The organism is Xanthobacter pollutisoli (genome assembly GCF_040044995.1).
Taxonomy (GTDB): Bacteria; Pseudomonadota; Alphaproteobacteria; order Rhizobiales; family Xanthobacteraceae; genus Xanthobacter.
Map to the genome: position 1 here is coordinate 1 of NZ_JBDZDP010000001.1, position 110,037 is coordinate 110,037.

The following is a 110,037-nucleotide window of genomic DNA, read 5'->3' on the forward strand; positions in this document are numbered from 1 at the left end:
GTGATGGTCCATCTCGGCGTTCAGGGCGCGCTCGGCCAGCGCCTTCTTCAGATCGTCGAGCAGGCCATTGGTGTCGAAGGCCGTCTTGGGATCGGCACCGGCCAGCAACTGGTCCAGCAGTTCGTCAGGAATACGGGGGGCTTTGCGTCGGGCCATCGGGAACCTCCATAGGGTCCATCATGACCGCCCCCACACGAAATTCCTGACACTCCCCGTAGCGAGGGCTTCGAGGTGATCGGTGCGAACCGCGCTCAGATGCTCCTCGCCGCTCGCCAGCCTCTATCGCTGCATCCAGGAGGCCGTCACCAATGCCCTTCGGCACGGTGACGCGCACACCATCCGAGTCGAGGTCGCGGAGACCGGCGCGGGCGAGACGCGCACGCTCGCCCTGACGGTGACCGACGACGGCTCAGGCCCACCCCCTATGGTGGTTGAGGGATTGGGCCTCGGCGGCATCCGCGAACGGGTCCGCGCGCTCGGCGGCACCTGCCGTTTCGACCGCGGCGCGGACATAGGCGCCCGTCTCGCAGTCACCCTTCCCGTCCACCCCCGGCACAGGGAGGCGATCCGAACGCCATGACCCGCGTCCTCATCATCGACGACCACCCCATCGTGCTGCAGGGCTGCCGCATCCTGCTGGAAGACAGCGGCACCTGCGAGCTTGTGAAAGCCCAGAGCGCCATCGCCGGCTATCGCGCGTTCCGCCGCCAGCGGCCGGACATGGTCATCGTCGACCTCGCTTTGAACGGCAGCGGCCTCGCCGGCCTTGCTCTGGTGCGCCGGCTGCGGGCGCAGGCGGCGCGCATGCCCATCCTGGTCTTCAGCATGCATTCCGATCCGGTCATCGCCAGCCGGGCGCTGGAGGCGGGCGCGACGGGCTATCTGGTCAAGGATACGTCGGCGGCCGATCTCATCGACGCCTTCGAGAAGGTGCGTCGCGGCCAGCCCTACATCAGTCCGGACCTCGCCCTGGAGGTGGCCATCCTCGGCACCCGCGGACGCACCGGCGCGCTGGCGGATCTGACGCCGCGCGAGCTGCAGGCCCTGGCCCTTCTGGCCGAAGGCAAGGCCTATGGACAGATCGCCGATGACCTGGGCGTGAGCTACAAGACGGTGGCCAACACCTGCTCGCAGCTCAAGGCCAAGCTCGGCGCCACCAATCTCGCCGAGTTGATCCACCGCGCCATCCAGTATGTGGCTGGCGCGCCGCCGGGCCGCTAGCGTGCCGCGCTCAGCCCGCCGCGGTCTCCAGGATGCGCTCGAAGATGGCGCGCACCTTCGCCTGCGTGTCGGCGAGGTCGGCATCCAGCGTTGCGAAGTCGGGCATCTCTCCGGCGCGGGCGAGCAGCGCCCTGAGGGCCGGGCTCGCGTCCGCCGGCACCACATGGGCGTCGACCGACAGGCGCAGCACCTGGGTCAGGTCCTGGTAGAGCCGGCACGCCCGCAGCAGGATGTGCGCATCCTCCGGCGTCAACAGTCCGAGCCGCTCGGCGCAGACCAGGACGCGGGCGGTGGCGGTGTCGACGATCTCGGGAAAGGCATGGGCGTGCGCCAGCACGAGATACTGGGCGAGAAACTCCACATCCACCTGCCCGCCGGCGGCGTGCTTGAGATTCCAGTGGTCGTCCTCGCCCTTCTCTGCGGCGATGGCGCGACGCATGTCGAGAATGTCGCCGGCGAGCCGCCGCCGATCGCGCGGCTGCGCCATGACCGAGCCGATGACGCCGCGCACCACGCCGCCGAAGCCCGGCTGCGCGGCGATCACCCGCGCCCGGGTCAGCGCCATGTGCTCCCAGGTCCAGGCGTCGGCGCGCTGGTAGGCGGCGAAGGAGGACAGCCGTGTCGCCAGCGGGCCTGAGCGGCCGGACGGGCGCAGCCTCAGGTCCACGTCGTAGAGCTTGCCGGCGTTGGTGAGGGAGGTCAAAGCGGTGACGAGGCGCTGGGTCAGCCGGGCAAAGTATTGCGCGCCGACGAGCGGGCGCGGCCCATCGGACGTGGGATCGGCGTCGGCGTCGAAATCGTACAGCACGATCAGGTCGAGGTCGGAGCCGGCCGTCATCTCCCGCCCGCCCAGCTTGCCCATGGCGAGCACCGCCGTCTGCGCGCCGGCAATGGTGCCGTGGGCGGCGCGGAAGCGGTTTCCCACACGCTTGTGCAGGGCGCGGATGATGACCTCGGCCAGGCGGGCATAGGCCTCTCCCGCCCGCGCCGCCGGCAAGGTGCCCGAGGCGATGCGCACGCCGATGAGAACGTGCTGCTCCTGGCGGAAACGGCGGACGCGATCGAGCTCTTCCTCGTCGGTGGCCGCACTGTCGAGAAGGGCGTCGAGCCGGGTGGTGAGGCTCGCCTCGTCGGGCAGGACATCGAAGAAGGCGGGATCGAGCAGCGCATCGGCGAGGGAGGGGCGGCGCGCCAGCGTCTCCCCGAGGCGCGGCGCGGCAGTGAGGATGGTGGCGAGAAGGCGCACCAGATCGGGATGCCGGCCAAGGGCGGCGAGGAGGTGGGGACCGGGCAGATCGCCGAGGAAGCCGTCGGCAGCGATCAGCGCCCCGTCGGGGTCGCCGCCGCGGGCCAGCGCCTCCAGCATCAGCGGCACGATGCGCGCGAGATGGGCGCGCGCCGTCTCGCCCCTCAGCGCCCGCGGGGTGCCGGCGAGCCAGCGCCGCACGATGGCGCTCGCTGCGGCCGGGTCGCGAAAACCGAGCCGGGCGAGGGCGGCGAGGGTCTGGCGGTCGTTCTCGTCGGGCGGAAACACGAGGGCGGCGTCGAGCACGGCCGGCGGCGGCGCGTCCTCGAAAAGTTGCGCATAATGCCCCTGCACCAGGGTGAGGCGGGCGACCAGCGCGGCGGCGAAGGCATCGCGGTCGGCATAGCCCATAAAGCGGGCGAACGCCTCCATGGCCTCCCGCGTGTCGGGCAGGGCGTGGGTCTGGGCATCCGCCATCATCTGGATGCGGTGCTCCACCCGGCGCAGGAAGTGGTACGCTTCCGCAAGTTCGTCGCGCACCTTGGGCTCGATCCAGCGATGCTCGGTCAGCGCATCGAGGGCGTCGAGCGTGCGCGAGGTGCGAAGGAGCGGATCGCGCCCGCCGGCGATCAGCTGCTGGGTCTGGACGAAGAATTCCACCTCGCGGATGCCGCCGCGCCCGAGCTTCACATTGTGCCCTTCCACCGCCACCACGTCATGGCCGCGGAAGGCGTGGATCTCGCGCTTCATGGCGTGCACGTCGGCGATGGCCTGGAAGTCCAGCACGCGGCGCCACACGAAGGGGGACAGGTCGGCGAGGAACTGCCGCCCCACTTCGAAGTCGCCGGCCACCGTGCGCGCCTTGATGTAGGCGGCTCGCTCCCAGGTGGCGCCCTCCCGCTCGTAATAGGCCAGCGCCGAAGCGGTGGAGAGCGCGACCTGCGTCGAGCCGGGATCAGGCCGCAGCCGCAGATCCACCCGCAGGACATAACCGTCGGCCGTCCGCTCCTGCAGCAGGCGCACAAGCCCCTGGGTGATCTTCACGAAAAAGGGCGAGGCGCTCACGTCGGCGCAGAGCTGGGCCCGGTCGCGGTCGTAGACGACGATGAGATCGATGTCGCTGGAGTAGTTCAGCTCCCGGGCGCCGTGCTTGCCCATGGCGATGATGACGAGGCCGCAGCCGGCCTGCGGATCCGCAGGATCCGGCACGCAGAGCCGCCCGTTCCGCACCGCCTCGCTGAGCAGGTACGCGAGCGCCGTGCGGACCGCAGCATCCGCCACGTCGGTCAGAGCCGCAGTGACCTCCACGAGCGAGAACACGCCGCCGATATCGGCGAGGGCGATGAGCAGCGCCGCCTCCGCCCGCATGCGGCGCAAGGCACGCAACACCTCAGCTTCGCTTGCATGCGCGCAGCCGGTGGCGGCTTCGATCAGCGCGGCGAGATGGGCATGGGGCGGACGAGACAGGACACGCAGCAGGCGCTCTGGCTCGGCGCGCACCACCTCCGTGAGAAAGGGCGAACCCTCCATGACGCCGAGGCAAACATCGCGGGCCCGCGGGGCACGGTCAAACACCGCGGCGAGCGCGGCGCGGTCGTGCGCGGACAGCGCATCCGTCACGTTGGAAAGCTTAATCTTTGCCGTCTCGACATCGGTGAGGACCGGCGCCTCCCGCATCAGCAGGGCAAAAGGGGGCCGTTCGGCCGAATCCGGTTCCAGGGGCCAAAGCATGGTCCAGATTAAAGGCACCAGCGTTTTGCGTCGCGCAAGCCCTCTTTCGTAGGCGCAGCAAAGCTCGGGTGCGCCTGCGGGCGCGCGGTTAACCGCGCGTTGATGCGCCACCCTGCGGGGTTAACGCCGTCGCGCGGGCCCCAACGTCGGCTCGGCTCACGGTCCCCAGTCATTTCGTTGGCAAAACGAGGCGTGCGACGAGGCCGGGCGCGTTATCGGCGAAGGTGAGGCTGCCCCCGTGCAGGCGCGCGACGGCCCCCACCAGCGACAGGCCAAGGCCGGATCCGGGGCGCGTGCGGCTCACCTCCAGCCGCACGAAGCGCTCCACCACACGCTCCCGCTCCGAGGCGGGGATGCCCGGGCCGGTGTCGGCGACGGCGAGCACCGCATCGGGCCCCTCCCGGCGCAGGCTGACGGCGATGCGGCCGCGGCCGCCGCCGGTGGGCCGGCCGTATTTGATGGCATTGTCGATGAGGTTGGAGAGCGCCTGGGCCAGCAGTTCCTTCACGCCGTGCACCGTCACCGGCTGGGTCTCCACCACGAGGTCCAGGCCCTGCTCGTCCGCCAGGGGCTCGTAGAGCTCGGACACCGCCACGGCGATCTCGGCGAGGTCCACGTCGCCCATGGTCGCCCGCCCCTGCCCCGCCTCGGCCCGGGCGATCATCAGCAAGGCGTCGAAGGTGCGGATGAGGCCGTCGCTCTCCTCGATGGTGGTCTCCAGCGCGGCCCTCCAGTCGTCTTCCGTGCGGGCAGAGCGCAGGGCCTCCTCGGCGCGGTTGCGCAGACGGGTGAGCGGGGTCTTCAGATCGTGGGCGATGTTGTCCGATACCTCCTTGAGCCCCTGCATGAGGCCCTCGATCCGATCCAGCATGGCGTTGAGCGAGTGGGCAAGGCGGTCGAATTCGTCCTCCGTGCCCATCATGGCGAGGCGGCCGGAAAGGTTGCCGGCCATGATGGTCTCGGCGGTGGCGGTCATGGAATCGATGCGCTTGAGGACGCGGCGGGTGACGAACACGCCGCCGGCGAGGCCCAGCACGACGATGAGCAGCACAGCCCATTGCGCCGGCCGGGCGACCAGGTCGCGCAGCGTGTCGCGCTCCTCAATGTCGCGGCCCACCAGCAGGCGGTAGCCGCCGGGCAGGATCATGGCCTGCACGAAGGCGACGTGGATGTTGGTGCCCGGATCATCCGGCCGGTTGTAGGTGGTGAAGCGCGTTCCGGGACGGTCCAGCAGTCCGATGGGCAGGTCCGAAACGTTGGTGGCCAGCACCTCGCCCTGGAAATTCGCCAGCATGTAGATGGAGGAGCCCGGCCGCCGTGTGCGCCTGTCGATGACATAGACGAGGCGCTGGATGCCCCCGATGCGGTATTGGTCGGAGAGAAAGCGCACCTCGCGGTCGAGATCGTCCGCCACCTGCCCCTGGATCAGCTCGCGGGTGTGCCAGGCGGTGTAGACGATCACCGACACCGCGAACACCGCGAACACCACCAGATAGGCCGCCAGCAGCTTGAAGGCGGTAGTGCGCACGAGGCGGGCGGCGTGGCCGAGGGGACTCATTGGCCCGCGCCCTCCGCAAAGACCCGTGCCCGCTCGCTCACACCAGCCCCGCCCGCACCATGTAGCCGGCGCCCCGCACGGTGTGGATCAGCGGCACGTCGAAGCCCTTGTCGATCTTGGAGCGCAGGCGGGAAACGTGGACGTCGATCACGTTGGTCTGCGGGTCGAAGTGGTAGTCCCACACATTCTCCAGCAGCATGGTGCGGGTCACCACCTGCCCGGCGTAGCGCATGAGATATTCCAGCAGGCGGAACTCCCGCGGCTGGAGCTGGATCTCCTTGCCCGAGCGGGTCACGCGGTGGGCGAGGCGGTCGAGTTCGAGGTCGGCGACCTTGTAGACCGTTTCGGCGCCCTGGGAGACACCCCGCCGCGACAGCGCCTCGACCCGCGCCAGAAGCTCGGTGAAGGCGTAGGGCTTGGGCAGGTAGTCATCGCCGCCGGCGCGCAGGCCCTGCACCCGGTCGTCCACCTGCCCCAGCGCCGAGAGGATGAGCACCGGCGTCGTATGCCCGCGGCCGCGCAGCTCGGCGACCAGCGAGAGGCCGTCGCGGGCGGGGAGCATGCGGTCCACAACCATCACGTCGTATTTGCCGTCAAGCGCAAGGGCGAGGCCTTCCTCGCCGTCTGCGGCGTGGTCCACGACGTGGCCGGCCTCGCGGAAGGCCTTGCGCAGATAGTCGGCGGCGTCGCGGTCGTCCTCGACGAGGAGGAGGCGCATGGCGGAGAGGGGACCTGGATCGAGAATCGCTGTCATCACTCTAGCTCACCTTGCGGTCAGGGGAAGGCGGCGGCGGGCACCGATGTGGAGCGCGGGACGCCGGCGGAAGAGCCCGCGATGCCAGAGCGTTCCGAAATCCGCCGCGGCGAAGGCACCCGATTGGCCGCCGGCTTCCCCTCGCTGCGATCCGACCGTCCGGAGCGCGAGCGCTCGACCAAAAAAAAGCGGCGCGGGAAGCCCTCTGGAGCTTCCCGCGCCTGCGGAGCCGAAGCGGCGTCAGGGGCGATGGCGAACATCCGCCTCGGGTCCGGTGGTCCGGTGCCGGCGGGGGCCGCCGGCACGATGATTGGCTTCGGGCGCAAGCGCCCCGCCGATCTCGATCGGCGTCAGCCCTTGGCCTTGCCTTCCAGGGAGATGGCGACGAAGCGCACGCCTTCGCCGCTCTTCACCTGGATCAGCACCGCCTTGCGGTTCTCGGCCTTGGCGGCGGCGAGACCGTCACGCACGTCCTTGGGGGTCGCGACGGTCTTGTCGCCCACCTTCAGGATCACGTCGCCGGTCTTGAAGCCGCGCTGGGCCGCGGCGCCGGAGGGGTCAACCCCGGTCACGACCACACCCTCGCCGCCGGCGCCCTGAACGCTCTTGGACGGTGCCAGCTGGAGGCCGAGGCGCGGCAGGTCCTTGCCGCCGGCGCTGTCGTCCTCGCTCTGCGGGGCGTTGGTGCGCGACGCGACCTGATCGTTCGGGATCTGGTCGAGCACCAGCTTAACGTCCACTGGCTTGGTCTCGCGGATGATCGCGAGATTGACCTCGGTGCCGGGCTTCATCATGCCCACCTTGCGCGTCAGCTCGCGAGCCTCCTTGATGGGCTCGTTGTTGACCTTCACGATCACGTCGCCGGCCTTCAGCCCGGCCTTGGCGCCGGGGGTGTTCGGCTGCACCTGCGCCACCAGGGCACCCTCGGCGTCCTTGATGCCGAGGCCGGACGCGAGCTCGTCGGTCACCGGCTGGATCTGCACGCCGATGTAGCCGCGGGCCACGGTGCCCTTGTCGCGCAGCTGGGTCACCACGGTCTTCACCGTCTCGGAAGGAATGGCGAAGGCAATGCCCACGTTGCCGCCCGACGGGGAGACGATGGCGGTGTTCATGCCGATGACTTCGCCGTTGAGCGAGAAGGTCGGGCCGCCCGAATTGCCCCGGTTGATGGGGGCGTCGATCTGGATGAAGTCGTCGTAGGGACCCGAGCCGATGTCGCGGCCGCGGGCCGAGACGATGCCGGCGGTCACGGTGCCGCCGAGGCCGAACGGGTTGCCCACCGCGATCACCCAGTCGCCGACGCGCGGGGCGCCGTCCGCGAGCTTCACCCACGGCAGGTTGGTGACGTTGTTGATCTTGAGCAGGGCCACGTCGGTGCGCGGATCGGTGCCGATGACCTTGGCGACGAACTCCTTGCCGTCGGTGGTCGTCACATCGACCTCGTCGGCGCCGTCCACCACGTGGTTGTTGGTCACCACATAGCCGTCGGCGGAGATGATGAAGCCGGAGCCCTGGCCGACCACCGGACGCTCGCCGCGGGGACCCATGCCGCCGCGCGGGCCCATGCCCGGGCCGCCGGGGCCCATGCCGGGGCCGCGGCCTTCGCCGAAGCCGAAGCGCTTCAGGAATTCCTCGATCTGGGGCGGAACGTTGCCGCCGAAATTGTCGCCGCCGGCCATCTGGTCGCCGCCGTCCTTCTTCACCTTCACCGAGACCACGGCAGGCGAGACCTTCTCGACGATGTCGGCGAAGGAGAAGGTGCCGGCGGGCTGGGCGGTGGTGATCTGGGCGAGGGCGGGACCGCCCACGGGCGGCACGAACTGGCCGGCCACGACGCCGGCGAGCGCGAGGCCGACGACCCCGGCGAGAAGGGTACGGCGATGGCGCTTCGTCACGGAGGAGGTGTTGTCGGAGCGGGTCATGGGCGTTCGCGTCTCTCTGGTTGCTGCTCGAATCTGCCTGTCCCGGCAGGATCGAGGGTCAAGCTAGAAGCTGGCGCGTTACGGCAGTCTGGCTAAGGCATTAAGGTTCGGTAATGTGGCTCACGGCTGCGTGACGGGCGCCTTGCACCCGCCGGGTGGCTCGCGCGGACGCGCCGCCCGCGCTATAGAGGGGGCAGGAGCCACGGACGGGCGACGCGACGCGGGGGGCGGCGCGGCAGGCCATGCCCGCCGGGCCGCAACCGGGCCAGAAGCGTGACCGAGCCGAAGCGTCGTTCCTCCCTCCTTGAGCGCCTGCGCGGCCTCATGCTCGATTTTGACGCGCTGCTGGACAGCACGCTGTTCAGCCTCGGCGCCCGCGCGCGCAGCACGTTCTCCGCCTATTCCGCCTTCACCGAGCGCTTCAACCTCACCGGCGTTTCGCGCTGGGCGGTGGGCGCCGCATCCGAGGGCCTGACGCTGGGCACCGCCGGCGCCATCGCCATGCTTGCGCTCGCCATGCCGGCCTTCCGCGAGACTTCCGACGACTGGCTGAAGCGCACCGAGCTCGCCGTCACCTTCCTCGATCGCTACGGCAATTCCATCGGCGAGCGGGGGGTGAAGCAGAACGATACCATCCCGCTGGAAGACATCCCCGACCACCTGATCAAGGCGACGCTCGCCACCGAGGACCGGCGCTTCTACGACCACTGGGGCATCGACGTCGCCGGCACCTTCCGCGCCGTTGTCACCAATGCGCGGGCGGGCGGCGTGCGGCAGGGCGGCTCGTCGCTCTCACAGCAGCTCGCCAAGAACCTGTTCCTGTCCAACGAACGCACCATCGAGCGCAAGATCAAGGAAGCCTTCCTCGCCATCTGGCTCGAATCCCACCTCACCAAAAGCCAGATCCTGAAGCTCTACCTCGACCGCGCCTATCTCGGCGGCGGCGCCTACGGCGTCGATGCCGCCGCGCGCTATTATTTCGGCAAGTCGGTGAAGGAGGTGAACCTCGCCGAGGCGGCCATGCTCGCCGGACTCTTCAAGGCGCCGTCCAAATACGCGCCGCACATCAACCTGCCCGCCGCCCGCGCCCGCGCCTCCACCGTGCTCGACAATCTGGTGGAAGCCGGCTTCATGACCGAGGGCCAGGTGTTCGGCGCGCGGCGCAGCCCGGCGACGCCGGTGGACCGACGCGACGACGAGGTGCCGGACTATTATCTCGACTACGCCTTCGGCGAGGTGAAAAAGCTGGTGGACCAGCTGCCGCCGTCGGTGATCGAGCGGAATTTCATCGTCCGTACCGGCCTCGACCCCAACATCCAGAAGGTGGCAGACGCCGCGCTGGAGACTTCGCTCGCCGAATTTGGCCGCGACTACAAGGTCAAGCAGGGCGGCATCGTGCTCATGGAGCCCAACGGCACGCTCCGCGCCATGGTGGGCGGACGGGACTATGGCGAGAGCCAGTTCAACCGCGCCACCGACGCCTTACGTCAGCCCGGCTCATCGTTCAAGCCCTTCGTCTACACCGTGGCGCTGATGAACGGCATGAAGCCATCCACCGTCGTGCAGGACGCCCCCATCTGCCTCGGCAACTGGTGCCCCCAGAACTACGGGCGCTCCTACATGGGCTCCATCACGCTCAAGACGGCGCTCCAGCACTCCCTGAACACCGTCGCCGTGCGCCTCGCCGAGCGGTTCGGCCGCAAGCGGATCGTCGACCTCGCCCACCAGATGGGCATCAAGACGCCGCTGCCCATCAGCGCGCCGCTGCCCCTCGGCGCCGCCGAGGTGACGCTGTTCGACATGACCACCGCTTATGCGGTGTTCGCCAACGGCGGCAAGAGCGTTTACCCCCACGCGGTGGTGGAGATGCGCATCGGCAACGGCGACGTGGTCTGGCGGTTCGATCGCGATGCGCCCAAGCCCGTCCAGATCATCCCGCAGCAGCAGCTGTTCGACATCAACGACATGCTGAACAACGTGGTGGAGAACGGCACCGGCCGCAGGGCACGCCTCGTCAACGCCAAGGTGGCGGGCAAGACCGGCACCACCAACGCCTATCGCGATGCGTGGTTCATGGCCTTCACCGGCAATTACGTGTGCGGCGTGTGGTTCGGCAACGACGACTACGCGATGATGAACAAGATGACCGGCGGCTCGCTGCCGGCCATGACGTGGCAGAAAGTGATGGCCTATGCCCACCAGGGCATCGAGATCAAGCCGATCCCCGGCGTGACCTCGCCGATCCCGAAGATCGAGGAGCCGCCGCCCATGGTGAACGTGCCCGGCCTTTCGGAATCCGAGCGGCCGGTGACGCTCTCGCCGCGCGCGGCCGAGCGCCTCGCGGCTCTGGAGCGAATGCTGAAGGAATCCGAGCTGAAGGTGACGGACGCCGGTGCCACCGCCGCTCCCGCCGTTCCGCCCGCCCCGCAGTCCGCCCCGACGCAAGCGCCCTCGCCCGGCGCGCCGACGGCGACGCCCCTGCCCTCGGCGGTGCGCCGGAACTGATCAGTCCTGAGCGCCCGGCGCCTCGGGCGGCATGCGCCAGACCCCGTAGCGCCACGGGCGCCACCAGCGGGCGTCGGCGGGCAGGCGCTCCGGCACCGGGTCGTAGCCGTGGCCGCCCCAGGGATGGCAGCGGCAGATGCGGGCGGTCGCCATCACCGACCCCGCGAGCGCGCCGTGCCGCATCACCGCGTCCTCGGCATATTCCGAACAGGTGGGCAGATAGCGGCACTGCCGGCCCATGATGGACGAGAGCGTGTATCGATAGACCAGGATGAGCCCGCGCAGGGCAAGGCGCGGCCCCCGCCCGAGCGCGGCTCGAACCCGCCCGGCTGGCGTTCGCGAAAGCCCTGTCCCGCTGTCTCCCGCCATATCCGCCTCTTGGAACCTCGCTACGCCCGGGGCATGCGGCGCCTCACAAACGCCACGCTTGGCGCCCCTCATCTGCCTATCCAGCCTTCATGTCGAGGTCGGGGCCGCTGGTCCCGGCGACCCGCGCGCCCTCCTCTCTGGAGGTGGCCCGATGACGCGCGAGGAGTGGCATGACGCCAGACCCGGTCCCCACCGACGACACCGCTGCCCCGCCGCTCGCCCTGGTGGTTCGCGCGCTCGCTTTCGCGACGCTGCGCCACACCGACCAGCGGCGCAAGGGACGGCGCGCCCAGCCCTACGTGAACCATCTGGCCGAGGTCGCTCTGCTGGTCAGCGAGTCAACCGGCGGGACGGACGCGGAGCTGGTGGCGGCGGCTCTGCTCCACGACGTGGTGGAGGACCAGGGCGTGACTGCGGCCGAGATCGAAAGCACGTTTGGCGCAGACGTGGCCGCGCTCGTCATGGAGGTGACCGACGACAAGGCGCTTGAGCCGGCCGAGCGCAAGCGTCTGCAGATCGTCCATGCACCGCACCTTTCGGCGCGGGGCAAGGTGCTCAAGCTCGCGGACAAGACCTGCAACCTACGCTCGCTGGCCGAGGATGCGCCCGAAGACTGGAGTTTCTCTCGCGCCCGCGCCTATGTGGAATGGTCCCGGGCGGTGGTGGCCGGCCTGCGCGGCAGCAACGCCGCGCTGGAAGCCGCCTTCGACGCCGCGGCGGAAGCGGCGATCACCGCTATCGAGGCACGACGTCTGGAGCGCGCGGAGGGCTGAGGGTGGAGTTATTCGGCTGCATCGGTTGCGCGGCCGCGGGCAGCCTCGATCTGGCCGATGGCGTCCACCACCGCATCGAAGGTCAGCATGGTGGAGGCATGGCGCGCCTTGTAGTCGCGCACCGGCTCCAGCACCTTCAGATCGTCCCAGTTGCCGGCGGGGGGCGGGCCGTTCTCGCGCAGCATCTTCCACATGGCCTCGCGCACCGCGCGCAGCTCGTCCGCCGTCGCGCCCACCACATGGCGCGCCATCAGCGAGGATGAGGCCTGCCCGAGGGCGCAGGCGCGCACCTCATGGGCGAAATCCGTTACCGTGTCGCCGTCCATGACCAGATCGATGGTGACGGTCGAGCCGCACAGCCGAGAATGGGCGCGCGCGCTCGCCTGCGGCGCCGCCAGCCGGCCGAGCCGGGGGATCTCCGCGGCGAGGGCCAGGATGCGGGCGTTGTACACGTCGTTGATCATGGGCAGATTCCCGGACCATGGGGCGGGCGCCGCTGCTGCGCACCAGGGCGCGGGCGTATCGGCGCGCCCTTCGCCTTCTTATATAGAGACGGGATCAACGGACGCAAAGACGCGACCCCGCCACGGTCTTGCCGCGCCCGACAGGGTGTCGCAGACAAGGCTCGATATGGGGGCCGGCCTTGCGAAAATGCATCCCCGGCCCCATCATGGAGCTTGGGCCCGGCGTTCGGGCCCGGAGTGAGGAACGGACGGCAAAGCCACCGCCGGCAGGTCCGGCGGGGCGCGGTTTGAGCGACACCGCGCATGCGTAGCCCGACGACCGGTGACACTCCCGCGTTTTATGGATCACAGCGTCCATGGCGCGGGTCGAACGGAGTTGGTGGTCTCATGGACGCGGTGGTCAAATTGTTCAAGGCGCAGGCCGAGAACGAAGAGCGAGAGCGTCTGCGCAAGGCAGGCGAGATCCGGGCGGGCGAGATCCGGGCGGGCGAAATTCGCTCGGGGGATGTGAAGGCCGTGGCGGCGACGCCGGATGGCGCTCCCCCCTTGCCCAAGGTTCATCCCCCCTTGTCCGACGGCACGCCGCGCCCCTCGCGGGCGGAGGCGGAGGCCGCGGTGAAGACGCTGCTCGCCTATCTTGGCGAGGACCCGGCGCGCGAGGGCCTTCTGGACACGCCGAAGCGCGTGGTGAAGGCCTATGACGAGCTCTTCTCCGGCTATGGCGAGGATGCCGACGCCTTGCTGGAGCGCACCTTCGGCGAGATCGGCACCTTCGACGATTTCGTGCTGCTGCGGGACATTCCCTTCCACTCCCATTGCGAGCACCACATGGTGCCCTTCGTGGGCAAGGCGCACATCGCCTATTTCCCGGTGGAGCGCGTGGTCGGCCTCTCCAAGATCGCGCGGGTGGTGGACATCTTCGCCCGCCGCCTGCAGACGCAGGAGCATCTGACCTCGCAGATCGTCAATGCCCTGGACGACGGGCTTAAGCCCCGCGGCGTGGCGGTGATGATCGAGGCCGAGCACATGTGCATGTCCATGCGCGGCATCACCAAGCAGGGCGTCTCCACCCTCACCACCCAGTTCACCGGCGCCTTCCGGGACGACCCGGCGGAGCAGGTGCGCTTCATCACCCTGGTGCGCTCCAAGAGCTGACCGCGCGGCGCCGACACGAAGGCGCTCCTGCGGCGCGGGAGCGCCATTACGTGCGAGCCGATCCATGAGCGCCGACGCCACGTCCTACGCTTTCCCCGCCCCCGGCACCGGTGCGGCGCTGGAGGAGGAGACAGTTCTCTCTCCGCGCTTCGACGCCAGCGGCCTCATCACCTGCGTCGCCGTGGATGCGGCCACCGGCGAGGTGCTCATGCTCGCCCATATGAATGCGGAAGCCCTCGCCCTCACCATGTCCACCGGCGAGGCGCATTACTTCTCCCGCTCCCGCGGCAAGCTCTGGAAAAAGGGCGAGACCTCCGGCCACACCCAGAAGGTCCGCGAGATGCGGATCGACTGCGACCAGGACGCGGTCGTCATCAAGGTGGAGATGGGCGGCACAGGCGCGGCCTGCCACACCGGACGGCGCTCGTGCTTCTACCGCTCGGTGCCGCTCGGCGCGGCGCCCTCCGCCGACACCCGCCTCGCCTTCACCGGCGACACGCCGCGCTTCGATCCGGCCGCCGTCTATGGCAAGGGCGACGCGGACGACCACGGGCACGATCACTGAAAGCGCGCTGGTCGTTTCCCGCCTTCGGCCGCTGAAGCGGCAACCCGGCGCAGCGCCGGGCCCGCTGCTTGCGGGGATAGGGCTGCAGGCACCCGCGCTGCGCCGGCAAGCGGTCGTCTTCGGCCTGACCACCCTGATGGGGCCTCGCAAGGCGGAACCGCCAGCTCTTATCGTCCATTGGCCCTGTGCGTTCTCGGCATTGCGCGCACCGTGTCCGCGCAACGGACGAAATGGCGGAGTATTCCCCCTGAAGAACGGGAGCGGACCACGGCGGCTGCTCACGAAAGTTGACGTTCCGGCGTAGCGCCTGCAATCCTGACGGGGCGGTTCACCGCAGACCCTCCCTTTACGACATGGAGACGAGGAGAAGTCCTTCTCCCGCTCCTCAGGCAAGCGCCGCTCCGATGACGCACGCTGACGTTCTCAGGCCCATGATGTTCAACACCGCCGACGTGCCAGAGGCGGAACGCATGGCCTTTGTTCGCGATTACTACGGACCCATTCTGACCGGGCTCGAACTTGCGCCCGTTCCTGACAATCCGTTCGGCATCGCCGCCAGCTTCCTGCAGCTTCCCGGGGCGATGGTCGCGCACGGGCATTCCGGCGCCATGGTCTCGCAACGAACCAATGCGCTGTTGTCCGATGGCATCGACGACTTCTGCATCTGCCGGCCGGCCAAGGCATATCGCGTCGACACGCCGGCAGGCCGCACGCTCGAGGTCGGGGCCGGTGAAACCGGCATCTGGACGCTGGGTCAACGCTCTGCCACCCACGTTCAGCCGGACACGAAATTCCGCACCGTGCAGTTGTCGCGCGCCCTCCTGCGGTCGCTGGTGCCGAACGTGGACGACATCAACCTCACGCGTCTTCCTGCCGGCAATCCCATGCTGGACCTCATGTTCAGCTATGCGGACCTCGTGGCGGAACAACCCGCCATCTCGTCGGTCACGGGAATTGTGCTCGCCGGGCAGCTCGCCCAACTCGCCGCGCTTGCCATCAATGGAGAAGCCGACAAGAACGGAGCTCCGGCGCGCACCAGCGTCAGGGCCGCCCGCCTTGCGGCGGCGAAGGCGGCGACGCAGGCCGCGTTGCATCAGCCTGGACTTTCCACCACAGCCATCGCCGCGCGGCTCGGGATCAGCCCGCGCTATGTCCAGATCCTGTTCGAGGAAGATGGCGAAACCTTCTCTTCCTACGTCACGCGACTTCGCATGGAGTGGCTGCGCCGGATGCTCGAGGACCCGCTCCACGCCCACCGGCGCATCTCCGACCTCGCGTTCGAGGCCGGCTTCCGCGACCTCTCCACCTTCAACCGCCAGTTCCGCCGTTATTTCGGCAAGGCGCCATCGGCCGCCCGGCGCCGAGAGGTGCCATAGGGTGCCACGCTTCCGACACCAGACTTTAGTACTTGCCCGCTAGCATGTTCGCGCGCCTCGATGGGCGCAGCCTTTGGGGGGGCGATGTGCGATTCGGGGTGTCGCTGCGGCGGCACAACGGGAGGTGTGCATGTTTCAGTCCCTCCACTGGCGAACCGGCCCGGCTGGCGGCCCAAAGCCCGCTCTCCACACCGCGGCCGGTGCCGCCGACACCCTCGCCCCCGATACGGCCCCACCCGATCTCGACACCCCCTCGCGCCCCGCGTCACGAACCGGCAGCGGCGCTCATCCCTCCATCGGTCTTGCCCTGGGCGGCGGCGCCGCGCGCGGCTTCGCCCACATCGGCGTACTCAAGGTGCTGGAGCGGGAAGGCATTCGCCCCAGCGTCATCGCCGGCACCTCCATCGGCGCGGTGGTGGGGGGCATCTGGGCGGCGGGGCGTCTTGACGCCCTCGAGGACTGGGCGATCAGCCTCACCAAGCGCAACGTGCTGGGGCTTTTGGACTTCAACCTCGGTGGCGCCGGCCTCATCGGCGGGCGCCGGCTGGTGGAACTGATGCGCCGCAACGTAGGCGGCGTCTCCATCGAGGATCTCCCGGTGGTGTTCGCCGCCATCGCCACCGAGCTCGGCACCGGCCACGAGATCTGGCTCACCCGCGGCGATTTCGTGGAGGCGATCCGCGCCTCCTACGCCCTCCCGGGCATCTTCACGCCGGTGAAGATCGGCGGGCGCTGGCTGATGGACGGGGCGCTGGTCAATCCCGTCCCGGTCTCCGCCGCCCGCGCCATGGGCGCGCGCATGGTCATCGCGGTGAACCTGAATTCCGACGTGTTCGGCCGCGGCACCGTCATCCAGGACCATGGCGGCGTCGTCGAACGCGTCGCCGAGATGGCGGTGGCGGAGAAGAAGGATGGCCTCGCCGGCATCCTCAGCCCGGAGCGGCTGCGCCGCCAGTTCTTCGCAGGACCGGTCGGCGACGGCCCGCGCGGCCTTTCCACCGTGATGATCGACGCCTTCAACATCACCCAGGACCGCATCGCCCGCTCGCGCCTCGCCGGCGACCCGCCCGACGTGACGCTGTCGCCGAAGCTCGGTCGCATCGGCCTCTTCGAGTTCCAGCGGGCCAAGGAGGCCATAGCCGCCGGCATGGAAGCCACCGAGCGTGCGCTTGAAGACATCAAGGCGGCCATGGTGGCCCTCGGCTGAGCGCGGCGCGGGCGCGAGCCATGCGCGTGAGGCGGTGCACTGCGGGCGCGGGCCGGGCTAAGGTGCGCCGCCTTTTCCAGGAAGATCACAGCCCATGTTCTACGAGCCCTCCAAGCGCAACCACGGCTTGCCCTTCTCCCCCCTCAAGGCGATCGTCGCGCCCCGGCCCATCGGCTGGATTTCGTCGCTGACGCCGGAGGGCGTCGCGAACCTTGCCCCCTATTCCTTCTTCAACCTGATCTGCGAGGCGCCGCCGCTGGTGATGTTCTCCTCCGCCGGCTTCAAGGACAGCGCGGCGAACATCGAGGCCACCGGCGAATTCGTCTGCAATCTCGCCACCCTCGATTTGGTGGACGCGGTGAATCTGACCTCGGCACCGGCCCCGCGCGACGTGAGCGAGTTCGACCTCGTGGGTCTCGAGCGCGCGCCTTCCCAGCTGGTGAAGCCGCCGCGCGTGAAGGCCAGCCCCTGCGCCCTCGAATGCGTCTATGTGGAGACCTTCCGCCCGCGCGGGAAGGACGGCAGCCAGCCGGACCAGCACATGATCATCGGCGAGATCGTGGGGGTCTATGTGGACGATGCCGCCATCGTGGACGGGCGGGTGGACATGCGGGTCATGAAGTCGCTCGCCCGCTGCGGCTATCTCGACTACGCCTGGGTCGAGGAACTGACCGAGCGCGAGCGTCCCCCCGGCGGCGGCATGGACCTGAAGGCACGCGCGCCGGCGTCCTGAGCAGGCCTTGCGCAGCCCGCCCCTCACGCCCTCCCCAGCCGGCGGCCCCTCACTCCGCCGGCGTGCCCCTGCAGGGCATGGCGCGCTCGGTGGGAGCGTAGATCAGGATGTCCGGCCTGAACTTCTCGATGGCGCTCATCTCGAAGCGGCAGTAGCGGTGGTGCATCCAGGCGTAGGCCGAGGCCTGCGACTGGCCGAGGCCCCGCCATGAGCCCTGCGAGAAGCTGTCGCCGATCACCATGATGCGCGGGCCGGCATGGCCCGTGTCGATGGCGTAGGGCGGGAAGGGATCGCTCGGCGGCACCGGCTTGAAGATGCCTTCGATGAACTTGGGGTTCTTCGGCGCCACCATGGGACCCTTGGGCGGGAACGTCACGTCCGGCGGATCCGGCACGCGGGACTGGGTTGCGCGCAGAAGGTCGCCGGTGACGCGCGGCTCCGGCGGGCCGAGCGCATCGTCGGCCTTCACTTCCAGCTCGGGCCGCCCGGCGGCGGCCATGGCGGCGTTGAAGCCGAGTAGTTGGCCGCGCTGGTTCCAGTGGGTGTCGTAGCGCCAGTGCACCGGGCCGGTCTTCTTCGCCTCGGCCAAGATGGGGCGCATGTCCACGAAGGTGATGCCGGCCTGCTTCATCGCATCCGTAACGAGGTCGTATTCGGTAGGCGCCTTCTTCAGCCGCCGGGCGTAGGCGGGCAGATACTCGAAATTGGTGGTGTGACCATTGGGTGGAACGAGCACCACAAAGCGTCCGCCGCGCGCCGTCATGAAGGCGTTCATGCGCTCGGCCAAGGCGACGAGATTCGTCGCTGTTTCCGGCCGCACCAATTGGCCGAGGGACTGCTCCAGCGCGTGCTCGTCCTTCAGGAAGAGGGAGCCGTTCTCGCCCTTCAGTGCGAGGTCGCCCTGGGTGTCGCCGATGAAACGCACGTAGGAGCGGTGCGCCGCCAGGACCGCCCCGCGGAAGCCGAAGGCGTTGTTGATATAGGGGTCGAGGCGGCGCGCCGCCTCCTCCCACCAGCGCGCCTCCGGCGCGGTGACGGTGCGGATGGGGGCCGGTACGTCGGGGGCCACAAGGCCGATGGTGGGCAAGATGAGGATGGCGAAGAAGATCACCGCCCACCAGCGGCGGAAGGACATGAGAAGCGGCATGGCGCGTCCCTCCCCTCAGAACCGGAAATAGAGGAAGGGCGAATAGGTCGCCGCTCCCACCGACAGCACGCAGAGCACGAACAGCCCCCACACCATCAGAGTATCCGTGGCGCCGAACAGCGCCAGCCGCAGCCTCGGCGCCAGGGTCCGCCCGCGCGGCCGCGGCAGGCCGAACATGGCGAGCGGCCAGGCCAGCACCAGGATCGCGAGCGTGACCGGCTTCAGCTCCACCTCCAGCTGGGCGGAGAGATAGCCGGCGCCGTTGAGCCCGGCGAGGCCCTGGAACAGCTCCATGGCTTCCGGCAGACTGTTGGCGCGGAACCAGACCCAGCCCGCCAGCACCACCAGCAGCACATAGGCATGGGAGAGAATGCGCGGGGCGCTCTTCAGCCACGCGCCGAAGCGGGTGCGCTCCAGCACCAGGAAAGTGCCGTGGTGGGCGCCCCAGATCACGAAAGTCCAGCTCGCCCCGTGCCACAGGCCACACAGGAGGAAGACGCTCCACAGATTGACCGCCGTGTGCAGGTGGCCGTGCCGGTTGCCGCCGAGAGGAATGTAGAGATAGTCGCGGAACCAGCTCGACAGGCTCATGTGCCAGCGGCGCCAGAAGTCCGAAATGGAGCGCGCGCCGTAGGGCAGGTTGAAGTTGCGCGGGAACTTCAGCCCCATGGCGATGGCGAGGCCGATGGCCATGTTGGAATAGCCGCCGAAGTCGAAATAGATCTGCAGCGCATAGGCCGTGACGCCGAGCCACGCCTCGCCGAGGTTGGGGGCCTGAGCGCTGTCGAACACCGCCGCCACCACGGGCGCCACCTCGTCGGCAATCAGCACCTTCCACGAGAGGCCGATGACGAAGATGCGCAGCCCCGCCGAGACCCGCCCGAGCGTGGTGCGCCGATCCCGCACCCGCCGGGCGATGGTGGAATAGCGCACGATGGGACCCGCCACGAGCTGCGGAAACATGGTGATGTAGACCGCGATCTCCTCGAACCGTCCGTTGGCCGCGGCTTTGCGGCGGTAGACGTCGACCAGGTAGGAGATGGCGTGGAAGGTGAAGAAGGAGATGCCGAGCGGCAGCGCCGGATGCACCACCGGCAGGGCCAGCCCTGCGGGCGCGAGCAGCACATTGAGATTCTCGGCAAGGAAGCCGGAATATTTGAAGGCGATGAGGCCGGCGAGATTGGCGCCCACCGCGACCGCCAGCACCTTCAGCCGCCATCGTTCGCTGCGGGCGTCTATGGCGAGGGCGAAGAGGTAGTTGGCGACGATGGAGACCGCCAGCACCGCGACATTGGCGAGCCCGCCCCAGGCGTAGAACACCAGCGAGAAGACCAGCAGCACCACGTTCTTCGCGCGCACGCCCGGGGTCGCGAAGTAGCACAGCAGGAAGGCCGGCAGGAAATAGAAGAGGAAGGTGACGGAGGAGAAGACCATGGGGTGCCGGACGCCGGGTCCTCAGTAGACGAACTGCTCGCGCAGGATGCGCTCTTCCAGCCCATGGTCGGGATCGAAGAGCATGTCCACGGAGGAGGAGGAATCGAGCCGGGCGGAGACGGCGATGATGTCGCGCACCTCGAAATGATCGGCCGCCGCGCTCACCGGCCGCTTGTCGGCCTCCATCACGGCGATGTCGATGCGCGCCTTGTCCGGCACCAGCGCACCGCGCCAGCGGCGGGGGCGGAAGGGCGAGATAGGGGTCAGCGCCAGCAGCGCCGTGCCCAGCGGCAGGATCGGGCCATGGGCCGAGAGATTGTAGGCGGTGGAGCCGGCGGGAGTGGCGACGATGACGCCGTCGCAGATCAATTCCTCCAGGCGCACCTTGCCGTCGATGGAGATGCGCAGCTTCGCCGCCTGGTAGGACTGGCGCAGCAGCGAGACCTCGTTGATCGCAGGCGCGCGGTGGCGCACGCCGCTGGCGTCCACCGCCTCCATCAGCAGCGGATGGATGGTGACCGGCTGCGCGGCGGCGAGGCGCTCCACCAGCCCGTCCTCGCGGAAGGTGTTCATCAGGAAGCCCACCGAGCCGCGATGCATGCCGTAGATCTTCAGGCCGCGGTCGCGAAAGCGGTGCAGCGTCTGCAGCATGAGGCCGTCGCCGCCAAGGGCGACGATCACATCCGCATCCTCTTCCGCCACCTCGCCGTAGCGGGCGACGAGGCGCAAACGCGCCGCCTCCGCCTCCGGCGTCTGGCTCGATACGAAGGCGATGCGTTGAAAAGGTGCGCTCATCTCGGCGTGGGTCAGGGTGCGGAACGGGGGTGCGTCGGTCGGCGATGGCCCGGTCGGCGGGCCGGCAGCGCGAGGCGCCACGGACCGGTCTAGCCGTCCGGCCGGCTTCTGTCGAGGCGCGGCACGCCACCCCGCCCTTTCGTCCGGGGCCGCAGGTAAGATGACATCACAGACCGCGACGGAGAGTCCCGTGACCCACGACCCCGCCCAGCCGTGCCTCGTCTACACGACCTTTCCCAGCCTTGACGATGCGGAAACGACGGGCCGGGCGCTGGTGGAGGCGGGGCTTGTGGCCTGCGCCAACATCCTGCCGGGCATGGTCTCGCTCTATCGCTGGGAGGGCCGCACCGAGCGCGGCGACGAAGTGGTGATGCTGCTGAAGACCACCGCGGGCCACGCCGCCGCGGTGGTGGAGGCGGTGCGGGCCCGCCATCCCTATGAGCTGCCCGCCATCGTGGTCCTGCCCATCGCAGGCGGTCTGCCGGCCTATCTCGACTGGATCGCCGGCGAAGTCGGCGGGACGGGCGCCTGACCCGCCCGCCGCAGCCGGCTCAGAGCACGGGCCGCCAGTAGGTCGGCACGTAGCGATAGCCGTCGCCGTCCTTCTCCAGATAGGCGGCGCCGGGGAACGGGAAATGATATCCGGCCACCAGCATCCGGTCGGCGGAGAGCTGGTCGAAGGTCTTGCGCCGTACGGCCTCGGCCGCCGCCGGGTCCATGTCGAACATGGCATGCCAGCCGGGATTGCGCACGAACAGCGCCGGAAGGTTGGTGATGTCCGACTGGATGAACAGGCCATCCGAGCCGGAAGCCAGCGTGTAGGAGGTGTGGCCGGGGGTGTGGCCGGGCGTGCCCACGGCCACAAGACCCGGGGCCAGCTCCTTGTCCCAGCCGTAGCGCTCCACCTTGCCCTCGAACGGCTTGAAGACGCGCCGCACATTGGCGAACGCCCCCTTCAGGCCCTCGGGAGCGCGGCTCATCTGGCCCTCATCCATCCAGAACGCCCATTCGCGCTCGGGCACCATCAGCTGCGCCTTGGGGAAGGCGGGGGCGCCGTCGGCGGTCAGCAGGCCGTTGATGTGGTCGCCGTGGAAATGGGAAATCACCACCTGGTCGATGGCGGCGGGATCGATGCCAAGGTCGGTGAGGCTGCCGTTGACGAGACCCACGGGGCCGGGCTTTCCGCCGTTGCCGGTGTCCACCAGCACCTGACGCCCGCCGATGTTTAGCAGCAGGACGGTGAAGGAGATGGGAATCTGGTTCTCGGGCAGAAAGGCCGACTTGAGAGCGGCGTTGACCGCCTCCTTCGGCTGATTGCGAACGAGGGTGTCGGACAACGGCATGACACGCATGCCGTCGGAAATGGCGGTCACCACCACGTCGCCCACCTTGTAGCGGTAGACGCTCGGCACCTGCGAGGAGGGCCTGGAGGCCGGTGCGGTGCTGACGGCGGCTGCGGCGCCCTGGCCCGGAGCCGGGGGAGTGCCTTGGGCGCCCGCCGTCGGAGCCGGGGCTCCCTGGGCGAAGGCGGTACCGGTGCCGGCGGCAAGGGCAGTGGCGGTACCGGCCAGAACGGTCCGGCGATTCACCTCGGTCATCCAGTTCTCCTCGGGCCTGCTGCCATTTCGGCAGGACGCGCGCGGGAGATTAGGCAAGCGGTAACCCGAGGTCGATGCCGCTCGGTAAGGCCAAGCCTCACATCGTCGCGAGCATGGAAGCGCTGGTCAACTCGCGAAGGCGGCCGGCCCGAAGGCCGGCCGGATGCATCAGCGGATCGGCGGGGCGTACTGGATCCCGCCCATGCTCCACAGCTGGTTGATGCCGCGCGGGATGCCGAGCTTGGAGGCGGCGCCCACGTTGCGCTCGAAGCTCTCGCCGTAATTGCCCACCGCCTTGACGATGCGCACGACGAAATCGTTCGAGACGCCCAGCTGCTCGCCGAAATTGCCGTCGGCGCCCACGAGGCGCTTCACCTCGGGCTTCTGGGATTTCAGCGCCTGATCGATGGTGGTGGTCGCCACGCCGAGCTCCTCGGCATTGATCATGGCGAACACGGTCCACTTCACGAGGTTGAACCACTGGTCGTCGCCCTGGCGTACCACCGGGCCAAGGGGCTCCTTGGAGATGACGTCCGGCAGAACGATGTGGTCGCCGGGCTTCGCCATGGTCAGGCGCAAAGCGTAGAGCTGCGACACGTCGGTGGTGAGGGTGTCGCACTTGCCCTCGTCATAGGCCTTCACCAGCTCGACGCTGGTGGGCAGGGTCACGAGTTCGAGGGCCATGTTGTTGGCGGCGAAAAAGTCCTTGGTGTTGGACTCGGCGGTGGTGCCGGCCTGCACGCAGACCTTCGACTTGTCGAGCTCCAGGGCGGACGTGACCTTGCGGTCGTCCCGCACCAGGAAGCCCTGGCCATCGTAATAATTGATGGCGGTGAAGAGCAGGCCGAGCTTGGCCTCGCGCTCCAGCGTCCAGGTGGAATTGCGCGACAGCACGTCGATGTCGCCCTTCGAGAGCGCGCCGAAGCGCTCGTCAGCCGAGAGCGGCACGAACTTCACCTTCGCCGGATCATTGAAGATGGCGGCGGCCAGGGCGCGGCACACGTCCACGTCGAAGCCGGACCACTTGCCCGTGGCGTCCGGGGCGGAGAAGCCGGGGAGGCCCTTGGAGACGCCGCAGGCCACCTCGCCGCGGTCCTTCACGCTCTTGAGGGTCTGCGCCGGGGCCGCCGTAGCGCCGAGCGCAAGGGTCGCGCCGGCCAGAAGGGCCAGGATCGTCTTCATGAATTCCCCCAGTGAAGATGTGTCGTGAGAAGGGCCGCCCTCAGAGGGCGGCCTGCTGGCGGACGACCACCTTGGTGCCCACGGGCACGCGGCCGTACAGGTCGATGATGTCGGTGTTCACGAGCCGGAAGCAGCCCGAGGAGACAGCATAGCCGATGGTCTGCGGCTGGTTGGTGCCGTGGATGCGGTAGACGGTGCCGCCGATGTAGAGCGCGCGGGCGCCCATGGGATTGCCGGGGCCGCCGGCCATGAAGCGCGGCAGGTAGGGCTGGCGCTGGATCATCTCCGACGGCGGGGTCCAGTCGGGCCACTCGGCCTTGCGCTCGATGGTCTTCAGGCCCGACCACTGGAAGCCGTCGCGGCCGACGCCGATGCCGTAGCGGATGGCGCGATTGTCCGCCTGCACCAGATAGAGGAAGCGCTCGTTGGTGTGGATGACGATGGTGCCGGGCTTCTCGGTGGTGCGGAAATACACCGGCTGGCGGCGGAAGGCGGGGTCCATCTGGGCCACGTCGTCCTGCGGCGCCTCGAGGCCCGGCTGGTCGTCGATGTCCATCACCGCGCCGGGTGCGCCGCGGGGGCCGACCTGCGCGCTGGCGGCGGAAGCGAAGGCGAAGACGCCGACCTGAAGCAGGGCGGCGAAGGTCAAGGTCTTGATCGTCACAGGCATCATGCCGGCCTCTTCCTGACGCATCCCGGGCGGATCGGCCCGGGTGAAGCGGTGTCCTCGCCGGCGGCCGCGTCCTTGCGGCGCGCTTGGCGTCCCACCCCGCGTGACCCGCCCTGCTTTCCGCGGGTCCATCCCGGACCTACGGAACGACGCCAGCATGGCGAACACTCACGTCCCCGCTCCCGATTAGCCGAGGCCGCGCGCGAGGGGAAGGGGGACGCGGCTCGGGCGGGATGGCATTTTCTGGCTGAACCCTTGCCGAACGGTATCTTTTTGGGGCCTGCCGCGCATTAGCAGGCGATTTCCGCGGCGCCAGCCTCGGCCGACCGGGCAGCGAATGTGGACGCGGCCCCCCTGCCTCGCCTAAAAGGGCGCCTTCAAAAGCGAAGATGCCTACCTGCGTGGTCCGCAGGAGTGGGCAGGAGGAGTACACACATGATTGCCCTGACCTTCCCTGACGGCGCCAAGCGCGACTATGCCGAGGGGACGTCCGGCGCGGACATTGCCGCCGCCATCTCCAAATCCCTCGCCAAGAAGGCCGTTGCCGTCACCCTGGACGGCCAGCTCGCCGACCTCGCCGAGCCCATCACCCGCGACGCCCGCATCGAGATCGTCACCCGCGACGACCCGCGCGCTGTGGAGCTGATCCGCCACGACTGCTCGCACGTGATGGCCGAGGCGGTGCAGGAGCTGTGGCCCGGGACCCAGGTGACCATCGGCCCGGTGATCGAGAACGGCTTCTATTACGACTTCGCCCGCAACGCCCCCTTCACCTCCGAGGACCTCCCGGTCATCGAGGCGAAGATGCGCGAGATCATCGCCCGCGACCGCCCCTTCACCAAGGAGGTTTGGACCCGCGAGGAAGCCAAGCGCGTGTTCGCCGCCAAGGGCGAGAACTACAAGGTCGAGCTGGTGGACGCGATCCCCGCCGACCAGGACGTGAAGATCTACAAGCAGGGCGAGTGGTTCGACCTCTGCCGTGGCCCCCACATGCCGTCCACCGGCAAGATCGGCAACGCCTTCAAGCTGATGAAGGTGGCCGGCGCCTATTGGCGCGGCGATTCGAACAACCCCATGCTCACCCGCATCTACGGCACGGCATGGCAGGACGAGAAGGAGCTCGCCGCCTATCTCCACCGGCTGGAGGAGGCGGAGAAGCGCGATCATCGCCGCCTCGGCCGGGAGATGGACCTCTTCCACTTCCAGGAGGAAGGGCCCGGCACGGTCTTCTGGCACCCCAAGGGCTGGACCCTGTTCCAGGAGCTGGTGGCCTACATGCGCCGGCGGCTGAAGGCCGATTACAGCGAGGTGAACGCCCCGCAGGTGCTGGACCATTCCCTGTGGGAGACCTCGGGCCACTGGGGCTGGTACAAGGAGAACATGTTCAAGGTCCAGTCCGCCGGCGACGAGACCAAGGACGAGCGCGTGTTCGCTTTGAAGCCCATGAACTGCCCCGGCCATGTGCAGATCTTCAAGCATGGCCTGAAGAGCTACCGCGACCTGCCCATGCGCCTCGCCGAGTTCGGCGCGGTGCACCGCTACGAGCCCTCCGGCGCGCTGCACGGGCTGATGCGGGTGCGCGGCTTCACCCAGGACGACGCCCACATCTTCTGCACCGAGGAGCAGATGGCGGCGGAGTGCCTGAAGATCAACGACCTCATCCTCTCCACCTATGCCGACTTCGGCTTCGAGGAGATCGTGGTCAAGCTCTCCACCCGGCCGGACAAGCGCGTCGGCTCGGACGCCGTATGGGACCACGCCGAGGAGGTGATGACGGCCGTCCTCAAGCAGATCGAGGACGCCTCGGGCGGCAAGATTACCACCGGCATCCTGCCTGGCGAGGGCGCCTTCTACGGCCCCAAGTTCGAATACACGCTGAAGGACGCCATCGGCCGCGAATGGCAGTGCGGCACCACCCAGGTGGACTTCAACCTGCCGGAGCGGTTCGGCGCCTTCTATGTGGATGCGGACGGCCAGAAGAAGACGCCGGTGATGATCCACCGCGCCATCTGCGGCTCCATGGAGCGCTTCACCGGCATCCTCATTGAGCATTTCGCCGGACACTTCCCGCTGTGGCTGGCGCCGACGCAGGTGGTGGTCGCGACCATCACCTCGGAGGCCGACGATTATGCCGAAGAGGTGGTGGCGCAGCTTAAGGCGGCAGGCCTTCGGGCCGAGCTCGACGTGCGCAACGAGAAGATCAACCTGAAAGTCCGCGAGCACTCGCTGGCGAAGGTGCCGGTGCTTCTTGTGGCGGGCAAGAAGGAGGCGGCCGAGCGCACCCTCTCCATCCGCCGCCTCGGCTCCAACGCCCAGACCTCGGGGTCTCTGGACGAGGTGGTGGCAGCGCTGGTGGACGAGGCCGTGCCGCCGGACCTCAAGCGCAAGGCGCTCGTTGCCCAGGCGGCATAAGCGAAGAAGGGGATGGCGCCAGCGGGCCCCATCCCCTTTCCCTGCTGAGCTATTTCTTCAGCGTCGCAAGATAGGCCGCAAGATCGGCGGCCTGCGTGCGCGTCAGGGATACTTGCGGCATCTGCGGGTGCGGATTGAGCAAGCGGAACGCGAGCCAGGAGGCCGAGACATCGCCCGTGCGGTTGGCGATGGTGGCGAAGGTCGGGGCGTCGCTGGCGGCGCTCTGGGCGCCCTCACCCACCACGTGACAGGCGGCGCACCAGCGGGTCGCAAGGGCCTGGCCGGCCACGGCATCGGCGGCCGACGCGGCATCCGAGGCGGAGACCAGCGCGGCGAGTGCAAGACCGCCGAGAGCGCAGGCTGCCGCGCCCGCGCGGTGCGGTCTGGCGAGGGTGAAGAGCATGGCAACGACCTCCCGACAGGACGCAGGCGCCGGCGTTACTTCGCCAGCACCTCCACTTCCTGGTTCTTGCCGGCCTCGACCTTGATGTCGCGGCTGAAATTCTTGCCGTCCTTGCGGGCGATCGCGGTGTAATCGCCCTCGGACAGGATGAAGGTGGGGAACGCCCCGATGGATTCCTTGATGGTGTCGCCACCGGGGGTGATGACGGTCCACTGGGTATCGGCCTGTGCCTCGCCACCCGCCACTCTGACCAGCTTGAGGCTGATTTGAGCCGCGCGGTGATGAACCGTGGCGTCGGTGAGCTTGCCCGGCGAAACCATCACGTCCGCCCGCACCACCGCGTTGGCGTCTCCATAGGTGGAGACCACGTGGTAGGTGCCCTCCGGCAGCAGCACCACCTCGCCCGCGCCGGCGCCGCGATAGTAAGGCTGGCTGGAGGTGCGGCCCTGCAGGAACGAGCCCTCGAAGATGTCGAACGTCAGCTGCTGCGCGGGAATGGGCTTGTCGCTGACGTCGGCGGCCAGCCGCAGGGCTCCGGCGGCCAGATCGAACGACTGGCGGCGCGACACCGGCCCCATCTGCACCCGCTGCGCGGTGGTGGCAAAGCCATAGGACACGTGGATGATGTAGCCGCCGGGATTGAGGAAGAAGACCGGCGCCGCCTCTGAGCTCTCCGCCACCAGCGGGAAGGCGCCGGTGGCCTCCGGCACATCGGCGAAAACGCGCCAGACGAGGCCGCGTGGAATGGCCGATCCCTCCGCCCCGAAGCGCGCGTAGACGCCGAGGGCCGCCTTGCCGGGAGGGGCCGGAGGCAGCATGGCGTGGGGCTCGCGGCCGGACGGCGCGGGCGCGGGCGCGCCGCCCGGCGGCTGGAAGGCCGGACGCGCCGCGCCGGGCGGGGTGGCAAAGGGACCGAGGGCGGGCGGCGCCGTGGGAGGCCCGAGGAATTGCATGGACTGGGCCGCCGCAGGCCCGATCGAGAGCAACATCAGCGCCACCAGCGGCGCAAGCCCACGACGGGCGGCCCGAAGAGCCCCCGGCCATACCGCGCCGAACCGCGACCGCCGCTGCGGCACGAGCGGCCGCTGGGGAAAGGCGAGGCGGCGGACGAAGGCAAAGCGCATCATGCGTCTTGACGTGCACAAAATTCCGGGCGGATTCAAGTCGGCGCCGCTGCGGGACCCGGCGGGCGGGCCCGCCCGCCGGGTCGTCGTCGCACTTCGGCCGTGGCCTTTTCTCCGGCGCCGCTTGGCCTGTAAAGTCCGGCGCATCGAATTTGCCGCGCGACGACGCGTCCCGCGCGGACCTCTTTTTACGAGAGAGCCTTGCCCATGACCCATTCCAGCGAAGCCCCCGTTGCCAGCGAAACCCTCGCTCTTCTCTCCACCCGCCGCTCGTCGCGCGTGCTGGACCTTGTCGCCCCCGGCCCTTCCGCCGCCGAGCTCGACACGCTGCTCACCATCGCCGCACGCGTCCCGGACCATGGCAAGCTCGCGCCCTGGCGCTTCATCGTGTTCGAGGGCGAAGGGCGGGTGCGTGCGGGCGAGAAGCTGGCGGCCGTGATGGCCAAGATCGATCCCGGCGCATCGGAGAAGCGGATCGAGGACGAGCGCACGCGCTTCCTGCGGGCGCCGCTGGTGGTGGCTGTCGTCTCGCGCGCCGCGCCGCACGTGAAGATCCCGGAATACGAGCAGTTGCTGTCGGCGGCCGCCTGCTGCCAGAACATCCTGGTTGCCGCCGCCGCGCTCGGCTACGGCGCCACATGGCTGACCGAGTGGATGACCTGTGACGCGGCGGCTCGGGCGGCGCTCGGCCTCGCCGATTTCGAGCGCTTCGCCGGTCTCATCTACATCGGTACCGCCACCCAGAAGCTGGAGGATCGCCCCCGCCCCGTGCTTGCCGATGTGGTGACGCGCTTCTGAGGCCTCACTCGTCGCCGAGAGGGTGCAGGTCGCGCACCATGCTCTTCAGCCGCTCGTCGAGAATGTGGGTGTAGATCTGCGTGGTGGAGACATCGGCGTGGCCGAGCAGCGTCTGCACCACCCGCAGGTCGGCACCATGGGCCAAAAGGTGGCTGGCGAAGGCGTGGCGAAGCACGTGGGGCGAGAGCCGGGCCGGATCGAGCCCCGCCGCGCGGGCGAGATCTTTCAGGTCCCGCGCCGCCTGCTGGCGGGTGACGTGCCCGCTCTCGCCGAACGAGGGGAAAAGCCAGCGCGAGGCTTCGAGCCCCGCCGCCCGCCGCGCATCAAGATAGGCGGCCATGGCCGCCCGCGCCGGATCGGACAAGGGGACGAGCCGCTCCTTGCGGCCCTTGCCGGTGACCATGATGGCATCGCCCCGCGTGCGCGCCGCAGCCGCGGGCAGCGTCACCAGCTCGGAGATGCGCAGGCCGCTGGCATAGAGCAGCTCGACCATGCAGGCGCAGCGGCGCCGGCGGAGCGCTTCGGCCCGTGCGGCCTTGCCCGGCGCACCCACGCCTTCGGGAGGGTCCTGCCCTCCCGCGGGGTCGACCTCTGCGGCGCGGCGGTGGGCGGCCTCGATCAGCGTGGTCACTTCCTCTACGGAAAGCACCTTGGGCAGGGGCCGGCCGCGCTTGGGGCCTTCCAGCACGGCGGCTGGATCGTCGGCGCGATGCCCCTCGGCATAAAGAAAACGGTAGAACTGGCGCACCGCCGAGAGACGGCGAGCCACGGTGGTCGCCTTGTAGCCCCGCGCAGTGAGATCGGCGAGCCAGCCGCGGATGGCCGCCGTATCGGCCTCCGCCACCGGGCGGGCGCCGAGATAGGCCGAGAAGTCACTCAGGTCGCGGCGGTACGCGTCGAGGGTGTTGGGCCCGGCGCCGCGTTCCACGGCCTGCATGTCGAGGAAGAGGGCGAGCGGGCCGGCGGCCGGCTGTCCCTTGCCGGTCATTTGCCGATCTTGTCGGGCGCGACAGTGAAGCTGAGCTCGCGCTCCTGCGGCTCCACTTTGTTAGCAAGCGCCCACATGGCGGCGTAGCCAAGGCCGCCGAGCACGGCCAGCACCGCCAAGAGGCGGAACAGCGTGGGCATCCCCGCCCTCCCTCGATCGACCAGCGAATCGCCCGCGGGCGATCCCTCCGCCGGAGAGGTGCCACGGTCGTGCGTCTTGTTCAACCGCATTGCCGGCTCGCGTGGCGGATGCTAGAGCCGCAACTATCCGGGCCCGGCCTCAGGCGGCGACGCGTGCGGGCCTTCGGACCCCGGCCGCAAGAGCCGAAGCGAGGCAACGACCGCAGCGAGGACCCGCGGGTGCAGACGCAGAAGTTCCCCCAGCCCCGCCCCGACGAGACCCGTCCGGTCCCGCCGCCGGTGCCGGCCGACCTGATGCGGCGGCTCGGCCGCCGGTCGATTGTGCTGGTGGGAATGCCCGGCGCCGGCAAGTCCTCCGTCGGCCGCCGCCTCGCCAAGCGCCTGGGCCTCGCCTTCGTCGATGCCGACGAGGAGATCGAGCGCGCGGCCTGCATGAGCATCCCGGAGATCTTCGCTCGCCGCGGCGAAGCGGAGTTCCGCGAGGGCGAAAAGCGCGTCGTCGCCCGCCTGCTCCAGTCCGGCCCGTGTGTCCTCGCCACCGGCGGCGGCGCCTTCATGAATGCCGAGACCCGCGCTGCCGTGGCCGAGTACGGCGTGTCGGTCTGGCTGCGCGCCGACCTCAACACCCTTCTGCGGCGGGTGAAGAAGCGCACCGACCGGCCCCTGCTGGCCCAGGGCGACCCGGCGCAGAAGCTCGCCGCCTTGCTGAGCCAGCGTGCTGACACCTATGCCCTGGCCGACGTCATCGTCGACAGCCGGGACGTGGTCCATGAACTGGTGGTCGAGGAGGTGATCGGCGCCGTCCACGGCCACATCGTGAAATATCCCGAAGGCAGCCGCCCCATGGTTCCCCCCAATTCCGCCACCGCCATCTCGGCCGAGGCCGCCGATTTGCCCATGGGCGACATCCTGCGCACCACGGTGCGCGTCGACGTGGCCGGCCGACCCTATGACATCTATATCGGCCCCGGCCTCCTCGCCGAGGCGGGCACCCATGTGACTGCGCTGCGCAAGGGCGCGCGCGTCGCCATCGTCACCGACCGCAACGTGGCCGAACGGCACCTGAAGACGGTGGCGGACTCCCTCTCCGCCGCCGGCATCGGCCATACCGCCATCGTGGTGGAGCCGGGCGAGAAGTCCAAGGGCTGGGCCGGGTTGGAGCAGGTAGTCGAAGGGCTGATCGCGGCCCGCATTGAGCGGCGCGATCTGGTGCTGGCGCTCGGCGGCGGCGTCGTGGGCGACCTCGCGGGCTTCGCCGCCTCTGTGCTGCGCCGCGGCGTGGACGTGGTGCAGGCGCCGACCACCCTCCTGTCCCAGGTGGATTCCTCCGTCGGCGGCAAGACTGGCATCAACTCGCCTCAGGGCAAGAATCTCATCGGTGCCTTCCACCAGCCGGTGCTGGTGCTGGCCGACACCGCCGCGCTCGACACCCTGCCCGCCCGCGAGGTGAAGGCGGGCTATGCCGAAGTGGTAAAATACGGCCTACTGGGCGACCGCGCCTTGTTCGAGACTCTGGAGCAGGCGTGGCCGGGCGTCATCGGCGGCGGGGCGGAGCGGATCTCCGCCGTTGCCGCAAGCTGCATGGCCAAGGCCGCCATCGTCGCCCGCGACGAGAAGGAGACCGGCGACCGTGCCCTGCTCAATCTCGGCCACACCTTCGGCCACGCGCTGGAGGCCAGCGCCGGCTACTCGGACCGGCTGCTGCATGGCGAAGGCGTCGCCATCGGCATGGCTCTGGCGTTCGCCTTCTCGGCCCGCCTCGGATTGTGCTCCGGCCAGGACGTGACCCGCGTGGTCCGCCATCTGGAGGCCGTGGGCCTGCCCACGAAGATCTCCGACGTGCCCGGCGACTTGCCGGACACGGACGGCCTCATGGCCCTCATCGCCCAGGACAAGAAGGTGAGCCGCGGCGCGCTGACGTTCATTTTGGTGCGCGGTATCGGTGAAGCCTTCGTGGCCAAGGACGTGGACCCGGCCGAGGTGCGGGCCTTCCTCGCCGAGATGCGCTGAGCGGGCCCCCCGCGTGCGGGGGCTGGCGCGTTCGACCGCGAGGCAACGGCCAACGGCGCGAAGCCCTTCACCTTGGCCCCTCCCCCGGGAGAGGGAGCCAATGCCCGGCTGCGGCGCGCGTCAGCCCTTCAGAACCTCTTTTCCGGCCACCGGCACAGGTCGGCGATGATGCAGCGGCTGCATTCGGGGCGCTGGGCCTTGCAGATGTAGCGCCCGTGCAGGATCAGCCAGTGGTGGGCGTGGAGCTTGAAGCGGTCTGGGATCCGCGCCTCAAGCCCCTCCTCCACTGCCAGCGGCGTGGCCCCCGGCGCGAGGCCGGTGCGGTTGGCGACGCGAAACAGATGGGTGTCCACCGCAATGGTGGGGACGCCGAAGGCGATGTTGAGCACCACGTTGGCGGTCTTGCGCCCGACGCCCGGCAGCGCCTCCAGTGCCGCGCGATCCTGGGGCACCACGCCGGAATGGCGCTCCAGCAGAAGGCGCGACAGCTCCACCACGTTCTTCGCCTTGCCGCGATAGAGGCCGAGGGTGCGGATGTGGCGGGCCACCTCATCCTCGCCCAGCGCCAGCATGGCGGCGGGGGTGGAGGCGGCGGCGAACAGGCCGGTGGTGGCCTTGTTGACGCCGGTGTCGGTGGCCTGGGCCGACAGGACCACCGCCACCAGCAAGGTGAAGGCGTCGGAATGGTTCAGCTCGCCCTTGGGCTCGGGGTCCTGCGCCTCGAAACGCGAGAAGGCGTCGAACACCTCCTCATCCGACCAGACGGACACCGTGCGCCCATGAGCCGCTGCGGCCGCATTGGCCACCGCCTTGTTGCGGCGAGGCGGCACCGGCGGCACGTCCGCGGCGCGCCCGCGCCCCGCGCCCGCGGCGGTCTTGCCTTTGGCCGGCTTGCTTTTGGCGGGATTTTCTTTGGACGCGGGCCCAGACGCCCTGGGCCTTCCGGCTTTCGCCGCGGCCTTGCCTTTTGCGGCCGCGTGGCCGGTGGCGGGGCTGCCGGCTGTCGGTGAGTGCTTGGCCGGGCGCGCCACGGACTTGGGTTGCCCGGACTTGGATTGCCCGGACTTGGATTGCCCGGACTTGGATCTCCCGGATTGGGGCGCTGCGTCGTCGGCGGGGTTCGAGGGAGGGGTCTTGCGCGGCATAATTCGGGTATACTGTTCAGCGATGTCCCAAGCCAGCGACCGTGACACCGCACCCGAGGGGGACGCCGGCCTCGCCGATGAGCCCGTCGTCTACGCCGTCACGCTCGCGCCCCACCGCTCCCTGTCCCAGCGCGGCTTCCTCATGGTGATGGCGGGCGTCGGGGCGGTGAGCCTCGTCTGCGGCGGGGTGTTTCTCGCCATGGGCGCCTGGCCGATCTTCGGCTTCTTCGGCCTGGACGTGCTGCTGGTCTATATCGCCTTCCGGGCCAGCTTCCGCTCGGCGCGGGCGCGCGAGCACATTCTGGTCACGCCGAGCCTCGTGGAGGTGCGGCGCGAGCCGGCGCGGGGGCGCAAATCCACCACCCGCCTCAACCCCTTCTGGACACGGCTCTGGCGCGAGGACGACGACGAGCACGGCACGCTGGACGTGGCCCTCGTCAGCGGCCGGCGCACGGTGCCGGTGGGCCGCTTCCTCGGTCCCGACCAGAAGGCCGCGCTGGCGAGCGACCTGGCCGAGGCCCTGGCTACGGTCAAGAAAGGCGTCACCCGCAGCACCTTCTAGCTCAGGGGGTGCGGGCTCACAGGAAAGGGCGCGTCACCACTCCGAGCAGACCGCGGAAGCGGATGCGCCCGTCGAAGGCAACAAGACAGATGCAGTCTTCGGTGCCTTCCACCCGGGGCGTGTGGTCCACATCCCCGTCCGCCTCCACGAGATCGCCCGGCCCATAGTGGCCAAAATCGTCGCCGTAGCGGCCGCAGATGATCTGGGTGAATTCCGTCCCGGAATGGGTATGGCTGGGAATGGCCCGACCTGGCCCGATGCGCAGAAGAAGCACCTGGGCGTCCGGGTCCTCGTCCAACCGAACCATGCCCACCCGCACGCCCGGCGCGATGGCGATCATCGGGCCCATGCGTCGCGAGCCGAGAGGCGCAGGCAACGCAACGCCGGGCGGCAGCACCAGGCCGTCAGGCAGGCCGCGGGGGCGCACGACGGCGGGTCCCGCCTCGCCCCGCGGCGGCAGCGCCGGCGTATCTAGGCGCGACAGGGCCCGCGACAGGGCGTCGGGAGCAGTGGCGGCGGGGGTCTCCGCCTCCAGCAGCGCGCCGCCCACCGCCTCGAAGCCAGCGACGGCGCTCCGGCACGCAGGGCAGCCCGATAAATGAACCTGGACCACCAGACGGGGACCTGAGGGGAGCGTGCCCGCCGCATAGCGCAGCAATGTCTCGTCGCCGGGATGGGACCCGGGGGACAGACCCGCGCTCACTTCAGATCTTCCAGCAGCGCCCGCAGGCGGCTCAAGGCAAGGCGAACCCGCGACTTGGCGGTGCCGAGGGGAATGCCGAGCTCCTGCGCGATCTGCGCATGGGGCTTCTCCTGGAAGAAGGACAGGCGGACGATGGTGGCCTGCTCCTCGGACAGCTTGGCGAGGGCGGCGCGGACCCGCGTCTCCCGCTCGGCCATCATGAGGACGGTCTCGCCCGACATCTCGTCCACGTCCTCCTCACGCCCATTGGATGGTGTGGTATCACCATAGCGCTCGCGCCGCTTGAGGTCGATAGACAGGTTGCGGGCGATGGTGAAGATCCAGGTCGAGGCGGCGGCCCGGGTAGGATCGAAATAGGACGCCTTGCGCCACACGGTGAGCAGCGTCTCCTGGGCCAATTCCTCAGCGGCATTGGTCGCAATGCCGCTGCGCACCAGGAAGGATTTCACCCGCGGGGCGAAATGGCGGAACAGGAGCGCAAACGCCTCCCGGTCCGAGCGCTGGGCGATGGCGACAATGAGCGCGCTGAGATCCCTCCCCGTCTCGGATCCCGCTGCGGGCGACGGCGCGCTCATGGCCGGCGCTCCGCCCGCCAAGGCGCCTCCTGCCGATAAGCGATCGGCAGATTTTCGGCCAACCCGCGACCGACGATGGACCGCCAGTGGAACGGCCGATGCTGGATCACTGGAATCGCCCGCGACGAGATCGACCCGCACGGCGACTGCCGTCCGGAGCGGGGATCCAACTGATGGCGGGAAAGGTCTGGGCTCGGCGGCATGCATGCACTCGATACGAAGCACGGGCGCGACCGGATGATGCGAGCCGCGATTGCGCGCACCCAGTGAACTTAGCGGAAGGGGGCGAGCGTCTCCATAAACGACGGCGTGACCGGAACAAATTTTAAGACCGAACGCTTCGCCAATGCCGCCCCTAAGCGCAAACGTGGCCGAAGAGGCGGTCGACGGGATGGATTTCACCGCGGGGGTTCGGAGGGGACATGCTGCGACACGCATCGGAGCCGACGGTTGACGACGGGCCAAGCGGACGCTCCGCACGAATGCCGTCGCGCCGTGCCGAGCTTGGCCTTGACGCCCTCAACCTCTTCCTCGCCGACGTGCGCGACGGCCTTGGTCCCTATCTCGCCATCTATCTCATCGCCGCGCGCGGCCCGGACCAGGGCTGGAACGAGGCAACGGTGGGGCTTGTGATGACCATGGCCGGCCTCGCCGGGCTACTCGCGCAGACGCCGGCGGGGGCGTTCATCGACGCGAGCCGGAACAAGCCGCGCATCGTCATCGCGGCCGCGCTCGCCGTCACCTTGTCCTGCCTCGCCCTGCCCTTCACCTCCAATTTCTATGTGGTGGCCGCCACCCAGTCTCTCGCGGCGGTGGCGGGGGCAATCTTCCCGCCGGCGTTGGCGGCCATCACCCTCGGCATCGTCGGCCCCGCGGCCTTCACCAAACGCATCGGACGCAACGAGGCCTTCAACCATCTTGGCAACGCCGCAGCCGCCGCGATCGCGGCCGGGACCGCCATCCTGTTCGGCCCCATCGTCGTGTTCTGGCTCATGGCGATCCTCGCGCTCCTCAGCATCGGCGCCATGCTGGCGGTACCGAAGGAGGAAATCGACGACACGCGGGCCCGCGGCCTTGCGGACGACGGTGCGGACGACGGGGGCAAAGGCGAAAGCAGCGCCCCGTCCAGCCTCGGCCTCCTGCTCTCCAACCGGACACTTCTGCTGTTCGCCGTGCTGTGCTTCCTCTTCCACCTCTCCAACGCCGCAATGCTCCCTTCCACGGGCCAGCTTCTCACCCGGGTCGTCGGGAGCGAGCAGGCGACGTCCCTGATCGCCCGGTGCATCGTCGCGGCGCAGTGCGTGATGGTACCGGTGGCGCTGGCGGTCGGCGCGAAGGCCGACGCCTGGGGCCACAAACCCATCTTTCTCGTTGCCTTCGGCGTGCTGGCCTTGCGCGGCGCGCTCTATCCGGTCTCGGACGATCCGTACTGGCTGTTCGCGGTGCAGACCCTGGACGGCGTCGGGGCCGGCATCTACGGCGCGCTCTTTCCCGTGGTGGTGGCCGACCTCACGTACGGCACCGGCCACTTCAACATCAGCCAGGGCGCGATCGCGACCGCCCAGGGGCTCGGGGCGGCGCTGTCTGCATCGTTGACCGGTGGGATGATCGTGTGGGCCGGCTATCCGGCCGCCTTCCTCTCGCTCTCCGCCATCGCGGCGGCGGGCTTCCTCATCTACGCTCTGGCCATGCCGGAGACGGGCCGGAGCACGGCCAGAGGCCCCGCTCAGTAATCGATGACGCCGTCCAGCGCGTAGTGCTTGACCGTCTTGCGGTTGGCGATCAGCTCGTCGATGGACGGCTCGCCCTTGAGCGCGCGGGCGATGGCGAGCTTCGTCGCCTCGTAATTGGTGCGGTAGAGATCGGCCTTGTCGAGGTTGGGATCTTCCGGGCAGCGCGGATCGAGCCACACCATGATGATCATGGCCAGTTCGTCCACCTGGTCCTTCGGGATGATGCCCTCGCTGACGCAATCGACGATGGCGTCGCCCATGGCCGCCTGAACCACGCCGCCGAGCAGTTCCACATATTCGGCGGTGTGGATGGTGGCCTTCGTGGTCATCATGGTCACCGGCCGGACCATCTGGTTGAGGTCGCGCACCACGAACATACGGGTGTGACCCTGCACCTGGCCCATCATGGAGGCGAAGGCCTGCCCCACCGGCCCGCGCACCGAGCCGATGAGCACCTCCGGCATGGCGTCCGTCACCTGCCCGTCCGCCGCCAGTACCGTCGCCTCGCCTGCCTTGAACCAGATGTCGGTCATATCTTCCTCCCGGATGCGGCGAAGAAAGCACCCGCTCCGGCGAACGTAAACGGCGACCTCGCGTCGCGTTTGCCGGAATCGCAAGGAAACCGAGGCTTGGCCGCAGTTTTTTGGCCTCTTGACTCATGCGGAGTCTAGACAACAGCCCCCCGATTCGATTCCAATGAACTCGATTCGGAGAGATGCGGCACGTCCCTCCAGATCTTGGACGTGGGGGCTCAAGAGCAGTAGGCCGCTCGAGGCTCCCGGACACCCGGAGGAGACCGGCGATGGCACGCGCCAACGCTGCGAGCGTCGGCGCGCGCGACCAAGCCATTCGAGGTCTGGCACGGTCGATCGCGCGCCCAGCTTACCAGCGGCTGCTGGACGCCGAGCCGGTTCTGCGCCGGATCGTCCCCGCTCTCATCATCACCTTTCTCGCGGTGATCGGCGTCGGTGCCGTGGTGCAGATCCATGCCCACCGCCTGGCCGAGCTGAACAACGCCAAGGACGACCTGTCGCTCCTCGCCCTCGCCACCGCGGACGGGCTCACCCTGCGCGCCGGCAACGCGCCGGCCCGGGTCGCGGCGGCTCTGAACGAAAGCCTGCCACCCCGCGCCACCGAGGACGGCCGCAAGGTCTATGTCACCGACGCCCAGGGCCGCATCATCGCCGCATCGCCCCCGGGCGAGGCGCCGACGAGCCTCGCCGACCTGCTCGACCCGTCCCAGCCCCTGGTCATCTTCGCCGAGCGCGCCGGCGTGCTGGAGGTGCCCTTCGGCGAGGGCACCGCCCTCGCCACCGTGCGCAACCTGCCGGCGCCGCTCGGCCAGATCGTCTATCTCCAGCCCACCGAGAGCGCCCTCGCCGGCTGGTCGGATTCCACCACGCTCACGGTCACGCTGTTCACCACCACCGGCACGGTGCTTCTCATCCTCGGCTTCTCCTTCCACTGGCAGGCGAGCCGGGCGCGCGAAGCGGACGTGATCTACGACACCGTCCGCCGCCGCATCGACACGGCGCTGAACCGCGGCCGCTGCGGCATGTGGGACTGGGACATGGCCCGCGGGCGCATGTACTGGTCCGACACCATGTTCGAGATCCTCGGGCTGGAACGGAAGGACGAGCTGATCTCCTTCGGTGAGATCGCCCGCCTGGTGCATCCCGAGGACGGCGACCTCTACGAGCTGGCGCAGGAGCTGGCGGAGCGGCCGGGCACCGCGGTGGACCGCGTGTTCCGCATGCGCACTGCCAAGGGCGACTTCGTGTGGCTGCGCATGCGCGCCGAGGTGGTGCAACAGGCGGGCGAGGACGGCCCTCACCTCATCGGCATCGCCATGGATGTCACCGAGGCCCAGCGCATGGCCGAGCGCACGGTGACCGCCGACATGCGGCTGCGCGACGCCATCGAGAGCATCTCGGAAGCCTTCGTGCTGTGGGACAGCCAGAACCGCCTGGTGCTCTGCAATTCCAAGTTCCAGTCGCTGCACGAGCTGCCCGACGAAGCGATCGTCGCCGGCACCCCGTTCGAGACCATCGCCTCTGTCGGGCGCCACCCGGTCACCCGCACCCCGCTAAAGCCCGAGGACAAGCCGGAGGAAGGCTCGCGCGCCTTCGAGGCGCAGCTCTCCAACGGCCGTTGGCTCAAGATCGCCGAGCGCCGTACCAAGGATGGCGGCTACGTCTCGGTGGGTACCGACATCACCACCATGAAGCGCCATGAGGAGCGCCTCATGGACAATGAGAAGCGCCTGATGGCCCTCGTCGCCGACCTGCGAAAGAGCCAGCAGACACTGGAGCACCAGGCCCAGCAGCTCGCCGAGCTGGCGGAGAAATACTCGGAAGAGCGCAACAAGGCCGAGGACGCCAACCGCGCCAAGAGCGAGTTCCTCGCCAACATGTCCCACGAGCTGCGCACGCCGCTCAACGCCATCATCGGCTTCTCGGAGATCATGGAGAGCGGCATGTTCGGCCCGCTCGGCTCCGAGAAATATTCCGAGTACTGCACCGACATCAAAGGCTCCGGCACCTACCTCCTGGACGTCATCAACGACATCCTCGACATGTCGAAGATCGAGGCGGGCCGCATGCAGCTGGAGGTGGAGGAGGTGGCCCTCGACGAGATCATCGCCGACGCCATGCGCGTCACCGCGGTGAACGGCGACGAGAAGAACATCGCCATGACCATGGAAGCGGCCGGCACCCTCGCCATCAAGGGCGACCGCCGGGCGCTGAAGCAGATCCTTCTCAACCTCCTCTCTAACGCCGTGAAGTTCACGCCCGAGGGCGGCAGCATCGCGGTGAAGGCCCGGGTGAACGGCGCCGCCGCGGTGATCGCCATCGAGGATTCCGGCATCGGCATCGCCAAGGGCGCCCTCGCCCGCCTCGGCCGGCCGTTCGAGCAGGTGGAAAGCCAGTTCACCAAGACCCACAAGGGCTCGGGACTCGGCCTCGCCATCGCCAAATCGCTGGTTGAGCTGCACGGCGGCGCCATGCGCATCCGCTCCACCGAGGGCGTCGGCACCAGCGTCATCGTCCGCCTGCCGGTGAACGGACGGGCAGCGAACTCCAACGAGACGCCGCGCCTCGCCGCCGTGATGTGAGATCCGGCGCAAGCGTTGCCGATGGCGGGACAAAGCCCCTCGGTCAACGCCCCACCTCCCGGCTGCTTCGTCTGGCTCAAGCAGCAAACACCCGTGCCACCCTTGCCGCCCACGGCGCTCTGCCGCTAAGCCTGATGGCTGCGGCGCTCGGAATGACGTCCGCGACCGGAGGACGCCCCATGATGATCCCGCGACGCCCGACCTCGCGCTCCACCCTCGCGGTCGTCGCCGGGCTCCTCCTCACCACCCCCGCCCTCGCCCACGATCCAATTGACGCCTCGCAGCCGCCGCCGCAGACGGCCGGCGTGTCCATCCCAGCCGGCCAGATCGCGTGGGCGGCGGAGCGCATAGACGGCCTCGCCAAGGAGATGATGGAGCGCTCCGGCGTTCCTGGCCTTGCCATTGCCGTGGTGCACGAGGGCAAGCCGCTGGTGGTCAAGGGCTACGGCCTGCGCAAAGTGGGCGAGAGCGCGGTCATCGACGCCGACACGGTGTTCCAGCTCGCCTCCCTTTCCAAGGCCGTGGGGGCGGGCGTGGTAGCGCACGAGGTGGCCAAGGGCACGGTGGCCTGGACCACGCCGGTGCAGAAGCTGCTGCCCTGGTTCGCGCTGAACGATCCGTGGGTGTCCGCCCACGTCACCCTCGCCGATCTCTACAGCCACCACTCCGGCCTGCCGGACCACGCCGGCGACGAACTGGAGGACGTCGGCTTCGACCGCCGGCAGGTGCTGGAGCGGCTGAGGCTCCTGCCCCTCGCGGCGTTCCGCGCCAGCTACGCGTACACCAATTTCGGCCTCACCGCCGCCGCCGAGGCTGTCGCCACGGCCGCCGGCAAGGACTGGGCGACGCTCAGCGAGGAGGCCCTCTACAAACCCCTCGGCATGGCGGCGACATCGTCGCGCTTCGCGGATTTCATGGCCCGCCCCAACCGTGCCTTTCCCCATGTGAAAGAGGATGGCCGCTTCGTCTCCAAGTACCAGCGCGATCCCGACGCGCAGTCGCCGGCGGGCGGCGTCTCGTCGTCGGCGCGGGACATGGCGAAATGGCTCGCCTTCGTGCTGGGCGGCGGCACCGTCGAGGGGCGCGAGCTGGTGCCGCTCAAGGCCCTGCTGCCGGCCATGCGCGGCGAGGTGATCTCCTCCCCCGCCTATGCGCTCGATGCCCGGCCCGGCACTTATGGCTATGGCTTCAGCGCCGGGGTTTCACCCACCGGCCGGGTGACGCTGGACCATTCCGGCGCCTTCATCCTCGGCGCCGGCACGAACTTCGTGCTGCTGCCGTCCGAGAAGCTCGGCATCGTCGTGCTCTCCAACGCCCAGCCCACGGGCGCGCCGGAGGCGGTGGCCATGAGCTTCATGGACCTCGTGCAGTTCGGCGCTGTCACCCGCGACTGGTACGCCGCCTACGGCCGGCTGATGGCGCCCCTCTACACGCCGCTCGGTGCACTGGTGGGCCAGACCCGGCCCGCGAGCCCGGCGGCAGCCAAGCCCCTCGACAGCTACGCGGGCACTTACGCCAACACCTATTTCGGCGACGCGACGGTGGGGGTGGATGCGGGAGCCCTGGTGCTCAGCGTCGGCCCCAAGCCGCGACGTTTCACCCTCGCGCCGTGGAGCGGCGACACCTTCACCTTCCGACCCGAGGGCGAAGAAACCGCCCCCGTCGGCACCATCTCGCAGGTGATTTTCGCCGATGGGAAGATGACGGTGGAGTTCTTCAACGAGAACGGGCTCGGCACCTTCGCGCGCAAGTGAGACCGCTTTCTTCGGCTGCCCTCGGGTAGTCGCGCGCTCTGCCCCCGGGCGCATGCCCATCTCCCGGGGCAAAACACCGGCGCACCCGATTCGGTCCTGCCCCGTTCCCGCTGCTTTCCCACCCTGCCCTGCAATCGTCCCGTTCCGGGACACTCACGGCTTGAGATAGAGCGCGAGGCGGGTCGCGGCGTTGCGCAGGTGGTCTTCGGCGGCGGCACGGGCGGCTTCCGCATCCTTGGCGACGATGGCGGCGAAGATGGCTTCGTGCTCGTGCTGCACCGCCTGGGCGAGGCCGCCGAGGCGCGCCGTGTTGGCGCGGGCGATGCGGATGAAGTGGCGCACTCGGTGATCGAGGAACTGGGAGAGGTCGCGAAAATAGGGATTGCCCGTCGCCTCCACGATGGCGCGGTGGAAGCCCATGTCCTCGTCCACGCCCGGATCGCCGCGGTCCACCGCCGCCTGCATGGCCTCCAGCTGCACACGGATGCGGGCGATGTCCTCGGCGCTGCGGCGCACCGCAGCATGGGCGGTGGCATTGGCTTCCACCGCCATCAGCAGCTCGACGATGGCGCTCATTTCCCCCCGGTCGCTGAGATCGGCGATGTCGAGGCGGAAGGCGGCGGCGGCGCCCGGGTCGGCGACGAAGGCTCCGGCGCCCTGGCGGCTGGTGACGAGGCCATCGTGCTTCAGTCGCCCCACTGCCTCGCGCACGATGGGCCGGCTCACGCCATAGGTCTCCGCCATGCGCTGCTCGGTGGGCAGCTTCTCCCCGGGCTTGAGCCGGCCAGAGGCGATCTCCTCCCGCAGCCGATAGGCCAGCGTATCGGCGAGGGAAGGCGCGCGGCCGAGCACGTCGCGGGCGGTGTCGCGCGGCAGTCCGCGGAGCGGATCGCGAGGTTCGGCCATCCGTTGTTCCCTACCTTTCCCGGCAACGCCGCGGATATCGCCGCCGCGACTCACCGCGCACTCGAACCTAACTCGCAATATAGAGGCCACCGTTCACATGCACGGTCTCGCCGGTGACGAAGCCGGCCCAGCCGGAGGCAAGGAAGGCCACCACGCGCGCCACCTCCTCCGCCGTGCCCAGCCGCTTCAAGGGGGTCGCCGCGAGGAGGGCGGCCCCGCCGGCCGCCATCAGGGGTCGCACCATGGGCGTATCGATGAGGCCGGGGGAGACGGCGTTCACCCGCACCTTCGGCGCCAGCTCCATGGCGAGGGTGCGCGAGAACGTGAGCACCGCCCCCTTGGCCGCCGCATAGTCCGCATGGCCGACGCTGCCCCGGTGCCCCGCCATGGAGGCGACGTTCACGATGGACGCCCCCTCCGCGAAATACGGGATGGCGGCGCGGCAGGTGTGGAACACCCCGTCGAGATTCACCGCGATGCCGGTGCGCCAGTAATCGTCGGTCATCTCCGCCACCCGCCGCTCGCGATAGAGGCCGGCTGACGTGACGAGCACGTCGAGCGTGCCGAATCGCTCGGCCAGCGCCTTGAGCGCCGCATCGGCCTCCTCCGGCTTTGCCGCATCCTGCCGCAGCGGGAGGACGCGGGCGCCGGTCGGGTCCAGCTCCGCCGCGAAGGCGGAGACGCCCTCGAGGTCGAGATCGGTGAGCACGCAATTGGCGCCGAGGTCGAAGAACACCCGCGCGATGGCGCGGGAGATGCCGCCGTTGGCGCCGGTCATGAGCAGGGTCTTGCCGGTGAAGTCGATCATGACGCGCCTCAGGTCAAAAGCCAGCCGCCGGCCACGTCCACCACCTGCCCGGTGACGAATGCGCTGGCGTCGGACGTGAGGAACACGCAGGTCGCCGCCACCTCTTCCGGCTGGCCGAGGCGGCGCAGCGGGGTGGAGAGGCGCACCGCCTCGTTGGCGGCGGAGGCGGTGCCGCGCATCATGGGCGTGTCGATGCGGCCGGGGGCGATGGCGTTCACCGTGATGCCATAGGGGCCGAGCTCGCCGGCGAGATGCTTGGTGAAGCCGATGAGCGCGGCCTTGGAGGCGGCATAATGGACGCCCACGATGTCGCAATAGGTGCGCCCCGCCACCGAGGCGATGTTGACGATGCGTCCGCGCCCTTGCGCCTTCATGCCGGGCGACAGCGCCCGCACGCAATTGAAGGCGCCGGTGAGGTTCACGTCGATCACCCGCCGCCATTCCTCCGGCGGCATCTCCCAGGCCTCCGCGCGGCGGCCATCCGCCCCGCTCTTGGGCGAGATGCCGGCATTGTTGACGAGGATGTCCACCGGACCCAGCGCAGCCGCGGCGGCCTGCGCCGCCGTCTCCACGGCGGCATAGTCCGAGACGTCGGCGGCGAGGCCGACGGCGGCGACGCCGCGCGCGACGGCGGCCGCGGCGGCTTCGCGCGCGAGGGCCGCGTCGTGGTCCACATAGGCGACGGCCGCGCCCGCTTCGGCCAAGGCATCCGCCTGGGCGCGGCCGATGCCGCGGCCGGCACCGGTGACAAAGGCGACGCGCGCGCTCACCGGCCGGTCTCCAGCATGATCTTGCCGAGATGGGCGCTCGATTCCATCAGCGCATGGGCGTCCCGCGCCTGCTCCAGCGGGAAGGTGGCATGGATGAAGGGCTTCACCTTGCCCGCATCCAGCAGCGGCCACACATCGCGCATGAGCGCGTCGGCAATGGCCTTCTTCAGCGGCACAGGGCGGGCGCGCAGCGTCGAGCCGGTGAAGGTCAGGCGCTTCAGCATCACCGGCATGAGATCGATGGTGACTTCGCTCGGCTGGAGGAAGGCGATCTGCACGAGGCGCCCCTCCACCGCGAGGGCCTGGAGGTTGCGGGCCACATAGGGGCCGCCCACCATGTCGAGGATTTCCTCGACGCCCTTGCCGTCGGTCAGCGCCTTCACCTCGGCGACGAAATCCGCCTCGCGATAGTTGATGGCCGCGTCCGCCCCCAGCGACAGGCAGAAGTCGCACTTCTCCTTGGAGCCCGCCGTGGCGATGACCCGCGCGCCGGCATGGTGGGCGAGTTGGATGGCGGTGGAGCCGATGCCGCTCGATCCGCCATGGATGAGGATGGTCTCCCCCGCCTTCAGCCCGCCGCGGGTGAAGACGTTGTCGTAGACGGTGTAATAATTCTCCGGCAATCCCGCCGCTTCCAGCAGGGAGAGCAGCTTGGGAATCGGCAGGCAGAGCGGCGCCTCGGCGATGCAATATTCCGCATAGCCGCCGGAGATCACCAGCGCGCAAATCTCGTCGCCGATCTTCGGCGCGGTGACGCCCTCGCCGAGCGCAACCACCCGGCCGGCAATCTCCAGGCCGGGCACATCCGTTGCTCCGGGAGGCGGGGGATAATTGCCGGCCCGCTGGAGGCAGTCGGGACGATTCACACCCGCCGCCACCACTTCCACCAGCACCTGACCGGGGCCGGGACGCGGAACATCCGCGGTTTCGACCGTCACCACCTCGGGACCGCCCGCGCCCGCAAAGCGGATCTGTCGCATCGTCTTGGAAATCTCTGCCACCGGCTTCCTCCCTTGCGCCTTCTGCGAGGCTTTCCGGCACCTGTCGGCGACGTCCCTTAAGGGCGCGCCCGACGCCGGCGGCGCCCTCATCACGGCGCGTTCTGGTCGGCGAGGAAAATACATATCTCGTACTTGTCAGGCAACTTGGTTATCTGCATTATCCGCGGCGCCAGATGGGCCGGCCGCCAAAGCCGGACCGCAGCCGAAGGGCACGAAAACCGTGCCCGAGCAACGGTTTGAATCGCCCGGCCCGAACCGGGGTCGGCGGAGGGAGGAAACCATGAAGATGTTTGCGCGCGCGGCGCTCGCCGCCGCTATGCTTGCCGCTGTGCCGCTGGCCATGACCCAGCCTGCAGCGGCGCAGGGCACGTTGAAGTTCGGCGCCCTCTATCCCTTCTCCGGCACCCTTGCGCTGCTCGGCGACGAGAGCTTCCGCGGCTTCGAGCTGGCGGTGGAGGAGCGCAACGCGGCCGGCGGCATCAACGGCCAGAAGATCGAGTTCATCAAGGGCGACGCGGTCGATCCCAACCAGGCCGTCGGCGAGGCCCGGCGCCTAACCTCGGTGGACAAGGTCTCGGCCATCTTCGGCACCTATTCCTCGTCGTTGTCGCTGGCGGCGACGCAGGTGACCGAGCTCGCGAACATCCCCTATTTCGAGCTCGGCGCCATTTCCGATCCCATCACCGAACGCGGCTTCAAATACGTCTTCCGCACCAACGCCACGGCGCGCGACTTCGCCAACCGCATGGTGGATTCCATCATCGAGGCCATCGCCCCGGCGCTAAACGCCAAGCCCGGCGACCTCAAGATCGGCATCATCCACGAGGACAGCCTCTACGGGCAGACCGTCTCCGGCTATCAGAAGACCCGCGCCAAGGAGAAGGGCCTCAACGTGGTGGAGGTGCTGCCCTATTCCGCCAAATCGGTTGACCTCACCCCGGTCATCCTGCGCCTCAAGTCCGCCGGCGCCGACGTGGTGCTGCAGACCTCCTACCAGAACGACACCGTGCTGTTCTTCCGCCAGATGAAGGACCAGGGCTACAAGCCCAAGGCGGTGATGGGTGCCGGCGGCGGCTATTCCACCCGCGACACCATGCAGGCGGTGGGCGCGGACAACATGGAAGGCGCCCTCGACGTGGACTTCACCCAGTACGCCACCAACCCCAAGGCGGCGCCGGGCATCGACGCGTTCGCGGCGAAGTACAAGGCCAAGTACGGCATCGACCCGCGCTCCGGCCATTCGCTTGCCAACTACATGGGCGCCAAGGTGTTCTTCGACGCCATCGCCAGCGCCAAGGGCACCGACGCCGACAAGGTACGCGCCGCCGTGCTCGCCGTGGACATCCCCGTCGGCCAGACCGCCACGGGGTGGGGCGCCAAGTTCTCCGAGCAGGGCCAGAACACCCGCGCCGTGCCCTTCCTGATGCAGTGGCAGGGCGGCAACCTTGTCACCGTGTTCCCCGAGAACGCGGCGGTGGCCAAGATGAAGGTCGGCGTCGGCACCAACTGAGCGGTTGCCTGAGGCGGCGCACCTCCCGCGCCGCCGCATCCCGCCCGGTCTGGCTCCGGGCGGGGACCCCAGATCCGGGACGGCGCAGTCCGCTGCGCCTGCCGGCCGAAGCCGCGCCCCTGCCCGGGTGCGGCGCCGGCCCGCCACGCCCGGACGCTACGCCCCAACACCACCTGCGCACGGAGCCAAGCGCGATGGACGTCCTTATCCAGCTGGTGCTCAACGGCATCCTGCTCGGCAGCATGTATGCCATCATCAGCGTCGGCCTTACCCTCATCTTCGGCATCGTCCGGGTGGTGAACTTCGCCCATGGCGAGTTTTTGATGGTGGGCATGTACGCGGCCTACCTGTTCGCCGCGAAGCTCGGCCTGCACCCTTACGCCGCCGCGGTGCCCATCGTGATCCTGCTGTTCGCCATCGGCGCGGCGGTGCAGCGCTTTCTCATCCAGCCGCTGCTGGGCGCCGAGGAGCATATCCAGATCTTCGCCACCGTCGGTCTCTCGACGGCGCTGGTGAACCTCGCGCTGCTCGTGTTCGGCGCGGACCTTTATTCCATCCCCCCGTCCGCCGCGCAGGGCACGCTCATGGTGGGCGGCTTCTCCCTGGTGAAGGGGCAGATCGTGATGTTCGTGTGCGCCCTGGCACTGGTCGCGGGCCTGCACCTCTTCATGCAGTCCACCGCGCTCGGCCGCGCCATCCGCGCCACCGCGCAGAACCGCAATGCGGCGCTGCTCATGGGCGTGAAGGTGGACCAGATCTACGTCATCGCCTTCGGCATCGGCGCCGCCTGCGTCGGACTCGCCTCGGCGCTGGTGATGCCGCTCTATCCGGTGACGCCGACGATCGGCACCTACTTCGTGCTCACCGCCTTCGTGGTGGTGGTGCTGGGCGGCATGCGTTCCATGTACGGCGCCTTCTTCGGCGCCATGATCATCGGCCTCGTGGACAGCCTCTCCGGCTATTACATCGCGCCCGATCTGAAGGAGGTCGTCTACTTCGCGATCTTCCTCGCCATCCTCATCTTCAAGCCCACCGGCCTGTTCGGCCTCGGCCGCGGCACGGAGTGACCCGATGAGCCTGCAAGACTCCTCGCCCGCCACATCGGCCGCGCCCGCCGCCACCGGCCGCCCGTCCCTTTTCGCGCGCATCACCGATCCGCGAGTCTATTGCGCGCTCATGCTCCTGTCCCTGCTGGTCATCATCCCGGCGTGGTCAGGCTCGACCTTCATGGTGCACGTATTCGTCACCATCTGCGTGTTCGGCGCGCTCTCCACGGCCTGGAACATCCTTGGCGGCTATGCCGGCCAGCTCTCGCTGGGCCATACCGTGTTCTACGGCATCGGCGGTTACACCGCGGCCCTGCTGCTGCAGCATTTCGGGCTCTCGCCTTGGATCGGCATGATCGCCGGCGCGGCGCTGGCCGCCCTCGTCAGCCTCGGCATCGGCTATCCCTGCTTCCGGCTGAGGGGACCGTTCTTCTCCCTCGCCACCATCGCCTTCCTGGAAGTGGTGCGCCTGCTCGCCATCCATTTCAACGGCATCACCGGCGGCTCCGCCGGCCTCGTGGTTCCGCTGCAGCTGGGCTGGCCGTGGATGATCTTCCGCGAGAAGATCAACTATCTCTACATCGCCTTCGGCCTGCTACTGCTGTCGCTGGCCGTCTCCTACGCCATCCGCAACTCGCGGCTCGGCTATGCGCTCACCGCCGTGCGGGAGCGCGACAGCGCGGCCCAGGCGGCGGGCATCAACATCAATGGCGTGAAGCTGTGGGCCATCGCCGCGTCGGCAGCCCTCACCGCCTGCGTCGGCACCTTCCACGCCATGTACATGACCTTCCTGGAGCCGGCGACGCTGTTCTCGCTGGCCACCGCCATCGAGATCGCCATGTTCGCCCTCATCGGCGGCCTCGGGACGGTGGCGGGACCGCTGCTCGGCACGGTGCTCGTGGTGCCGCTGGCGGAACTCGCCCGCGGCTGGCTCGGGGCTTCGGCCAATGGCCTGCACGGCTTCGTCTACGGCACCGTTCTGGTCATCATCACGCTCACCTTGCCGGGCGGGCTGGTGGGCACCTTCGGCCCCTTCGTCACCCGCCTCATCGACAGGCTGCCCGGCGGCGGGCGGACGCGGCCGGAGACCGTCGCCCCGGCGGCCAAGGTGGTGGGCGGCACGGCCGGCGAGCCGGTGCTGAAGGCGAGCGATCTGGTCAAGCGCTTCGGCGGGCTGGTGGCCACCGACAACGTGTCCCTCACCCTCAAGCGCGGCGAGATCCTCGGCGTCATCGGGCCCAACGGCGCCGGCAAGACCACCGTCTTCGCCCAGCTCTCCGGCTTCCTCGCACCCAATTCGGGCACGGTGGAACTGCTGGGACCTGACGGGAAATGGCACCAGCCGAAAACGCCCGATGCCTTCGCCCGCCTCGGCATCGGTCGCACGTTCCAGATCGTCCAGCCGTTCGGCAAGCTCTCCGTGCTGGAGAACATCATGATCGGCGCCTTCCTGCGCCACCGCGCGGTGGACGACGCCCGCGCCGTGGCGCTGCGGGTGGCCCGCACCGTCGGCCTTTACGACGTGAAGGACGTGGAGGCGGGGACCCTGCCCATCGGCGGCCTGAAGCGGCTGGAAGTGGCGCGCACCCTTGCCACCGAGCCGGCCATCCTGCTGCTCGACGAGGTGATGGCCGGGCAGAGCCAGTCGGACACGCTGAAGATGGTGGAGCTCATCCGCGCCATCCGCGACAGCGGCGTTTCCGTCATCGCCATCGAGCACAACATGCAGGCCATCATGAGCCTGTCCGACCGGATCGTGGTGATCGACAGCGGCAAGGTGATCGCCGAGGGCGCCCCGGAACAGGTGGTGCGCGAGCGCCGGGTGATCGAGGCCTATCTCGGGGAGGATTTCGTCCATGCTCAAGGTCTCTGACGTGACCGCCGGCTATGGCCGGACCGTCATCCTCCAGGACATTTCCCTCCACGTCGGGCGCGGCGAGGTCGTCACCATCATCGGCTCCAACGGCGCCGGCAAGACGACGCTGCTGCGCGCCATTTCCGGCCTCGTGAAGCCCACCTCCGGCACCATCGAGTTCGACGGCAAGCGCATCGACCGCATGAGCCCGGACCAGATCGTCGGCTCCGGCCTCATCATGGTGCCGGAGGCACGCCAGCTCTTCCCGGTGATGAGCGTGCGCGACAACGTGCTGATGGGCGGCTACCACCCCAATGCCCGCGTCGGGATGGCCGAGCGCTTCGAGGAGGTGCTGGACATCTTCCCCCGGGTGCGCGAGCGCCTCGGCCAGATGGCCGGCTCGCTCTCCGGCGGCGAGCAGCAGATGGTGGCCATCGCCCGCGGGCTGATGGCGAAGCCGAAGCTGCTCATGCTGGACGAGCCCTCGCTCGGCCTCGCGCCCATCATCGTCGGGCAGATGTTCGACGTCATCGAACGTATCTGCAAGACCGGCACCACGGTTCTCCTCGTGGAGCAGAAGGCGTTCCACGCCCTGAAGATCGCCGACCGCGCCTATGTGATCGAGAACGGCGCCATCGCCATCGAGAACACCGGCGCCGGCCTTCTCGCCGATCCGCACATCAAGACCGCCTATCTCGGCATCTGAGCTTTCGGGACATGACCCCCATGACCACCCCGGCGCATTCTCCGACGCACCTCCCCGACGACGCCCCGGCGAAAGCGCCGATCGTGCTGCGCGCGATCAGCGGCCACACGAAGGTGTTCGCCATCCTCGCCGATCCCATCCACCACGTGCGCACGCCGCAGATGCTCAACGCGCTGATGACGCGGGAGGACCGCGACGGCGTGATGGTGCCCTTCCATGTGGCGCCGGACGATCTGGCGGCGCTGGTGAAGAGCCTCAGGACCATCCGGAGCCTCGGCGGCTTCGTGGTGACGGTGCCCCACAAGAGCGCCATCGTCGATCTGCTGGACGAGGTGAGCGACAGCGCCCGTCGCATCGGCGCGGCGAACGTGGTGCGCCGGGAGGCGGACGGGCGCCTTGTCGGCGACATGCTGGACGGCAAGGGCTTCGTCGGCGGGCTCAAGGCCGCCGGCATCGATCCGAAGGGCGCGCGCGTCTATCTCGCCGGGGCGGGCGGAGCGGCCAATGCCATTGCGTTTGCCTTCGTGGAGGCCGGCGTCGCGCGCTTGACCATCGCCAACCGCACCCGCGCCAAGGCGGAGGATCTCGCCCGCCGCCTCGCCGAGGCCCATCCCGGCGCGCCGGTAGAGATCGGCGGCGCCGATCCGTCCGGCCACGACATCGTCGCCAACGCCACCTCCCTCGGCCTCAAGGCGGACGATCCGCTGCCCCTCGACGCCGCGCGCCTCACGGCAGACCAGATCGTCGCCGAGGTCATCATGCAGCCGGAGGAGACCGCCCTTCTCGCCGCGGCGAAGGCGAAGGGCTGCCGCATCCATCCTGGCACGCCCATGCTCGCCTGCCAGCTGGACCTGATGGCCGATTTCCTCGGCATGCGGACCCTGGGAGCGGCCTCGTGACCGGCGCGCTCAAGGGCCGCTGCGCCCTCATCACCGGCGGCGCCTCTGGCCTCGGCCTCGCCGTCGCGCGGGCGTTCCGTGCGGAGGGCGCGTCGCTCGTGCTGCTGGACCTCGATCCCGCCGCAGCCGCGCGCGCCGAGGAGCTGGGCGAGGCCATCGCCATCACCGGCTCGGTGACGCGCAAGGCGGAGATCGTGGCCGCCTTCGATGCCGCCGAGGCGCGGTTCGGCCCGGTGGACATCTGCCTCGCCAATGCCGGCGTCTCGCAGAACGCACCCACCCTCTCGCTGAGCGAGGAGGAGTGGGAGCGCGTCATCTCCATCAATCTCACCGGCGTCTTCCTCACGGCGCAGGAGGCGGGGCGGCGGATGATCGCGCAGGGCGGCGGCTCGCTGCTGCTCATGGCCTCCATGTACGGCATCGTCGCCGCGCCCGAGCGCATCGGCTACTGCGCCTCCAAGGCGGGCGTTGCCATGATGGCCAAGGCGCTCTCCTGCGAATGGGCAGGCGAAGGCGTGCGGGTGAACGCCATCGCCCCCGGCTATGTGCGCACACCCTTCCTCGACGACCTCGCCGAACGCGGCCGCCTCGACCTCGACAGGCTGCGCGCCCGCACCCCCATGGGCCGGCTGGTGGAGGCGGACGAGGTGGCGCGCATGGCCGTCTTCCTCGCCTCCGAACAGGCGAGCGCCGTCACCGGACAGGTCATGGCCGTGGACGGCGGCTGGACGGCCTACGGCTACATCTGAACGCGGCTTCCGGCGGGTGCCGGAGGCGCTGGAGCGAAACGTTTAGTCCAAGGTCCCGACGCCACTCCGAGCGCAGGAGGACGCCGCGGCACGGAGATCCATATGCCCGAGACCATTGCCCTCACCCCCGCAGCGCCCTGGGTCGAACTGAAAACGACCGAGGCCGACTGGGCCGCCGCCGACCCGGCTCTGCTCAAGGAGCTGCTGGCGCAGATGGCGCTCATCCGCGCCTTCGAGGAGAAGGTGCTGGAATTGGCGGGCGAAGGCCTCGTGCACGGTCCGGCCCATTCCTCCATTGGGCAGGAGGGCGGCGCGGCGGGTTCCATCGTGGGCCTGCGCCCCACCGATCAGGTCAACGGCTCCCACCGTGGGCATCACCAGTTCCTCGCCAAGGCGCTGGCCTACGTCGCGCCCGGCCTCGACCCCACGGCGCCGCTGAGCGAGGAAACCCACGTCCTCCTCCACCGCTCGCTCGCCGAGATCCTGGGCCTCGAACCTGGCTTCGGCCACGGGCGCGGCGGCTCCATGCATCTGCGCTGGGGCGAGGCGGGGGCCATCGGCACCAATGCCATCGTCGGCGGCGGCGTGCCGCTGGCGGCAGGCGCCGCGTTCGCCCACAAGCGCGCCGGCACGGGCGACGTGGCCATCTCCTATTTCGGCGACGGCGCGGTGAACATCGGCGCGGTTCTGGAGACCATGAACCTCGCCGCGGCGTGGGACCTGCCGCTGCTCTTCTTCATCGAGAACAACGGCTATGCGGTGGCCACCACCGTGGAGGAAGCGACCCGCGAGACGCGCCTCTCCGGACGCGGCACCGGCTTCGGCATCCCCTCCTTCAAGGTGGACGGCATGGACCCGCTGGCGGTCCACCTCGCCACGCAGGAGGCCCTGAAGATCATGCGCTCCGGTCACGGTCCGGCGGTGATCGAGGCGGACGTCTATCGCTACTTCCACCAGAACGGCCCCCTGCCCGGCTCCGCCTTCGGCTATCGCACGAAGGAGGAGGAGGCAGCGTGGCGCGCCCGCGATCCCATCAAGCGCACCGGCGCCGCGCTGGTGGCGCGCGGCATCCTCACCGAGGCGGATCTCCATGCGCTGACCGAGCGCGCCGAGGCCGCCATGGCGGACGCCGCCGCCAAGCTGGTGGAGCCGGTGGGCAACAAGCGCCGGGTGCGGCCGGAGCTGTGGCCGGACGTGTCCTTCGTGGACGAGGGCATCCGCGGCGACCTCTGTGAACTTGCGGGCAAGCGCGACGAGGAGGAGGCGACCTATCGCGGCAGGCTTGCCGAGCGCAAGTTCGTGGACGCCATCGCCGACGTGCTCCACCGCCGCTTCGAGACCGACGACCGCTTCGTCATCATGGGCGAGGACATCCACAAGCTGAAGGGCGGCACCAACGGCGCCACCCGCGGCCTCGCCGCCGCCTTCCCGGAGCGCTGCCTCGGCACGCCCATCTCCGAAGGCGCGTTCGCGGGCCTTGCCGGCGGCATCGCCATGGATCGCCGCTACCGGCCCATCATCGAGTTCATGTATCCCGACTTCATGTGGGTCGCCGCCGACCCGGTGTTCAACCAGATCGGCAAGGCGCGGCACATGTTCGGGGCGGACGTGCCGGTGCCGCTGGTGCTGCGCACCAAGATCGCCATGGGCACGGGCTACGGCTCCCAGCATTCGCTGGACCCGGCGGGCGTCTTCGCCACCTCTGCGGGCTGGCGCATCGTCGCGCCCTCGACCCCGTTCGACTATGTGGGGCTGATGAATGCGGCCCTCGCCTGCGAGGACCCGGTCCTCGTCATCGAGCACGTGGACCTCTACCAGACCTCCGGGGCCATTCCGGATGGCGACCTCGACTACATCATCCCCTTCGGCAAGGCCAAGGTGGCGCGGCCGGGGCGTGAACTGAGCATCCTCACCTATTCCGCCATGGTCCACCGCAGCCGCGAGGCGGTGGACGACCTCGGACTCGATGCCGAGATCATCGACCTCAGGTCCCTCGACCGCGCCGGGCTCGACTGGGACACCATTGGCGAGAGCATCCGCAAGACCAACAACGTGCTCATCGTGGAGCAGGGCTCCCTCTCCACCTCCTACGGCGGCTTCCTCGCCGACGAGATCCAGCGCCGCTATCTCGACTGGCTGGACCAGCCAGTGCAGCGCGTCACCGGCAAGATCGCCTCGCCCACCATCTCGAAGGTGCTGGAGCGCGCCGCCTTCGCCGGCAAGGAGGAGGTGATGGCGGGCCTTGCCCTCGCCATGGCGGCGAAGGGCACGCCGCTGCCGCCCGATCGCCTAGCCGCCGTCGCCAGCTGAGGGACAGGCGGGCGCACAACAGGTTTCGCTGCGGAATGAACAGCATGGACAGGTTCGACTACATCATCGTCGGAGGCGGCACCGCCGGATGCATCCTCGCCGCGCGGCTTTCGGAAGATCCGCGCCGCAGCGTGCTGCTGCTGGAGGCGGGCGGCAGCGGCAAGGGGTTCTGGGTGCCCATTCCGGCGGGCTTCTCCAAGCTCCTGTCGGGCAGCGCCTTCAACTGGCGCTTCAACACGGAGCCCGAGCCCAACACCTACGACCGGCCCATCGTGGTGCCGCGCGGCAAGGGGCTCGGCGGCTCGACGCTCATCAACGGCATGATCTTCGTGCGCGGCCAGCCGCAGGATTTCGACGGCTGGGCGCAGCGCGGCGCCACCGGCTGGGGGTGGGACGAGGTGCTGCCCTATTTCAAGAAGCTGGAGACCTTCGACGCGCCCGACCGCGACGACACCCTGCGCGGCACCTCAGGCCCCATCAGCATCGTGCGCGTGGCCGAGCGCCCTGCCCTGTCCGAGGCCTTCATCGCCGCGGCGCAGGAGGCCGGCTTCGCCCGCAATCCCGACTACAACGGCGCGACGCAGGATGGCTTTGGCTATTACCAGGTGAACCAGCGCGCCGGCCGGCGCTGGACGGTGGCGGACGGCTATCTGCGCCCCGCGCTGTCGCGCCTCAATCTCAAGGTGATCACCAACGCCCAGGTCCTGCGCCTCGTCCTGGAGGGACGGCGGGCCACCGGCGTGGTGTTCCGGCGCGAGGGGACGGAGGAGACGGCCCACGCCAATGGCGAGGTGCTGCTCACCGCCGGGGCCGTGCAATCCCCCCATTTGCTCGAACTGTCGGGCATCGGCCATCCCGAGGTGCTGCGGGCCGCGGGCATCCCGGTGGTCCACGCCCTCACCGGCGTAGGCAACAATTACCAGGACCATTTCGCCACCCGCATGAACTGGCGGGTCAAGCTGCCCGTGACGCTCAACGAGCAGACCCGCGGCCTCGCCTTGACCAGGGCGGTGGCCCAATATTTCCTTACGCGCACCGGGATCCTGACGCTCGGCACCGGCCTCGCCCATGGCTTCGTGAAGACCCGGCCGGAGCTGGAAGGCCCCGACGTGCAGTATTTCTTCATGCATGCGAGCTACGCCAACGCCGCCGACCGGGCGCTCGACCGGATGCCGGGCATGACCATCGGCGTCACCCAGATGCGCCCCCAGTCGGTGGGCTCGATCCATGCGAAGTCGGCGGACCCCATGGCGGCGCCGGCCATCCGGCCCAATTTCCTCGATGCCCGAGAGGATCGCGACTGCCTTGTCGCGGGCATGCGCATCGCCCGCCGCATCGTCGAGCAGCCGGCCCTCGACCCCTATCGCGCCTTCGAGATGAACCCGGGGCCGCAGGTGGAGAGCGACGCGGACTTCCTGGAGTTCGCCCGCCGCACCGGCCAGACCATCTACCACCCCGTGGGCACCTGCAGCATGGGCACGGGACCCGAGGCCGTGGTGGATCCGCATCTGCGGGTGCGGGGCATCGAAGGCCTGCGGGTGGTGGACGCGGCGGTGATGCCCACCATTGTCTCGGCCAACACGGCGGCGGCGGTGATGATGATCGCCGAGAAGGCGGCGGATCTCGTCAAGGCTGACGCGCGCTGATGGGCGGGCCGAGCGGCTCGCCCGTGGCGGCCTCCGCCGCGCGCGCGAACTTTGTATCAAGGCGGTCGAGCCTTACCATGCGCGAGATCCACCGGGAGGCCAGAATGGCATATCCGACCCTCCAACCCGTTTCCGCCCGCGCTGCCATTGCCCGTCGTGTCGCTGGCGGCATTATCATCGCCAGCCTTGGTGCTGCCGTCTCGACATCCGCCGCATGGGCTCAGACCAAGAAGAGCTGGAAATGCAGCGCACCCAGCATGGTCAACAGCTCTTATGACGGAGGGAGCTCCGCCTATATCCACCTTGAGGGCTTCTCGTCCGGCGGAAACTATCCGGTGACACTCAACTCAAGCCGCACCGTGGCCAATGGAACCACGGCGAACGGCACCAAATTCACCTGCAAACTCAGCTGAGAAGGCGACGCTCAGGCGCCGCACGGGATTGAGCGGCACGCCCTCCCCCCTCAGGGCGCGCGGATCGTCGTGCGCGTCATGCCGCCTCAAACGCCAAAAGCCGGCGCGGGGATTTCCCCGGCCGGCGCCGAACGCCCTGTCCGCGATCCCGCGAAGGATCAGCGGCGGCGGAAATTCTGCTGGCGGCGGGCGCCGGGCGGCGGGGCGTTGCCCTCGGCCTTGTGGCGGAAGTTGATCCGGCCGCGATCGAGATCGTAGGGGGACATCTCCACCACCACGCGGTCGCCCTCGATGGTGCGGATGCGGTTCTTCTTCATCTTGCCGGCCGCATAGGCCAGGATCTGGTGGTCGTTGTCGAGCCGCACCCGGAAATTGCCGTCCGGCAGCACCTCGGTCACCGTGCCCTCGAACTCCAGCAGTTCTTCCTTCGCCATATAGTCGTCTCCAGCGGTCCCGCACAGCGGGACGAATTTGGCGGGCTTATCTCACGAAAACGCCCATTTTCCCATAGGTGGGATGCGCCGGGCGGAAGAAAATGCCCGGCGCATCAAATCATCGGCGCGCGCGCGATGCTTCAGCGCACGGGGCGCTTGGCCCCGGCGGGACGGCCCGCGCCCGCGTCGCCACGGTTCGGCACAGCCTTCATGAAGCCAAGCCCGCCGATCTCACCGGACGCGCCCTGGCTGCGCTCGGAGCGCTGCGGGCGCTCGGCGCGCTGGCCCGCGCCATGACCGGCGGAACGATGGCCGCCGGCGCCTTCGGGGCGGCCCTCGGACCGGCCGCCCGCGTGACGGCCTTCACCGTGGCGTCCCTCGCCGTGCCGGCCCTCGCCCGTGCGGCCTTCGCCGCGCGGCTGCTGGGTACGGCCGCCCGGGCGGGCCTCGCCACGACCTTCGCCGGAGCGGGCGTCGGCGCTGCGGCCCTCGCCCGAAGGCTTGCGGCCGCGGCCCTCGGAGCGCTGCTCGCCGGACCGCTGACGCTGGCCGCCGCGCGAAGGCTGGCGGCCACGGCCGACATAATCATTGCGCTCGGCGGTCTCGTCGCGCTCGTCCAACTCGATCGGCGGGGCGTCCGGCACATTGAAGCGCATGCCCGCGCCGCGCCGGTCGCTCGCTGGGATCTGCAGCTTGATGAGCTTCTCGATGGAGCGCAGGAACGCGCGCTCCTCGTGATCGCAGAAGGAAATGGCGATGCCCTCGCGGCCGGCGCGCGCGGTGCGGCCGATGCGGTGGACGTAGCTCTCGGGGACGTTGGGCAGATCGTAGTTGATGACGTGGCTGACGCCGGTCACGTCGATGCCGCGGGCGGCGATGTCGGTGGCGATCAGGGTGCGGATCTTGCCCTCGCGGAAGGAGAGCAGGACGCGGTCACGCTGGTTCTGCGACTTGTTGCCGTGGATCGCCTCGGCGGCGATGCCGGCCTTGGCGAGCACGCGCACCACCTTGTCGGCACCGTGCTTGGTGCGGGCGAACACGAGGGCGCGGTCGATCTCCTCGGTGGAGAGCACCTCAGCGAGAAGCTGGCCCTTGTTGGCCTTGTCCACGTGGATCACGCGCTGCTCGACGCGGTCGGCGGTCTTGGCCACCGGGGTGACGGCGACGCGGACCGGATCATGCAGCATGGAGCCGGCGAGCTCGGCGATGGCCGGCGGCATGGTGGCGGAGAAGAACAGCGAGTGCCGCTTGTGCGGCAGCCGGCGCACGATGGCGCGGATGGCGTGGACAAAGCCCATGTCCAGCATCTGGTCGGCCTCGTCGAGGACGAGCACTTCCACTTGGTCGAGCTTGACCGCGTGGTTCTCCACCAGGTCGAGCAGCCGGCCGGGCGTGGCCACGAGCACGTCGATGCCGCGCGAGAGGGCGCGGATCTGCCGTCCCATGGGCACGCCGCCGATGGCGAGGGTGCACGAGATGTTGGCGTGGCGGCCGAACTTCACGAAATTGTCGACGATCTGGCCGGACAGCTCGCGGGTGGGCGAAAGCACCAGAGCGCGCACCGACTTGGGATCGGGCCGGCGGGGATGGCGCACCAGACGGTCGAGGATGGGAAGGGCGAAGGCGGCGGTCTTGCCGGTGCCGGTCTGCGCGATGCCGATGAGGTCGCGGCCCGACAGGACCTGGGGGATGGCTTCAGCCTGGATGGGGGTGGGCGTGACGTGCTGCGCTTCGGTGAGGGCGCGAACGATGGGCTCGGCAAGGCCGAGAGCAGAAAAAGAGGTCAAGCTCTGACTTTCATATGCGAACGACACCGGCGCACGCATTTGGCGCAGCGCGGTTCGCGGGGATATTCGACATCCCGCGTGGCCTGGGGTGTCCAAGGGCAAATGATGAGATCGGGCAAAGCCGCTTGCGATGCTTCGTCGAAAGGAAGCTCCAGCGGTCTCCGCTACGCGGCCCGAGCGCGCAAAAAGAGGAATCTCAAATTCCCCCGAGGGCGCGACATGAGCCGTATGACGCATTGCGATGACGATTTCAAGGCATCGCCGCGCATTTCGCCCACCGGCGCGCCGCCGCCGGCTCGATTTCGCCCAAGTGGTCGGCCAAGGGGGCGCTGCCGGGCGGATACCAGCTTGCGCAATGCAGGCCGGCTCCCGATGTTGCCGGCAGGAGATGACATGATCGACATCGAGTCCATCGTCGCGATGACCACCCGCTTCGTGCAGCAGAACCAGACGCTGGCGCCGGCGGTGGTGTTTGGCCTCGCCTTTGGCGAATCGCTGGCGCTCATCTCCTTCTTCATTCCCGCCACCGTCCTGCTGCTGGCCATCGGCGCGCTGATCGAGGCGAGCGGGCTGCACTTCTTCCCCATCTGGCTCGCGGCCGCCTCGGGCGCGGCGCTGGGCGATGCCATCTCCTACTGGCTCGGCTTCCACTACAAGGACCGGGCGAAGACCTTCTGGCCCCTGTCGCGGCGGCCGGACCTGGTGGCGCGGGCGGAGGACTTCTTCCAGCGCTTCGGCGTGTGGGGCATTGCCATCGGCCGCTTCTTCGGGCCGATCCGCGCGGTGGTGCCGCTGGTGGCGGGCATCCTCGCCATGCGTCAGACCCACTTCCAGGTCGCCAACGTGGCGAGCGCCGCCGTCTGGGCCTTCGCCATGCTCGCCCCCGGCGCGGCGGTGTTCAAGCTGATGGGCTACTGAGGCCGCCGGCCTCGTTAGGGCTCCCCCACCCGCCGACGTCGCTGCCCGCGGCCTCATGCCGCACCGCAGCAAAATCCTCACTCCCCGGCCCCGCCGGCGCTTTCGGCTACCACCGGTCGCGACGGACGGGCTTGTCTCGCGGCGTCATGCTATATATCAATGAACATATCACGTGCCCATTGCCGGGGTGTCATTGCCATGACGAGCTTTCTTTTCTCCCGCCGCCGCATCCTCGGACTCTTCGGGGCATTGGTCGCCACCGCACCTTTGCCGGCCGCCGCGCAGGCCCCGCAAACGGTCACCGTGTTTGCCGCGGCGAGCCTGACCAACGCGCTGCAGGATGTCGCCAAGGCCTATGAGGCCAAGGGCGCCAAGGACACCATCCGGTTCTCCTTCGCGGCCTCCTCCGCGCTGGCCAAGCAGATGGAGGCGGGTGCCCCCGCCAACATCTTCGCCTCCGCCGACCTGAAGTGGATGGAATACGCCGACGGCAAGGGCCTGACCCTGCCCACCACCGCGGTGAAGCTGCTGGGCAACGATCTCGTGGTGGTCGCGCCGGCCGACAAGGCCAAGCCCGTGGCCATCGCCAAGGGCATGGACATCGACGCATTGCTCGGCCCCAATGGCCGCATTGCCACCGGTCTCGTGGACAGTGTGCCGGTGGGTGTCTACGCCAAGCAGGCCTTCACCAGCCTCGGCCTGTGGGACAAGGTGGCCCCCCGCATCGTCGGCGCCGAGAGCGTGCGCGCAGCGCTCGCCCTGGTGGAGCGCGGCGAGGCGCCCTATGGCGTCGTCTACGCCACCGACGCCGCCATCGCCAAGAAAGTGAAGGTCGTCGCGTCCTTCCCGCCGGAGAGCTACCCGCCGGTGGAATATCCCTTCGCGTTGGTGAAGGGGCAGGACACGCCGGCGGCCAAAGCCTTCTTTGCCTTCCTCCAGGGACCCGAGGCAAAGGAGATCTACAAGAAGTACGGCTTCAGCGTGAAGTGAGGCCCGCCACCGGCGCCTCGGGCGCCGGCCCTGCACGGAACGGGAATTGCTTCGCCTGTTCCGCGCCTTGGGCGTAAACTTGCCGCCTGTACCGTCGGAACCCTGCCCTATGCTCACCCCCGAAGAATGGACGGCCGTCAGGCTCAGCCTCCATGTCGCCTTCTGGGCAACCGTCTGGAGCCTGCCGCCCGCGATCCTCATCGGCTGGGTGCTGGCGCGCTTCGATTTCCCCGGCAAGGGCGTGTTCGACGGCATCGTCCACCTGCCGCTGGTGCTGCCCAAGGTGGTGGTCGGCTATCTCCTGCTCATCACCCTCGGCAATCGCGGCTATCTCGGCCAGTATCTGCACGAGTGGTTCGGCATCTCGCTGATCTTCTCCACGGCCGGCGCGACCGTGGCGGCGGCGGTGGTGAGCTTTCCCCTCACGGTCAACGCCATCCGCCTCGCCATCGGCGGCATCGACCGCGGCATCGAGACCGCCGCGCGCACCCTCGGGGCGAGCAGGCTCGATGCCTTCTTCACGGTGACCCTTCCCCTGATGATGCCCGGCGTGCTCTCCGGCTGCCTCATCTCGCTGGCCTCGGCCCTGGGCGAGTTCGGTGCCACCATCACCTTCGTATCGAACGTCGAGGGTCAGACGCGGACCATCCCGCTCGCCATCTACAGCGCTACCCACATGCCCGACGGCGACGCCATGGCGCTGCGGCTGACGGTGGTGTCGGTGATCCTCGCCCTCGGCGCGCTGATCCTTGCCGAGATGGCGGACCGGCGCATCAAGCTCGCGCTGGGGCAGCTGTGATCGAGATCGACGTTTCCCTGGCCCGCTCCACCGGCTTCAGGCTGGAAGCGCGCTTCGACGCGCCGGGCAGTGGCGTCACCGCTCTGTTCGGCCGCTCAGGCTCGGGCAAGACCACGATCATCCAGCTCGTCGCCGGCTCCATTCGGCCCGACGCGGGGCGCATCGCGGTAGACGGTGAGACCTTCTTCGACAGCGCCCGAGGCATCGACATCGGCATGGAGAAGCGGGGCTGCGGCTACGTCTTCCAGGACGCGCGGCTGTTTCCGCACATGAGTGTCGAGAACAACCTGCGCTACGGCGAGCGGCGGGCCCGGCGGGCGCGCACCATCGGCTTCGACGCGGTGGTGCAGATGCTGGGCATCGCCCATCTGCTGAAGCGGCGGCCGCACACCCTCTCCGGCGGCGAGAAGCAGCGCGTCGCCATCGGCCGTGCTCTGCTCTCCCAGCCCCGCCTGCTGCTGATGGACGAGCCCCTCGCCTCCCTCGACGAAATGCGCAAGGGCGAGATCCTGCCCTATCTCGAGCGGCTCAGGGACGAGCTGGCCCTGCCCATCCTCTATGTGAGCCATTCGGTGGAGGAGGTGCTGCGCCTGTCGGATGCGGTGGCGGCGGTGGCCGACGGCAAGGTGATCGCCTGCGGGGGGCTGTCCGACGTGCTGTCCCGGCCAGAGCTGCTGCCGGTGCTCGGCCGCTTCGACCTCGGCACCATCCTCGACTGCGTGGTGACGGCGCACGATCCCGAGCTCGGCCTCTCCACGGTCGCCTTCGCCGACGGCGAGCTCCGGGTGCCACTGGTGGGCCGTCCCATCGGGGCGGCGGCGCGCGTGCGCATCCGCTCGCGCGACGTGTCCTTGTCCCTCTCGCGGCCCATCGACGTCTCGGTGACCAACCGCATCGGCGGCACCATCTCCTCCATCCGCCGGGCGGAAGGCCCGTTCTCCGACGTGGAGCTGGCGCTGCCCCACGGCCGCCTGCACGCGTTGGTGACGCAGGAGAGCGTCATCCGCCTGGGGCTGGAGCCGGGCATGCAGGTGTGGGCGATGATCAAGGCGGTGACGGTGGACAGCCGGCCGGCGGGCTTCCAGTCGCCGGGATCTGAGATCCTCAGCCCGCCTTCTTCGCCGGCCGCTCCGGCGCCGGTCCGTCCGGCTCCTCCGGCGTTGCGTGTTGTTGCTGGGGGAAATCCGCCGCAAGAGCCATCGTGAGCTCGTCCAGCGCGCCGCCGGTGGCCTTGGCCGCCTGCCGCTCCATGGCGCGGTAAAGCGCGATCACCCGCTCGCCGAAGGCGGTCACCTCGGTGCCGGCACCGCGGCGGCCGGGGAAGGTGACGATGACCCGCTGCTCGAACATGCGGTCGAGTTCATCCACCAGCAACCAGGCGCGGCGATAGCTCATGCCGATGGCCTTGGCGGCGGAGAGGATGGAGCGATGCTCGCGGATCGCCTCCAGCAGCATGATCTTGCCCGGACCGAGGCGCCGCCCGTCGGCGAAATCCACGCGCAGAAACAGGCGGGTGCCGTCCTTCCTCGTCACGATGTTCCTCCCGCGCTGCGCCGGCGACGTGCGCCCGGGCGGAAGCTCGGGGGCGCGCGGGGTCAGCATACCGGAAGCTGCGTGCCTCGGAAACGCCGCCCTCGCCGCCGCGATGCGCGACGGGCGCGCCGCTCAGGCCCGGGCCTGCTGCGGCGGCTTGGCGGCAGCGATGCGCCCGTTGACCAAAGCGGAGAGCACCACGATGGTCACCACGGTCGCGACATAGGCGATGACCTGCATGCCCGTGGGCTCGGCGCGATAGCCCACCAAGGTGCGCAGCACGCGGCCAACGGCGCTGTCGTCGGCGAGCAGCCAGCTGGTGTTCCACACCGGATCGGACAGGGACTGGATGAAGCCGGCATCCTGGAGAATGCCGATGGCCTGCGCCGCAAGGCCTGCCGCCAACAGAGTGATGAGGACTGACGTGACCTTGAACAGGTGCTTGAGCGGGATCGCCACGAGCCCGCGGTAGAGCACCAGCGACACGGCCGCGCCGCCGGCGAGGCCGATCAGCCCACCGAGCACAACGGCGCCGGCGCTCTCCGTCTCGGTGGTGGAAATGCCATAGAGGAACAGCACGATCTCGATGCCTTCGCGCAGTACCGCCATGCCCACCACGATGGCGAGGGCGGCGAGCGGCCGGCGGCCCTCCTTCACGTCGCGCCCCACTTCCCGCATCTCGGCGACCATGTGCTTGCCGTGGCTCGCCATCCACACGACGGTCCACACCAGCATCACCACCGCGACAGAGAGGATGGCGGCGTTGAGGATGTCCTGGCCCGAGCCCTCGAAGGTGGAGGCGATGCGATCGGCGAAGAGCGCCAGCACGCCGGAACCGGCGATGCCGCCGAGAATGCCGAAGCTGATCCACAGTCCGCGATGGCGAATGCCCTCCGAAGCGGCGAGCACGACGCCGACGACGATGCCCGCCTCGAGCACTTCACGGAAAACGATCAGCAACGCGGCAATCATCGCGACCTCTTCTTCCTCGCCAGCAGTCCCGAAGCGCCTCCGACGGACGACTGGGGCCATCCGCCGACCCGTTCACTCCGGGACGCGCCACTCCAGGACGCGCCACTTCAGGACACGCCCGAATTCAGGACGCCGGGCGCCGGGTCTTCTTGGCCGAGAAAGTAATTCCGAGCCGCAAAGTATTCCTGACCCTGCGTCAGCGCATTCGGCGCGACACTCGCTCGGAAATTAACATCGCGGCGGAACCTCTGTCATCGGCCGCGAACAGATTTGGAATTGTTATAATCGTAATTTACCCGTTCGGGCAGCCTCTAGGAGCGGTGCGTTGGCCGCGCGCAAACCCTTTATCCGAAACAATTTGAGGTGAGACGAGCCGACGGGGAGTTGCATTTTGAGGAGGGGAGCGCCCTGCACTGCCTCCTACGTGGTTCTACTAAGGTCTGCGGCAATTCGACTTTGGCGAGGGGGTCATCTGAACAGGTAATTCAGAATGGAATATTTCCATAGTCTGCCCGGGCGCTTGCCGCCCCGGTTCAGCAACCATAATCTCCGCGGCGAAGGGACTCTGCCCCGACCCTGCCGAATTTTGCGATTTTGAAGGAGAGAAGGTCGATGCGCGCGCATTTTCTAGGCGCAGTCGTCGCTGCGGTCGCAGCATTCGTGAGCCCCGCGCTCGCCGATGCGCCCAAGCCGCGCGACGTGATCGTTCACTATGCCGACCTCGCGCAGGTCATGTACGAATCCTCCGCCGCCACCGCCAAGGACCTGCAGAAGGCCATCGACGCCTTCCTTGCCGCGCCCAGCGCCGAGACCCTGGGCAAGGCGCGCGGCGCGTGGAAGTCGGCCCGCGTCTACTACCAGCAGACGGAGGCCTTCCGCTTCGGCAACAAGATCGTCGATGACTGGGAGGGCAACGTGAACGCGTGGCCCCTCGACGAGGGTCTCATCGACTACGTGGACAAGAAGAGCTACGGCGAGAAGTCCGACGAGAACCCGCTCTACACCGCCAACGTGATCGCCTCGAAGTCGATCCGCATCGGCAAGAAGACCGTCGACGTCACCAAGATCACCCCCCAGCTGCTTCACGACCTCAACACCGCCGGCGGCGTCGAGGCCAATGTCGGCTCCGGCTGGCACGCCATCGAGTTCCTGCTGTGGGGCCAGAACCTGCACAACGCCACCCCGAGCGAGGGGCAGCGGGCCTACACCGACTATGACCAGAAGAACTGCACCAACGGCAATTGCGACCGACGCGGCCAGTATCTCAAGGTCGCCACCGACACCCTCGTCGCCGACCTCGACGAGATGGCCGCGGCCTGGGGCGCGAAGGGCAAGGCCCGCGCCGCGCTGCTGAAGAAGAAGGACAAGCCGGGCCTCGCGGTGATCTTCACCGGCATCGGCTCGCTCTCCTACGGCGAGCTGGCGGGCGAGCGCATGAAGCTCGGCCTCATCCTGCACGACCCGGAGGAGGCGCACGACTGCTTCTCCAACAACACCCAGAATGCGCACTATTACGACGAAGAGGGCATCCGCGCCGTCTATTATGGCCGCTACACCAAGCCGGACGGCTCCACCGTCACCGGCCCCTCGGTGGCCGATCTGGTGCGCGCCGCCGATGCCAAGATCGCCGACGAGATCGACGCCAAGTCGAACGCCGCCCTCGCCGCCCTGAAGACGCTGAAGGACACCGCCGATTCCGGCGAGATGCGCTACGACCAGATGCTGGTGGAGGGAAACACCAAGGGCGCCAAGCTGATCCAGGACGGCGTCGACGCCCTGGTGGCCCAGGCCCACGCCATCGAGCGCGGCGTCGCCGCCCTGAAGCTCCAGATCAAGGTGGAAGGGTCCGACAGCCTCGACAATCCCAAGGCCGTTGCCAAGTAAAGGGAGCGCGATGATCTCGCGTCGAGCGGTCCTCCTCGGCGGCGCTGCGGCGGGAGCGGCGGGCTTCGCCCCCTCCGCCCTCGGCCGGTTGCCGACCTCGCGGGACACCTTGCCGAAGAGCGCACCGGTCCGCCGGCTCGCGCTCGCCGCCGGCGAGATGGAGGCGCCGCTGCTTGGCCCGGGCAAGCCGCGCACCAAAGGCGTCTGCACCTATGACGGCACGCCCTTCCTCACCTTGCGTGCCCCCGTCGGCACGCGCCTGCAGGTGGATTTCGAGAACCGGCTGCCCGATCCCACAACCGTGCACTGGCACGGCGTCAGGGTGCCCTACCTTTCGGATGGCGTCTCGCCGCTGACGCAGGCGCCGATCCCGGCCGGGGGACGCTTTTCCTACGACGTGCCTTTGCCCGATCCGGGCTTCTATTTCTTCCATCCCCATTGCGACGAGACCGGGCAGGTCGGGCGCGGCCTTGTGGCGCTGCTCCTCGTGGACGACCCGGCGGAGGCGAAGCTCGGCTTCGATGCCGAGCACTTCGTCATCGTGAAGGACTGGCGCCTCGACGCGGACAACGGGCGCTGGCTGGAGATGTTCACCGACGAGGGCGCCTCCACATCCGGCACCTTCGGCACCGTGCGGGCCACCAACGGATCGGTGACGCCGCCGCGCGTCGAGGCGCCGGCCTATGGCGACGTGCGCCTGAGGGTCATCGTCGCCGACAACACCCGCACCATCGATTTCGGCTGCGACACCGAGGACGCCGCCATCATCGCCATCGACGGGCAGGCGTTGCCGCCGCTGCTCCTGTCGAAGCTGCCGGACGAGATCTGGCGCATGGGACCGGCCATGCGGCTCGACGTCCACGTGCGCATGCCGGCGCCGGGCGCCGAGGTGAAGGTCTACGACTATCGCACCGCCGAGCCCTATCTCCTCACTACGCTGGTGGCGGTGGACAAGGGCCGAAAGAAGACTTCCTTCCGCCCGAAGGCGCTGCCGCCGCCCAAGGTGCCTCAGCCGGACCTGAAGCGCGCGACGCGGCTCGACTATCTGGTGCAGACCGCAGCCGGCCCCATCGTCACCGCCGAGCCCCTGCCGCCCGACGATCCGCTGGCGAAGGCGCTGATCGCCTCGGCCTGCGTCGGCAGCCGTACCTTCTGGGCGATCAACCGCAACAGCTGGGGCGCCGGGCCCGACCTGCGCCTGCCGCCGCCGCTGATGACGCTGAGGGACGGCGACAGCTACATCCTCTCCATCACGAACGTCACCAAGCACGTGCACCCCATGCACCTGCATGGCCACATCTTCCGGGTGCTCTCCTCCTCGAAAAAGCCGGGGATCCCGCCCTATCTCGCCGACACGGTCATGACCGAGCCGAACGAGACGGTGGAAATCGCCTTCCGCGCCACGTCCGGCGACTGGGTGTTCCACTGCCACATCCTGGAGCACATGGATTCCGGCCTCATGGGCTGGTTCCGGGTGCTGTGATGCGCCGGCTCGCCGCCGTCGTCCTCGCCCTCGCGGCGGCCGTCGCACCCATCGCCGCACCCCTGGCCGCGCGGGGTGCCGAGACGCTGGACCGGCTGGACCTTGCCATCGGCCGCGCCCTGTTCAAGCGGCCCTGGGTGCCTGCGCCCGCCTCCACGCGCGGCGACGACGGGCTGGGGCCGCTGTTCGATGCGCGCTCCTGCACCACCTGCCACCCGCGCGACGGCCGTGCCCCCGCCCGGCTGGAGAACGGCACCGCCGAACGCGGCTTCGTGCTGATGATCGGCCGACCCGACGGCTCGGGCGATCCGGTCTATGGCCGGCGCTTCCAGATCGACGCGGTGCCGGGTATCCCCGGCGAGGGGGTCATCGCCGTTACCGATACGCCGCTCGGCGACGGGCGCACCGCCCGCACGGCGCATCCCGAAGCGCTCGGCTATGGGCCTCTCGATCCGGCGAGCGGGCTGTCGCTGCGCGTCGCGCCGGACCTTCGGGGCCGCGGCGCCCTCGCCGCCGTGCCCGATGCCGCCATCCTCGCGGTGGAGCGCGCGCAGGCCCAAGGCAAGGACGGCGTCTCCGGCCGCGCGCGGCGGATCACCGGGGCGGACGGGCGGGTGGTGCTCGGCCGGTTCGGCTGGAAGGCCTCCCAGCCGGACCTCGCGCGCCAGTCGGCGGAAGCCTTCTTCCTCGACCTCGGCCTCTCCAATCCCCACCATCCCGAGCCGTGGGGCGATTGCACGCCGGCGCAGGCGGCCTGCCGCACCGCGCCGCACGGCACCGCCAATCGCACCGAGGGCACGGCGGACGACGCGCTGGAGATCGGCGCGCCGCTGCTCGACCGCGTGGTGGCCTACGTCGCCTCCCTGCCGGTGCCGGAGCCGCAGACGCTGCCGGCAGTTGACCGCAAGCGCGGCGCGGCCCTGTTCGCCACCGCCGGATGCGCTGCCTGCCATGTGCCTGCGCTGCCCACGGCCGGCGGCGGGCTGGCGCGGATGTACACGGACTTGCTGCTCCACGACATGGGACCCGACCTCGGCGACACCATGCCGGAGCCCGGAGCCGGCGTTTCGGAATGGCGCACCGCGCCGCTGGCCGGCCTCGCCGATGCCCTCGCCGCCGAGACCGGGCTGCTGCACGACGGGCGCGCGCGCACCGTCGAGGAGGCCGTCGCTTTCCACGGCGGCGAGGCGGAAAGCGCGGCGCGGCGCTTCGGCGCGCTCTCCGCGACGGACAAGTCCCTGCTCGTGCGGTACCTTTCTTCGCTTTGAACTCGCAATTCATCAGCCGCGGATCTCAGCCATGCCCTCACTTTTCCCTGCCGCCATGGCGCGTCCCGTCCTCGCCGCGGCCGGCCTTGTCGCCGCCGGGCTGGCCTTCGGCGGCGGCGCCCTTGCCGCTGATCCGAAGCTTAATCCGGTGCCGCTGATCGAAGGCTGGCTGCTGCCGCGCTACGACACGCTGGTCGCCGCCTCCACGGCGCAGGCCAAGGCCTGGGCGGACTTCTGCCCGGCCCCGTCAGCGGCCGGCATCGGCGCGCTCAAGCTGGCCTACGGCGCCACCGCCGACGCCTGGAACGCGGTGGAGTTCATCACCTTCGGTCCCATCAGCCTGTCCCTGCGCACCGACCGCATCTCCTTCTTCCCCGACCGCCGCAATGCCATCACCCGCGGCCTTGCCGAGATGCTTGCCGATGAGGACGCCGCCCGGCTCGTGCCCGAGCGCTTCGCCCAGTCGAGCGCGGCGGTGCAGGGCCTGCCGGCGCTGGAGCGGCTGCTTTACGAGGACGGCGCGGCGGAGGCGCTGGCCGCCGGCCCCGAGGCCGCCCGGCGCTGCGCCCTCGGCACCGCCATCGCCCGCAACGTCGCCGCCATCGCCGGCGAGGTCCGCACCGCCTGGGGGGACAAATCCTCCGGCGTGCTGGGCGACATCGTATCCGGCAAAGGCGTCCCCGCCCTGTTCCCCGATGTCGGCGCCCTGCCAGGCATGATCCTTACCGACCTGTCGGGCGCCTACCAGCGGGTGACCGACACCAAGCTGCTCCCGGTGCTCGGCTCCGGCCCCTCCGACGCGAAGCCCACCCTCGCCGACAGCTGGCGCTCGGGCCGCTCCGGCCGCGTGGCCGCCAACATGATCCGCAGCGCCGACGCCCTGCTGACCGCGGTGGGCAGCCAGTTGCCGAGCCGCCCCCAGTGGGTGGTGAACAAGGCGGCCACCGCCGCCGACGCCGCGGCGGAGAGGCTGCCGGCGGACATCGGCGCCGCCGCCGCGACCGCCACGGGCGCCGGAGCGATCCAGACTGCCATCAAGGCCTTCAAGGCGGCGCAGCTCGCGGTCTACAAGCCGACCGCGGCCTATTTCGGCATCTCGCTGGGCTTCAACGCCCTCGATGGAGACTGAGATGGGCGCCCCCCTTTTCACCCGCCGCGCGCTCGTGCTCGGCACCGCCGCCGTCCTCGCCGCATCGCGCCTCGGGGTGGCCCGCGCAGCGGTGGACGAGGGCTGGCTCGCCACGGCCGGGGTGGGCGACGGCTTCGCCGCCGTGGGTGTGGACGCGGCCTTCGCCGCCACGCCCGAGGCGCCCTCCACCGACCGCCTGCATGGCATCGAGGCAAGCCCCACGGGTCCGCTGGCGGTGGTGGTGGGGCGGCGGCCGGGCCGCATCGCCTTGGTGTTCGACCACCAGCGCGGCGGCATCGTCGCCCGCTTCGAGCCGGGGGCGGGACGCGTCTTCTCCGGGCATGGCCGGTTCACGGCCGACGGGCGGCTGTTCCTGACCAATGAGATCGAGCGGCCGCAGGCCGGCGCCCACGGCATGGGACGGGGCGTCGTGGCGGTGCGAGACGTGGCGGCGGGCTTCGCGATCACGCGCGAATGGACCTCCGCCGGCGACGGGCCGCACGACCTCATGCGTTCCGGCAACGCCCTCGTCGTCGCCAACGGCGGCATCGAGCCCAACACGCCCGAGGCGCGCGATGCCGAAGTCACCGGCTCCGCCATCACCCTGCTCGATCCGGACAGCGGCGCCGTGCGCGGCGAGGGACGGCTCTCGGCCGACCTTGCCAGCCTGTCCCTGCGCCACCTCGCCCGCGATGGGCGGGGCGGCACGGTGGTGGCGGCGCAGGACCTCCTGAAGGACGGCGAGGCCCGCCCCCTGCTCTTCCGCATCGGCACCGACGGCGCCCTCACCGCCTTTGACGCGCCGGAGGACGCCTGGCGATCCCTGCGCGGATATGTGGGCTCGGTGGCCTATGACCCTTCCGGCCGGTTCGTCGCCTGCGCCACGCCGCGCGGCAACCAGGTGGCCGTCTGGGACGCCGACGGGCGCTACCTCGGCGCCGTGCCGCTGGCGGACGGCTGCGGCCTCGCGGCGGGGCGCGAGGCCGGCACGTTCATCGCCGCCTCCGGCTATGGAGAAGTGGTGGAGGTGGCGGCGCGCCGGGAGGGCGTGGCCATCACCTCGCGGCGGTCGGGCGGGCCGCGCTACGACAACCACATGGTGCGCATCGGCTGAATTTCCGCCCGCCACCGCAACCCGAGCGCTGGCTGTGCCGTTATCCTCGAGATGCCCGTGGGGCAGATCAAAGAAGGGGCGAAGCCATGAAATGGGTCGTGCTGGTGGGCAGCGTGCGCAAGGGGTCCTACAACGCCGCGCTGGCGGGGGCGCTTGCGGACCTCGCGCCGGAGGGCGTGGAGCTGGAGATCCTGCCTTCCATCGCGCAGATGCCGATCTATGACGGGGACATCGAGGCCGAGGGCTTTCCCGCGCCGGTGACCGCGAGCGGCGAGAAGGTGAGCGGCGCCGACGCCATCGTCATCGTCACCCCGGAATACAATTATTCCGTCCCCGGCGGCCTGAAGAACGCGCTCGACTGGCTGTCACGCCTCAAGCCGCAACCGCTGAAGGGCAAGCCCACCCTCCTCATGTCCGCTTCCCCGAGCACCATGGGCGGGGCGCGGGCGCAGTATCATCTGCGGCAGGTGCTGGTGGCGCTGGACGCTGCCGTCATGAACGTCCCCGAGGTCATGGTGGCCCAGGCCAACACCAAGATCACCGACGGCGTCTTGACCGATCAGGGCACCAAGGACTTCGTGAAGAAGCAGCTGGCCGCCTTCCACACCTTCGCCGGCCGCGCCGCGGCCGGCTGAGCCTTACGCCTCGCTGTAATCGGCGAAGGACATGGGCGTCTCGTAGACGCGGACGCGGGCGAGGGCCGGCAGTTCCGGCTTCATCCGCGTCCAGATCCACCCCGCGATGATCTCGGCGGTGGGATTTTCCAGGCCCGCGATGTCGTTGAGGCAATAGTGATCCAGCTGCTTCAGCAGCGGCCCGAAGGCGTTCTCAACGTCGAAGAAGTCGACCACGAAGCCGGTGACGGGATCCACCGGGCCCTCCAGCGTCAGGTCCACCCGGTAAGAATGGCCATGCATGCGCCGGCAGCGGTGGGTCTCCGGCACGTTGGGCAGGAAATGGGCGGCCTCGAAGGTGAAGCCCTGGGTGATCCGCACGCGGCCGGGCAAAGCGCGCGGGGTGGGGCTGGAAGTCATGGAATACCGATCATCTTGTGGGTCTGGACGGACAGGCGCCAGCGCGGATGGGCGAGGCAATAGGCCACCGCATCCTGTGTGTTGCGGAGCCGGTCCGGCCCGTCCATGGGCTGGAGGAAGAAGTGGGTGAAGTCGAGCCCCGCGACGGTGTCGGGGGACAGGCCCGGCTGGGGAAACACCAGCTTCAGCTCCTGGCCGCGGGTCTGGCGCAGGTCCGCGCCGGCCTTGGGGCTCACGCAGATCCAGTCGAGACCTTCCGGCGCGGCAAGGGTGCCGTTGGTCTCCACCGCGATCTCGAAGCCGCGGCCGTGCACCTCGGCGATGGCGGCCGCATCGAGCTGGAGCAGCGGCTCGCCGCCGGTGAACACGACGAAGCGGCGCGCCGTGCCGGCATCGCCCCAGGTGGCGAGAATGGCGTCGGCAAGCGCCGCCGCGTCGGCGAAGCGGCCCCCGCCTTCGCCGTCGAGCCCGACGAAATCGGTGTCGCAGAACCGGCATTGGGCCGCGGCGCGATCCTCCTCCCGGCCGGACCACAGATTGCAGCCCGCGAACCGGCAGAAGACGGCGGCACGCCCCGCCTGCGCCCCCTCCCCCTGGAGGGTGAGGAACATTTCCTTGACTGAATAGGCCATGGCGCGATGCCTTTAGACCGAACGCGCCCGCGGGGGAAGCGCGCGGCCGACATGGCGCCCTTGCGCGAGGGCCCTATTGGGTGGCGACCGCCGGCTGGGGCTTGGCGCCGTCGAGCGCCCGCGACTGGGCCCGCAGGCGCTCCAGCCCGCTGATGCGCACCCCGTCGAGATCGACGCGATCCTGCACCGGGGCTCCCCCCGCCCCGCCGGTGGCGCGGGCGATGGCGCCGCGCAGCTGGGGCGCGATCTCGGCCAGCTGGGCGAACTTGCCGTGGTTGAAGCTGTCCAGCGCCTTCACGTCGGTCATGTCCACCACCACGGCGCCCAGCTCCACCAGCTCGGCATCGTTGGAATACTGGCCGAGGCGTTCCTTCTTGCCGGCGATGAAGTCCGAGAAGCCGAGCGCCTTGTCGTCGCGCGAGACGATGACCACGAAGGGCTTGTCCGGCTTGCCGAAGCGCTTGAGCTGGCTCTTGAACACGTCCACGTCGATGTCGGGGGCGGCGAGGATGATGTTGCCGATCTTGCTCGGCGGCAGGCCCCTGCCGGAAATCCGGATCTGCCGCAGCGCCTCCACCGTCACCCAATTGCCCATGGAGTGGGCGAGAATGCTGACTTCCTCCGCGCCGCTGCCGAAGGCGAGGCGGATGGTCTCCTCAAGCCCGTCGCGCGCGGCGGTGGCGCTGTTGTTGTCGTAGACATAGCCCTCGGTGGTCGCCCGCGACGCCCAGGTGAACAGAAGCGGGATGCCGGGAGCGTCCGAATCCTGCGCCATCTGGGCGAGGCGGTAGAGCGCCTCGGAGAACATGGTGTTGTAGCCGTGCACGAAGATGAAGATCTTGCGCTGCCCGGCCGGCCGGCGGGCGATCTCGGCCTTCAGGTCCTGTATGAACTGCTGGTCGGTGTCGCGATAGACGGCCTCGCGCACCACCATGTCGGTGGCGGGATTGCCGAGCCCGTTCTTGGGCCATTCGATCTCGCCAGGCTTGTGGGCCGGCGGCACCGAGATATCTACCTTGGCGAAATTCAGGGCTGGCGTGCGCTCGCCATTGAAGAAGACGCCGGGACGCGGGTCGCGCTCGCGGGTGGAGGCAACGAGGATGACATGCTCGCGCGCGCCCTCGGCGGTGGCAGAGGTGGGCACCAGCGCATCCGGCCCCGGCCGCCCGGCGCAGCCGGCGATGGCAAGCAAGCACGCCGCCAGCGCGAAAAGCCGCCAGCGCATGCCGGACCGAAATCCCCTCTCCCCCACCATGATACCCTTTGCCTGAGCCCCCAAGACGCCTTCATGGCACAAAGCCTGACCGGACAGAACCGTGATCCGCTCAAATGCTGAATGGGCGCCTACATCCGTGCAGCTTTACCGGCGCTGCGAAGGCAAAATGCATCCGAGCAAGCTCGCAAGCCGGAGTGGTTACACCGTTCATGCATACCCGCAAAGACGGCTTGCGATCGTGGTTATCGCTCCCGGCAGGTCGCGGGCTTATCTGAGGTCCACGCCATTTTGAGGCGGGGCGCTCGCTCGCGGCCCGCCCGGGAGATCCAGGCCATGCAGCTCACCGGACTTCACCACGTCACCGCCATCACCGCGGACGCGCCGTACAACCACCGCTTCTACACCAATACGCTGGGCATGCGCCTGGTGAAGAAGACGGTGAACCAGGACGACGTCTCGGCCTATCACCTGTTCTATGCCGACGGCGAAGCCAATCCCGGCACCGACCTCACCTTCTTCGACTGGCCGGTGGCCCGCGAACGGCGCGGCAGCCATGCGGCGGTGCGCACGGGACTGCGCGTGCGCGACGAGGCGGCGCTGGAATATTGGGCCGGCCGCCTCGCCGACGCGGGCATCATCCACGCCGGCATCGAGACCCGAGACGGCCGCCACCAGCTGCCGTTCGAGGATCGCGAAGGCCAGCGCCTCGCCCTCGTCGTGGACGAAGGAAAGGGTCCCGGCGTCGCCTGGGCGAAGAGCCCGGTGCCGCAGGCCCACCAGATTCGCGGGCTCGGCCCGATCCTTCTCTCCGTGCCCGATCTCGCCCCCACCGCCGTCGTGCTGAAGGACGTGATGGGCATGAAGGAGGTGCGCGCCTATTCCGCCGAGGACGGCCGCGCCGTCCACGTGTTCGAGATGGGCGAGGGCGGCCCCGCCGCCGAGCTGCATGTGAAGGTGGAGCCCGGCCTCCCCCCCGCCGGACAGGGCGCGGGCGCGGTGCATCACGTCGCCTTCCGCGTCACCAGCTTCGACGAATATGACGAATGGGCGCGACGCCTTCAGGAGCTGCGGATTCCCAACAGCGGCAAGGTCGATCGGTTCTATTTCCGCTCGCTCTATTTCCGTGAACCCAACGGCATCCTGTTCGAGCTCGCCACCGACGGCCCGGGCTTCGCCGCCGACGAGCCCGCCGAGCATCTGGGCGAGCGGCTCGCCCTGCCGCCCTTCCTGGAAGGCCGCCGCGCCGCCATCGAGGCGGGGCTGAAGCCGCTCTGACGGCAAGGTCCCCGACCGCCGTCATCGCCCGCCCCGCGCGGCGCGATGACGGGGGCCGGCTACCCGCCGCAGCGTGCGCGAGGTCTCACGCACTATGCTTCGGAAAGCCGCGCCAACGGGAGCCGAGCGCGTGCCATCGAGTGGGATTATGATGGATGGATTGGTCCATTTCAGCGAGTCCGTTTCCATGACGACCATTGATCTCGACGCCCGCCTCGACCCGCGCGAGCTGCGCAACGCGCTCGGCCGCTTCGCCACCGGCATTGCCGTCGTGATGGCCAAGGACGAGCAAGGCCCCATCGGGGTGACGGTGAATTCCTTCTCCTCGGTTTCCCTCGATCCGCCGCTGATCCTGTTCTGCATGGCGCGCACGCTGAACTCGCTGGAGCGGCTGGAAAAAGCGACGGCCTATTCGGTCAACATCCTGCTCGGCAGCCAGAAGGACATCTCCAACCGCTTCGCGCGCGCGGGCGAGGACAAGTTCGCGGACGTGGCCTGGACCGACGGCCGCCTCGGCGCGCCGCTGCTGACGCCGGCCCACGCCGTCTTCGAATGCGTGCCCTATGCCCATTACGACGGGGGAGATCATGTCATCTTCGTCGGCCGCGTGGTGCACATGCATGCGGAGGGCGAGGACGATCCGCTGCTCTATTACCGCGGCAGCTACCGGCTGCTGGCGATGCTCGAGAACAGCTGAACGGGACTGCCTCCCGACACGGATGGCGGGCGGGCGTTGCGGCGCTTCCAGCGCCGCTGCGCCAGCGGGCACGTCTGCCCTCCTTCACCGCCTAGGCGTCAGATGGGCGGCAGGTCGAGCCATTTCTGGAAGGCGTTGAGCACGAGATTGACCGAGAAGGCGGCGAGCAGCATGCCCATGACCCGGCGCAGCAGGCTCGCCCCGCCCTCCCCCATCACCCGCGCGATATAGTCGCTCAGCCAGAAGATGACGAACAGCACGAACATCATCAGCAGCAGCACGGCCACAGTGATGAGGTGATGGGACAGCGGCGCGTCGCGGTTGTTGTCGGAGAACAGCACCATGGCGAGGATCGCGCCGGGCCCGGCGATGATGGGCGTGGCAAGCGGATAGACCGCGAGCTGGGGCAGACGGCGCTCGGGATCGACGGTGATCGGGTGGGCCGACATCTCGCCGAAGATCATGGTCATGGAGAAATAGAACAGGATGATCCCGCCCGAGATCTGGAAGGCGAGGATGGAGATGCCCATCGCCTCAAGCAGCAGCCGGCCAATGAGCGTGAACACCACCAGGATCATGAAGGCGAAGGCCGTGCCCATGGCCGCCACCTTGTGGCGCTCCTGCCGGTTCAGATGGGCGGTGGTGGCCAGGAACATGCTGAGGTGGCTCAACGGCTCGAGCACCACCCAGAGCGTCACCAGCTGGCTCGCGAACAGGTTCAGATCGTCGATCATCGCAGCTCCCCTCAGCCCTTTTAGACCGAGATTCGCCCACGACAAGCGGTAACGGCCTGCTCGTTTCAGCCACGTGCGAACGCCCCGGCTGCTGATGCGAACAGGCGGCAACCTCGGCTGTGGATTCTGCGCCAAACCCAGGTAAGACATCGAGGTCATGCCGGCGCGGGCGCCACTCCGGCGGAGCTAATTCACGTCATGCGGTTGACATGACGCAACGAGAAGCTGGACCGTATCCAGTATTTTGCACCTGAGTGAGGAGGAAAACCCAAATGGTTCATAACATTAAGAGCGTCCTCATCGGCATGACCGAAGAGGGAGTCGACGAGCCGTCGTCCGCCCTCGCCTACGGCCTGTCGATGGCGCAGCAGTCGGGCGCCCACGCCACCATTCAGGCGGCGTCCCTCAAGGTGGTGATGGGCAACACCTTCCTGAGCAACATGGCATCCAACCTCGTCGCCTCCCACAACCGGCGCCTGCGCGAACTCGCCGCCCATGTGGCCGAGCGGGCGCGGGGCGAGGCTGCCGCGGCCGGCGTCGCGGCCAGCGTGGAGACGCCGCAGCTTGCCTACGGCCAGCTGGTCGACCTGTTCATCGCCCAGGCGCGGGTGCACGACGTCGCCGTGCTGGATGCCGAGGTCGCCACCGTCAACGCCGACCGCGGCCTCATCGAGGCCCTACTGTTCGAGAGCGGCCGGCCGGTGGTGGTGGTGCCCCCGGGCGTCGACGTGTTCAAGCACGCCCGCGTCATGATCGCCTGGGACGCCAGCGCCCGCGCCACCCGCGCGGTCAATGACGCCATGGGCATCCTGCAGTCGGCCGCGTCCGTGGAGCTGCTCGCCATCGGTTCCGAGAAGGAGCTGGCGCACGAGGTCCCCGGCGCCGAGCTCGCGCCCCACCTTGCCCGTCACGGGGTCAATGTGGATGTGAAGAACATCGTGGTCGGCCACGACGGGGTCGCCGAGACGCTGCGCGAGCAGGCCTCGCTCATCGGCGCGGACCTCATCGTCATGGGCGCGTTCCACCACTCGCGCATGCGCGAATGGGTGCTCGGCGGCGTCACCCAGTCCCTCCTCGAGGACTGCAAGGTCCCGCTGTTCATGTCCTACTGACCGGGAAAAATCCACGGGCGGCGGCGCGCGCCTCAGGCCGCGTTGAGCCCGCACCCGCTCCGCCTCAGGCGGCGGGTCCACGCCTCCCCGCGTTCTCTCACGAAGACCCGCGCTTCCGCGCGGACGCATCCGCCGGCCCGGCGCCCTCAGGTCACCGGCTGCCAGCGGCCCTCCGCCGTGCGGCAAGCCGCGCCGCGGGCGATCTGGGGCCGGTTGTCGATATAAATCGTGTGGGAATAGTCACGGCAGCTCTGGTAGCCGGCGCGGTTGTAGGGCGGCCCGGCGATGACCGTGCCGCGGGCGTTGCCGTCGCCCTTCCAGCCGATGGGATAGCCGGGACTGCCGGTCTCCAGCGCCGAGATCTCGGCGTCGTAGGCGCGCTGCCGGTCGCCTTCGTCGAGGCCGTTGCCGATGCTGCCGCTGATGAGCCCGCCCGAAACTGCCCCGCTCATGACCGGCGCCGTGGGCAACGCCGCGAGCGCCGCCGTGGCCTTGCTGCCGGTGGCCGAGTCGGTCGCGCAGCCGGACAGCGCCAAGGCGAAGATCGCGGCTGACGCGGAACGGACACGGAACACGCGGACGGTCATGGAGCGGGCCTCACGCGGTACAATGGGGCGAGAATGGGGCGGACGATTGGGGCGATACCGAGGCTGGTCCTTCCTCATAGGCCGGCGCCGCGCTGGCGTGAAGGCGTTTCGCGGCCGCTGTTGCAGCGCTGCGTCAACCCACCGCCCCGCCGTGTCACGCCGGGGGCGGCGGCGCCGCGGCCGCCGGTAGAACCAACTCGGTGCGCAACCCGCCGATGGGCGCGGAGCTGAGCTCGAAGCGGCCGCCGTAGAGCAGCGCCAGCTCATGCACGATGGACAGGCCGAGGCCAGAGCCCGGCTTGGATTCGTCCAGCCGGCGCCCGCGGCGCCCCACGTCCATGCGGCGGGCGGGATCGAGGCCCGGCCCGTCGTCGTCGATGATGACGTGGAAATACACCCGGTCGCGCACGGTGCGGGCCCGGCCGACGCAGACCTCCACCTCCACGCGCGACGACGCCCATTTGCAGGCATTGTCCACGAGGTTGCCCACCATCTCCTCCAGATCCTGCTGCTCGCCGCGGAAGTGCACGTCGTCGGCGATGTGCACGTCGATGGCGAGGTCCTTGGCACGGTGAATCTTCTCCATGGTGCGGGCGAGCGCCGTCACCACCGGAGTCACATCGCAGACGCTCGCCACAACCGAGACGCGGGCGGCCATGCGGGCGCGCTCCAGATGGTGCGCCACCTGGTCCCGCATCACGCCGGCCTGGTCGCGCACCCGCACGGCAAGCGGGTCGTCGCGGGTGCCGGCCTCGTTCATCAATACGGAGAGGGGGGTCTTCAGCGCGTGGGCCAGGTTGCCCACATGGGTGCGGGCGCGCTCGACGATCTCGCGGTTGGCGTCGATGAGCGCGTTCACCTCGCGCACCAGCGGCACGATCTCCACGGGATAGGTGCCGTCGAGCCGCTCGGCCTTGCCGGAGCGCACGTCGGCGAGCACCTGGGAGATGCGCGACAGGGGCCGCAGCCCGAACCGGACCTGGATGATGACCACCAGCAGGAAGGCGCAGGCCAGCACCACCAGCGTGCCCGCGAGCGCCAGGTTGAAGGCGGCGATCTCGGCCTCCAGATCGGCCGAGGCGGCCGCCACCGAGACCACGTAGCGGGCGTCCGCGCCGAGGTCCACGTCGCGCTCGACGATGCGCAGCTCCATGCCGCCGGCGCCGCGGGCATAGCCCTGCCGCATCAGCCCGGGACGCCCGCGTATGCCCTGGTCGGCGAGAAGCGGGAGCGCCGCCTCCACCAGCGAGCGGGAGGTCCGCCGCTCGCGCGCGCCGCCGGTCACCAGGGTGATCTGCCAGTACCAGCCGGAATTCGGGAAGGCGAAGAGCGGATCGCCGAGGGCCACGGGTTCGGGCAGGCGCTCGTCGGCGGCGTTGGCGACCTCCGCCACGATGATCTTGAGGTAGATGTCGAGCTGCCGGTCGAACGCCCGCTCGGCGGCGTTGCGATAAAGCTGGGCGAGTACCAGCCCCACCACGAGCAGCACCACCACGGTGATGGCCATGGCCGAGAGCACGAGGCGGAAGGCCAAAGACCCGGGGGTGTATTCCGGCGGGCGGCCCGCCGCTTGCAACGCCATGGCGCGTCAGCGCGGCGGTTCGGGGGCCGCCAGCAGATAGCCGAGCCCCCGCACGGTCTGGATCACGTCGCAGTCGAGCTTCTTGCGCAGACGCCCGACGAACACCTCTATGGTATTGGAGTCGCGGTCGAAATCCTGGTCGTAGAGATGCTCCACCAGTTCGCCGCGGGACACCACCCGGCCGGCGTGATGCATGAGGTAGGACAGGAGCCGGTATTCGTGCGACGTGAGCTTGACCGGATTGCCGTCCACCGAGACGCGACCCGAGCGGGTGTCGAGGCGGACCGGCCCGCACGACAGCTCGCTGGAGGCATGGCCGGTGGCCCGGCGCAGAAGGGCGCGCAGGCGGGCCAGCACCTCCTCCATATGGAAGGGCTTGGCCACATAGTCGTCGGCGCCGGCATCGAAGCCCTGCACCTTGTCGCTCCAGCGGTCGCGGGCGGTGAGGATCAGCACCGGCGTGGTCTTGCCGGCGCGGCGCCAGCGCTCCAGCACCGAGATGCCGTCGAGCTTGGGCAGGCCGATGTCGAGGACGATGGCGTCGTAGGGCTCCGTTTCGCCGAGAAACTGGCCTTCCTCGCCGTCATAGGCGCGGTCCACCGCGTAGCCCGCGTCGCCGAGGGCTTCGAAAAGCTGACGGTTGAGCTCGGGATCGTCTTCGATCACCAACAAACGCACGGCGCCCCTCCAGCGTTCGACCGGCCCTCCTTAAGACACGGGCGGCAAGAATGACAGAGGCTTGCGCGGCTGTCAGCGGCGATGCCGACGCAGGCCGCGCCCACCTCGCCTCAGCGCCAGCCGCACAGGCGTCGGCCCACGGCATTGTGAGCCTTGGCCTGGCGGATGGTGTCGTCGGTGTCGGCGACGGACCACAGGATCGGCGCGGCAGCGCCGCAATAGACCCTAGTCGCGCCGGAACCCGTCGTCGTCGCGCAGCCGGCCAGCAGTGCCGTCGCGGCGAGCGGCAGCAGCGCGCGCAGCCTCGGCCGCGGCAAGGCTCTTCGTGGCATCGCGCTCTCCTTCCTTGAGGGCATGGTCCCGGCCGGCCTGGGCGCCGCGCCGGTGGGCGAGGATGAGGGCGAGCGCCACCGCGGCCGCGGCCGCCGCCTTCGGCCCGAACAGGCGCAGCAGCAGCACGACGGCGGCGACGCCGGGCAGGCTCCAGACCCACCACGGCAGGCCATAGCCGAGGGTGTCGGCCACGCGTTCGGCTAGGCCGCTCATGCCTTGCCCTGCCCCGGCACCAGATCGAGCGCATCGGCGCGGCGCGCCGCCGCCCGCGCGCTCCACCAGACGTAGGCGAGACCGCCGAGGGTAAGGGCGAGGCCCAGCAGCGTCAGCCCCGCGAAGACCGTCGACAGCGCGGGCGAGGCGGCGGCGTGGGGCTCGATCTGCCGCACCGCCTCCGCCACCGTGGAGGCGATGACGCCGCCGGCCACCGCCCCGGCCCCGGCCTCCGGCTTCGGCGCCGGCCGGGCGCTGGCGAGGGCGCCCTTGGCCGCCTCGCCCTCCCCCACCGGAATGCCGGGCGTGGGCGCCCGCCCGCCGGTGCTCCAGCTGCGACCGAGCTTGCGCACGTCGGCGACCCGCCGTCCCCAGCCCTTGCCGAATACCCGCCAGGTGGAGAGCGCCTTCAGCATGGCGAGGCGGCGGTCGCAGATGGCGTCCACCAGACCACCGGGACCGGTCTCGGCGGCGGCGCGGGCTGCGGCAAGGGTCACCTCGCCCACCTGCCCGTCCGCCGGCACGCCCAGCGCCCGCTGGAGCCATTTGGCCGACTGGGCAGGGCCGGAATTCACCGCGCCGTCGAACACCACATAGTCGATGCCGGCGGGCAGGTCGTCGCCCCGCACCGCGTCCCAATACTGGCGGCGGTAGATCTCCTTGAGCTCGCCGTCCTCGATCTGCCGCACCGGGCGCGGCGGCAGCCCCTTGGCGCGGCGCCAGGCGTCGTAGACGCGCTGGATGATGCCCCGCATGGTCGGCCCACCGGGATCGTCGGGATGGTTGGAATAGCCGCCCTCGTGCACCAGCACCGCGGCCAGCGCCTGCGCAAAGCTCTCTTTCGCCATGGATATCCCCTGAAACGGAAAAGCCCGCGGCGCCGGAGCGCCGCGGGCTGGAACGAGGTCCGCCCCGCCGTCAGGCGGCCGGCAGCTTCCACAGGCCGACGCGGCCCCACTTGATGACGGCGGTGCCGCCCGCCGCGGCCCATCGCGGGCGCAGCCGCAGGTAGAGCGTGCTGAAGCCGGCAGGAATGGTGAGCACGCCCGTCACCATGGTCATCTCATGGTCGGTCTGCACGAACTTGTCGGCGGTGGCCGCCGGGTCGTCCGTGGTGGCCCGTTCCAAAGCGCCGGCCCGGTAGGTGGTGGCACCGGACGTGCTCTCGACGAACATGGAGCAGCCCTTCCAGTTGGCGAGGCCCGACACCGCGACGACGCCGGTGGCGAACACCCTGTCGCCCGCCGCCACCCGCGCATTGAGGTTGGCCGACGAGGGCGAGAGGTTGTCGTCGTTAGCCCCGGTATTGGTGATGGTCAGCACCCAGTCGTTGCCGAAGCCGTCGGCGCGCGCCGCCACCGAGGACGTGCCGAAGCCCGCACCCCAGGTGCCGCTCTTCAAGAGCGACATGCTGGAGGGAATGTCGCCGGTGATGGTGCCGGAGGTGGAATTGACGCCGCCGGTCGCCAGCGAGAACAGCGGATATTTCAGCAGCTGGTCGCCGTAGCCGAGATAATCGTAGGCATCGGCCACCGAACTGACCAGGCGCGGCACCTTGGGCGTGATGCCCTCCAGCGCGTCCTTCACCACCAGCCCCATGTAATAGGCACCCTTGTGACCGGGATGGATGCCGTCGTCGGCCTGGAGATAGCCGGCGCGCGGCTGTGCCGAGGCGCTGGTGGGGTCCACCACCGCCGAGGCGAAGTCCGCCACCACGAGGCCGGGATAGGCCGAAGGCAGCGAGCGGATCCAGCTGTTCATGGTGAAGACGCGATAGACCCGCTCCGTGGTCCACGCCGAATTGCCGGAGAGCGTGGGCATGATCGTCCCGATCATCACCCGGATGCCCGCCGCACGGCACTTCTCGATGGCGGCGGTCACGTTCGCCTTGAAGGCGGCGATGATCTCCGCCGAGGTGCCGACCGAGGCGTTGGCGTCATTGGCGCCGATGAGCATCCAGCACCAGTCCGGGGTGTAGGCGATCACCTTCTCGTCCAGCGTCGCCAGCATCTCCGCCGACTTGGTGGAGCCGACGCCGGCGTTGTTCACGAAGGTGAAGCGGCCGCCCATGAGGGCGTTGGCCCACACCGCGTAGGAGATGTCGAACTGGGTGATGACGTTGTCGGTATAGCCCATCTGCTGGGTGATGCTGTCGCCCGCGATCACCACAGTCTGCGCGCCAAGGGCCGCCAGCCGGCCGACGGCGTCCACGATCGAGATTCCGGGAAGGGTGAAGTCGGTCATTCAGTCTGCTCCGCGTAGACGGGCCGCTGCCGTCCCTCGCCGTCGGTGACGGTGACGGGACGGTGCGCGCCGGAAGGGTCAGTGATGAAGACCCAGCCGCAGCCGGGTGGTGGAAGGGGCAGAGGGACGCTGCGCGGCCGCATGGGGCGTGCGCGGTTCGTCGCCGTCCGCAGGAGATCGGCGCCGGTGCCCAGCATGGCGGGCCTCAGCGGTCCGCGAGGGCATAGATGGACAGGCCCGCGCTGGTGCCGCTCGCCCACACCCGCCGCACCTGGCAGGGCGGCAGGGGCTGGAGCCCCGGCAGGGCGCGCACGTCCACGCTCGCCTCGTCGGGCGTGCCGGCGGTGGTGATGCGGATGGTGGCATATCCGCCGGCCACGTCTTCGGGCACGAACACCCACAGGGCCTTGGCGTAGGGATCGAGGTCGAGGGTGTCGGACGGCGTCACCGGCGCGAGGCGCCGCGCCGGCGAGGACAGGGATGCGGCGAGCCCGTTGAGGGGATCGCGGGCCGGATCATAGGGCATGGGAAGGCTCCGCTCGGAGGATCAGGCGCCGGGAACGGCGAGGAGGAGGAGGTGCAGGCCGACGCGCACGTTGCCGCCGGAAAAGCTGCCGCCGTTGGCGGTGAGGCGCACGGCGGTGGGGGCGTAGACCGCGGTGGGGCCGATGACGCCCATGTTGGTCGCGCCCGCGGCGACGCTGAGGCTGCCGCCGAACTTCGCCGGCTCGCCGGCGATGCCGCAGTCGTAGGAGGCCACCCCACTCGCCGCGACCAGCGTTCGGGTGGAGACGCCGAGCACGATGGCCCGGTCGGGAATGAGCGCCGCGGTCTCGACGAAGGCGCCCGCAAGCGCCACGTCCTCCTCGATCACCCGCGCGGCGATGGCGCCGCGGTGGAGGCTCGCCGCCATGGGTGACACAAACGCGCCGCCGTCAAAGAGCGCGAGGCGCCCCTCGTCGCGGATGAAGGCGAGGAAGCCCGCCGCCAGCGGCAGGAAGTCGAACACCCCCGCCTCAAAGGCGGCGATCGTGCCGTCGTGCCCGGCAAAGGCGCCGGTGGCGCCGGCGGGCACGAACCAGCGTGCGCCCTCCTCCGGCGTCGGCGGCGGCGCCGTCGCTGTGGCGCTTTCCAGCACCAGCTGCACGAAGGCGTCGAGCCGGCGGATCGCCTCGTTGTGGGTGACGTGCTTCTGGGCCTGGGCCGCCGCCATATAGGGCAGCGCCAGGTTCGCCGACTGGTCGGGCATGGCTGGACCTCGGGATGGGGGGATGCTCAGGAACGAACGAGGGCCGTGGCGGCGGCGCCGGGTCCGACGCTGGCGGAGCGCTGGGCGACGCGGACGGCGAGCACCGCCTGCGGCGCGCCGAAATCGGCGATCTCGTCGGCCGCCGGATAGAGCACGGCGGGGACCGTGACCTCGTAGGCGCGGACCACGACGGTCCCGTCGAGAATCTCGACGCGATAGGCCTCGCTCGCCTCGCCCAGAGGCACGTCGAGCGTGTCCCACCCGTCCCCGGCGATGCGGGTGCGGCGGATGAAGGAGAGGGCGACGCCCGCCTCGGTCCGTCGCCCGCGCACATGCACCGGCGCGAGCGGCAGGAGCGCGGTGCCGGAGACGGTGGCGGAGACCTGCGTCACCTCCTCGGCGCCCTGGTCGTCCCGCGCCGAGCCGACGCGATAGACGAAGCTGCGCCCCAGCATCGCGACGCCGCTCGCCACGTTCACCAGCGTGCCGTCGAGACGTACCATGCGCGTGCCCGCGGGCCACGGCTCCGCCCCTGCCGCCTCCGTGCCGGCGAGACCGCGCAGGAGGCCGGAGAGGCGATACGTCGAGGCGTCGATCAGTTCCGCCTCGGTGAAGGCGATGATCTCCATCGGCCGGCCCTCCGCGACCAAGGCGATGCCGTTGGCGCCGGCCAGCACCTCGGCTTCGCTGGCCGAGACCAAGAGCGAGGATTGCAGCGCCACGTCGAGCCGGGTGGCGCGGTCGAAGCGCCACAGCGGCCCCGGCGCCAGCGGCCCGAGCAACGTGCCAAAGGTGGCGGAGGCGGTCACCGGCGCCAGCGCCTCGAAGCTCGCCCCGTCGCTGGAGCGCCAGACCACCAGCGTTCCCGGCCAGGGCGAGGAGGCGGCGGCGATCCATTGCAGCGGCACCGGCTCGGCCTCGGACAGGGCGGGCAGATCGAGCACCATCACGGCGGGCGGGCCGGAAGCGCCCGGCAACGCCACGGCGCCCCTCCCGCTCGCGCCGAGGGCGGCGTCGAACACCTCCGGCTCGACGCTCTTCGCGGTGACGGCCAGCGCCTCCGCCTCCTCCACCGCCGTCACTTCCAGAAGGCGCGTCCGGCCGTCGAAGGCGAGGCGCAGCATGTCGCCGGGCACCACGGCGAGGTGTGAGGGCGGCAAGGTGAAGCTCGCGGTCTCGCGCCCCGCCCACAGGTCCTGCAGCCACACGTCGGCGGCGCGGACCATGACCGCGTCGGAGGCCACCACCGCCAGCTCCGCCTGGGTCGCGTGCCGGCTCGCGCCGGCGAGGCGGCGGGACGAGACGGTGGCGCGGCGAAAATCCTTCAGCCCGTCGACGAAGCCGAGGGTCACCTCCAGCGGCAGCTCGCTCTCCTGGGCGCGCGTCACCTGCACCAGCGGGGCATCGTCCGACCACACCAGATCGTCGGTGCCGATGTCGGTCACCGGCCCCTGCCCGCGCGGGCGGAACACCATGCGCCCGTCCGCCTCCCCCGCCTCGAAGGCGAAGGCGCGGGCGAGCGGCTCCAGCGCGGCGCGCGCCGCCATGGGCTGCTCCACCACATAGCCTTCCACCGCGCCGGCGAGGGCGGAGCTGTCCACGTCGCCAGCACCGAAATCCGTGGCCAGCGTCGCCACCAGCGCGTCCAGCGGCGCGCCGCCGAGGCGGCCGGTGAGCCAGTGGCCGCTGGCCCAGTTTGCCCCATCCGCCCACACATCGTCGGCATAGGGGAATTGGGGATAGGGCCGCGCATCCCACGTCCAGAGAAAGACGCCGCCCTCCTCCACCATGCGGCCGTCGTAGAGGGCGGCGGGCGGATTGTCGGCATCGTCCGCCCCGGCATCGGGGTCGAAGGTGGCGAGCACCGCCTCCAGCGCCCGCCGCTGGATGAGATCGTCCCGCGCGCCGGTGGAGAAGGGTGGCAAGAGGTTCTCGGCGGACTTCGCATCGGGGAAGGCGCTCGGGCGGTTGGCGCCCTTGTCCACCGCCGGGCAGCCGGCCTCCATCAGGCGGATGGGCTTGGCCCCGGGCGCGAACGCGGTGGGGAATGCGCTGCGCACTCCGCCGATGCGCTCGTGATGGGCATTGGCCCACCACGACCACAGGTCCTTCTGGCGGAACACCCAGGGCTCGCCGAAGGCGCCGTCGGCGATGGGGCTGCGCGCCTGCGCGGCGCGGGCGGCAGCGTCCGCATAGAACCAGTCGAACGCCTCGCCGCCCCGCAGGTTGGCCTTCAGATAGGCGCGCTCGTGCGGCGTCGCGGCAAGGGCCGCATCGAGATGCGCGCTGCCGTCGCGCCAGTCGGCGAGCGGCGGGTAATAGTCGATGCCGACGAAGTCCACCGCCGGCGCCCCCCACAGCCCATCGAGGGGGAAGCGCACGTCGCCATTGGCCAGCACCTGCGCGCCGTATTCCGTCCAGTCCGCGGCGTAGGAGACGAGGATGTCCGGCCCCACCACCGCCTTCACGTCGGCCGCGAGGGCAGCCAGTGCCTCGGCAGCCGGAAAGGCGCCGGCGTCATCGGTGAGGCGGGTGAGGGCCGCGAGCTCCGAGCCGATGAGGATCGCCTCCACGCCCCCCGCCGCCACGGCGAGATGGGCATAGTGCAGCACCATCCGGCGCAGGCTCCATTCCTCCGGACCGTGATAGACGACGCTGGAGCCGATGCGGGTGAAGTCGTCCGGCGCGGCGGCGCCAAACAGCGCCTCCACCTGTGCGCGGCATCCGGCCGTCCCGTCCGCCGTGCCCGGCCGCCCCGGCGCCGGATCGCACACGATGCGCCCGCACCAGGGATGGGCGGGCTGGTCGGGGGCGCCGGTCCAGGGATCCGGGCGCGCGTTGCCGGCGGGGATGTCCATCATGACGAAAGGATTGAGCGTGACCTTCAGGCCCGCCTCCGCCATCCGCCGGATGGCGCGCACCACGCTGTCGTCGGACGGGGTTCCGCCATAGGCGGCGCGGCCGTCATATTGCGAGACGGCGGGCGCGGAGAGACGCGTCTCGCCGCCCACGCTCCAGATTGCCGGTGCGGTGAGCTTGGCGAAGCGTTCGCACTTGGGGCGCACCGCGCACGCACCGGCGCGCAGATCGTCGCCGAACCAGGAGACGACGAGGGAGACCCGCTGAAGGTTCGGGCAGGCGCCGAGCAGCTGGTCGAGGGAGGCCTCGAAATCGCTGACGAAGGTGGAGACGTGCCGGTTCTCGGGGCTGTAGCTGGCCTCGCCATGGACCTGCCGGATGGTCCGCGGGTCGTAGCCGAATTCGGTGGCGCCCGGGATCACCGTCACCGCCTTCACCTGGCGCTCCAGCGCGCCGATGGCGCGCTCCACCTCCACCGTCACCTGCGGCAGGCGGTTGCCGTAGTCGGTCAGTTCCAGGTTCTGGAACACGATGTAGGCGACGCCGCGATAGGCCGGCGTGCCCGCCGCGCCCTGCTTCGCCTCGATGAAGGGATCAGGGGCCTCGTCGGCGCCGCCGAGGTGGAAGGTGAGGTGCAGGCGGCGGGTGTCGAGCAGCTTGCCGTCGGCCCAGATGCGGCCGATGCGCGAGACCGGCCCCTCGCACAGCGCCACGGCGAAATTGCCGTAATAGGTGTAGGTGGTGGTGGAGGCCGAGAGGCTGCCGCCCTTGCCGCCGAGGGACTGGGTCTCCTCCTTCTTCACCTCCTTCAGCCGGGTGGCCCAGATGACCTGGCCGGCGAGGCGGGCGCGGCCGTAGAGGCGCGGCAGCGGCGCGCCGGCGGTGGAGGCCATCACGTCGAGATCGGTGAGGCGCGGGCCCTCCGCGCGGCGCGCGCGGTTGCCGCCGAACAGCACGCCGTCGACGACCGAGCCGCCGAGCGCGCCGAGGGCGCGGCCTGCCACCGCGCCGATGGGTCCGAACAGCGCGCCGCCGATGAGGCCGCCGGCCGCGCCGAGAAGCAGCGTCGCCATGAATGGCTCCTGGGTAAGCGATATGCGGATGGCGTGCCGCGCGTTGCAGCCGACAGCGATCACCGGCGCGGCGGCGGGAGAGGCGGACAGTCAGCGCGGAGGATTGCCGCGGACCGGGACGGAAGGATGCCCTCACCGTCCGTCCGGGAAGGCGAAGGCATAGGCCAGCCGCCGGCGCCACCAGGGCGACAAGGCGGTCTCGCACACGCTCGCGCCGTCATAGGCGTGGATCATCCGCGCGCCCGGCGCGAGGATGGCCGCGTGCTTGGCCGGCAGGTGCGCGCGGAAGCGGAACAGCAGCACGTCGCCAGGAGCCGCCGCATCGAGCGCCACGGGCACGAGGCAGCGCCCCGCGGCCTCGGCCAGCGTCTCCCGCCGGCCGGCCTCTGCCCAGTCCGGCGCATAGGGCGGCAGCGGCTCGGGCTCGGCCCCCACCACGGCGCGCCAGACCCCGCGCACGAGTCCCAGGCAATCGGCGCCGTGGCCCTTCAGCGAGGCACGGTGCAGATAGGGCGTGCCGATCCAGGCGCGGGCCTCGGCGAGGACGGCCGCGCGCGCCGGCGAGAGGGGCGCGGGCGCGCTCATTCCAACAGGCTCCCGTCGTAGCCGCCCTCGCCGGGAATGGCGACGGTGATGACGAAATCATTGCCTGGCATGTGCGGAAAACCGCGAAAGTTCAGCGCGTTGGCGAAGCGGTCCCGGCAGGTGGCAAAGCGCTTGTCGCAGCCGGCGGTGAGCGCGATGGCATCGCCCGGCACCACGTCTGCCGGTGGGCGCTGCCACAGGCGCAGCACCGCGCCTTCCGCATCGACGAGGTGCGCCTTGACCTCGGTGGAGAAGCCCGCCGCGGCACCGCTCACGATCAGCGCCTTGCCGCGGGCGAACGCTTCTGCGGCGAAGGCGTCGAGACCGCTGACGCGCAGCCGCAGCGCGCCCTGCACCGCGCTCACCACGGCGGTTGCGGCGTAGGCCGGATCGGTGAGATCCACGCCGCAGCGCGCGTCGCCGAGATCGGCATCACAGGTGACGGTGAAGAGGCGCCCGCGGGTCTGGTTGAAGGCATCGGCGAGGCCGCGGATCTCGGCGGTGAAGGCGCCGTCGGCGCAGCGTACCTCGCCGATGGTGCCGCGCCTCAGCAGCACGTGCTGGGCGGCGTCCTGCCAGTTCACCAGAAGGAGGTCGATGGCGGCGCCGTCGTAGCAGCCGGCGGCGAGATCCGAAGGGTCGAGGGCATCGGCGCTGAGCGCGCCGGAGAGTTCCGCGCCGGTCACCGCAAGGCCCGACGCGGAACTGCTCTGCGAGCCGGAGATGCCGGACGCCGCGAGGCAGGTGAGCCCCTCCACCAAGAGGTCGCGATCGTGGTCGGTGAAGCCCAGCACCACGCCGTCGCGGCGGGTGATGCGCCAGGCCCGGCAGAGGGTGGTGACGCCGCCTGCGAGATGGGCGGCGAAAGCGGGATCGAGGGAGCGCATCGCGGCCTCACACACGGATCTCGATGACGGGGATGCGGGGGATGTCGCCCGCGGCGAAGGCGGAGAGATTGACCTCCAGGAAATCGGTGTCGAAACGCACCGGAACATCGAAGGCAAAGCCCGCGCTCACCACCGCTTCCGGCGCTGGCGCGGCGGCCAGCGCGAAGCTGATTTCGCCGCGCGTCGCATCGATGGAAAAGTGTGCGCCTTCAACCTGTTCGATGCCGTTGACGGCGACGCGCACGCTGCCCGCGACGGGCTTCGAGATGGCCCGCAGATAGGGCGCGTGGAGCGCGCCATAGGCCTTCGTGAGAGGGAATATCGTGCGCGCGCCGTCGCCGGTTCCGAGACGCTGGTCGAGGGGGGTGATCGCATCGCCGTGGAGCGCCGAGGAATGGTCGAGACGATCGCGCCAGCGGAAGCCGTGAAGGCGGCCGCGGCGCTCCTCGAAAAAGGCCACGATCTCGGCCAGCGCAGCGAAGCTCTTCACCCCGTATCCGGCGTCCCAGCGCCGTCGCGAATCAGCGAGGCGCGTGTTGCGCTCCTCGCGCCCCGAGGCGGTGGTCACCACCTCCGTGACGCGCTCGGGACCGCCCGAAGCGCCCAGTGCGACCTCCAGGGGGAACAAAATCTCATGAAAGGTGGCCATATGATGCCCCTATTCCCCAATTCTTGGGCGAAAACAGTAGAGACGGCCTTGACATAGTTGAACGTGACGCCTTGACTTTCCGATGCCCCGTTGAGCATGGAGCGAAAGCATGGCTACCAAGCCCGCCAAGAAGCCGGCCGCCGCCGCCGAGAAACCCGTCGAGAAGAAGGCCCCCGCCGCCAAGGCCGCCGCCCCCAAGGCCGCTGCCAAGGCTGCTCCCAAGGCCGCCGAAAAGAAGCCTGCCGAGACCAAGACCGCCGCTCCCAAGGCTGCGGAAAAGAAGCCCGCCGCCGCGAAGGCTGCCGCCCCCAAGGCAGAGGCGAAGGCCCCGGCCAAGAAGGCCGCTGCCCCCAAGGCTGCGCCGAAGGCCGCCGCTCCCAAGGCTGCTGCGAAGCCCGCCGAGGCTCCGGCCGCCAAGAAGGCTCCCGCGCCGAAGGCTGCCAAGGCCGCCGCGCCCAAGGCTGCTGCTCCGAAGACCGCGGAGAAGAAGCCCGCCGCCAAGAAGGCCGCAGCGCCCAAGCCCGCCGCAGCTCCCGCTCCCGAGGCCAAGGCCGCCGCGCCCAAGGCCGCTGCCAAGCCCGCCGCCAAGAAGGCCGCTGCTCCGAAGGCCGCTGCGCCCAAGGCCGCCGCCCCGAAGGCTGCGAAGGCCCCCAAGGCTCCCGCGAAGAAGTGATCTTCGCCTCCTGATGGCGGACGCGGACCGCACGGTCGCAGCGCCGCCGCCGGAGCACAGCACCAGATGTCGCCCACGGGCGGCAGCGACGAGGCGATGACGTCCCGGCCTCCGGGGCGGATCAAGCGAGAGAATCCGGCGCGCAGGTCGCGGCAGGGTGTCGGCAGGCTTCCATGGAAGACCCGTCTTCATGTCCCGCCCGGCACGGTGGTCGGAACACCATTCCGCGGGACGCGACAGCCTGCGGGCGGAACGGTCGAGGTGGGGTTCGGACCCGAGGGCACGGCGAGAGGGGCAATGCCGCATGCCACGGGAACCAGGTCACCGCCTTTCACGGATCGCCCTTCAGGTGCAGCAGCCCGCAGGAGGTGCAGCCCATCAGGTGAACCCCATCAGATGAGCACGCCGCGGCGACGTGCGCCGAGGCCGGCGATCAGCCCCAAGGGTGGATCGCGGATAAGAACCGTGTGGATGGCCCGCAGCGCGTGCAGCCCAGCTGCCGCGGATTCTGCGGGCATCGGATTTTTCAGCATTGTCTTATCGTTAGGTCACTTGGGTCGGGGGCGCAGGGCGTGTGCCGGGGATTTCCCGGCAGGCGCCGTCGCGCTATGGTCCGCGCCTGCCCGCCTCCTGCGGCGGGTGCCGGAACCTATGCCATGACTCGCCCCGCGCGCCGCGCTGCCGGCCACCCCTCTGCCGCCTCCCGCGCCATCGCATCCGCGTTTCCCGCGTTCGTGGTCCCCGCGTCCCTACGCCTCGATAGCCGCGTCGCGGCGATTGGCGCCGGGCCGGCTGCCGGCGCGTCGCGGAGCGTCGTGTCTTTGTGTGCGGGCCCCGTCCTTCGCGCCTGCGGTGGCAGTCTCGCGATGCTCGCGGTCGCGCTGGTGGCGGGCGCTGCGCCCGCCGCGGCGCAGGCCCCGGCAGCCGGAAAGGCGGATACGACCTGCGCGGCCTATGGCGCGGATTTCAAGCGCGTGCCCGGCTCGGACTCCTGCGTGCGCACCGGCGCGGCCGTGCGCACCGACGTCTATGGCGGGCAGGCCCTGAGCAGCGCACCGAACCAGTTCAGCGCCACCCCCACCGCCCCGCCTGCTTCGCCCCCACAGCCTTCCCTCGCCGTCCCGGCCGACCCGTGGAAGAGCGCGCGCTGAGGCGTCACGCACCGCGCTGGCCGCGCGCCACCGCGCGCGCCACGAGCCCCGAGAGATAGGCGTCCGACCGGCGGAAGCCGGCGATGTCCGGCGTCGCGATGTTCACCGTCACCGCCGGCCGGCCGCCGCCCTCCGCGGCGCGCACCCCGAGCTTTCCGTCGGCGCCGCGGGCAAGGGGCAGGATGGCCTCGGCGCCCTTCTCGCCCATCAGGCCAAGGCCGGAACTGCCCATGGGAAAATAGGTCGGCGCCGCCACCACGCCGCCGCGCGCGAAGGGCTTCACCTGGCCGTCGGAAATCACCCCGCCGCGGGCGAAGCCGAGGGCGCCGCCGGCACCGGAGAGCAGCGAGGTGAGCGAGCTCTCCAGCGGCTTCAGGGCGGCGCTGAGGGCGAGGTTGGCGAGCCGGGTGACGAGCTGCTCCAGCACGCTGCCGAGGTCCTTGCCCTGCACTGCGAGCCCGGTGAAGGCCGAGGAGAGCGCCGAAGCGAAGCCGCGCGCGGAAACCTCCGCCGCGCCCAGCGCCGCCAGAGCGCTGCGGGTGTCCACCTCGAGGGCGATGTCGACGGTCTCGGTCATGGCCGGTCCTCAGTGGGAAGGGTCGGGATAGCGCGCCATCAGCGCCGCGAGGCCGGCCCGGTCGAGCCCGTCGGCCGGCGCGGGCAGCAGCGGTGCAAGGGCCGCGGCCAGCTCGCGGGGCGTCATGCGCCAGAAGGCATCGGGGGCGAGCCGCAACAGGCCGAGGCCAGCGCCCATGGCCTCGGCCCAGGGGAAGGGACGGGCCGCGGGCGAGGCTGTCACGCCGGCTGCGGCGGCGGAGGGGAAGGCGGCGCCTCGGCCTCCGCGCCGAAGGTGGCGGCGAGGAGATCGGCGACGATGCGCGCAAAGCCCGCCGCCCCGCCGTCGGCACGCATGCGGGCCACCTCCTCCACGCTCACCGACCCACCCGCCCCGTTGAGCCCGGCGGCAATGATGCGCGCCGCGTCGCGGGCGGAGAGCCGGCCGCGGCCGAAGCGCTCGGCCAGCGCCATCAGATCGTCGGCGCCGAAGGCGGCTTCCAGCTCCGCCAGTGCGCCGAGGGTGAGGACGAGCACGCGGGGCGTGCCGTCGAGCACGGCCGCGATCTCGCCGCGCCTGCGGTTGGGCATGGGTGTCTCCCGGCCAGAGGAAGGTGCGCTCACAGCGCGGCGAAGGTGATCTCGCCGGCGCTCTCCAGCGTCAGGTCGAAGGTCACCTCGCGGTCGTGCTCGGCTGCGATCTCCAGCGCGGTCACCTGGAACGGGCCGGAGAGGGTGCCGAAATCCGGGATCACGATCTGGCAGCCCGCCAGCGCGCCGGAGAAGAACAGCTGGCGCACGAGGGCGTCGGAGGCGGCATCCTTGAACACGCCGGAGCCCGCCACCGACGCGCGCCGGACGCCCGCCCCGTCGAGCAGCTCGCGCCAGCGGCCCGCGCTCTCCGAATGGGTCACGTCGACGCTCTGGGCGTTGAAGGCGAGGGTGCGGGTGCGCAGCCCCGCCACGGTCACGAACGCGGTGCCGTCATGCACCTTGAGAAGCAGGTCCTTGCCCTTCTGCGCGGCCATGTTGGTCTCCGAAGATCACAGGGGCTCGGTGACGGCGCGGAACCGCACCAGAGCGTGAAAGGTGCGCCCGTCGCTCTCGCGGCGGACCTCGGCGGTGGTGGCGCGCAGGTTGGCGAGCCGGTGGCCGGCGAGGGCGAGCGCCCCATCGTGCAGCACCTCCTGCACCCGCGCGGCGATGGCGAAGGCCTCCGCCCGCCCGCCGGAGCGGGAGAAGACGTGCAGGGTCAGCGCCTGCTCGGTGCCCGCCTCGGTGGCGGTGGACCAGTCGGCCACCACCGCCTCGCCGAGCGCCACGAAGGGGAAGTCCGCATCGGCCGGCGGCACGTCGTGGATGCGCGGCGCGCCGAGCAGTGCCACCAGCGCCGCATCGGCGGCGAGCGCGGCATGGAGCGCGGCGCGCAGGGCCAGGGCCGGGCTGTCGAGGGGCAGGCTCATCGCGTCCTCCAGCGCCGCGCGAAGGCGAGGCGGATGCGGTCGAGCACCGGATCGCCCGGCCGGTCGAAGGCGCCGCGCACGCGGGTCAGAAAGTCGGCGCCGGACACCTGCACGACCGGCCGCGACGGCGGGCCGGCGACGGCGGCAACGGCGCCGGTCTCGGTACGGATCTCGGCCGCCAGCGCCGCGGCGGCGCGCGCGGCGGCGGCGGCTTGCGCGGCGGGCAGGTGGCGGGCGGCGAGGCGGCGGGCGAGGCCGTCGAGGCCGCGCGTGCGCACCCTCAGCTCGGTGCCGCGCGCGCTCATGTCTGCTCCTCCCGGCAGCGGACGAGATGGAAGCGGCCGCGGCCGTCCGCGTCGGCGAGGCTCTCCACATGGAAGACGCGCCCGGCGTGGACCAGCCGGTCGCCGGCGGCGATGGTGTTGGGCGCGCGCACGGTGACGCGCACCTCCGAGAGCGCGCGCGGACGTTCTTCGGCGACGCCGTAGTCCATGGCCGCGGTTTCGATGGCACCCCACAGCACGTCGACGGCGAGGAAGGTGCGCGAGACGCCGCCGGCGCCGTCGGGCACGTCCACCGCCGTCTGGTGGGTGAGGCGGTGGCGCAGCGCGCCGATCCCGCTCACAGCCGCACCACGCGATGGGGCGCGACGAGCGCGCGCACGGCGGCGGGCAGCGCCGTCGCATCGCCCGGCCCGTCGCGATGCTCAAAGAGATGCGCGAGCATGAGCCGCACCGCCTGCACGAGATCGGCCGGCACGTCGGCGGCGGCCACGCCGTAGCCGGCCTTCAGCGTGATGACGATGCCGCCATGCGTCACCTGCGGCGCGGCCACGCGCGCGGGATCGACGCGGATCAGAGCGGGGGCGCGATCCGCCATCAGCGCCAGCGCGTCCGCCGGCAGAGCCATGGGCGTGCCGTCGGCGGCGGCAACCGTGGCGGTGAGGATCTCGCGCACCGGCGAGACCGGCGCCGGGATGATGCCGCGCAGCGGCCAGCGGTCGAGGGAGAAGCGCCAGGTCTGCTCCATCAGGATGCGGCCGGTGTCGGCCTCGACGTAGCGGCGCGCCGCGACGACGAGGGCGTCCACGAGGGCGTCTTCCGCATCGCCGTCGAGACGCAGGAAGGCCTTCGCCGCGTCCCGCGTCAGCGGCTCGGCGGAGGGGCCGGAAAGAAGCTCTGCCATGGTGGGCTCCGGTGATGTGAAAAGGCGGCCGCCGCCGGCGGCTCCCTCTCCGCTTGGGCGCGGGCGGTATGAGGGGGCCGCGTCGCCGTCGTCGGGACGACCGGCGAACCGGGCATGCCCCCTCGCCCGCCGGCGAGCGGCCATTGACGCCCCGCGGGCAGGGCGGCAGAAACGCAGGCATGATGACGTTCCGTCTCCTCGCCGCTGCGGCGCTGACGTGCTCCCTGCTCGCCCCCTCCGGGGCGCGGGCAATCGTCGGCGGCGCGCCGGCGGGCGCGGAGGTGGCGGCGCAGACGGTGATGATCGTCTCCACCCGCGGGGCCTCCTGCACCGGCGCGGTGCTGGCGCGCGACCTGCTGCTCACCGCCGCGCACTGCGTCGGGCCGGCGGGGGACTATGCGGTGGCGCTGGTGGACGACGGGCCACCCAAGCTGATTCCGGCGGCGCGGATCGCGGTGCATCCGCGCTTCGACGCCCGCCAGTTCCAGACTCGCCGGCCTACCCCCGACCTCGCCCTCGTCAAACTCGCCGAGCCCCTGCCCGGCCGATTGCGCGCCGCACGCCTCGCCGCGGCGAGCGGCCTGCCGGAGGCGGGCACGCGCTTTCTCATCGCCGGCTACGGCGTCAGCGCCGACGGCGCCGGCCAGAGCGCCGGCACGCTGCGCACCCAGGCGCTCCCCGCCATCGGCATCACCGGCGGCATCATCGTCCGGCTCGGGGTGGCCGAGGGCGGCGCCGGCGCCTGCACCGGAGATTCGGGGGGACCCGCCTTCCGCGAGGGGGCGCTGTCCGGGGTCATCGGCTGGGTGACGGCGGTGGGCGGCCGCAGCGGCTGCGGCGGCGTCACCGGCGTGACCCTTTTGTCGCCCCATCGCGACTGGATCGAGACCACTGCCGCGGCGCTCGGCAGCCCACTCGGGAGATGAGCATGGCGCCCGGCCGAACCTTCACCAGGTGGGCCGGCCGGCTGCTTCTTGTCGCATTCGCCGGCGCCGCCCAGGCGCAGCCGGCGGCGGAGGCCGTTCCGGCACCGCCGGCCACACCCGCACGGGGCGAGAGTGTCGATCACGCCATCTGCCGCCTCATCGAGGCGGCGGCTGCGAAGGAGAGCCTGCCTTCCTCCTTCCTCACCCGCCTCATCTGGCGCGAGAGCTCGTTCCGCCCCGATGTGGTGAGCCACGCGGGGGCGCAGGGCATCGCCCAGTTCATGCCCGGCACGGCGAAGGAGCGCGGGCTGCTCAATCCGTTCGATCCCGAGGCGGCGATCCCCGCCTCCGCCGCGCTGCTCGCCGACCTCAACCGCCGCTTCGGCAATCTTGGCCTCGCGGCGGCGGCCTACAATGCCGGGCCTGGCCGGGTGAACGGCTTCCTCGCCGGCGGCGGCCTGCCCAACGAGACCCGGACCTATGTGCGCCTCATCACCGGGCGCACCGCCGAGGATTGGGCGGGGCTGAAGCGCCAAGGCGGAACGGCGTTCTCCGCCAACACGCCGGACTTTACGTCCGAGCCCTGCCTCGTCACCGTCGCCGCCCTGCGCAAGGGCGCGCCGGCCCCGGCCGCCGGGGAACCGGCCAATACGCTGTTCGCGCCATGGGGCGTGCAGATCTCCGGCAACTATTCCCGCGAGATCGCCCTCGCCTCGTTCCGCCGCGAGGCACAGCGCGCGCCGCAGGTGTTCGCCGACCTCACGCCGGTCATCGTGGCGACGCGGGTGGGCGGGCGCGGTCCGCGCACCTTCTACCGTGTGCGCCTGCCGGCCCAGACCAAGGCGGACGGCACGAAGATGTGCGACCGCCTGCGCAAACTCGGCGGCGCCTGCCTGGTGCTGCCGAACTGAGGGGCGCTAAGCGCTCTGGCGCGGCGCTTGTTCCGTCGTGCTCCGAAGGCATCGCCGCTCTCTCGTACCCCGCACGCCTCCCCTCGTTCGTCGTGCTCCGGCTTGACCGGAGCACCCATCTCTCCGCCCCGCGCCGCTCCCGGTCGAGGCATGGGCCCTCCGGTCAAGCCGGAGGGCGACGGCGGGGTGGGGTTGGGCGGATCGGGTGGGGGCCAATCAAGGCGGGATGGAAGCGCGCGTCGCGCGCCCCTCTTCCGTCCGCAAGCCCGCTGCCCGTCGCGTTCCGCACGCCTCTCCTCGTCCGTCGTGCTCCGGCTTGACCGGAGCACCCATCGCTCCGCCCCGCTCAGCTCCCGGTCGAAACACGGGCCCTCCGGTCAAGCCGGAGGGCGACGGCGGGACGGGGAGCGCCATCGCGCCCCGGATGCATGCAGCGGCAGCGGAATGCGAGCCGGGGCCCAGCGCAATGGGTCGCCGAAGGCGCTTCGTCCCCCTCCGCGCCTGCTTCCGGCTCTCCCCCCGCCCGGTCGAAGCATGGGCCCTCCGGTCAGGCCGGAGGGCGACGGTGTTTCGTTCGCGCTACAGCGCGCCGGGAACGCGCGCGCCCTCCCTCAGCTGGCGGCGAACTTCAGCAGCTTGGCGGCGTCGAAGTCCTGGATGCCGCCGCCCACGCGCTTGGTGGTGTAGAACAGCACGTAGGGCTTGGCCGAATAGGGATCGCGCAGCACGCGCACCCCGGCGCGGTCCACCACCAGATAGAAGCGGCGGAAGTCGCCGAAAGCGATGGCGTAGGCGTCGGCGGCGATGGTGGGCATCGCCTCGCTCTCGGCCACCGGGAAGCCGAGGAGGCTCGCGCTCTGGCCGACGCCGGCGGGCGGCGCCCAGAGGTAGTTGCCGTTCTCGTCCTTCAGCTTGCGCACCGCTGCCTGGGTCCGCCGGTTCATGACGAAGGTGGCGTTCTGGCGGTAGCCGGCCTTCAGCGCGTAGACCAGGTCGAGCAGCGGATCCGCCGGAGTCGCGGCGGGAAAGGCGCCGGCCGCGCCGGTGGCGATGTAGCCCACCTTGTCCCAGCTCCACGCGCTCTCCGCCGCCTTGGTGTAGGCGAGGAAGCCCTTGGGCTTGGCGACGCCGTCGCCGGTGACGAAGGCCGTGCCCTCTTGCTCGGCGAAGGCGGCGTCCACCTCCTGCGCCAGCCACTCCTCCACGTTCACCTGCGCGTCGTCCAGCAGCGCCTGGGTCGCCGCCGGCATGGCGTAAAGCTCCATGGCGGGAAAGGCGATCTCGGCGAGGACCGGGCTGTCGGTCTGCGGGCGGGCGGCGGTCTCGGCGGCCCAGCCGGAGGCGGGCCCCGAGGTCATGAAGGGCTTGCGATAGGTGCCGCCGCCGATGACCCGCACGCTGGCCAGCGCCCGGATGGGCGAGAGGGCGGCGAGGCGCCGGCCGATCTCCGCTTCCGTCTCGTAGGGCACGAGATAGCCGCCGTCGGTGCCGGAGCCGGCGGAGAGGGCCTTGGCCTCCAGCGCCTTCAGGCCGCCGGCCTCGCCGTGGCGCACATAGGTGTCGAAGGCCGAGCCATGGGCGCGGGCATCGCCGGTGCGCTCGGGCGCGGCGCCCAGCTGCGGCCGGCGCGCCTTGGTGGCCAGCGCATCGAGCCGGGCCTGGTGGGCATCGAGGGCGGCGTCGATGCGGGCGAGCTGTTCGGTCGCCAGCACGTCGGTGCCGCGGCGCTCCATCTCGGCGAGGCGGGCGTCGTTCGCCTCCTTGTAGGCCTCGAAGGCGGAGAGGAAATCGGCGACCGCGACGCGGGCCTCGGCGCCGGCCACCTTGGTTTCGGGGGCAGCCTGGAGTTCGGCAGCGCCCGCGCGGGCGCCGGTGAGGATCGACATGGGATGAGCCTTCGGTCTGGAGGAAAGGGTCAAGCTTCCGCGGCGGCCCGCAGCCGCGCGGCGGCCGCCTGCAGCATCACGGCGGGGGATGCGGGCGGCGGGCGGACGATCCGCGCCGCCGGCTGCATGGGGAAGGTCACCACCGACACCTCCCACAGGTCGATGCGGGCAATGCGGCGCAGGCGGGTGCGCGGATCGGTCCGCGCTTCCACCGCCTTGAAGCCGATGGAGAGGCCGTCGAGCGCGCCCTCGCGCACCAGCGCCGCCACCTCCCGCGCGCGGGCGACAAAGGGCGAGAGACGGCCGCGCACATAGAGGCCGCGGGCGTCCTCATGGGCCTCGCTCCACACCCCGATGGGCTCGGCGGGATCGTGCTGGTAGAGCATGCGCACCCCGCCGGCGCCCTGGCGAGCGAGGGAGGCGGCGAAAGCGCCGCGCAGCACCAGGTCGCGGCCGAGGTCGGCCACGTCGAACAGGCAGGCGTAGCCCTCGATGGGGAAGCCTTCGGCATCGCGCGCCATAGCTCACTCCCCCTTCGCGGGGGCGGCCGGCGGCTTGCGGCGGCGGCGGCTCTTCTCCAGCCGCTCGAGGGTGGCGACGAACTCGCGGAACACGGTGGGCGCCGGCTGGGGCGGCGGCGCCTTGGTCCGCGGCGCGCCGGTGAGCGCGCGGATGCGCGGCCCCGACGCCTTGTGAAAGGGTGAGCGCATGGGGTTCTCCCGGATGGTGAGAGGGTCAGAGCGGATCGTCGAACCGGGCGTTGAAGCGGGCGAGCTCGCGCACGAAATCATCCATGCGGGCATTGGCCCGGGCGAGCTCGCCCAGCGCCCGCCACAGGCCGGCCGAGGCAGCGAGCGCCCACAGCAGCAGCGCCACATGCGCCAGATCGCCCCGCTCGGCGAAGGTGCGGATCAGGGTGTCCATGGCAGCTCGCGATGGGATGTGAAGGTCGATCCAACGGCGGGACGAGGAGGTCCATCGCGCCACGGACGCATGCAGCGGCAGCGCAATGCGCGCCGGGCCCCAGCGCAAAGATCCGCCGCGGGCGCTTCGTTCCCCCTCCCGCCGCATACGGGGCCCTGCCTAAGCATGGGCCCTCCGGTCAAGCCGGAGGGCGACGGCGGTACGAAGAACGCCCTCGCGCGCCCCGGACGCATGCAGCGCCAGCGGAATGCGAGCCGGGGCCCAGCGCAAAGGTCCGCTGCAGGCGCTTCCTTTCAGGTGGTGCGCGCGGGCCCCGCGCCCCTATCGCGCGCCATAGCCCACCGCCTCGCGCTTTTCCGCGTCGCTCAGGAACTCCGCCGCGCTGACCCGCGCCCACAGCTCCGAGCGCTCGGCGCTGAGCGCCTCGATCTGGTCGAGGTCGGGCACGAGCGTGAGGCCACCGCCGTAGGCCGGGCCGAGCCACAAGGCGAGGGCCTCGCACACCCGGCGCAGCAGGGGCACCACGCTCTGGCGCCACAAGGCGCGGTTGGCCTCGGCGTAATTGGCATAGGTGTTGTCGCCGGGGATGCCGAGCAGCAGCGGCGGCACGCCGATGGCGAGGGCGATCTCCCGGGCGGCGGAATTGCGCGCGGCCTCGAAATCCATGTCCTTGGGGCTGAGGGAGAGCGGGCGCCAGTCGAGCCCGCCCTCCAGCAGCAGCGGACGGCCGGCGTTGACCGCGCCCTGGAAGGAGGCTTCCAGCTCGCCCTTCAGCCGCTCGAACTGCTCCTCCGTGAGCGAGCCAGAGCCGCCGTACACCAGCGCGCCGGAGGGGCGGGCGGCGTTGTCGATGAGCGCCTTGTTCCAGGCGCTGGCGGCGTTGTGGAGGTCAAGGGCCTGGGCCGCCGCCTCCAGCGGCGCGAAGCCGTAATGGTCATCCAGCGGGTTGAAGGACGACAGGTGCAGGATGGCGGGCACCTCGGCGCCGGGCACCAATGTCTCCTGCGAGATGCGCACGGTCTGCGCCCCGAGGGTGTAGTCGAAGGCTTCGGGCCAGCCGTCGGGCCCCGGCACCACGCGCACCCGGTCGGGGCGCAGCAGGTGCAGCTCGCGCACCGCGCCGTCCACCGCCACCGCCTCCACATACGCGTTGCCGGCCACCAGCAGGTGGCAGCAGATCGCCTCCACCAGGCCGGCGCGGGTGAGGCGGGGGTTGGGGTGGTCGAGCAGGTCGAGCAGCGGATGGGCGTCGCGCTCGCGCCCCTTGTCCAGCAGCACCAGAGGCACGGACGCCGCCGCCTCGCCCACGAGGCGCACCGCGCGGTAGGCGATGGCGTTGCGGGCGAACCCCTCGCGGGTGAGGGAGGCGTAGTCGCGCGGGGTCCAGCGCGGCCGCCCGGCGGAGAGAAGCGCCACGAGGCGCGCCGTGCGACTCGCCTTCGCCTCGGGCGGAGAGCGGCGGAACGGGGCGAGAAGCTGGGCGAGCATGCAGGGCTCCGAAATGAAAACGGCCGCCCGAAGGCGGCCGATGGGGTCCGCCGACGGACGGCAGGACCAGGGAAAAACGGCGGGCGCTCAGGCGGCGCGACGGGGATAGTCGTGGTGGCGCGGCGGCAGCCGGTGGTAGAGGCTCGCCACCGCCACCAGAGCGACGGCGCCGGCCGCGACGATACCGGCGAGCTCGAACACCCCGATGGGCGACAGCGTCATCAGGATCGGCACCGCGCCCGCCGGCGGATGCGACACGCGCAGCAGCAGCATGGCGAGGATGGCGAGACCCACCCCCAGGGCCGCGGCCCACCAGGCACCGGGAAACAGCAGGGCGACGACGATACCGACGCCCACCGCCGCCCCGTAGCCGCCGATCACATTGGCCGGCTGCGCCAGTGGCGAGGCGGGGTGGCCGAACAGCAGCACCGCGCTGGCGCCGAACGGCGCGATGAGCAGCGGCAGGCTGGTGAAGGCGGCAGCGGCACCCACGAGCCCCATGCCCAGCATGCCGCCGAGGCCGGACTTCAGTCCGACCCCGAGGGATGCACAGTGCGGCTCATGACGGGCAAAAAAGGATCTGAGATGCGGTCGCATGGCTCCAGACACGGCAGACAGGGCCAATGTTAGGCAAAATGTCTGCACACATCGTTGTCATGCAGCCTCATTCATAGGCATACGATATCGGTATACCGTATCCGACGCAAGCTTCGCGCGCGTCCGCCGCCAGTTCCGCCGGCGGACGGAAAGGCGTAGATTGGCCAGAGCGTCAGATCCGGTGGCGTCACCGGAGCGGGGGGACGCATCGGGAGGGCGTCATGCTCTATGCCCTGGTCCTCATCGTCACCACCACCACGGTCCAGCCCGTCGCCACCGGCGCCATGGGCTATGCGGGCGGCCCCTATGGCGCCGCGCCGCTGGTCACCAGCCAGACCTCGCAGCAGATCATCGGCTACTACCGCTCCGAGCGCGGCTGCCTCGGCGCCAGCCTGAAGCGCAACGACCGCTGGCCCGACTTCGCGCCCGGCCAGAGCGTCACCGGCCTGTGCGTGCAGGTGGAAATCCCGGTGGGCGGCGTCGTCGTCGGCAGCTGAGGGCTCACAGCCCCCGCACCCGCGGGCTGCCCGCCCTCGGGCCGAGGGCGAGCGCCGTCACCGCCCACACCAGCGCGTCGAGCCGGTCGGGCGAGCGGCCCGAGGAAAGGCCGTCCGTGCCGAAGTCGCACATCTCGTCCTCCAGGGCGGGAAAGGCGCCGGCATGGCGCACACGCCCCTGCTCGTAGAGCGCGGCCACCGGCTCGGCGCGCAGGAACTTGCCGCGCGTCGCCCGCACCTGCTCCACCGGCACGGCCGGGTCCACCTCGGCGATGACGGCGCGCACCATCTCGCCGCCCTGGTTCACCTCGGCGACGATGCGGTCGGCGGCGAAGCGGTGGAACAGCGCCACCGCCTTCGCCGCCCATTGCGCCGGGCGCAGCCCGCGCTCGGTGGCGTCCGCCAGCACATGCACCACGCCGGCCGCATCGACGCCGGCCGCCACGAGGCCGCAGGCGTCGGCCCCGGCGCGGGAGGAGGCCGGCGGGTCCACCGCCACCACGATGCGCGCCAGCGGCGGCGCCTCGGCCTCGCGCAGCGCCTCCAGCGCCGGGCGGGCGAAGAGGGCGTCGGGCCGGTCCTCGATGATCTCGCCGTCCAACTCCTGTCGTCCGAGGCGGGTGCCGCCGTAGCGGGCGATTACCTGCCCGAGGAAGGTGGGGGCGAGGTGGAAGGCATTGTCCGCCGTCCGGGCCCGGCTCACCGCCGTGGCGGGATCGGCCAGAAGCCGGCGCAACAGAGCGGTGGGGCGCGGCGTGGTGGTCACCATCTGGCGCGGCTGCGCGCCGAGCCTCAGGCCGAACTGCAGCATGTCGAAGGTCGCTTCCGCGCGCCTCCATTTGGCCAGCTCGTCGAGCCAGGCGGCAGCGAACTGGGGGCCCCGCAGGCTCTCCGGGTCCTCCGCCGAGAAGCCCTGCGCCACCGCGCCGTTGGGCCACACGAGCCGGCGCCGGGTGGGCTCCCAGCGGGGCCGCTCGTCGCGCGGGTGGACGGCGAGGACGCCGGAGACGCCCTCCACCATCACCTCGCGCACATCGGCCATGGTCTCCGCCACCAGCGCGATGGGGCTTGCCGCGGCAGGGGAAAAGGGCGGTCGGCCGAGGGCGAGGCCGCGCACCCATTCGGCGCCGGCGCGGGTCTTGCCGGCGCCGCGGCCGCCCAGCACCAGCCAGGTGGACCACGGGCCCCCGCCCTGCGCCGCCTCGGGGGGAAGCTGGTCGGGCCGCGCCCACAGCTCCCAGTCGGCGAGGAGGCGCGCGGCATCGGTCTCAGGCAGGCCCGCCAGCAGGGCCTGCGCCGTCCCCGCCTTCGCGCAGGCGATCAAGGCGGCGCGCAAGCTCGCGGCGGAAGCTGTCGAGGTCGCGGATGCCGTCATCTTGGGTCTTCGCCTTCCGCATCTTTCTGGCATCGGCCTCGAGGGCGGAGAGTTCGCGCAGGGTGCGCGCCAGCACCGCGAGGGCGCGGGCATCCTTCTCCGTGTCGGCGGCGGCGCGGGGGGCGGCGTCCTCCGCCACCGGATCGGCCGCCCGAGCCAGCCGGTCCTCGATCTCGTTGATCTGCCGTTCCGCCGCGCGCCACAGCCGCCGCAGCAGGCCCTTGCGGTCCGGCCGGCCGGCTGGCGCGGGAACCGGCCGGCCGCCGGCCGGCTGCACCGTCCGGCGCGGCACCGGACTGAAACGGACGGCGCCGTCCCCGGTCACCTCGCGGTCGATCCAGTAATAGGCCCCGGCGCTGGAAAAGCCGGTCTGCCGACGGATCTCCGCCATGCTGGCGCCGGCAATATAGAGGCTGCGCGCCAAGGCGCACCGCGCCGGCGCGGGCTTGCCTGAAGAAGCATGCATGAAAGGACCCCCTGATGGGAGCAAGGACAAAAGCGCCTCAGGCCGGACCGGCGCAGGCGGCGCGGACACCTCTGTATCGCGGGCGATGCAGAAAGCCCGACGCGCCGTGAGCCACCCCGCCCCACACGCCAAGCCGGCGCGCGGGCACGACCCAGACGACCAAAGGAAGGGGCGCATCTCAACCGAAAATGCGCCGGGATGACGCGAAGGCTCAGAGGCCGAGAACACCGCGCCCTGCGGTGCCCGCCGGGGCACACGTCTCGAACATGGGGAAAAGCTACCGGAGCAGCGTCACGCTGTCAAGGATAAAAATCCTAATCTTCTGAGTTTTTATTCCTTGTGCGGCCTAACCCCCTCCTCCGCCAGATGAATCCGATCCCGCCCCGCCAGCTTGGCGGCGTAGAGGGCGCGGTCGGCATGGCCGTAGACCTCGGCATAGGTCGCACCCGGGCGGGCGGGGGCGATGCCGGCGGAGAAGGTGTAGGTGAAGGCGGGAACGTGCGGCAAAGGCCGCGAGGCGCGGATCAAGGCCAGCATGCCCTCCACGATCTCCGCCGCCTCCGCAACGCCGGTCGCCGGCAGCACCAGCACGAATTCCTCGCCGCCCACCCGGCCGAAGCAATCGGAGCGGCGCAGCGCCGTGGCCATGGCGGCGGCGAAGGCGCACAGAATGTCATCGCCTGTCTGATGGCCGTAGGCGTCGTTGATGTATTTGAAATTGTCGAGGTCGATGACGCACAGGCTGCCGCCGGGTCCGGCCGGAGCCATCATGTCCTCGGCCCGCGCCGTGACGAAGCGGCGGTTGGCGACGCCGGTCAATTCGTCGGTGAAGGAGGCCGATATGGCGCGGTCGCGCGCCTGGCGGATGGCCCGGTCCTCGGTGCGGAAGGCGGTCACGTCCACGGCGATGGTGAGCATCCAGCCGCCCGCATCTACCGTCTCGGTCACCAGAAGCCAGCGGCCGTCGTAAAGGTCGGTCTCGAACGTGCGGTAGGCGAGCTTGCCCCGGCGCGACCGGGCGGAGGCGATCCAGGCCTCGAAATCGGCGGTGGCGATGATCACACCGCGCCGCGCCGCGTGGTTGCGCCGGACCATCTCCTCCCAGGTCAGCTCCTCGCCGGGGGCGAGATAATGCGCCGCGCGGCACGCGGCATTGGCGTAGCGCATGCGATCGGAAGGGTCGTAAAGCGCGACGAGCAGCGGCGTCGCCTCGTAAAGGGCGCGGATGCGCTCGATGGTCTCGGACGGCGGCGGGGCTTCGGGCGGGACCATCGGCGGCGTATGAGTCGGCTTCGGCGGCGGCATCACGATGGGGCCCACCATAGCAGAACACCGGGCGCTGCCGCACCGGGATGCAGCATCACCGCTTGGCCTGGATCGCCGGCGGCATGCTGTCGTCTTCCACCTGGATGCGGTTGCGGCCGGTCATCTTGGCGAGATAGAGCGCCCGGTCGGCCCGGCCGTAGAGATCGCCGAAGCTGGTGCCCGCCTCGGCGGTCGCGATGCCGGCGGAGAAGGTGTAGGTGAATTCCGGCCAGTGCGACAACGGCCGCGACAGCCGCACCAGCGCCAGCATGCGCTCGACGATCAGCACCGCCTCCGCCGCCCCCGTGCCGGGCAGCACCAGCGCGAACTCCTCCCCGCCGATGCGGCCGAAGCAGTCCTTGCGGCGGACGAGGCCGTTGATGCGGGCGGCGAAGTCGCGCAGCACCGTGTCGCCCGCGATATGCCCGACGAGGTCGTTGATATACTTGAAATTGTCGAGGTCGAGGACGCACAGCGCCCCGCCCGGCCCGTCGGGGGCGAGCATGTCGTCCACCCGCGCGGTGACGAAGCGGCGATTGGCGATGCCGGTGAGGTCGTCGGTCTGCGCCTCCTTGAGGGCCGAGTCGCGGGCCTGCCGCACCGCCCGCTCGTCCGGCCGAAAGGCGGTGATGTCGCTGGCGATGCACAGCATCCAGCCGGAGGGCGAGACCGTCTCGGTCATCAGCAGCCAGCGGCCGTCGCTGAGATCGGTCTCGAAGGCGCGGTAGGCGGTCTTGCCCCGCCGCGACAGGGTGGAGACGAGCCACGCCTCGAAATCCGGCGTGGTGATCACCGTGCCCCGGCCGGCCGCGTGGTTGCGGCGCATCAGCTCCGCCCAGGTCGGCGCCTCGTCCGGTCCGAGGGCGAAGGCCGAGCGGAACGCCGGATTGGCGTAGCGCAGCCGGTCCATGGGATCATAGGCTGCCACCAGCACCGGGGTGCTGTCGTACAGAATGCGGAGCTCGTCGAGGACGTCCACCATCTCGTTGCCATCATAGCCCAAATCCACGACAGGCGCGGGACACGGGGCGCGGCAGGATCTCGCACGCCGCCCGAGGGTTTACGCAGGGCCGCCCGGGCCGGATCGCCGGTGGCGCGCGCTTTGGCGGCGTGGCGGGCGGCGCCGGCCTGCGCTATGGAGACACAGGCGCCCGGCTCGCGCGGTCGCGTTGCTTGCCTCAATCCGGCCTGCCGGGATCGCGTCTCTCCAAGGTGTGCGTTGCCATGCTCCTGTTCGGCCTGCCGGTCCTGCTGCCCCTGATCCTCGCCGGTTGCCTGCTGGTGCCCGCCCGCGCGCTGGAGACGAACGTGCGCTGGCCTGACACCCCCGCAGCCCGCCGCACGGCGCAGGATCTGGTGGAGGAGCTGAACCGCGAGCTGCTCGCCCGACCGAGCGCCACCGCCACGCTGGAGAAGTGGTGTGCCGACCGCGGCATCGCCACACCCGCCCGGGTGGTGGCCGCGCGGGTGCGCGACCAGGAGGGTATGGCGCCTGCCGACGTGCGCGCGCTCCTCAACGCCGGGCCGGACACCCCGGTGCGCCATCGCCGGGTCCGCCTCGCGTGCGGTCCGGTGATTCTGTCGGAGGCGGATAACTTTTATCTGCCGGAAAAACTGACCCCGGAGATGAACGCAGAGCTGGACGGCACCGATACGCCGTTCGGCAAGGTAGTGCGGCCTCTCGACTTCCGCCGCCGCACCCTCGACGCTCAGCTGCTGTGGCGGCCGGCCGAGGCGTCGGGCGACGGCGCCGCCCTCCCCCTGCCCGCCTTCGTCCTGACCCATCGGGCAGTGCTGACTCTGCCCGATGGCACCCCTTTCAGCGCTTTGATCGAGCGCTACACCTCCGGCATCCTGGCCGCCCCGCCGGCCCGCTGAGGCCTGGTGGGGGGGGGATCAGAGGATCCGCGCCTCAGTCCGTCTGGGCCTCGGCGACGGCCACCGCGGTCATGTTGACGACGCCCCGGGTGGTCACCGAGGGACCGAGGATATGGGCCGGCTTGGCGGTGCCCATGAGGATCGGCCCCACCGGCAGAGCGTCGCCCAACACCTTGATCATGTTGAAGGCGATGTCCGCCGCGTCCAGGTCCGGCATCACCAGGACGTTGGCGACGCCCGACAGGGTCGAGTGCGGGAAGGAGCGCTTGCGGATGTCTTCCAGGAGCGCCGCATCCGCCTGCATCTCGCCGTCCACCTCCAGATGCGGCTCGCGCTCGCGGATGATGGAGAGGGCGGAACGCACCCGTTTGGCCGACAGCGTCTCGTGGCTGCCGAAGTTGGAGTGCGAGAGCAGAGCGACCCTCGGCTCCAGGCCGAAGCGGCGCACGTGCGCCGCCGCCAGCACGGTCATCTCTGCCAGGTCCGCGGCCGTGGGCTCGGTCTGGATCTGCGTGTCGCAGATGAAGAAATTGCCCTTGGAGGTGATCAGCAGCGACAGCGCCGCCAGCTCCTTCACGCCGGGCGCGAGACCGATGATGTCGCGCACCTGACGCAGGTGGCGCACGAAGCGACCCTCGATGCCGCACAGCATAGCGTCCGCCTCGCCGCGGTGGACCGCCAGCGCCGCGATGACGGTGGGATGGGTGCGCACCAGCGTGCGGGCGGCATCGGGCGTCACGCCGCGGCGACCGGCCACTTCCACATAGTCGCGCACATAGTCGCGGTAGCGCGGATCATCCTCGGGATTGATGAGGTCGAAGTCGCGGCCGGGCAGGATCGACAGGCCGAAGCGCTTGAGGCGGGTGTCCACCACGCTCGGGCGGGCGACGATGATCGGGCGGGCGATGCCCTCCTCCACCACCGCCTGCACCGCGCGCAGCACGCGCTCGTCCTCGCCCTCGGCATAGATGACCCGCTTCACCGAGCGCTTCGCCTTGGCGAACAGCGGCCGCATGATGAAGCCGGAGCGGAAGACGAAATGGTCCAGCCGCTCGATATAGGCGTCCATGTCGGTGATGGGGCGGGTGGCGATGCCGGTGTCCATGGCCGCCTTCGCCACCGCCGGCGCGATGCGCAGGATGAGGCGCGGATCGAACGGCGATGGGATGAGCGAATCGGCGCCGAAGGAGCGGCTCTCGCCGCCATAGGCGCGGGCCACCACGTCGGACGGGGTCTCGCGGGCGAGGGCCGCGAGGGCCTCCACGGCCGCCATCTTCATCTCGGGATTGATGTCGGTCGCGCCCACGTCCAGCGCCCCGCGGAAGATGTAGGGGAAGCACAGGACGTTGTTGACCTGGTTGGGGAAGTCCGAGCGGCCGGTGCAGATCATGGCGTCGGGCCGCGCCTCGCGGGCGACCTCGGGCATGATCTCCGGCACCGGATTGGCGAGGGCGAGGATGAGCGGGTGGTCCGCCATTTTCTTCACCATCTCCGGCTTCAGCACGCCGCCGGCCGAGAGGCCGAGGAAGATGTGTGCGCCGTCGATCACCTCGTCCAGCGTGCGCTTGTCGGTCTTCTGGGCGAACTTCTCCTTCCACGGATCCATGAGGGTGTTGCGGCCGTCATAGACCAAGCCCTCGATGTCGGTGACCCAGATGTTTTCCTTCTTGGCACCGAGCGAGACGAGCAGATTGAGGGAGGCGAGGGCCGCCGCACCCGCACCGGAGGTGACGATCTTCAGATCCTCGATCCTGCGGTTGCCGATTTCGAGCGCGTTGCGAACGGCGGCGCCGACGATGATGGCGGTGCCGTGCTGGTCGTCATGGAAGACGGGGATCTTCATGCGCGCGCGCAGCTGATCTTCCACCTCGAAGCACTCGGGGGCCTTGATGTCCTCGAGGTTGATGCCGCCGAAGGTGGGCTCCAGCGCGCTCACCACGTCCACCATGCGCTCGACCGTCAGAGCGTCGATCTCGATGTCGAACACGTCGATGCCGGCGAACTTCTTGAACAGGACGGCCTTGCCCTCCATCACCGGCTTGCCGGCGAGGGGCCCGATGTTGCCGAGGCCCAGAACCGCCGTGCCGTTGGAGACCACACCGACGAGATTCGCCCGGATGGTGAGCTCGGCGGCGAGCAGCGGATCGGCCGCGATGGCCTCGCAGGCGGCGGCGACGCCGGGCGAATATGCAAGAGCAAGATCGCGCTGATTTCCCAACGGCTTGGTGGCCTGGATCTCCAGCTTCCCCGGCTTCGGCGTGCGGTGATAGTAGAGTGCGCCCGAACGCAGATCCTCGGAAATGTTGGACGCCATGCCTCTT

General features: G+C 70.1%; 109 protein-coding genes and 1 pseudogene. 45 read left to right on the top strand and 65 right to left on the bottom strand.

The window, feature by feature from the left end; genetic code table 11:
* Positions 1-156: pseudogene (locus ABLE93_RS00005) on the bottom strand (IS256 family transposase); the annotation flags it as partial.
* Positions 157-238: 82 nt separating this feature from the next.
* Here ABLE93_RS00005 and ABLE93_RS00010 point away from each other — a divergent pair.
* On the top strand, positions 239-580 hold the full coding sequence (locus ABLE93_RS00010) for an ATP-binding protein (RefSeq protein WP_348836929.1): 342 nt from the start codon (positions 239-241) through the stop codon (positions 578-580).
* Entirely contained in the window at positions 577-1,221 is a 645-nt protein-coding gene (locus ABLE93_RS00015; protein WP_348836930.1) for a response regulator, read from the top strand. Before ABLE93_RS00010 ends, ABLE93_RS00015 begins: the two co-directional genes overlap by 4 nt.
* A 10-nt stretch (positions 1,222-1,231) precedes the next feature.
* Here the strand turns inward: ABLE93_RS00015 and ABLE93_RS00020 are convergent, their stop codons facing one another.
* The 4 genes from ABLE93_RS00020 to ABLE93_RS00035 all read right to left on the bottom strand — a co-directional run bounded on the left by ABLE93_RS00020 (position 1,232) and on the right by ABLE93_RS00035 (position 8,432).
* Positions 1,232-4,198, bottom strand: coding sequence for a bifunctional [glutamine synthetase] adenylyltransferase/[glutamine synthetase]-adenylyl-L-tyrosine phosphorylase (locus tag ABLE93_RS00020; protein WP_348836932.1), 2,967 nt, complete (start codon positions 4,196-4,198; stop codon positions 1,232-1,234).
* A gap of 169 nt (positions 4,199-4,367) precedes the next feature.
* On the bottom strand, positions 4,368-5,756 hold the full coding sequence (locus ABLE93_RS00025) for an ATP-binding protein (RefSeq protein WP_348836934.1): 1,389 nt from the start codon (positions 5,754-5,756) through the stop codon (positions 4,368-4,370).
* Between the two features lie 37 nt (positions 5,757-5,793).
* On the bottom strand, positions 5,794-6,510 hold the full coding sequence (locus ABLE93_RS00030; RefSeq protein WP_348836936.1) for a winged helix-turn-helix domain-containing protein: 717 nt from the start codon (positions 6,508-6,510) through the stop codon (positions 5,794-5,796).
* 350 nt (positions 6,511-6,860) lie between these two features.
* The gene (locus ABLE93_RS00035; RefSeq protein WP_348836937.1) at positions 6,861-8,432 is read right to left on the bottom strand and encodes a Do family serine endopeptidase; all 1,572 of its coding nucleotides are present in this window, start codon (positions 8,430-8,432) and stop codon (positions 6,861-6,863) included.
* Positions 8,433-8,756: 324 nt separating this feature from the next.
* Here ABLE93_RS00035 and ABLE93_RS00040 point away from each other — a divergent pair, with 324 nt between their 5' ends.
* A complete protein-coding gene (locus ABLE93_RS00040; RefSeq protein WP_348838424.1) occupies positions 8,757-10,937 on the top strand; it encodes a transglycosylase domain-containing protein in 2,181 nt (726 codons plus the stop codon).
* On the opposite strand, the gene yidD is transcribed toward ABLE93_RS00040, so the two are convergent.
* On the bottom strand, positions 10,938-11,306 hold the full coding sequence (yidD, locus tag ABLE93_RS00045) for a membrane protein insertion efficiency factor YidD (RefSeq protein ID WP_348836939.1): 369 nt from the start codon (positions 11,304-11,306) through the stop codon (positions 10,938-10,940).
* 170 nt (positions 11,307-11,476) lie between these two features.
* Here yidD and ABLE93_RS00050 point away from each other — a divergent pair, with 170 nt between their 5' ends.
* The gene (locus ABLE93_RS00050; RefSeq protein WP_348836942.1) at positions 11,477-12,079 is read left to right on the top strand and encodes an HD domain-containing protein; all 603 of its coding nucleotides are present in this window, start codon (positions 11,477-11,479) and stop codon (positions 12,077-12,079) included.
* A gap of 8 nt (positions 12,080-12,087) precedes the next feature.
* Here the strand turns inward: ABLE93_RS00050 and ABLE93_RS00055 are convergent, their stop codons facing one another.
* Entirely contained in the window at positions 12,088-12,543 is a 456-nt protein-coding gene (locus ABLE93_RS00055; RefSeq protein ID WP_348836944.1) for an iron-sulfur cluster assembly scaffold protein, read from the bottom strand.
* Between the two features lie 387 nt (positions 12,544-12,930).
* Between ABLE93_RS00055 and folE the strand changes: the two genes are divergently transcribed.
* From folE to ABLE93_RS00080, 5 genes are all read left to right on the top strand, one after another.
* Positions 12,931-13,698, top strand: coding sequence for a GTP cyclohydrolase I FolE (gene folE, locus ABLE93_RS00060; protein WP_510182949.1), 768 nt, complete (start codon positions 12,931-12,933; stop codon positions 13,696-13,698).
* Between the two features lie 64 nt (positions 13,699-13,762).
* Complete coding sequence (gene hisI / locus ABLE93_RS00065; RefSeq protein WP_348836946.1) at positions 13,763-14,263, top strand: phosphoribosyl-AMP cyclohydrolase; 501 nt, start codon at positions 13,763-13,765, stop codon at positions 14,261-14,263.
* A 431-nt stretch (positions 14,264-14,694) separates the two neighbouring features.
* Entirely contained in the window at positions 14,695-15,639 is a 945-nt protein-coding gene (locus ABLE93_RS00070) for an AraC family transcriptional regulator (RefSeq protein ID WP_348836948.1), read from the top strand.
* Positions 15,640-15,769: 130 nt separating this feature from the next.
* Positions 15,770-16,846 (top strand): patatin-like phospholipase family protein, encoded by a 1,077-nt coding sequence (locus ABLE93_RS00075; RefSeq protein WP_348836949.1) that lies wholly within the window; start codon positions 15,770-15,772, stop codon positions 16,844-16,846.
* 94 nt (positions 16,847-16,940) lie between these two features.
* Positions 16,941-17,579: a flavin reductase family protein gene (locus tag ABLE93_RS00080; protein ID WP_348836951.1), complete on the top strand. Its 639-nt coding sequence runs from the start codon at positions 16,941-16,943 to the stop codon at positions 17,577-17,579.
* Positions 17,580-17,628: 49 nt separating this feature from the next.
* Here ABLE93_RS00080 and ABLE93_RS00085 read toward each other — a convergent pair whose 3' ends face one another.
* From ABLE93_RS00085 to ABLE93_RS00095, 3 genes are read right to left on the bottom strand one after another with little or no spacing between them, the layout of a single operon-like run.
* Entirely contained in the window at positions 17,629-18,726 is a 1,098-nt protein-coding gene (locus tag ABLE93_RS00085) for an alginate O-acetyltransferase AlgX-related protein (protein ID WP_348836953.1), read from the bottom strand.
* A 15-nt stretch (positions 18,727-18,741) separates the two neighbouring features.
* The gene (locus ABLE93_RS00090) at positions 18,742-20,160 is read right to left on the bottom strand and encodes an MBOAT family O-acyltransferase (RefSeq protein WP_348836955.1); all 1,419 of its coding nucleotides are present in this window, start codon (positions 20,158-20,160) and stop codon (positions 18,742-18,744) included.
* 21 nt (positions 20,161-20,181) lie between these two features.
* The gene (locus ABLE93_RS00095) at positions 20,182-20,955 is read right to left on the bottom strand and encodes an NAD kinase (protein ID WP_348836958.1); all 774 of its coding nucleotides are present in this window, start codon (positions 20,953-20,955) and stop codon (positions 20,182-20,184) included.
* Positions 20,956-21,145: 190 nt separating this feature from the next.
* Here ABLE93_RS00095 and cutA point away from each other — a divergent pair, with 190 nt between their 5' ends.
* Positions 21,146-21,487 carry a divalent-cation tolerance protein CutA gene (gene cutA / locus ABLE93_RS00100; RefSeq protein WP_348836961.1) on the top strand — a complete coding sequence of 114 codons (342 nt, stop codon included), beginning with the start codon at positions 21,146-21,148 and terminating at the stop codon, positions 21,485-21,487.
* Positions 21,488-21,506: 19 nt separating this feature from the next.
* On the opposite strand, the gene ABLE93_RS00105 is transcribed toward cutA, so the two are convergent.
* From ABLE93_RS00105 to ABLE93_RS00115, 3 genes are all read right to left on the bottom strand, one after another.
* Positions 21,507-22,553: an MBL fold metallo-hydrolase gene (locus ABLE93_RS00105; RefSeq protein WP_348836964.1), complete on the bottom strand. Its 1,047-nt coding sequence runs from the start codon at positions 22,551-22,553 to the stop codon at positions 21,507-21,509.
* Positions 22,554-22,721: 168 nt separating this feature from the next.
* Complete coding sequence (locus tag ABLE93_RS00110; RefSeq protein ID WP_348836967.1) at positions 22,722-23,735, bottom strand: amino acid ABC transporter substrate-binding protein; 1,014 nt, start codon at positions 23,733-23,735, stop codon at positions 22,722-22,724.
* Positions 23,736-23,775: 40 nt separating this feature from the next.
* On the bottom strand, positions 23,776-24,408 hold the full coding sequence (locus ABLE93_RS00115; RefSeq protein WP_348836969.1) for a L,D-transpeptidase: 633 nt from the start codon (positions 24,406-24,408) through the stop codon (positions 23,776-23,778).
* 432 nt (positions 24,409-24,840) lie between these two features.
* On the opposite strand from ABLE93_RS00115, the gene thrS reads away from it, so the two are divergent.
* Entirely contained in the window at positions 24,841-26,817 is a 1,977-nt protein-coding gene (gene thrS, locus ABLE93_RS00120) for a threonine--tRNA ligase (RefSeq protein ID WP_348836971.1), read from the top strand.
* A 49-nt stretch (positions 26,818-26,866) separates the two neighbouring features.
* Here the strand turns inward: thrS and ABLE93_RS00125 are convergent, their stop codons facing one another.
* Positions 26,867-27,220 (bottom strand): c-type cytochrome, encoded by a 354-nt coding sequence (locus tag ABLE93_RS00125; RefSeq protein WP_348836973.1) that lies wholly within the window; start codon positions 27,218-27,220, stop codon positions 26,867-26,869.
* Positions 27,221-27,255: 35 nt separating this feature from the next.
* Positions 27,256-28,347 (bottom strand): RgsD C-terminal domain-containing protein, encoded by a 1,092-nt coding sequence (locus ABLE93_RS00130; RefSeq protein ID WP_348836975.1) that lies wholly within the window; start codon positions 28,345-28,347, stop codon positions 27,256-27,258.
* Positions 28,348-28,551: 204 nt separating this feature from the next.
* Here ABLE93_RS00130 and ABLE93_RS00135 point away from each other — a divergent pair, with 204 nt between their 5' ends.
* Entirely contained in the window at positions 28,552-29,142 is a 591-nt protein-coding gene (locus ABLE93_RS00135) for a nitroreductase family protein (protein ID WP_348836977.1), read from the top strand.
* A gap of 4 nt (positions 29,143-29,146) precedes the next feature.
* Here ABLE93_RS00135 and ABLE93_RS00140 read toward each other — a convergent pair whose 3' ends face one another.
* A complete protein-coding gene (locus ABLE93_RS00140; RefSeq protein WP_348836978.1) occupies positions 29,147-30,130 on the bottom strand; it encodes a site-specific tyrosine recombinase XerD in 984 nt (327 codons plus the stop codon).
* Entirely contained in the window at positions 30,127-30,270 is a 144-nt protein-coding gene (locus ABLE93_RS00145; RefSeq protein ID WP_348836981.1) for a hypothetical protein, read from the bottom strand. Before ABLE93_RS00145 ends, ABLE93_RS00140 begins: the two co-directional genes overlap by 4 nt.
* Positions 30,271-30,564: 294 nt before the next feature.
* Between ABLE93_RS00145 and aroB the strand changes: the two genes are divergently transcribed.
* On the top strand, positions 30,565-32,280 hold the full coding sequence (aroB, locus tag ABLE93_RS00150; protein ID WP_348838426.1) for a 3-dehydroquinate synthase: 1,716 nt from the start codon (positions 30,565-30,567) through the stop codon (positions 32,278-32,280).
* A gap of 128 nt (positions 32,281-32,408) precedes the next feature.
* Here aroB and nth read toward each other — a convergent pair whose 3' ends face one another.
* Positions 32,409-33,110, bottom strand: a complete 702-nt coding sequence (nth, locus tag ABLE93_RS00155) for an endonuclease III (RefSeq protein WP_510182950.1) — start codon at positions 33,108-33,110, stop codon at positions 32,409-32,411.
* A 337-nt stretch (positions 33,111-33,447) separates the two neighbouring features.
* Here nth and ABLE93_RS00160 point away from each other — a divergent pair, with 337 nt between their 5' ends.
* On the top strand, positions 33,448-33,987 hold the full coding sequence (locus ABLE93_RS00160; protein ID WP_348836982.1) for a DUF2244 domain-containing protein: 540 nt from the start codon (positions 33,448-33,450) through the stop codon (positions 33,985-33,987).
* 16 nt (positions 33,988-34,003) lie between these two features.
* On the opposite strand, the gene ABLE93_RS00165 is transcribed toward ABLE93_RS00160, so the two are convergent.
* Together ABLE93_RS00165 and ABLE93_RS00170 are read right to left on the bottom strand one after the other, a co-directional pair.
* Positions 34,004-34,690 (bottom strand): ChrR family anti-sigma-E factor, encoded by a 687-nt coding sequence (locus ABLE93_RS00165; RefSeq protein WP_348836985.1) that lies wholly within the window; start codon positions 34,688-34,690, stop codon positions 34,004-34,006.
* A complete protein-coding gene (locus tag ABLE93_RS00170; RefSeq protein ID WP_348836987.1) occupies positions 34,687-35,265 on the bottom strand; it encodes a sigma-70 family RNA polymerase sigma factor in 579 nt (192 codons plus the stop codon). The genes ABLE93_RS00165 and ABLE93_RS00170 overlap by 4 nt, the downstream gene beginning before the upstream one ends.
* A 482-nt stretch (positions 35,266-35,747) precedes the next feature.
* Between ABLE93_RS00170 and ABLE93_RS00175 the strand changes: the two genes are divergently transcribed.
* On the top strand, positions 35,748-36,998 hold the full coding sequence (locus ABLE93_RS00175; protein ID WP_348836989.1) for an MFS transporter: 1,251 nt from the start codon (positions 35,748-35,750) through the stop codon (positions 36,996-36,998).
* Here the strand turns inward: ABLE93_RS00175 and fae are convergent.
* Positions 36,992-37,531 (bottom strand): formaldehyde-activating enzyme, encoded by a 540-nt coding sequence (fae, locus tag ABLE93_RS00180; RefSeq protein ID WP_348836992.1) that lies wholly within the window; start codon positions 37,529-37,531, stop codon positions 36,992-36,994. The two genes, ABLE93_RS00175 and fae, sit on opposite strands and share 7 nt — an antisense overlap.
* A 269-nt stretch (positions 37,532-37,800) precedes the next feature.
* Between fae and ABLE93_RS00185 the strand changes: the two genes are divergently transcribed.
* Together ABLE93_RS00185 and ABLE93_RS00190 are read left to right on the top strand one after the other, a co-directional pair.
* A complete protein-coding gene (locus ABLE93_RS00185) occupies positions 37,801-40,113 on the top strand; it encodes an ATP-binding protein (protein ID WP_348836994.1) in 2,313 nt (770 codons plus the stop codon).
* 179 nt (positions 40,114-40,292) lie between these two features.
* A complete protein-coding gene (locus ABLE93_RS00190; protein ID WP_348836996.1) occupies positions 40,293-41,867 on the top strand; it encodes a serine hydrolase in 1,575 nt (524 codons plus the stop codon).
* A gap of 153 nt (positions 41,868-42,020) precedes the next feature.
* Here ABLE93_RS00190 and ABLE93_RS00195 read toward each other — a convergent pair whose 3' ends face one another.
* From ABLE93_RS00195 to ABLE93_RS00210, 4 genes are all read right to left on the bottom strand, one after another.
* Complete coding sequence (locus tag ABLE93_RS00195; protein WP_348836998.1) at positions 42,021-42,773, bottom strand: FadR/GntR family transcriptional regulator; 753 nt, start codon at positions 42,771-42,773, stop codon at positions 42,021-42,023.
* Between the two features lie 67 nt (positions 42,774-42,840).
* Positions 42,841-43,581, bottom strand: coding sequence for an SDR family NAD(P)-dependent oxidoreductase (locus tag ABLE93_RS00200; protein ID WP_348837000.1), 741 nt, complete (start codon positions 43,579-43,581; stop codon positions 42,841-42,843).
* Positions 43,582-43,589: 8 nt separating this feature from the next.
* Positions 43,590-44,351 (bottom strand): SDR family oxidoreductase, encoded by a 762-nt coding sequence (locus ABLE93_RS00205; RefSeq protein WP_348837002.1) that lies wholly within the window; start codon positions 44,349-44,351, stop codon positions 43,590-43,592.
* Positions 44,348-45,331, bottom strand: a complete 984-nt coding sequence (locus ABLE93_RS00210; RefSeq protein ID WP_348838428.1) for an NAD(P)H-quinone oxidoreductase — start codon at positions 45,329-45,331, stop codon at positions 44,348-44,350. The genes ABLE93_RS00205 and ABLE93_RS00210 overlap by 4 nt, the downstream gene beginning before the upstream one ends.
* Positions 45,332-45,632: 301 nt before the next feature.
* Here ABLE93_RS00210 and ABLE93_RS00215 point away from each other — a divergent pair, with 301 nt between their 5' ends.
* The 9 genes from ABLE93_RS00215 to ABLE93_RS00255 all read left to right on the top strand — a co-directional run bounded on the left by ABLE93_RS00215 (position 45,633) and on the right by ABLE93_RS00255 (position 56,486).
* The gene (locus ABLE93_RS00215; protein ID WP_348837003.1) at positions 45,633-46,862 is read left to right on the top strand and encodes an ABC transporter substrate-binding protein; all 1,230 of its coding nucleotides are present in this window, start codon (positions 45,633-45,635) and stop codon (positions 46,860-46,862) included.
* Positions 46,863-47,056: 194 nt separating this feature from the next.
* Positions 47,057-47,929: a branched-chain amino acid ABC transporter permease gene (locus tag ABLE93_RS00220; protein WP_348837005.1), complete on the top strand. Its 873-nt coding sequence runs from the start codon at positions 47,057-47,059 to the stop codon at positions 47,927-47,929.
* A 4-nt stretch (positions 47,930-47,933) separates the two neighbouring features.
* Complete coding sequence (locus ABLE93_RS00225) at positions 47,934-49,781, top strand: branched-chain amino acid ABC transporter ATP-binding protein/permease (protein WP_348837007.1); 1,848 nt, start codon at positions 47,934-47,936, stop codon at positions 49,779-49,781.
* Complete coding sequence (locus ABLE93_RS00230) at positions 49,765-50,469, top strand: ABC transporter ATP-binding protein (RefSeq protein WP_348837010.1); 705 nt, start codon at positions 49,765-49,767, stop codon at positions 50,467-50,469. The genes ABLE93_RS00225 and ABLE93_RS00230 overlap by 17 nt, the downstream gene beginning before the upstream one ends.
* 20 nt (positions 50,470-50,489) lie before the next feature.
* Positions 50,490-51,368 (top strand): shikimate dehydrogenase family protein, encoded by an 879-nt coding sequence (locus ABLE93_RS00235; RefSeq protein ID WP_348837012.1) that lies wholly within the window; start codon positions 50,490-50,492, stop codon positions 51,366-51,368.
* Complete coding sequence (locus ABLE93_RS00240; RefSeq protein ID WP_348837015.1) at positions 51,365-52,117, top strand: SDR family NAD(P)-dependent oxidoreductase; 753 nt, start codon at positions 51,365-51,367, stop codon at positions 52,115-52,117. The genes ABLE93_RS00235 and ABLE93_RS00240 overlap by 4 nt, the downstream gene beginning before the upstream one ends.
* Before the next feature lie 102 nt (positions 52,118-52,219).
* A complete protein-coding gene (locus ABLE93_RS00245) occupies positions 52,220-54,427 on the top strand; it encodes an alpha-ketoacid dehydrogenase subunit alpha/beta (protein ID WP_348837017.1) in 2,208 nt (735 codons plus the stop codon).
* Between the two features lie 44 nt (positions 54,428-54,471).
* On the top strand, positions 54,472-56,073 hold the full coding sequence (locus tag ABLE93_RS00250; RefSeq protein ID WP_510182951.1) for a GMC family oxidoreductase: 1,602 nt from the start codon (positions 54,472-54,474) through the stop codon (positions 56,071-56,073).
* Between the two features lie 104 nt (positions 56,074-56,177).
* A complete protein-coding gene (locus ABLE93_RS00255; RefSeq protein WP_348837023.1) occupies positions 56,178-56,486 on the top strand; it encodes a hypothetical protein in 309 nt (102 codons plus the stop codon).
* A 158-nt stretch (positions 56,487-56,644) separates the two neighbouring features.
* On the opposite strand, the gene infA is transcribed toward ABLE93_RS00255, so the two are convergent.
* Together infA and ABLE93_RS00265 are read right to left on the bottom strand one after the other, a co-directional pair.
* Positions 56,645-56,920 (bottom strand): translation initiation factor IF-1, encoded by a 276-nt coding sequence (gene infA, locus ABLE93_RS00260; RefSeq protein WP_012115181.1) that lies wholly within the window; start codon positions 56,918-56,920, stop codon positions 56,645-56,647.
* 140 nt (positions 56,921-57,060) lie between these two features.
* On the bottom strand, positions 57,061-58,707 hold the full coding sequence (locus ABLE93_RS00265; RefSeq protein ID WP_348837026.1) for a DEAD/DEAH box helicase: 1,647 nt from the start codon (positions 58,705-58,707) through the stop codon (positions 57,061-57,063).
* Between the two features lie 393 nt (positions 58,708-59,100).
* Here ABLE93_RS00265 and ABLE93_RS00270 point away from each other — a divergent pair, with 393 nt between their 5' ends.
* The 4 genes from ABLE93_RS00270 (at position 59,101) to modC (ending at position 62,619) form a co-directional block, all read left to right on the top strand.
* Entirely contained in the window at positions 59,101-59,625 is a 525-nt protein-coding gene (locus ABLE93_RS00270; RefSeq protein WP_348837028.1) for a DedA family protein, read from the top strand.
* A gap of 198 nt (positions 59,626-59,823) precedes the next feature.
* A complete protein-coding gene (gene modA / locus ABLE93_RS00275) occupies positions 59,824-60,615 on the top strand; it encodes a molybdate ABC transporter substrate-binding protein (protein WP_348837030.1) in 792 nt (263 codons plus the stop codon).
* A gap of 109 nt (positions 60,616-60,724) precedes the next feature.
* Positions 60,725-61,414, top strand: coding sequence for a molybdate ABC transporter permease subunit (gene modB, locus ABLE93_RS00280; RefSeq protein WP_348837032.1), 690 nt, complete (start codon positions 60,725-60,727; stop codon positions 61,412-61,414).
* On the top strand, positions 61,411-62,619 hold the full coding sequence (modC, locus tag ABLE93_RS00285; RefSeq protein WP_348837035.1) for a molybdenum ABC transporter ATP-binding protein: 1,209 nt from the start codon (positions 61,411-61,413) through the stop codon (positions 62,617-62,619). Before modB ends, modC begins: the two co-directional genes overlap by 4 nt.
* Here modC and ABLE93_RS00290 read toward each other — a convergent pair.
* A complete protein-coding gene (locus tag ABLE93_RS00290; protein ID WP_348837037.1) occupies positions 62,519-62,947 on the bottom strand; it encodes a winged helix-turn-helix domain-containing protein in 429 nt (142 codons plus the stop codon). The two genes, modC and ABLE93_RS00290, sit on opposite strands and share 101 nt — an antisense overlap.
* A gap of 132 nt (positions 62,948-63,079) precedes the next feature.
* Positions 63,080-63,919 carry an FTR1 family iron permease gene (locus ABLE93_RS00295; RefSeq protein ID WP_348837039.1) on the bottom strand — a complete coding sequence of 280 codons (840 nt, stop codon included), beginning with the start codon at positions 63,917-63,919 and terminating at the stop codon, positions 63,080-63,082.
* 612 nt (positions 63,920-64,531) lie between these two features.
* Here ABLE93_RS00295 and ABLE93_RS00300 point away from each other — a divergent pair.
* The 6 genes from ABLE93_RS00300 to ABLE93_RS00325 all read left to right on the top strand — a co-directional run bounded on the left by ABLE93_RS00300 (position 64,532) and on the right by ABLE93_RS00325 (position 71,432).
* Positions 64,532-65,803 (top strand): imelysin family protein, encoded by a 1,272-nt coding sequence (locus ABLE93_RS00300; RefSeq protein ID WP_348837040.1) that lies wholly within the window; start codon positions 64,532-64,534, stop codon positions 65,801-65,803.
* Between the two features lie 10 nt (positions 65,804-65,813).
* A complete protein-coding gene (locus ABLE93_RS00305; RefSeq protein ID WP_348837042.1) occupies positions 65,814-67,286 on the top strand; it encodes a multicopper oxidase family protein in 1,473 nt (490 codons plus the stop codon).
* Positions 67,286-68,554 (top strand): di-heme oxidoredictase family protein, encoded by a 1,269-nt coding sequence (locus ABLE93_RS00310; RefSeq protein WP_348837043.1) that lies wholly within the window; start codon positions 67,286-67,288, stop codon positions 68,552-68,554. Before ABLE93_RS00305 ends, ABLE93_RS00310 begins: the two co-directional genes overlap by 1 nt.
* 31 nt (positions 68,555-68,585) lie before the next feature.
* Entirely contained in the window at positions 68,586-69,683 is a 1,098-nt protein-coding gene (locus ABLE93_RS00315; protein ID WP_348837046.1) for an imelysin family protein, read from the top strand.
* Position 69,684: 1 nt separating this feature from the next.
* Positions 69,685-70,797, top strand: a complete 1,113-nt coding sequence (locus ABLE93_RS00320) for a DUF1513 domain-containing protein (RefSeq protein ID WP_348837047.1) — start codon at positions 69,685-69,687, stop codon at positions 70,795-70,797.
* A gap of 86 nt (positions 70,798-70,883) precedes the next feature.
* A complete protein-coding gene (locus tag ABLE93_RS00325) occupies positions 70,884-71,432 on the top strand; it encodes an NADPH-dependent FMN reductase (protein WP_348837050.1) in 549 nt (182 codons plus the stop codon).
* Between the two features lie 3 nt (positions 71,433-71,435).
* Here the strand turns inward: ABLE93_RS00325 and queD are convergent, their stop codons facing one another.
* The 3 genes from queD to ABLE93_RS00340 form a co-directional block, all read right to left on the bottom strand.
* Positions 71,436-71,792 carry a 6-carboxytetrahydropterin synthase QueD gene (gene queD / locus ABLE93_RS00330; RefSeq protein ID WP_348838429.1) on the bottom strand — a complete coding sequence of 119 codons (357 nt, stop codon included), beginning with the start codon at positions 71,790-71,792 and terminating at the stop codon, positions 71,436-71,438.
* A 35-nt stretch (positions 71,793-71,827) separates the two neighbouring features.
* Positions 71,828-72,463, bottom strand: coding sequence for a 7-carboxy-7-deazaguanine synthase (queE, locus tag ABLE93_RS00335; RefSeq protein WP_348837051.1), 636 nt, complete (start codon positions 72,461-72,463; stop codon positions 71,828-71,830).
* Between the two features lie 73 nt (positions 72,464-72,536).
* Positions 72,537-73,688, bottom strand: coding sequence for an alpha/beta hydrolase (locus ABLE93_RS00340; protein WP_348837053.1), 1,152 nt, complete (start codon positions 73,686-73,688; stop codon positions 72,537-72,539).
* Positions 73,689-74,012: 324 nt separating this feature from the next.
* On the opposite strand from ABLE93_RS00340, the gene ABLE93_RS00345 reads away from it, so the two are divergent.
* Positions 74,013-74,954, top strand: coding sequence for a ring-cleaving dioxygenase (locus ABLE93_RS00345; RefSeq protein ID WP_348837055.1), 942 nt, complete (start codon positions 74,013-74,015; stop codon positions 74,952-74,954).
* A gap of 187 nt (positions 74,955-75,141) precedes the next feature.
* A complete protein-coding gene (locus ABLE93_RS00350) occupies positions 75,142-75,651 on the top strand; it encodes a flavin reductase family protein (RefSeq protein ID WP_348837058.1) in 510 nt (169 codons plus the stop codon).
* A 98-nt stretch (positions 75,652-75,749) separates the two neighbouring features.
* Here the strand turns inward: ABLE93_RS00350 and ABLE93_RS00355 are convergent, their stop codons facing one another.
* Positions 75,750-76,385, bottom strand: coding sequence for a MarC family protein (locus ABLE93_RS00355; RefSeq protein WP_348837061.1), 636 nt, complete (start codon positions 76,383-76,385; stop codon positions 75,750-75,752).
* A gap of 272 nt (positions 76,386-76,657) precedes the next feature.
* Here ABLE93_RS00355 and ABLE93_RS00360 point away from each other — a divergent pair, with 272 nt between their 5' ends.
* Positions 76,658-77,497, top strand: coding sequence for a universal stress protein (locus tag ABLE93_RS00360; protein ID WP_348837062.1), 840 nt, complete (start codon positions 76,658-76,660; stop codon positions 77,495-77,497).
* Positions 77,498-77,643: 146 nt separating this feature from the next.
* On the opposite strand, the gene ABLE93_RS00365 is transcribed toward ABLE93_RS00360, so the two are convergent.
* The 12 genes from ABLE93_RS00365 to ABLE93_RS00420 form a co-directional block, all read right to left on the bottom strand.
* On the bottom strand, positions 77,644-78,084 hold the full coding sequence (locus tag ABLE93_RS00365) for an RT0821/Lpp0805 family surface protein (protein WP_348837063.1): 441 nt from the start codon (positions 78,082-78,084) through the stop codon (positions 77,644-77,646).
* 154 nt (positions 78,085-78,238) lie between these two features.
* The gene (locus tag ABLE93_RS00370; RefSeq protein ID WP_348837065.1) at positions 78,239-79,666 is read right to left on the bottom strand and encodes an ATP-binding protein; all 1,428 of its coding nucleotides are present in this window, start codon (positions 79,664-79,666) and stop codon (positions 78,239-78,241) included.
* A 6-nt stretch (positions 79,667-79,672) separates the two neighbouring features.
* Positions 79,673-80,344 carry a response regulator transcription factor gene (locus tag ABLE93_RS00375; RefSeq protein ID WP_348837068.1) on the bottom strand — a complete coding sequence of 224 codons (672 nt, stop codon included), beginning with the start codon at positions 80,342-80,344 and terminating at the stop codon, positions 79,673-79,675.
* A gap of 225 nt (positions 80,345-80,569) precedes the next feature.
* Positions 80,570-80,890 carry a hypothetical protein gene (locus tag ABLE93_RS00380; RefSeq protein ID WP_348837070.1) on the bottom strand — a complete coding sequence of 107 codons (321 nt, stop codon included), beginning with the start codon at positions 80,888-80,890 and terminating at the stop codon, positions 80,570-80,572.
* Positions 80,887-81,738 carry a glycoside hydrolase family 108 protein gene (locus ABLE93_RS00385; RefSeq protein ID WP_348837071.1) on the bottom strand — a complete coding sequence of 284 codons (852 nt, stop codon included), beginning with the start codon at positions 81,736-81,738 and terminating at the stop codon, positions 80,887-80,889. The genes ABLE93_RS00380 and ABLE93_RS00385 overlap by 4 nt, the downstream gene beginning before the upstream one ends.
* Before the next feature lie 70 nt (positions 81,739-81,808).
* A complete protein-coding gene (locus ABLE93_RS00390) occupies positions 81,809-83,134 on the bottom strand; it encodes an SGNH/GDSL hydrolase family protein (protein ID WP_348837073.1) in 1,326 nt (441 codons plus the stop codon).
* Between the two features lie 205 nt (positions 83,135-83,339).
* Positions 83,340-83,660, bottom strand: a complete 321-nt coding sequence (locus ABLE93_RS00395) for a spike base protein, RCAP_Rcc01079 family (protein ID WP_348837075.1) — start codon at positions 83,658-83,660, stop codon at positions 83,340-83,342.
* 21 nt (positions 83,661-83,681) lie between these two features.
* On the bottom strand, positions 83,682-84,383 hold the full coding sequence (locus tag ABLE93_RS00400) for a DUF2793 domain-containing protein (protein ID WP_348837078.1): 702 nt from the start codon (positions 84,381-84,383) through the stop codon (positions 83,682-83,684).
* Between the two features lie 26 nt (positions 84,384-84,409).
* Complete coding sequence (locus ABLE93_RS00405; RefSeq protein ID WP_348837079.1) at positions 84,410-88,315, bottom strand: baseplate multidomain protein megatron; 3,906 nt, start codon at positions 88,313-88,315, stop codon at positions 84,410-84,412.
* 132 nt (positions 88,316-88,447) lie between these two features.
* The gene (locus ABLE93_RS00410; protein ID WP_348837080.1) at positions 88,448-88,900 is read right to left on the bottom strand and encodes an NlpC/P60 family protein; all 453 of its coding nucleotides are present in this window, start codon (positions 88,898-88,900) and stop codon (positions 88,448-88,450) included.
* Complete coding sequence (locus ABLE93_RS00415; RefSeq protein ID WP_348837082.1) at positions 88,897-89,787, bottom strand: phage/gene transfer agent baseplate hub protein; 891 nt, start codon at positions 89,785-89,787, stop codon at positions 88,897-88,899. Before ABLE93_RS00415 ends, ABLE93_RS00410 begins: the two co-directional genes overlap by 4 nt.
* Positions 89,788-89,794: 7 nt before the next feature.
* On the bottom strand, positions 89,795-90,436 hold the full coding sequence (locus tag ABLE93_RS00420) for a phage distal tail protein, Rcc01695 family (protein WP_348837083.1): 642 nt from the start codon (positions 90,434-90,436) through the stop codon (positions 89,795-89,797).
* Between the two features lie 109 nt (positions 90,437-90,545).
* On the opposite strand from ABLE93_RS00420, the gene ABLE93_RS00425 reads away from it, so the two are divergent.
* Positions 90,546-91,109, top strand: coding sequence for a hypothetical protein (locus ABLE93_RS00425; protein ID WP_348837084.1), 564 nt, complete (start codon positions 90,546-90,548; stop codon positions 91,107-91,109).
* 392 nt (positions 91,110-91,501) lie between these two features.
* Here the strand turns inward: ABLE93_RS00425 and ABLE93_RS00430 are convergent, their stop codons facing one another.
* Positions 91,502-91,642 carry a hypothetical protein gene (locus ABLE93_RS00430; protein WP_348837086.1) on the bottom strand — a complete coding sequence of 47 codons (141 nt, stop codon included), beginning with the start codon at positions 91,640-91,642 and terminating at the stop codon, positions 91,502-91,504.
* A gap of 333 nt (positions 91,643-91,975) precedes the next feature.
* On the opposite strand from ABLE93_RS00430, the gene ABLE93_RS00435 reads away from it, so the two are divergent.
* Positions 91,976-92,260, top strand: coding sequence for a hypothetical protein (locus ABLE93_RS00435; protein ID WP_348837088.1), 285 nt, complete (start codon positions 91,976-91,978; stop codon positions 92,258-92,260).
* A gap of 4 nt (positions 92,261-92,264) precedes the next feature.
* On the opposite strand, the gene ABLE93_RS00440 is transcribed toward ABLE93_RS00435, so the two are convergent.
* From ABLE93_RS00440 to ABLE93_RS00475, 8 genes are read right to left on the bottom strand one after another with little or no spacing between them, the layout of a single operon-like run.
* On the bottom strand, positions 92,265-92,837 hold the full coding sequence (locus tag ABLE93_RS00440; RefSeq protein WP_348837089.1) for a phage tail tape measure protein: 573 nt from the start codon (positions 92,835-92,837) through the stop codon (positions 92,265-92,267).
* A 9-nt stretch (positions 92,838-92,846) separates the two neighbouring features.
* The gene (locus tag ABLE93_RS00445; protein ID WP_348837090.1) at positions 92,847-93,059 is read right to left on the bottom strand and encodes a rcc01693 family protein; all 213 of its coding nucleotides are present in this window, start codon (positions 93,057-93,059) and stop codon (positions 92,847-92,849) included.
* A complete protein-coding gene (locus ABLE93_RS00450; protein ID WP_348837092.1) occupies positions 93,056-93,406 on the bottom strand; it encodes a gene transfer agent family protein in 351 nt (116 codons plus the stop codon). The genes ABLE93_RS00445 and ABLE93_RS00450 overlap by 4 nt, the downstream gene beginning before the upstream one ends.
* Positions 93,407-93,435: 29 nt before the next feature.
* Positions 93,436-93,843 carry a phage major tail protein, TP901-1 family gene (locus ABLE93_RS00455; protein WP_348837093.1) on the bottom strand — a complete coding sequence of 136 codons (408 nt, stop codon included), beginning with the start codon at positions 93,841-93,843 and terminating at the stop codon, positions 93,436-93,438.
* A gap of 15 nt (positions 93,844-93,858) precedes the next feature.
* Positions 93,859-94,278 (bottom strand): DUF3168 domain-containing protein, encoded by a 420-nt coding sequence (locus ABLE93_RS00460; protein ID WP_348837094.1) that lies wholly within the window; start codon positions 94,276-94,278, stop codon positions 93,859-93,861.
* A complete protein-coding gene (locus ABLE93_RS00465; RefSeq protein ID WP_348837095.1) occupies positions 94,275-94,583 on the bottom strand; it encodes a hypothetical protein in 309 nt (102 codons plus the stop codon). Before ABLE93_RS00465 ends, ABLE93_RS00460 begins: the two co-directional genes overlap by 4 nt.
* A complete protein-coding gene (locus ABLE93_RS00470) occupies positions 94,580-94,903 on the bottom strand; it encodes a head-tail adaptor protein (protein WP_348837096.1) in 324 nt (107 codons plus the stop codon). Before ABLE93_RS00470 ends, ABLE93_RS00465 begins: the two co-directional genes overlap by 4 nt.
* Positions 94,900-95,463 (bottom strand): head-tail connector protein, encoded by a 564-nt coding sequence (locus ABLE93_RS00475; protein ID WP_348837097.1) that lies wholly within the window; start codon positions 95,461-95,463, stop codon positions 94,900-94,902. Before ABLE93_RS00475 ends, ABLE93_RS00470 begins: the two co-directional genes overlap by 4 nt.
* Before the next feature lie 179 nt (positions 95,464-95,642).
* Between ABLE93_RS00475 and ABLE93_RS00480 the strand changes: the two genes are divergently transcribed.
* Together ABLE93_RS00480 and ABLE93_RS00485 are read left to right on the top strand one after the other, a co-directional pair.
* Positions 95,643-96,389, top strand: a complete 747-nt coding sequence (locus ABLE93_RS00480) for a S1 family peptidase (protein ID WP_348837099.1) — start codon at positions 95,643-95,645, stop codon at positions 96,387-96,389.
* Positions 96,386-97,300 (top strand): lytic transglycosylase domain-containing protein, encoded by a 915-nt coding sequence (locus tag ABLE93_RS00485; RefSeq protein WP_510182952.1) that lies wholly within the window; start codon positions 96,386-96,388, stop codon positions 97,298-97,300. Before ABLE93_RS00480 ends, ABLE93_RS00485 begins: the two co-directional genes overlap by 4 nt.
* A gap of 611 nt (positions 97,301-97,911) precedes the next feature.
* Here the strand turns inward: ABLE93_RS00485 and ABLE93_RS00490 are convergent.
* From ABLE93_RS00490 to ABLE93_RS00515, 6 genes are all read right to left on the bottom strand, one after another.
* Entirely contained in the window at positions 97,912-99,186 is a 1,275-nt protein-coding gene (locus tag ABLE93_RS00490; RefSeq protein ID WP_348837103.1) for a phage major capsid protein, read from the bottom strand.
* Between the two features lie 29 nt (positions 99,187-99,215).
* Complete coding sequence (locus ABLE93_RS00495) at positions 99,216-99,707, bottom strand: HK97 family phage prohead protease (protein ID WP_348837106.1); 492 nt, start codon at positions 99,705-99,707, stop codon at positions 99,216-99,218.
* Between the two features lie 3 nt (positions 99,708-99,710).
* Positions 99,711-99,896 (bottom strand): hypothetical protein, encoded by a 186-nt coding sequence (locus ABLE93_RS00500; protein WP_348837108.1) that lies wholly within the window; start codon positions 99,894-99,896, stop codon positions 99,711-99,713.
* Between the two features lie 25 nt (positions 99,897-99,921).
* Positions 99,922-100,110, bottom strand: a complete 189-nt coding sequence (locus tag ABLE93_RS00505) for a hypothetical protein (RefSeq protein ID WP_348837110.1) — start codon at positions 100,108-100,110, stop codon at positions 99,922-99,924.
* 321 nt (positions 100,111-100,431) lie between these two features.
* Positions 100,432-101,598, bottom strand: coding sequence for a phage portal protein (locus ABLE93_RS00510; RefSeq protein ID WP_348837112.1), 1,167 nt, complete (start codon positions 101,596-101,598; stop codon positions 100,432-100,434).
* Between the two features lie 87 nt (positions 101,599-101,685).
* Complete coding sequence (locus ABLE93_RS00515; protein WP_348837115.1) at positions 101,686-102,195, bottom strand: HPP family protein; 510 nt, start codon at positions 102,193-102,195, stop codon at positions 101,686-101,688.
* Positions 102,196-102,416: 221 nt separating this feature from the next.
* Between ABLE93_RS00515 and ABLE93_RS00520 the strand changes: the two genes are divergently transcribed.
* On the top strand, positions 102,417-102,692 hold the full coding sequence (locus tag ABLE93_RS00520) for a hypothetical protein (protein ID WP_348837117.1): 276 nt from the start codon (positions 102,417-102,419) through the stop codon (positions 102,690-102,692).
* Between the two features lie 4 nt (positions 102,693-102,696).
* On the opposite strand, the gene ABLE93_RS00525 is transcribed toward ABLE93_RS00520, so the two are convergent.
* The 4 genes from ABLE93_RS00525 to ABLE93_RS00540 form a co-directional block, all read right to left on the bottom strand.
* Positions 102,697-104,067: a DNA-packaging protein gene (locus tag ABLE93_RS00525; protein WP_348837119.1), complete on the bottom strand. Its 1,371-nt coding sequence runs from the start codon at positions 104,065-104,067 to the stop codon at positions 102,697-102,699.
* The gene (locus tag ABLE93_RS00530) at positions 103,961-104,533 is read right to left on the bottom strand and encodes a hypothetical protein (protein WP_348837121.1); all 573 of its coding nucleotides are present in this window, start codon (positions 104,531-104,533) and stop codon (positions 103,961-103,963) included. The genes ABLE93_RS00525 and ABLE93_RS00530 overlap by 107 nt, the downstream gene beginning before the upstream one ends.
* Positions 104,534-104,863: 330 nt before the next feature.
* Positions 104,864-105,805 carry a GGDEF domain-containing protein gene (locus ABLE93_RS00535; RefSeq protein ID WP_510182967.1) on the bottom strand — a complete coding sequence of 314 codons (942 nt, stop codon included), beginning with the start codon at positions 105,803-105,805 and terminating at the stop codon, positions 104,864-104,866.
* Between the two features lie 88 nt (positions 105,806-105,893).
* The gene (locus tag ABLE93_RS00540) at positions 105,894-106,820 is read right to left on the bottom strand and encodes a sensor domain-containing diguanylate cyclase (protein ID WP_348838431.1); all 927 of its coding nucleotides are present in this window, start codon (positions 106,818-106,820) and stop codon (positions 105,894-105,896) included.
* Positions 106,821-107,062: 242 nt separating this feature from the next.
* Between ABLE93_RS00540 and ABLE93_RS00545 the strand changes: the two genes are divergently transcribed.
* Positions 107,063-107,716 (top strand): hypothetical protein, encoded by a 654-nt coding sequence (locus ABLE93_RS00545; RefSeq protein WP_348837124.1) that lies wholly within the window; start codon positions 107,063-107,065, stop codon positions 107,714-107,716.
* Between the two features lie 34 nt (positions 107,717-107,750).
* Here ABLE93_RS00545 and ABLE93_RS00550 read toward each other — a convergent pair whose 3' ends face one another.
* Complete coding sequence (locus ABLE93_RS00550) at positions 107,751-110,030, bottom strand: NADP-dependent malic enzyme (RefSeq protein WP_348837127.1); 2,280 nt, start codon at positions 110,028-110,030, stop codon at positions 107,751-107,753.
* Between the last annotated feature and the right edge of the window lie 7 nt (positions 110,031-110,037).

Bases quoted from the DNA above. Each gene is read 5' to 3' on its own strand.
- ABLE93_RS00070 (WP_348836948.1), top strand. From the start codon at position 14,695: ATGATGTTCAACACCGCCGACGTGCCAGAGGCGGAACGCATGGCCTTT.
- modB (WP_348837032.1), top strand. From the start codon at position 60,725: ATGCTCACCCCCGAAGAATGGACGGCCGTCAGGCTCAGCCTCCATGTC.
- ABLE93_RS00295 (WP_348837039.1), bottom strand. From the start codon at position 63,919: ATGATTGCCGCGTTGCTGATCGTTTTCCGTGAAGTGCTCGAGGCGGGC.
- ABLE93_RS00425 (WP_348837084.1), top strand. From the start codon at position 90,546: ATGGCTACCAAGCCCGCCAAGAAGCCGGCCGCCGCCGCCGAGAAACCC.
- ABLE93_RS00210 (WP_348838428.1), bottom strand. From the start codon at position 45,331: ATGCGACAGATCCGCTTTGCGGGCGCGGGCGGTCCCGAGGTGGTGACG.
- ABLE93_RS00215 (WP_348837003.1), top strand. From the start codon at position 45,633: ATGAAGATGTTTGCGCGCGCGGCGCTCGCCGCCGCTATGCTTGCCGCT.
- ABLE93_RS00420 (WP_348837083.1), bottom strand. From the start codon at position 90,436: ATGGCCACCTTTCATGAGATTTTGTTCCCCCTGGAGGTCGCACTGGGC.
- ABLE93_RS00500 (WP_348837108.1), bottom strand. From the start codon at position 99,896: ATGCGCTCACCCTTTCACAAGGCGTCGGGGCCGCGCATCCGCGCGCTC.
- ABLE93_RS00300 (WP_348837040.1), top strand. From the start codon at position 64,532: ATGCGCGCGCATTTTCTAGGCGCAGTCGTCGCTGCGGTCGCAGCATTC.
- ABLE93_RS00025 (WP_348836934.1), bottom strand. From the start codon at position 5,756: ATGAGTCCCCTCGGCCACGCCGCCCGCCTCGTGCGCACTACCGCCTTC.
- ABLE93_RS00200 (WP_348837000.1), bottom strand. From the start codon at position 43,581: ATGATCGACTTCACCGGCAAGACCCTGCTCATGACCGGCGCCAACGGC.
- ABLE93_RS00145 (WP_348836981.1), bottom strand. From the start codon at position 30,270: ATGCCCACGCTGTTCCGCCTCTTGGCGGTGCTGGCCGTGCTCGGCGGC.
- ABLE93_RS00305 (WP_348837042.1), top strand. From the start codon at position 65,814: ATGATCTCGCGTCGAGCGGTCCTCCTCGGCGGCGCTGCGGCGGGAGCG.
- ABLE93_RS00085 (WP_348836953.1), bottom strand. From the start codon at position 18,726: ATGCCGCTTCTCATGTCCTTCCGCCGCTGGTGGGCGGTGATCTTCTTC.
- ABLE93_RS00395 (WP_348837075.1), bottom strand. From the start codon at position 83,660: ATGCCCTATGATCCGGCCCGCGATCCCCTCAACGGGCTCGCCGCATCC.
- ABLE93_RS00355 (WP_348837061.1), bottom strand. From the start codon at position 76,385: ATGATCGACGATCTGAACCTGTTCGCGAGCCAGCTGGTGACGCTCTGG.
- ABLE93_RS00020 (WP_348836932.1), bottom strand. From the start codon at position 4,198: ATGCTTTGGCCCCTGGAACCGGATTCGGCCGAACGGCCCCCTTTTGCC.
- ABLE93_RS00385 (WP_348837071.1), bottom strand. From the start codon at position 81,738: ATGGCGAAAGAGAGCTTTGCGCAGGCGCTGGCCGCGGTGCTGGTGCAC.
- aroB (WP_348838426.1), top strand. From the start codon at position 30,565: ATGCGGCGGCTCGGCCGCCGGTCGATTGTGCTGGTGGGAATGCCCGGC.
- ABLE93_RS00515 (WP_348837115.1), bottom strand. From the start codon at position 102,195: ATGCGACCGCATCTCAGATCCTTTTTTGCCCGTCATGAGCCGCACTGT.
- ABLE93_RS00340 (WP_348837053.1), bottom strand. From the start codon at position 73,688: ATGCGCTGGCGGCTTTTCGCGCTGGCGGCGTGCTTGCTTGCCATCGCC.
- fae (WP_348836992.1), bottom strand. From the start codon at position 37,531: ATGACCGACATCTGGTTCAAGGCAGGCGAGGCGACGGTACTGGCGGCG.
- hisI (WP_348836946.1), top strand. From the start codon at position 13,763: ATGAGCGCCGACGCCACGTCCTACGCTTTCCCCGCCCCCGGCACCGGT.
- ABLE93_RS00460 (WP_348837094.1), bottom strand. From the start codon at position 94,278: ATGAGCCTGCCCCTCGACAGCCCGGCCCTGGCCCTGCGCGCCGCGCTC.
- ABLE93_RS00110 (WP_348836967.1), bottom strand. From the start codon at position 23,735: ATGAAGACGATCCTGGCCCTTCTGGCCGGCGCGACCCTTGCGCTCGGC.
- ABLE93_RS00390 (WP_348837073.1), bottom strand. From the start codon at position 83,134: ATGACCGACTTCACCCTTCCCGGAATCTCGATCGTGGACGCCGTCGGC.
- ABLE93_RS00530 (WP_348837121.1), bottom strand. From the start codon at position 104,533: ATGCATGCTTCTTCAGGCAAGCCCGCGCCGGCGCGGTGCGCCTTGGCG.
- ABLE93_RS00545 (WP_348837124.1), top strand. From the start codon at position 107,063: ATGCTCCTGTTCGGCCTGCCGGTCCTGCTGCCCCTGATCCTCGCCGGT.
- ABLE93_RS00405 (WP_348837079.1), bottom strand. From the start codon at position 88,315: ATGGCGACGCTGCTTCTCGGCGCGGCCGGCGGCCTCATCGGCGGCGCG.
- ABLE93_RS00235 (WP_348837012.1), top strand. From the start codon at position 50,490: ATGACCACCCCGGCGCATTCTCCGACGCACCTCCCCGACGACGCCCCG.
- ABLE93_RS00030 (WP_348836936.1), bottom strand. From the start codon at position 6,510: ATGACAGCGATTCTCGATCCAGGTCCCCTCTCCGCCATGCGCCTCCTC.
- ABLE93_RS00495 (WP_348837106.1), bottom strand. From the start codon at position 99,707: ATGGCGCGCGATGCCGAAGGCTTCCCCATCGAGGGCTACGCCTGCCTG.
- ABLE93_RS00490 (WP_348837103.1), bottom strand. From the start codon at position 99,186: ATGTCGATCCTCACCGGCGCCCGCGCGGGCGCTGCCGAACTCCAGGCT.
- queE (WP_348837051.1), bottom strand. From the start codon at position 72,463: ATGGCCTATTCAGTCAAGGAAATGTTCCTCACCCTCCAGGGGGAGGGG.
- thrS (WP_348836971.1), top strand. From the start codon at position 24,841: ATGATTGCCCTGACCTTCCCTGACGGCGCCAAGCGCGACTATGCCGAG.
- ABLE93_RS00090 (WP_348836955.1), bottom strand. From the start codon at position 20,160: ATGGTCTTCTCCTCCGTCACCTTCCTCTTCTATTTCCTGCCGGCCTTC.
- ABLE93_RS00055 (WP_348836944.1), bottom strand. From the start codon at position 12,543: ATGATCAACGACGTGTACAACGCCCGCATCCTGGCCCTCGCCGCGGAG.
- ABLE93_RS00225 (WP_348837007.1), top strand. From the start codon at position 47,934: ATGAGCCTGCAAGACTCCTCGCCCGCCACATCGGCCGCGCCCGCCGCC.
- ABLE93_RS00270 (WP_348837028.1), top strand. From the start codon at position 59,101: ATGATCGACATCGAGTCCATCGTCGCGATGACCACCCGCTTCGTGCAG.
- ABLE93_RS00540 (WP_348838431.1), bottom strand. From the start codon at position 106,820: ATGGTGGACGTCCTCGACGAGCTCCGCATTCTGTACGACAGCACCCCG.
- ABLE93_RS00130 (WP_348836975.1), bottom strand. From the start codon at position 28,347: ATGATGCGCTTTGCCTTCGTCCGCCGCCTCGCCTTTCCCCAGCGGCCG.
- ABLE93_RS00350 (WP_348837058.1), top strand. From the start codon at position 75,142: ATGACGACCATTGATCTCGACGCCCGCCTCGACCCGCGCGAGCTGCGC.
- ABLE93_RS00365 (WP_348837063.1), bottom strand. From the start codon at position 78,084: ATGACCGTCCGCGTGTTCCGTGTCCGTTCCGCGTCAGCCGCGATCTTC.
- ABLE93_RS00480 (WP_348837099.1), top strand. From the start codon at position 95,643: ATGATGACGTTCCGTCTCCTCGCCGCTGCGGCGCTGACGTGCTCCCTG.
- ABLE93_RS00535 (WP_510182967.1), bottom strand. From the start codon at position 105,805: ATGGTCCCGCCCGAAGCCCCGCCGCCGTCCGAGACCATCGAGCGCATC.
- ABLE93_RS00485 (WP_510182952.1), top strand. From the start codon at position 96,386: ATGAGCATGGCGCCCGGCCGAACCTTCACCAGGTGGGCCGGCCGGCTG.
- ABLE93_RS00510 (WP_348837112.1), bottom strand. From the start codon at position 101,598: ATGCTCGCCCAGCTTCTCGCCCCGTTCCGCCGCTCTCCGCCCGAGGCG.
- ABLE93_RS00410 (WP_348837080.1), bottom strand. From the start codon at position 88,900: ATGAGCGCGCCCGCGCCCCTCTCGCCGGCGCGCGCGGCCGTCCTCGCC.
- ABLE93_RS00505 (WP_348837110.1), bottom strand. From the start codon at position 100,110: ATGGACACCCTGATCCGCACCTTCGCCGAGCGGGGCGATCTGGCGCAT.
- ABLE93_RS00360 (WP_348837062.1), top strand. From the start codon at position 76,658: ATGGTTCATAACATTAAGAGCGTCCTCATCGGCATGACCGAAGAGGGA.
- ABLE93_RS00310 (WP_348837043.1), top strand. From the start codon at position 67,286: ATGCGCCGGCTCGCCGCCGTCGTCCTCGCCCTCGCGGCGGCCGTCGCA.
- ABLE93_RS00370 (WP_348837065.1), bottom strand. From the start codon at position 79,666: ATGGCGTTGCAAGCGGCGGGCCGCCCGCCGGAATACACCCCCGGGTCT.
- ABLE93_RS00185 (WP_348836994.1), top strand. From the start codon at position 37,801: ATGGCACGCGCCAACGCTGCGAGCGTCGGCGCGCGCGACCAAGCCATT.
- ABLE93_RS00380 (WP_348837070.1), bottom strand. From the start codon at position 80,890: ATGAGCGGCCTAGCCGAACGCGTGGCCGACACCCTCGGCTATGGCCTG.
- ABLE93_RS00325 (WP_348837050.1), top strand. From the start codon at position 70,884: ATGAAATGGGTCGTGCTGGTGGGCAGCGTGCGCAAGGGGTCCTACAAC.
- ABLE93_RS00245 (WP_348837017.1), top strand. From the start codon at position 52,220: ATGCCCGAGACCATTGCCCTCACCCCCGCAGCGCCCTGGGTCGAACTG.
- ABLE93_RS00320 (WP_348837047.1), top strand. From the start codon at position 69,685: ATGGGCGCCCCCCTTTTCACCCGCCGCGCGCTCGTGCTCGGCACCGCC.
- ABLE93_RS00050 (WP_348836942.1), top strand. From the start codon at position 11,477: ATGACGCCAGACCCGGTCCCCACCGACGACACCGCTGCCCCGCCGCTC.
- ABLE93_RS00230 (WP_348837010.1), top strand. From the start codon at position 49,765: ATGCTCAAGGTCTCTGACGTGACCGCCGGCTATGGCCGGACCGTCATC.
- ABLE93_RS00220 (WP_348837005.1), top strand. From the start codon at position 47,057: ATGGACGTCCTTATCCAGCTGGTGCTCAACGGCATCCTGCTCGGCAGC.
- ABLE93_RS00255 (WP_348837023.1), top strand. From the start codon at position 56,178: ATGGCATATCCGACCCTCCAACCCGTTTCCGCCCGCGCTGCCATTGCC.
- ABLE93_RS00140 (WP_348836978.1), bottom strand. From the start codon at position 30,130: ATGACCGGCAAGGGACAGCCGGCCGCCGGCCCGCTCGCCCTCTTCCTC.
- ABLE93_RS00345 (WP_348837055.1), top strand. From the start codon at position 74,013: ATGCAGCTCACCGGACTTCACCACGTCACCGCCATCACCGCGGACGCG.
- ABLE93_RS00075 (WP_348836949.1), top strand. From the start codon at position 15,770: ATGTTTCAGTCCCTCCACTGGCGAACCGGCCCGGCTGGCGGCCCAAAG.
- ABLE93_RS00550 (WP_348837127.1), bottom strand. From the start codon at position 110,030: ATGGCGTCCAACATTTCCGAGGATCTGCGTTCGGGCGCACTCTACTAT.
- ABLE93_RS00520 (WP_348837117.1), top strand. From the start codon at position 102,417: ATGCTCTATGCCCTGGTCCTCATCGTCACCACCACCACGGTCCAGCCC.
- ABLE93_RS00195 (WP_348836998.1), bottom strand. From the start codon at position 42,773: ATGGCCGAACCTCGCGATCCGCTCCGCGGACTGCCGCGCGACACCGCC.
- ABLE93_RS00415 (WP_348837082.1), bottom strand. From the start codon at position 89,787: ATGCGCTCCCTCGATCCCGCTTTCGCCGCCCATCTCGCAGGCGGCGTC.
- ABLE93_RS00175 (WP_348836989.1), top strand. From the start codon at position 35,748: ATGCCGTCGCGCCGTGCCGAGCTTGGCCTTGACGCCCTCAACCTCTTC.
- ABLE93_RS00170 (WP_348836987.1), bottom strand. From the start codon at position 35,265: ATGAGCGCGCCGTCGCCCGCAGCGGGATCCGAGACGGGGAGGGATCTC.
- modA (WP_348837030.1), top strand. From the start codon at position 59,824: ATGACGAGCTTTCTTTTCTCCCGCCGCCGCATCCTCGGACTCTTCGGG.
- ABLE93_RS00435 (WP_348837088.1), top strand. From the start codon at position 91,976: ATGCTCGCGGTCGCGCTGGTGGCGGGCGCTGCGCCCGCCGCGGCGCAG.
- ABLE93_RS00455 (WP_348837093.1), bottom strand. From the start codon at position 93,843: ATGGCCGCGCAGAAGGGCAAGGACCTGCTTCTCAAGGTGCATGACGGC.
- yidD (WP_348836939.1), bottom strand. From the start codon at position 11,306: ATGGCGGGAGACAGCGGGACAGGGCTTTCGCGAACGCCAGCCGGGCGG.
- folE (WP_510182949.1), top strand. From the start codon at position 12,931: ATGGACGCGGTGGTCAAATTGTTCAAGGCGCAGGCCGAGAACGAAGAG.
- ABLE93_RS00190 (WP_348836996.1), top strand. From the start codon at position 40,293: ATGATGATCCCGCGACGCCCGACCTCGCGCTCCACCCTCGCGGTCGTC.
- ABLE93_RS00160 (WP_348836982.1), top strand. From the start codon at position 33,448: ATGTCCCAAGCCAGCGACCGTGACACCGCACCCGAGGGGGACGCCGGC.
- ABLE93_RS00040 (WP_348838424.1), top strand. From the start codon at position 8,757: ATGCTCGATTTTGACGCGCTGCTGGACAGCACGCTGTTCAGCCTCGGC.
- ABLE93_RS00315 (WP_348837046.1), top strand. From the start codon at position 68,586: ATGCCCTCACTTTTCCCTGCCGCCATGGCGCGTCCCGTCCTCGCCGCG.
- infA (WP_012115181.1), bottom strand. From the start codon at position 56,920: ATGGCGAAGGAAGAACTGCTGGAGTTCGAGGGCACGGTGACCGAGGTG.
- ABLE93_RS00115 (WP_348836969.1), bottom strand. From the start codon at position 24,408: ATGATGCCTGTGACGATCAAGACCTTGACCTTCGCCGCCCTGCTTCAG.
- ABLE93_RS00080 (WP_348836951.1), top strand. From the start codon at position 16,941: ATGTTCTACGAGCCCTCCAAGCGCAACCACGGCTTGCCCTTCTCCCCC.
- ABLE93_RS00525 (WP_348837119.1), bottom strand. From the start codon at position 104,067: ATGACGGCATCCGCGACCTCGACAGCTTCCGCCGCGAGCTTGCGCGCC.
- ABLE93_RS00095 (WP_348836958.1), bottom strand. From the start codon at position 20,955: ATGAGCGCACCTTTTCAACGCATCGCCTTCGTATCGAGCCAGACGCCG.
- ABLE93_RS00450 (WP_348837092.1), bottom strand. From the start codon at position 93,406: ATGCCCAACCGCAGGCGCGGCGAGATCGCGGCCGTGCTCGACGGCACG.
- ABLE93_RS00035 (WP_348836937.1), bottom strand. From the start codon at position 8,432: ATGACCCGCTCCGACAACACCTCCTCCGTGACGAAGCGCCATCGCCGT.
- ABLE93_RS00475 (WP_348837097.1), bottom strand. From the start codon at position 95,463: ATGGCAGAGCTTCTTTCCGGCCCCTCCGCCGAGCCGCTGACGCGGGAC.
- ABLE93_RS00430 (WP_348837086.1), bottom strand. From the start codon at position 91,642: ATGCTGAAAAATCCGATGCCCGCAGAATCCGCGGCAGCTGGGCTGCAC.
- ABLE93_RS00015 (WP_348836930.1), top strand. From the start codon at position 577: ATGACCCGCGTCCTCATCATCGACGACCACCCCATCGTGCTGCAGGGC.
- ABLE93_RS00440 (WP_348837089.1), bottom strand. From the start codon at position 92,837: ATGACCGAGACCGTCGACATCGCCCTCGAGGTGGACACCCGCAGCGCT.
- ABLE93_RS00135 (WP_348836977.1), top strand. From the start codon at position 28,552: ATGACCCATTCCAGCGAAGCCCCCGTTGCCAGCGAAACCCTCGCTCTT.
- ABLE93_RS00250 (WP_510182951.1), top strand. From the start codon at position 54,472: ATGGACAGGTTCGACTACATCATCGTCGGAGGCGGCACCGCCGGATGC.
- ABLE93_RS00400 (WP_348837078.1), bottom strand. From the start codon at position 84,383: ATGCCCGACCAGTCGGCGAACCTGGCGCTGCCCTATATGGCGGCGGCC.
- ABLE93_RS00105 (WP_348836964.1), bottom strand. From the start codon at position 22,553: ATGACCGAGGTGAATCGCCGGACCGTTCTGGCCGGTACCGCCACTGCC.
- ABLE93_RS00125 (WP_348836973.1), bottom strand. From the start codon at position 27,220: ATGCTCTTCACCCTCGCCAGACCGCACCGCGCGGGCGCGGCAGCCTGC.
- ABLE93_RS00465 (WP_348837095.1), bottom strand. From the start codon at position 94,583: ATGAGCGCGCGCGGCACCGAGCTGAGGGTGCGCACGCGCGGCCTCGAC.